Consider the following 114,261-nt stretch of genomic DNA (forward strand, 5'->3'; position numbering starts at 1 on the left):
TCTTGCGCGAGCCGGGAATGGGCCGGGTCACGGATTCGGAGAGTTGCTGGGCCTGTTGCTGCAGGGCGGAGAGCTGTGCGTTCATCGGGCATCGTCCAGGAAGGTCAGGGACGAAGCGGCGGCGCACTGCGACCGCGCACGGACGGTCCTTGGGCGGTGTCCGGGCACGGCTGCACTGCAAAGCTTCCCTACGCCGGTATGAGCCGGATCAGGTTCCAAGGGACTGTCTCAACCGTGGCCACATGGCCGCGGTACCCCCGCTTCTTGGCGTGCATTAGAGCATAGACCGCCCGCTCCGGGAGTTGCCCCCGCGGTCAGATCCGCTTTCCTGTGGAAAGCGGATCTGATCCGGATCGTTGTTCGTTAACAGAACCATGACGTCGCGTTCAGTAACGTGCACGTCCGTCGCCCTCCAGCGACCGATGCGTCCTTCGCCGCCGACGCGGCCCCTGCCCGGTTCGCGCTGCATGCCGCCGGTCCTTCGCTGCAAGCTCTGCTCGCTCCCCTCAATCCCTTGATCGGAGAAGCTCCTTCATGGTGTTTCGCGTTTCCATCGCACTCGTTCTGCTGCTGGTGCTGCTTGCCGGTATTGCACCAGGCCCCTTCAATGCCGTGGTGCAGTCGATGCTGGCAGAAGTCATCCGCAGCGTCGGCTGGCTGTACCTGCTGGTGGTATTCCTGGCCCTGGTGTTCCTGATGTACCTGGCTTTCGGTCGCTTCGGCAACCTGCGCATCGGTGGCGAAGACGCCGAGCCCGAGTTCTCGCGAGCCAGCTGGATGTCGATGCTGTTCGCCGCCGGCATGGGCATCGGCCTGGTGTTCTGGGGCGCCGCCGAGCCCATTTCGCACTTCAGCAAGCCACCGGAAGGGCTTGCTCCGCAGAGCCTGGATGCGGCACGCGCCTCGATGCGCTATGCATTCTTCCACTGGGGCCTGCATCCGTGGGCCATCTATGCGCTGATCGGGCTGGCAATGGCCTGGTTCCAGTTCAACCGCAACGGCCGCGGCCTGGTCAGCGACATGCTGCAGCCGATCATCGGCCGCCACCATCGCGGCTGGATCGGTAGGGCGGTCAACATCGCTGCAGTGGTCGCCACCGCGATCGGTGTCGCGACTACGCTGGGCTTCGGCACCATCCAGATCGCCGCCGGCATCGAGCGCGTGTTCGGCGTGCAGGCTACCGTCGCCGTGCAGATGACCATCATTGCCGTCGCCTTCGTGCTGTATATGGCGTCCACCGCCAGTGGCGTGGAGCGAGGTGTGAAGTGGCTGTCCAATTTCAACCTGGCGTTGGCTGCCCTGCTGGCCGCCATCCTGCTGGTGCTGGGGCCGACCGGCTTCATCTTCGATACCTTCACCACCACGCTGGGCTCCTACCTCAACCAGCTGGTGACGATGAGCCTGCGCATGTCACCGTTCTCCGGCAGCACCTGGGTGGCGGACTGGACAATCTTCTACTGGGCCTGGTGGATCTCGTGGGCACCGTTCGTGGGGTCGTTCATCGCACGCATCTCGCGCGGCCGCAGCGTGCGCGAGTTCGTGATCGGCGTCGTGCTCGCGCCGACGCTGCTGGGCTTCTTCTGGTTCGCCGTATTCGGCGGCACCGCGCTGTGGGCACAGATCTTCGGCCATGCCGACCTGGTGCAGGCGCTGGGCAATGGCTACGAGACCGTGCTGTTCACGCTGTTCGACAGCATGCCGCTGCCGCTGCTGCTGTCGTGCATCGCACTGGTACTGCTGATGATCTTCTTCGTGACCTCGGCCGACTCGGCGGTACTGGTGCTGGCCAGCATGTCCACTGACGAAGCAGGCGATCCTCCGTTGAAGCGCAAGCTGGCCTGGGGCATTGCGGTGGCGTTGATCGCAGCGGCCTTGCTGCTGGCCGGTGGCCTGGATGCACTGCAGGGCATGATCACGATTGCGGCGTTGCCATTCGCGCTGCTGATGGTGCTGGTGATGGTGTCGCTGTACCGCGTGCTCGACCAGGAGTACACGCGTGAGCGGCGGCAGGCGCAGCGCCAGCGGCACATGATCGATGCGTGGATCGCGCGCGAGATGGCGGCGCAGGAGGAGACCCAGGCCGAGGCGGCGCGCGCGCACGATCAAGATTGAGTGTGTTTTGCAGCCTGCGGCTGCACCGCTTTTCCAGGCAAGGGCCAAGGTCAAATTCAAAGGCGGCTCCGGGTTGCTGCTGGTTGGGTGGGGCGGTGTGGGTGGGCAGGACACGCCGTGAACCCATCCATGGGGGCTCGATGGCGCCATCCATGGCGCCAACGGTCCTGCCCACCCACACCGCCCCACGCCCGACAGATTTCCGGTGACGGTTGGTTTTCCACGCTTTGCGTGGAAGATGTGTATCGGAAAACAAGAAGGGGTCGGATCCGTTTTCCTGCGGAAAACGGATCCGACCCCAACCCAAAGCCCGCGGCTGTTGCCGTTGCCTTTGCTCTTGCTCTTCTTTTTCTTTTCCTGCGGTGACGGACACGGAAACTGTCCGTGGCCGGGCGGGTGGGTTGGCTGGGGGCGTGAGCCGCATGGATGCGGCGACCGAGCCTACAGGGACGTATTCACGGCGTCCCCCAGACAATCCATCCGCCCGGCCAAGCCAAGCATCGCTGAACCATCACCGCAGAGGGGGCTGCGCCCGGTGGCAGGGAAACCTCAATACCCCGCCGCCTGCCCGTCCTTGCGACTCTCCGAAGCTCCGTAATAAACCCCGCTCTCGGGGTCGCGCATGATCGCCTGGTACCCGCCATAAGGCCCATCGGCGAACACGATGCGATGCCCCTTGCGCATCAGCGCACGCACCGTCTCGTACGGGAAGCCGGTTTCCAGATTCACTTCACCACCGTCGGTCATCGCCGTGGCCTGTCCGGTCGGTTCGGTCGAGCCCTCGTGCTGGATGCGCGGTGCGTCACCGGCTTCCTGCAGGTTCATGCCGAAATCCACCAGGTTCATCACAATCTGCGCGTGGCCCTGCGGCTGCATCGCGCCGCCCATCACGCCGAAGCTGGCGTACGGCTTGCCGCCCTTGGTGATGAACGCCGGGATGATCGTCTGGAACGGCCGCTTGCCCGGTGCATAGCCGTTGGGATGGTTCTTCTGCAGCACGAACATCTCGCCACGATCCTGCAGGATGAAGCCCAGTCCCGGCGGCGCCATGCCGCTGCCCATGCCGCGGTAGTTGGACTGGATCAACGACACCATCATGCCGTCGGCGTCGGCCACGGTCATGTAGATCGTGTCGCCTTCTTCCAGCTGCTTCGGCGTGCCCGGCTGCACTTCCTTCAGCGCCTTGTCCATCGAGATCAGTGCGCGGCGCTGCGCGGCGTATTCCTTGGAGATCAGCTTCTGCACCGGCGCCGGCTGGAAGGCCATGTCGGCATAGAAGCGCGCACGGTCGGCGAAGGCCAGCTTCTTCGCTTCGACGAACAGGTGCACGTGCTCGGGTGAACCGAACGGGATCTTCGAGAAATCGTAGCCTTCCAGCACGTTGAGGATCTGCAGGGCGGCGATGCCCTGGCTGTTCGGCGGCAGCTCCCACACGTCGTAGCCACGGTAGTTGCTGCTGACCGGTTCGACCCACTCACCATGGTGGTCGGCCATGTCCTGGTAGCTCAGGTAGCCACCATTGGCCTTGAAGTAGTCGCCGATGGTGTGGGCAATGGCGCCCTTGTAGAAGGCATCGCGTCCGCCGTCGGCAATCTGCTGCAGGGTGCTGGCCAGGTTCGGGTTCTTCCACATCTCGCCCTTGCGCGGGGCGTGGCCGTTGATCGTGAACTGCTCCTTGAAGCCCGGGTACTGCGACAGCTTGGGCACCGAGCGGTCCCAGTAGTAGGCGATCACCTCGGCGACGGGATGGCCCTCGCGCGCGTAGCGGATGGCCGGCGCCAGGTTGTCGGCCATCGGCTTGCGGCCGAAGCGGTCGTGCAGCGCGAACCAGCCGTCGACCGCGCCGGGCACGGAGACCGGCAGCGGGCCGGTAGCCGGGATGTCCTTCAGGCCACGTCGCTGGAACTCGGCCAGGGTCAGCGACTTCGGCGAGCGCCCCGAACCGTTGTAGCCGTAGAGCTTCTGCGTCTTCGGGTCCCAGACGATGGCGAACAGGTCGCCACCGATGCCGTTGCCGGTCGGCTCCATCAGGCCAAGCGCGGCGTTGGCGGCGATCGCCGCGTCCACCGCCGAGCCTCCCCCCTTCATCACGTCCAGTGCAATCTGGGTGGCCAGCGGCTGCGAGGTAGCGGCCATCGCATGCGGGGCGATCACCTCCGAACGGGTGGCAAAGGTGTGGCCGGTGATGCGGTCGGCGGCCGAAGACAGTGCGGGCACAGCGGCCAGTACAGCGGCGGCCAGCAGGGAACGGGCAAGGCGTCGGGACACGGTCGGGTTCCGATGGAAGGGTGGTCCCCCGATCTTCGCCGCTGCGGCCATCCTGGGGTATCGGGCAGAGGTCATGGACGTTGATCCTGGGGTGGGTGTGCAAGGTCCACACCCAGCAAGGCGAGGATCCGCCGGATTCCGCGCAAAAACCGCCCTGAAAGGAGTGAATTCCGGTTCACCGAAACACTTTCAGCGGCAACCATCCTTGTGCCACAGGCGATTGCGCCGGATGCAACGGAAACCAACAAGAATTCCGTCGCGAGGGTTGACATCGCCAAAACGGCTGTGTTTCTCTCGATCACATGTTGCATCACAACACGCCACCGCGAACCCACAACGAAGCCGCCGACATCGGCGCCGCCTCGCTGCGTTCGATTCTTGTGCTCGTACTTATTACCCAACCAACAGGTGCGGGACGAGCCAGCGTGTAAGCAACGAATACACCGGAACTCTTCAAAAACCCGCACCCGCCCCGGTGCGGGTTTTTTCATTTCAGAACCTGGTTTCAGACGCAACCACCATGCACAACGCCCAACGCAAAACCCGGACCCACACCGCCGCCACGCCTCGTGGTGGCTGTGCCTGCGCGGCGCATGGTGCCTCCTCCACCGCTTTCCCCTGACCGGCCGGTACGTCACCTCGACGACCGGCCGTTCTTTTTTTCTTCCCACCGCAAGGAACCTCCCCCATGAGCACCAACGACCTGCCCCAGACCAAGATCGCCGTCATCGGCTACGGCAGCCAGGGCCGCGCCCACGCACTGAACCTGCGCGAATCCGGCTTCGACGTGGTGGTAGGCCTGCGTCCGGGCGGCCCGACCGAAGTCAAGGCACAGGCCGACGGCTTCACCGTGAAAGCACCGGCCGACGCGGTGAAGGATGCGGACCTGGTCGCCGTGCTGACCCCGGACATGGTGCAGAAGAAGCTCTACGACGACGTGCTGGCGCCGAACATGAAGCAGGGTGCGGTGCTGCTGTTCGCGCACGGCCTGAACGTGCACTTCGACATGATCAGGCCGCGCGACGACCTGGACGTGGTGCTGGTTGCGCCCAAGGGCCCGGGCGCGCTGGTGCGCCGCGAGTACGAGATCGGCCGTGGCGTGCCCTGCATCTGGGCGGTCTACCAGGACAAGAGCGGCAAGGCGGCCGAGTACGCACTGGCCTATGCGGCCGGCCTCGGCGGTGCACGCGCCAACCTGATCCAGACCACCTTCAAGGAAGAGACCGAGACCGACCTGTTCGGCGAGCAGGCGGTGCTGTGCGGCGGTGCCTCGGCACTGGTGCAGGCCGGTTTCGAGACCCTGGTCGAAGCGGGCTACCAGCCGGAGATCGCCTACTACGAAGTGCTGCACGAACTGAAGCTGATCGTCGACCTGTTCTATGAAGGCGGTATCTCCCGCATGCTGGAATTCATCTCCGAGACCGCGCAGTACGGCGACTACGTCAGCGGCCCGCGGGTGATCGACGCCGGCACCAAGGCGCGCATGAAGGAAGTGCTGAAGGACATCCAGGACGGCACCTTCACCAAGAACTGGGTGGCCGAGTACGAAGCGGGCCTGCCGAACTACAACCGGTTCAAGCAGGCCGACCTGGAGCACCCGATCGAGAAGGTGGGCAAGGAACTGCGCGCCAAGATGGTCTGGTTGCAAGGACAGGCCGCGTAACCGCGCGGCCCTCCCCCACCCGCTTTGCAAGGTTCCCCCATGAACTCTTCCACACACCGCAGCGCGCCGCCCAACGGCGCGCGCTGGCTGACCCAGGCGCTGGAAGCCGAAGGCATCCGCACGCTGTTCGGCTATCCCGGCGGCACCATCATGCCGTTCTACGACGCGCTGGTGGATTCGTCGCTGAAGCACATCCTGGTGCGCCACGAGCAGGGTGCCGCACTGGCGGCGAATGGATTCGCCCGCGCCAGCGGCCAGGTCGGCGTCTGCGTGGCCACCTCCGGCCCGGGCGCCTCCAACCTGGTCACCGGCATTGCCGATGCGATGCTGGATTCGGTGCCGATGGTCTGCATCACCGGCCAGGTCGCCACGCCGCTGCTGGGTACTGACGCTTTCCAGGAACTGGATGTGTTCGGCCTGACCATGCCGATCGTCAAGCACAGCTGGCTGGTGCGCAGCGTCGACGACCTGCCGCGCGTGGTCGCCGATGCCTTCCGCGTCGCCCGCGAGGGCCGGCCCGGCCCGGTGCTGATCGACCTGCCCAAGGACGTGCAGCTGGCCGATGCCAGCCACCTGCCGGCGCACGTGCCGAGCAGCGTCGAGCCGCCACCTGCGCCGGCCGAAGCGGCCATCGCCGAAGCCATCGCCGCACTGGCAGCCGCCGAGAAGCCGGTGGTCTACGCCGGTGGCGGCATCGCGCTGGGCGATGCGGTGCAGGACCTGCGCGACTTCGTCGAAGCCAGCGCCATCCCCACCGTGATGACCCTGCGTGGCCTGGGCGCGCTGCCGGCCAGCCATCCGCAGTCACTGGGCATGCTGGGCATGCACGGTACCCGCGCGGCCAACATGGCGGTGCAGGAAAGCGACCTGCTGCTGGTGCTGGGTGCACGCTTCGACGACCGCGCCACCGGCAAGCTGGCCGAGTTCGCACCGTTCGCCCGCGTCGTCCATATCGATGCCGACGCCTACGAGATCTCCAAGCTGCGCAGCGCCGATGTCGCCGTGCCTGGCAACGTCGGCCATGCCATCCGTGCCCTGCGTGCGGCCTTCCCCTCCCCCAAGGCCCACCAGGACGCGTGGCGCAGGCGTTGCGCGCAGCACCGCGACCGCTTCTCGGCACGCTACGACGCACCGGGCCAGCACATCTACGCCCCGGCGCTGCTGAAGCGCCTGAGCGAGCTGGCCCCGGCCGATGCGGTGATCGCCTGCGATGTCGGCCAGCACCAGATGTGGGTGGCGCAGCACTGCCGCTTCAACCACCCGCGCAACCACCTGACCAGTGGCGCGCTGGGCACCATGGGCTTCGGCCTGCCGGCGGCGATGGGTGCGCAGTTCGCATGCCCGGAGCGCACCGTGGTGCTGGTGTCCGGCGACGGCAGCTTCATGATGAACGTGCAGGAGCTGGCGACCATCGCGCGTTGCCGCCTGCCGGTGAAGATCGTGCTGCTGGACAACAGTTCGCTGGGCATGGTGCGGCAGTGGCAGGAACTGTTCTTCGCCGAGCGTTACAGCGAGATCGACCTGTCCGACAACCCGGACTTCGTGGCGCTGGCACAGGTGTTCGGCATCGCCGCCACCCGCATCGACAACCGCGACGACGTGGAAGGCGGCCTGGCCGCGCTGCTGGCCGAACCGGGCCCGGCCCTGCTGCACGTGGCCATCGATGCACGTGCCAACGTGTGGCCACTGGTGCCGCCGAACACCGCCAACAGCACGATGCTGGAAAGCAACCCCGCCCATGCCCGCCAGGAGACCCCCAATGCAATACCGGCTTGACCTGGTGCTGCACCCGGCCGAAGGCGCGCTGCTGCGCGTGATCGGCATGGCCGAACGCCGCGGCTTCGCACCGCGCGCGATCAGCGGTGCGCCGGTGGCCGACGACGATGGCCGCTGGCACCTGCAGCTGGTGGTGGATGGCCAGCGCCCGGCGGAAACGCTGTGCCGGCAGATCGAGAAGATCTACGACTGCGTGTCCGTGCAGGTCACTGCCGTGGAAGGAGCATCCGTATGAACACCCGTACCGTAGTGACCACGGTGCCGGTACGGAGGCGTCTTCTTCGCCGCCCGTGCCCGCATGCGGCGGTCGCCCGCACCGCGCTGGTGGCCCATGCCGGCCGCTGATGCCAGCCAGGAAAGCGATGTCGGCGACGTAAGCGTCGCCGACGTACTGGCGGCGCAGGCCCGGCTGCGGCGCTTCCTGCCGCCTACCCCGCTGCACCATGCCGAGCGCTTCGGCACCTGGCTGAAGCTGGAGAACCTGCAGCGCACCGGGTCCTACAAGGTACGCGGCGCGTTGAACGCGCTGCTGGCCGGCCGCGAGCGCGGCGATACCCGGCCGGTGATCTGCGCCTCGGCCGGCAACCATGCCCAGGGCGTGGCGTGGGCGGCCTACCGCCTGGACGTGCCGGCCATCACCGTGATGCCGCATGGCGCACCGGCCACCAAGATCGCCGGCGTCGCCCACTGGGGCGCGACCGTTCGCCAGCACGGCACCAGCTACGACGAGGCCTACGCCTTCGCGGTCGAACTGGCACAGCGACACGGCTACCGCTTCCTGTCCGCGTTCGACGACGCCGATGTGATCGCGGGCCAGGGCACGGTCGGCATCGAGCTGGCCGCACACGCGCCGGACGTGGTGATCGTGCCGATCGGCGGCGGTGGACTGGCCTCCGGCGTTGCACTGGCGCTGAAATCGCAGGGCGTGCGCGTGATTGGCGCGCAGGTGGAAGGCGTCGATTCGATGGCACGTGCGATCCGCGGCGACGTGCGCGAGATCGCCCCGGTTGCCTCTCTGGCCGACGGCGTGCGGGTGAAGATTCCCGGCTTCCTGACCCGCCGCCTGTGCACCTCGCTGCTGGACGATGTGGTGATCGTGCGCGAGGCCGAACTGCGCGAAACGCTGGTCCGGCTTGCGCTGGAGGAACACATCATCGCCGAGGGCGCGGGCGCGTTGGCGCTGGCGGCCGGCCGCCGCGTCGCCGGCCGCCGCAAGTGTGCGGTGGTGTCCGGCGGCAACATCGATGCCGGTGTCCTGGCCGGCCTGCTCACCGACATCCGTCCGCGCCCGCCACGCAAACCGCGGCGACGGCGCAGCGAAACCCCGCGCTCGCCGACCAAGGCCAGCGCCCTCGCCTCCCCCGCCTCTTCCCCTTCCCCCCTGCAAGCCGTCGCACCCGCTGTCGAGGAGATTTCCCTGTGACCACCATCGAACGAATTACCACCCCGCGCATCCGCATCTTCGACACCACCCTGCGTGACGGCGAGCAGTCCCCCGGCTGCAGCATGAGCCCGCCGCAGAAGCTGGTGATGGCGCGTGCGCTGGACGAACTGGGCGTGGACATCATCGAGACCGGCTTCCCGGCCAGCTCGCAATCCGACCGCGAGGCGATGGCGATGATCGGCCGCGAGCTGCGCCGCCCGAGCCTGAGCCTGGCGGTGCTGTCGCGCTGCCTGCAGGCCGATATCGAGACCTCCGCACGTGCACTGGAAGCGGCAGCCAACCCGCGCCTGCACGTGTTCCTGTCGACCAGCCCGCTGCACCGCGTGCACAAGCTGCGGATGACCCGCGAGCAGGTGCTGGAGTCGGTACGCAAGCACGTCTCGTTGGCCCGTTCCTACATCGACGACGTCGAGTTCTCGGCCGAGGATGCCACCCGCACCGAGCTGGACTACCTGATCGAGGTTTCGCGCGTGGCCATTGCCGCCGGCGCCACCACCATCAACCTGCCCGACACCGTCGGCTTCACCACGCCGGAAGAAATCCGCGCGATGTTCCAGCAGGTCATCGCCGGCGTCGCCGACGTGCCGAACGCGGCCAACGTGATCTTCAGCGCGCACTGCCACAACGACCTGGGCCTGGCGGTGGCCAACTCGCTGGCCGCCATCGAAGGCGGTGCACGCCAGGTCGAGTGCACCATCAACGGCATCGGCGAGCGCGCCGGCAACTGTTCGCTGGAAGAGATCGCGATGGTGCTGAAGGTCCGCCAGGCCTTCTACGAACAGGACAGTTCGATCAACACCCCACGCATCGTCGGCACTTCGCAGCTGCTGCAGCGTCTGGTCGGCATGCCGGTACAGCGCAACAAGGCCATCGTCGGTGCCAACGCGTTCGCCCATGAATCGGGCATCCACCAGCACGGCATGCTGCGCCATCGCGGCACCTACGAAATCATGCGTCCGGAAGACGTGGGCTGGGAAGATTCGCAGATGGTGCTGGGCCGCCACAGTGGCCGCGCCGCCGTCGAAGCGCGCCTGCGTGCGTTGGGCTTCTGGCTGGACGAAGACGAACTGAAGCTGGTGTTCGAGCAGTTCAAGGGCCTGTGCGAACAGCAGCGCGTGGTCACCGATGCCGACCTGCAGACGTTGATGCAGGGCGGCTCCAGCGCGCAGGGCTACCGCCTGGCCTCGATGACCATCAGCGACGTCGGCAGCCGCGCCAACGCGCTGGTCGAACTGTCCGACCCGGATGGCAACCGCGTGGCCGAGACCGCGCAGGGCGACGGCCCGGTCGATGCGCTGTTCGGCGCGCTGTCGGCCGCCACCGGCGTGCAGCTGATGCTGGACAGCTATCACGTGCACAGCGTCGGCATCGGTGCCGATGCGCGTGGCGAAGCCAACCTGAGTGTGCGCCATGACGGCGTGGAGTACGACGGCACCGGCACCAGCAAGGACATCATCGAAGCCTCCGCGCTGGCCTGGCTGGATGTGGCCAACCGCCTGCTGCGCCAGCGTCAGGCCGCCGTCCACAGCAGCACCGACGTTCCCGCTTCCGCCACCGCCTGAGGATCCCACCATGAGCGCCTTCGACACCCCCACCCCGGCCAGCGCCGCTGGCCAGCAGTGGAACGCCCAGGACTATGCGATCGATGCCGGCTTCGTGCCGCTGCTCGGCGGTGCGGTATCGCGCCTGCTCGACCCGCGCGCCGGTGAGCGCATCCTCGACCTGGGCTGTGGCGATGGCGTACTCAGCACCGAACTGGCCCTGAGCGGTGCGCGCATCCACGGCGTGGATGCCTCGCCGGAACTGGTGATCGCCGCCCGTGCGCGCGGCGTCGACGCCCAGCTGATGGACGGCCACGCACTGTCGTTCGACAGCGAGTTCGATGCGGTGTTCAGCAATGCGGCACTGCATTGGATGACGACTCCGGACCGCGTGCTGGAAGGCGTGCGCCGCGCCCTGCGCCCCGGTGGCCGCTTCGTCGCGGAGTTCGGCGGCCACGGCAACGTGGCCACGATCGTCGCGGCCGTGCAGGCCGCGCGCGTGGCCCACGGGCATGGCGCCAGCACCTTCCGGTGGTACTTCCCGACGGCCGATGCCTACGCCGATCGCCTGCGCCAGCATGGCTTCCAGGTGCAACTGATCGAGTGCACGCCGCGCCCGACCGCACTGCCGACCGGCGTGGCCGGCTGGCTGCGGGTATTCGCCGCACCGCTGCTGGACGACCTGCCGGCCGAGGCCCGCGCCACCGTGCGCGAGGCGGCCACCGCACTGCTGGCCGAGCTGCCGCGTGACGCATCTGGCCAGCCGCTGGCCGACTACGTGCGCCTGCGTGTGCTCGCCCGCCGTCGCTGACTTGACCGTTCCGCTTTCCTTACTGATGTTCGCTATTTCGTACTTCTGCCAGGCATACGCATGACTTCCGCACCCCGCACCCTGTACGACAAACTGTGGGACGCCCACGTGGTGGTTCCCGAATCCGACAGCGCGCCCGCCGTGCTGTACATCGACCTGCACCTGATCCACGAGGTGACCTCGCCGCAGGCCTTCACCGAACTGCGCGAACGCGGCTTGTCGCCGCGCCGGCCGGACCGCACCAAGGCGACGATGGACCACTCCACGCCGACCCTGCCGGCCGCCGCGGACGGCACGCTGCCCTATGCCAGCGCCGCCTCCGAGGCACAGGTCGCCACGCTGGCGCGCAACTGCGCCGAGCACGGCATCGAGCTGTTCGACATGGCCTCGGACAACCGCGGCATCGTCCACGTGATCGCGCCCGAGCAGGGCTTCACCCAGCCGGGCATGACCATCGTCTGCGGCGACAGCCACACCTCCACCCACGGTGCCTTCGGTTCGCTGGCGTTCGGCATCGGCACCAGCGAGGTCGGCCACGTGCTGGCCACGCAATGCCTGCTGCAGCGCAAGGCGAAGACGCTGGCGATCACCGTCGATGGGCCGCTGGCGCCGGGTGTCGGCGCCAAGGACGTGGTTCTGCACATCATCGGCGTGATCGGCGTCAATGGCGGCACCGGCCACGTGATCGAGTTCCGCGGCAGCACCATCGAAGCGATGGACATGGAACAGCGCATGACCCTGTGCAACATGTCGATCGAAGCGGGTGCGCGTGCCGGTATGGTGGCGCCGGACCAGGTCACCTTCGACTTCGTCGCCAACACCCCGCGCGGCCCAAAGGGCGCCGATTTCGACGCCGCCGTGGCGCGCTGGCAGCAGCTGCGCAGCGATGAGGGCGCGCGTTTCGACAGCGAAGTGCACATCGACGCCGCCGATATCCGCCCGACCCTGACCTGGGGCACCCACCCGGGTACCGCCATCGCGGTGGATGCGCCGATCCCGGCCGCCAACGATGCCGCCGCACAGAAGGGCCTGGACTACATGCATTTCCAGGCCGGCAAGGCGCTGGCCGGAACACCGGTGGACGTGGTGTTCGTCGGTTCCTGCACCAACGGCCGCCTGAGTGACATGCGTGAGGTGGCGCAGGTGCTGCGCGGTCGTCGCGTCGCCGACCGGGTGCGCATGCTGGTGGTGCCGGGCTCGGAGATCGTCAAGCGAGAGGCCGAGGCCGAAGGCATCCATGAGATCGTGCGCGCGGCCGGTGCCGAATGGCGCGAGCCGGGCTGCTCGATGTGCATCGCCATGAATGGTGATCTGGTCGCGCCCGGGCAACTGGCCGTGAGTACCAGCAACCGTAATTTCGAAGGCCGCCAGGGTCCCGGTTCGCGCACCCTGCTGGCCTCACCGATGAGCGCGGCGTGGGCCGCGGTGAACGGGCATGTCGCCGACACCCGCGAGCTGTTCGCACAGGAGGTTGCGTGATGGCCGGTTTCCGCACCTTGACCTCGGCCAGCGTGGTGCTGCGCCAGACCAACATCGACACCGACCAGATCATCCCGGCGCGGTTCCTGTCCACCACCGAACGCGCCGGCCTGGGCCGCAACGCCTTCAATGACTGGCGCTGGCAGGCCGACGGTTCACCGGTGGCCGACTTCGCCTTCAACCAGCCGCACAACGCCGGCCGCAGCATCCTGCTGGCGGGTCGCAACTTCGGCTGCGGCTCGTCGCGCGAACATGCACCGTGGGCGCTGACCGACCTGGGCCTGCGCGCCATCGTCAGCAGCGAGATCGCCGACATCTTCCGTGGCAACTCGCTGAAGAACGGCCTGCTGCCGATCGTGCTGGACGAGGCCGACGTGCAGGCGCTGATGCAGCGCCCGGATGATGAGCTGACCATCGACGTGGCCGCGCGCGAACTGCGCACGCCGGACGGCCGCGTCTATTCCTTCCCGCTGGACGGCTTCTCGCAGACCTGCCTGCTGGAAGGTGTCGACCAGTTGGGGTATCTGTTGGGCCGTGTCCCTGAAATCGAACGTTACGAGAGTGAGTATGCACGCTGAAATTGTTGTCCTGCCCGGTGATGGCATCGGCCCGGAAGTGGCCGCCGCAGCAGTCGCCGTCCTGAAGGCCGTCGCCGAACGCTTCAACCACACCTTCACCTTCAGCGAGCACGACATCGGTGGCATCGCCATCGACCGCCACGGCGAACCGCTGCCGGCGTCGACCCTGGCCGCCTGCCAGGCCGCCAGCGCGGTGCTGCTGGGCGCAGTCGGTGGCCCGAAGTGGTCCGACCCGAACGCCAAGGTGCGTCCGGAACAGGGCCTGCTGGCGATCCGCAAGGCGCTGGGCCTGTACGCCAACCTGCGCCCGGTGCGCACCCATGAGGCCGCGCTGCACGCCTCGCCGATCAAGGCCGAGCTGCTGCAGGGTGTGGACTTCGTGGTGGTGCGCGAACTGACCGGCGGCATCTACTTCGGCGACAAGACCCGCGATGCCGACAGTGCCAGCGACCTGTGCCGCTACACCGTGGCCGAGATCGAGCGCGTGCTGCGCAGTGCCTTCCGCCTGGCCCGGCAGCGGCGTGGCAAGGTCACCTCGGTGGACAAGGCCAACGTGTTGGAAACCTCGCGCCTGTGGCGCGACGTGGCCGCGCGCATCGGCCGCGAGGAGTTCCCGGAGGTGGCGCTGGAGCACCAGCTGGTCGATTCGATGGCCATGCACCTGCTGGCCAAGCCGCGCGAGTACGACGTGATCGTCACCGAGAACATGTTCGGCGACATCCTCACCGACGAAGCCTCGATGCTGGCCGGCTCACTCGGCCTGCTGCCCTCGGCCTCGCTGGGTGAACCGGGTGCGGTCGGCATCTACGAACCGATCCACGGTTCGGCCCCGGACATCGCCGGCAAGGGCATCGCCAATCCCTACGCAACGATCTTCAGCGCGGCGATGCTGCTGCGCCATTCGCTGGGGCTGGAAGACGAAGCCGCAGCAGTGGAAGCGGCGGTGCACGCGGTGCTGGATGATGGGGTGTTCACTGCCGACCTGGCCGCCAAGGGCCAGGCCGTGAGTACCGCCGCCGCCACGGATGCGGTGCTGGCCAAACTCAACTGATCCGATGGCGCCACTCCATGCGTGGCGCCTCTGCCTTTGGTCATTGTGCGCAGCCACCCATGGGGTGGCTCTACTGTAGATCCACGCCATGCGTGGATCGTTCGAATGTCGCGCAGCAGATCCACGCCATGCACGGCTGCATTATTTGGTGGTGTACCCACCATTGACCAGGATGGTCTGCCCGGTCATCCACCAGCCATCGGTGACCAGGAAGCGGATCCACGGCACGATGTCGGCGATGTCGGTCAGGCCGGTACGGGTGAACGCCGAGAGCGCGGCCGCGGTCTTGTGGTACGCCTGTGCATCGGCACTCTCGGCCGGGTAGAAGAACGGCGTGTCCATCGGGCCCGGCCCGATCGCAGTCACCGAGATGCCGCGCTCACCGAACTCCTTTGACGCCGCGCGGGTGAAATGCTCGACCGGCGCCTTGGTGCCGGCATAGCTGGAATAGAACGGCGTGAACGCACCCAGCAGCGAGGTGACCAGGGTGCAGATGCGGCCACCGTCATTGACGTGGCGGCCTGCTTCCTTGAGGAAGAAGAACGCCGCCTTGGCGTTGACCGCGCTCATCTCGTCGTACTCCGCTTCGCTGATGTCCAGCAGCGGCTTCTTCAATACCTTGCCGACCGTATTGATGGCGATGTCGGGACGGCCGGCTGCGGCCACGGCATCGGCGAACAAGCGCTCCATCGCTGCCGCCGAGGTCAGGTCGCCCTGCAGGGCTACCGCCCTGCTGCCGGCCGCCTGCACGGCGGCAACGGTTGCTTCTGCATCGGCCTGGGTGGCGGCACTGTTGTAGTGGATGACGACGGCGCTGGCACCCTGGCGGGCGAAGTCGCGGGCGATCAGGCCGCCCAGGTTCTTGGCACCACCGGCAATCAGCACAGTCTTGCCCTTGAGGGAATGGTCGGTCATGGCTTCGGTCTCGGGAGGGGGCTGCCCGGGGTGGCAACCCTGCCCTGACGACGATATCGTGCAGAAAATGCGGATAAAGCCCGCCACATTGACTTAACTTTCCAGGACCAGCGAACAATGGACCGGATCGATCGCTTCCGCATCTTCACCCGGGTCGTGGAATGCGCCAGCTTCACCCGTGCTGCCGACCAGCTCGGCCTGCCCCGCTCGACCGTCTCGGCGGCGATTGCCGAGCTGGAACAGCGGCTTGGCACCCGCCTGCTGCAGCGCTCGACCCGACGGGTATCCACCACCCATGACGGCGACGTGTTCCATGCCCGCTGCCTGCGCCTGATCGCGGAGGTTGAAGACGCCGAGTCGCTGTTCCGGCAGGACGACGCGCAACCGGCCGGTTTGCTGAAGATCGACGTACCCAGCCGCATCGGCCGTCGCATCATCGCCCCGGCGTTGCCGGATTTCTTCGCGCGCTACCCGCAGGTGGAACTGGACCTGGGCATGACCGACCGCGCGGTGAACCTGATCGAAGACGGCTGCGATGCGGTGCTGCGGGTCGGCCAGCTGGGCGATTCCAGCCTGGTGGCGCGCACGCTGGGCCAACTCGACTTCGTCAACGTGGCCGCGCCGGCCTACCTGCGCGAGCACGGCATGCCGCAGCACCCTGCCGACCTGCAGCAGCACCGCGCGGTGAACTACGCATCGCCGACCACGGCACGGGTGGAACCGTGGGAATGGCAGGATGGCGGCCAGCTGCGCACGCTGCCGATGCCCGGCTGGGTACGCGTGAACAGCGCCGAGGCCTCGATCGCGTGCTGCGTGGCGGGATTGGGGCTGTTGCAGATTCCGCGCTACGACGTGCAGGCCGAGCTGCAGTCAGGCGCATTGGTGGAGGTGATGCCGCAGTACGCGGCGCAGCCGCTGCCGGTGACCCTGCTGCAACCGCATCGGCAACACCGTGCACTGCGCGTGCAGGTGTTCGTCGAGTGGCTGCTGCCAGTGCTGCGGATCGGCCTGCAGCTGCAGTAGATCCACGTCATGCGCGGGTGCTTCTGTAGAGTCGAGCCATGCTCGACTCATCCCATCATCGCGCGAAGAGCGAAGAGCGAAGAGCGAAGAGCAGCCGAGCATGGCTCGGCTCTACAGAAAGCAGATCCCGCGAGCAGATCAGTCCACGCCATGCGTGGATGCATGCTGCAGTGCCAACCAAGGTTGGCACCTACCAGGGCAACGATCCGCTGCTGTAGATGCACGTCATGCGTGGGTGCTTCTGTAGAGTCGAGCCATGCTCGACTCATCCCATCATCGCGCATAGCGCAGCCGAGCATGGCTCGGCTCTACAGAAGGCAGATTCCGCGAGCAGATCAGTCCACGCCATGCGTGGATGGGTGCAGCGGCAGAACCCGGGGCATTACGCCCCGGATTCGCCCGGCTTCACCCGGAACCACGCCGCGTACAACGCCGGCAGGAACACCAGCGTCAGCACCGTACCCACGATCAGACCACCCATGATCGAGATCGCCATCGAGCCATAGAACGCGCTTCGCGACAGCGGAATCATCGCCAGCACGGCCGCCAGCGCGGTCAGCACGATCGGGCGGAAGCGGCGCACCGTGGCATCGATGATCGAATGCCAGCGATCATGCCCGGCATCGATGTCCTGCTGGATCTGGTCGATCAGGATCACCGAGTTGCGCATGATCATGCCCGCCAGCGCGATCGTGCCCAGCAGCGCGACGAAGCCGAACGGCGCACGGAACAGCAGCAGGAACAGGGTCGCACCGATGATGCCCAGCGGCGCGGTCACCAGCACCATCGCCGCACGCGAGAAGCTGCGCAGCTGCAGCATCAGCAGCGTCGCCACCACCACCAGGAACAGCGGCATGCCGGCCTTGATCGAGTTCTGGCCGCGCGCCGAGTCCTCCACGGTGCCGCCGGTCTCCAGCAGGTAGCCGCTGGGCAGCTCGGCACGGATGCCATCCAGCGTGGGCACGATCTGGTGCACCACGTCCAGCGCCTGCATGCCATCGCTGATGTCGGCGCGCACGGTCACGGTCGGCAACCGGTTGCGGTGCCAGATGATGCCGTCCTCGAAGCCGTACTCCATCGTCGCCACCTGCGACAGCGTGATGCTGCCGCCGTTGGCGGTCGGCATCGACAGGCTGGACAGCAGCTCCAGCTGGTTGCGCTCATCGGCCGGCCCGCGCAGCAGCATCTCGATCTGGCGGTTGCCTTCGCGATACACGCTCACCGACTGGCCGGCCAGCGAACTGGCCAGGAACTGGCTGACCTGGGCGCTGCTCACGCCCAGCGCGCGGGCACGCTCCTGGTCGATCACCAGCCGCACCACCTTGCTCGGCTCGCTCCAGTCCAGGTTGACGTTCATCACGTGCGGGTTCTCACGCACCTTGGCCTCGACCTGGCGCGCGATCGCCTGCACCTTCTCGATGTGCTCGCCGGAGATGCGCATCTGCACCGGATAACCGACCGGCGGGCCGTTCTCCAGGCGGGTCACGCGCATCTGCACGTCCGGGAACTTCGGAATCACCTCGTGCAGCAGCCAGTCACGGGTGCTTTCGCGCGATTTGATGTCCTTGGCCAGCACCACGAACTGGGCGAAGTTGGTCGCCGGCAGCTGCTGGTCCAGCGGCAGGTAGAAGCGCGGCGAACCGGTACCCACATAGGACACATAGTTGGCGATGCCCTCGCGGCTGGACAGCAGCTTCTCCAGCTTCTCGGCCTGGGCCTGGGTCGAGCGCAGCGACGCCCCCTCGGCCAGCTCGATGTCCACCATCAGTTCCGGCCGGGTCGAGTCCGGGAAGAACTGCTGCGGCACGAAGCGGAACATCATCAGTGAGAACACGAACAGGGCGACGGTCGCGGCGATCACCCACCAGCGGCGGCGCAGGCAGGCGTCGAGGAAGCGCCGGAAGCTGCGGTAGAACGGGCGCTGGTAGGGATCGTGGTCGTGCCCATGCTGCGGCGGTGCGATCAGGTTGGCCAGCGCCGGATAGCGGTCGGCCCACTGCTGGCGCTTGGCCAGCCAACGCGCGGACAGGCTGCCGGGCTTCGGCGGCTGCGGATTGAACAGGTCCGGCAGCATCTTGTCGCCCAGGTACGGGATGAACAGCACCGCTGCGATCCACGACACCACCAGTGCAATGGTCACCACCTGGAACAGCGAACGGGTGTATTCACCGGTGCTCGATGCCGCCGTGGCGATCGGCAGGAAGCCAGCTGCCGTGATCAATGTGCCGGTCAGCATCGGGAACGCGGTCGATTCCCAGGCGAAGCTGGCCGCGCGCAGGCGATCGAAGCCCTGCTCCATCTTGGTGGCCATCATCTCCACCGCGATGATCGCATCGTCCACCAGCAGGCCCAGCGCCAGCACCAGTGCGCCCAGCGAAATCTTGTGCAGGCCGATGTCGAAGTAATGCATGACGAAGAAGGTCATCGCCAGCACCAGCGGAATGGTCACGCCCACCACCAGGCCGGTGCGCAGGCCCAGCGAGAAGAAACTGACCAGCAGCACGATCACCACCGCTTCGGTCAGCACCTGCACGAACTCGCCAACCGACTCCTCCACCGACTGCGGCTGGTCGGACACCTTGCGCAGCTGCATGCCGGCCGGCAGGGTCTTCTGAAGCCGCTCGAACTCGGCGTCGAGGTTGGCGCCCAGCTTGAGGATGTCACCGCCATCCTTCATCGCCACCGCCAGGCCGATCGCCTCTTCGCCCATGAAGCGCATCTTCGGCGACGCCGGATCGGCGAAGCCACGCTTGACCTCGGCGATGTCGCCCAGGTGCACGGTGCGGTCGCCAGCACGGATCGGGAACTGGCGGATGGCGTCGATGTCGTTGAACTGGCCCGTCACGCGCAGTTGCACGCGATCGGTGGCGGTCTCGAAGAAGCTGGTGCCGGTGATCGCATTCTGGTCGGCCAGCGCCTGCTGCACCTGCTGCATCGACACACCCAGCGTTGCCAGGCGGGTGTTGGACAGTTCGATCCACACCTTCTCGTCCTGCAGGCCGACCAGGTCGATCTTGCCGACATCGGGTACGCGCTGCAGTTCCAGCTGGATGCGGTCGGCGTAGTCGCGCATCACCGCGTAGTCGAAGCCCTTGCCGGTCAACGCATAGATGTTCCCGTAGGTGTCGCCGAACTCATCGTTGAAGAACGGGCCGACAATCTCGCGCGGCAGCGTCGCACGGATGTCGCCCACGCGCTTGCGAACCTGGTACCACAGGTCCGGGATCTGCCTGGAACGCAGGCTGTCGCGCGCCATGAAGATGACCTGCGATTCGCCGGGGCGCGAATAGGAGCGGATGAACTCGTACTCGCCGGTGTTCATCAGCGCCTTCTCGATCGGCTCGGTCACCTGCCGCGAGACCTGTTCGGCGGTGGCGCCCGGCCAAAGCGTGCGCACCACCATCGCCTTGAAGGTGAATGGTGGATCCTCGGACTGGCCCAGATGCTTGTACGACCATGCGCCGATCAGCGCGAAGGCAAGCATCGCGAACAGCACCAGCGGGCGGTTGGACAACGCCCACTCGGAAAGATTGAAGCGGCGCACCGGCTTACTCCTTGGCCTTGGCGGCAGCGGCCGGCGTGGCCGGCTTCAGCACCGGGCGGTTCTGGCGGTCCACGGCGATCACCGGCTGGCCGGCACGCAACAGGTGTCCGCCGGCAGCGACCACCCAGTCACCCGCATTCACGCCGGACAGCACCGGCACCGATTCGCTGCCATAGGCACCGGTGGTGACCGACGCGGCCTTCAGCGTGCTGTTGGCCGGATCGACCACCCACACGCTGGCGGCACCGTTGGCACCGCGCTGCAGCGCACCGAGCGGCAGCTGCAGGGTGCCGTGGCGGCCGGCGCTGCTGTAGACGCGCGCGCTCTGGCCCAGTTCGACATCGGCCAGCGCATCGGCGGGCAGGCTGACCCGGGTTGCATAGGTGCGTGCCTGTGGATCGGCGGCAGCGGCGATCTCGCGGATCGTGCCTGGCAGGCGCTGGCCAGGACGGTTCCACAGCTCCACCTCGACCGGCTGGCCCACCGCATAGTCGCGGATGGTGGCCTCGGGCAGGTCGATCAGCACTTCGCGCCCGCCATCGGCGGCCAGGTTGAAGATGGTCTGGCCGGCCGACACCACCTGCCCGGCTTCGGCCTCGCGGCTGGCGATCACGCCATCGGACGGCGCGCGCAGCTGTGCGTAGTCGGCCTGGTTGCGCAGCACATCGAGGTTGGCGCGGGCGGCGTTGGCCTGGCCCTGCGCGGCCTTGAAGGCGGCGGACTGCTGGTCCAGCTGCGAGCGGCTGACCAGCTGCTGGTCGGCCAGCACCTGGTAGCGCTTGAGGTCATTACGGGCACGCACCAGATCGGCTTCGGCCGCAGCAAGCTGCGCCTGCGAGGCGCGGGCCTGCAGCGCGAAGTCGGCCACGTCCAGCTCGGCCAGCACGTCGCCCTTCTTCACCCGTTGCCCGGCATCGACGTGGCGCTTGACCAGGTTGCCGCCAACGCGGAACGACAGTGGACTTTCCTGCCGCGCACGCACCGTGCCCGGGAACGCCGCCGGCGCCTGCCCGGCCTGCTCGCCAGGGTGAACCACCAGCACCGGAACGGCCGCCTGGGGCGCCTGTTCCTGTCCCGAACAGGCTGCCAGCGCAGCCATCCACACCATACCGCCCATCCAGCGCACGATCTTCATCGGTCAACGTCCTGAAAACGCAGGGTTGCAACTAAGGGGGGAGCCGCGACTGCCGGCCCAATTTAATAAACCGGCCGGTATAGTATAAATATCGAACCGCTTGGTCTAGTATTGTCGTGATGAGTTCTCACACTTCCCGCAAGCCGTCGGCCAAGCCCGCTGCCAAGGCCGCCGGACCCGGGCGCCCCAAGGACCTCGGCAAGCGCGCGGCGATCCTTGAAGCAGCCAAGACACTGTTCATCGAACAGGGCTATACCGGCGTGAGCATGGACACCATCGCCGCTCAGGCCGGCGTCTCGAAACTGACTGTGTACAGCCACTTCGGCGACAAGGAGACCCTGTTCTCCGAGGCCGTGCAGTCGAAGTGCATTGAAATGCTGCCCGATGCCCTGTTCGTGGCCGACGCGGACGGCCCGCTGCGCGACCAGCTGATCGGCATCGGTCTGGCCTTCTTCGAACTGATCACGTCCGATGCGGCGATCTCGATCCAGCGCATGATGATGGCGCCGGAGACCGACGAACGCCTGCGCGAGCTGTTCTGGAAGGCAGGACCGGAACGTACCTGCGAGGCCCTGGCTGACTTCCTGCGGGCACGCGCCGAGCGCGGCGAGCTGGAAATCACCGACTATTCGCTGGCTGGCGAGCAGTTCCTGACCCTGGTCAAGGGCGAAGTGCACATGCATATGATGTGCGGCATGCCACTGTCACCGGTGGAATGCGACCCTCTTGCCCACGTGACTGCCAGCATCGACTTCTTCCTGCGCGCCTATGCGCCGCGAGGGGCCGGGACGGCTGAATAACCAAAACTGAACGAACCGGAGGTCGCGATGACTTCCGGCACTGCGACCCCGGCCACCCGGCAGCTGATGCTCTGGGCGCGCCGCCGGCCTCCGGCACCGGTAAAATGGCCGGCCCACTGCGCTGGATTTGAACCTCATGACGATTGATTACGCCCACGCCCGCGAACTGATGGTGGAACAGCAGATCCGTCCCTGGGACGTGCTGGACATCAAGGTGCTCGACGTCCTGGCCCGCCTGCCGCGCGAGGCTTTTGTCGGCGATGCACACCGGGCACTGGCCTACGCCGATGTCGAACTGCCGATCGGCCATGGCCAGAAGATGATGAAGCCGGTCATCGAGGGCCGTACCCTGCAGGCGCTGGACCTGCAGCCGGGTGACGAAGTGCTGGAAATCGGCACCGGCAGCGGCTTCCTGTCGGCCTGCATCGGCGCGCTGGCGCGCGACGTGCTGAGCCTGGAAATCGACCCGGAGCTGGCCGCCGCCGCGCGCGCCCGCCTGGACGCGTCCGGCCTGGGCACCAACGTCCGCGTGGAAGTGGCCGACGCCCTGTCCTGGCAGACCGAACGCCGCTTTGACGTGATCTGTGTCACTGGTGCGGTCGACGTGGTGCCGTCACAGTTCGCCTCGTGGCTGCGTCCGGGTGGTCGCCTGTTCGTGATCCACGGCCGCTCGCCGGCGATGGAGGCCCTGCTGGTCAAGGCCGACGGCAGCAGCGAGTCCCTGTTCGAGACCGATATCGATTACCTGCGTGGTGCCGCCCCGGCCCCCCAGTTCCACCTCTGAGTCCAAGGAAGCCGCAATGATCCGCCGATCCCTCGCTGTTGCGCTGGCCACTGCCCTGCTGCCGTTGTCCGCCCATGCCGCCGACCTGCTGCAGGTCTACGAAATGGCGCGCAATGGCGATCCGCAGCTGTCCGCCGCCGAATCGACCCGGCTGTATGACAAGGAAGGCGCCGTGCAGGCGCGCGCCGCCCTGCTGCCGCAGATCAACGGCCAGGCCCAGCTGAACCGCACGCGCAGTGAGCCGAACGCCGACGCCAACTCCGGCTCGTTCACCAACAAGCGCCGCACCTACACGATCGACGGCAGCCAGACGCTGTTCAACTGGACCCAGATCAACAACCTGCGTTCGCAGCGCGAGCTGAGCAAGGCGGCGGACTTCACCCTCGATTCGGCCAACGACAGCCTGATCGTTCGCACCTCGGCGGCCTACTTCAACGTGCTGGTGGCGATCGAATCGCTGAATGCAGCACAGACCAATGAAGCGGCCGCGAAGAAGCAGTTCGACTTCGCCGACAAGCGCCTGGAAGTGGGCCTGGCGCCGATCACCGACGTGCACGAAGCACGCGCCCAGTACGACCAGGCGCGTGCCAACACCATCGTTGCGCAGAACACCCTGGCCGATAACTACCAGGCCCTGACCGAACTGACCGGCCAGCCGGTGACCAACCTGCGTGGGCTGCCGGCCGACTTCCGCCCGGAAGTGCCGGCCAACCGTGGCAACATCGATGAGCTGGTGCAGCAGGCCACCACCCAGAATCCGGCGCTGAAGGCGCAGGAACTGAAGGTCAGCGCCGCCGAGGCTGGCGTGCAGGCCGCCCGTGGCGGCCATTACCCGACCCTGTCGCTGGGCGGCAGCTGGGGCAAGAGCGCGACCTGGGGTGACAGCACTGGTTCCGGTTCGCTGTCGCCGGACGCCCGCACCAACAGCATCGGCCTGACCCTGAGCGTGCCGATCTTCTCCGGTGGTGCCACCCAGTCCGGCGTACGCCAGGCGCTGGCCCAGCGTGACATCGCCCAGGACGGCTACGAGCAGCAGAAGCGCGCCCTGGACCGCAACACCCGCAATGCCTACCAGACCCTGGTACAGGGCATCAGCGAAGTGGAGGCCCGTCGCCTGGCCGTGGTCTCGGCACAGAGCGCGTACGACGCCTCGCAGGTCGGCCTGGAAGTCGGTACCCGTACCGTGCTGGACGTGATCCAGAACCAGCGCATCCTGTTCTCGGCGCAGCTGGACTACGCCCAGGCCCGCTACACCTTCCTGCAGAACCGCCTGCTGCTGAGCCAGTCGCTGGGTGCGCTGGACGTGGCAGAGCTGCAGGACGTCAACCGCCTGCTGACCCAGGACGCGGGCAATCCGGCAACGACCACGCACTGATCCGTCGCCCTGCCGGCAACAAAGAAGCCACCCGCAAGGGTGGCTTTTTTGCAGGCGGTGCATCCGCCCGCAGCTACCCGTTGCGTGGCCCCGCGAACCCTCAGCCCGGCCATGCCCGCAGGCGTTCCAACGCCGCAAGGACGCACAGCGCGGCCGCCAAGGGCGCCAGCATCGGCAGCACCAGTTCGCGACCGGTTGCGCCCTGCCTCATGTCATTCCGCCGCCGCAGCACCGCCAGGCACAGCGCCGCCATCACCAGCAGGGTTGCCGGACCCGGCAGCGCCGGCAGGGTGCCCAACGGCAGCCACAGCACCAGCATCACCGCCGGCAGTCCGACCGCCGCCACGATCACACCGCGGGAGCGTCCCACTGCATCACCCGCCCCTGGCCACAGCGATGTTGCCAGCCGCAAGGCCAGCATCAGCAGCACCAGCTGCAGGGCAGCCAGGCCCGTAGCCCCCGCCAGCGGCAACAACGGCAGCATCCACTCCAATTGCGGATGCATCTCCAGCGCCACCGACAGTGGCCGGGTACTGGCAAGCGCGGAAAACTCGACCAGCCCTGCCTGCAGTGCTGCCAGCACGATCAGCAGCAGCATCGCCAGCAACGAGACCAGCGCCAGCACTGCCGGTTGCCACATCGCGCCCTGGCGGCGCAACGCAGGAAAGCCCAGTGCCAAGCCGACGCTGGCAAATACCCCCAGCAGCGGCACCGCAGCCGCCAGCACCCCGCCCAGCCCGAAGCGATACGGCGCGGTCGCCGGTGGCAGCCAGGGGATCCAGTGCGCGTAATGCACATGACGTGCCGCCAGCGCCAGCAGCAACACCCCCGCACCGATCTTCACCGTCAACAGGGCGCAGGCCACCAGCACCACACGCCGTGGCGGCAGCAATGCCAGCGCGCCCAGCATCAGCAGGCCCATCGCCGCCGTGACCTGTTCCGGCAGCCAGTCGCAGGGCTGGAGGCCTTCGGCGGCCAGCACCGTGTGCAGATGGAGGGCCATGGACTGCGCCACGCCCGCCGTGGTCGCCACCAGCTCCAGCAGCAGGGCCATGCCCAACACGCCCGCCACCCGCGGCCCCCAGCTGGCAGCCAGCAGCCCGTGCAGGCCCTCGCCCGCCGGCAACCGCAGCACCAGATCCTGCAGGCAGCACAGCACCAGGCCGGCCCCCAGTGCAGCCAGCAACAGGCTCAGCACGATGGCGGGGCCTGCCTGTGCCGCCGTGTGCTGGCCCACCAGTGCGATCACGCTACCGCCCACCAACAGTGTCAACGCCACCACCGCCAGATGGTCCGTCCCCAGTCCGGCCCCACCCGTGCCGTCCCCGCCCCTGTCGCCGTCCATCGCAAGTTCCCTTGATATCCGCCCAAGCGCGGTCGACAGCAGGCTGGCAGCCTGCGTCGTCCTGCGGAATCAGAATCGGTGGAATGTGCGCAACGATGTGATGGCAGGCACGCTGCCAGCGGCAGGGTCGGTCCAGCAACGACAGAAAAATCGTCGCTAAGCAGAATTGATGAAGTTGATCACGACAATGCTCGTCAGCGCCGCTGACTCCGCGCTGCCGCGATCACTCGCGCGGTGGTGGCAGGTGCGGCGCCACCAGGGCAAGCGTGCGTTGCAGCGCGCCGCGGCCATTGCTGACCAGCGTGCATCCCGCCCGCGCCATGTCTTCGCGGGCCTGGGCATCGTCGAGCAGGTGCTGCAGCAGATCGCCCACCGCCTGCGCGTCCTCGCCGATCAGCAGCGCTCCGGCCTCGCGCATGCGCCGGGAAATTTCCGCGAAGTTGTGCAGGTGCGGGCCGGTCACCGCCGCCGTTCCCATCGCGGCCGGCTCCAGCAGGTTGTGACCACCGATGGCCTGCAGGCTGCCGCCGACGAAGGCGACCTGGGCGCAGGCATAGAACGGCATCAGCTCGCCAAGGGTGTCGATGACGAACACGTCTGTGGCCGCGTGTGGCCACTGGTCCACGCGGCGGGTCGCCACGCTCCAGCCCTGTTCGCGCGCCAGCGCTTCCACCTTCGGGAAACGCTCGGGATGTCGCGGTGCCCACAGCAGCAGCAGCTCCGGATGCCGCTGGCGCAGGCGCCGGTGCAGGTCGATCACCGCCTGCTCCTCGCCATCATGGGTACTGGCGGCGATCCATACCGGACGAGCGGCCGGTACCCGCGCGTGGAACTGTTCGACGAAACCCTGCACATCCGGCGTGGCGATGTCGAATTTCAGGTTGCCCAGCGCCTGCACCTGGCCGGGATCCGCCCCCAGCTGCACGAAGCGCTCGGCATCGTCCTGCGACTGCGCGGCCACGCAGGTGACGGTGCGCAGCGCGCGGCGGATCAGTGCCGCCAGCAACCGGTAGCCGCGCAGCGAACGCGCCGACAACCGGGCGTTGAGGATGTACACCGGAATGCCGCGGTCACGGCAGCCGAACAGCATGTTCGGCCACAGCTCGGTTTCCAGGATCAGCGCCAGGCTGGGCTGGAAATGGCCGAGGAAACGGTTGACGCTGCCCGGCACGTCATACGGCAGGTAGACATGGTCCAGGGCGTCGCCCCACAGCGCGCGTACGCGCTCGGAGCCGGTCGGGGTGATGGTGGTGATCACCCAGCGGATGTCCGGGCGCTGCTGGCGCAGGGCATTGACCAGCGGCGCGGCGGCATTGACCTCGCCCACCGAGACCGCGTGCAGCCAGACCCGCGGCTGCCCGGTCGGCTGCGGATAGGAGGCATAGCGTTCATCCCAGCGCCGGAAGTATTCACGAACCCGGAAACCGCGCCAGACCAGGTGGTACACGGTGATCGGCAGCAGGATGTAGAGCACGACCGAATACAGGCCGCGCAGGATCCATTCGACAGGGTCTTTGCGCATGCGGCAAGGATACGGGAGCCCCCGGGGAAAGACACGCGGCCGCCTTGGTAGAATGGCCCCATGTCAGATGCCTCCACCGCCGTCCGCCCATCGCTGCGCGATCCGCGCAACTGGCCGATGTTCGCCGCCATGTTCGGCGCCTTCGCCATCGCCCGCCTGCCGTGGATGCTGCAGCGCGCGCTGGGCCGGGGCGTCGGCTGGATCACCTGGCGCCTGCTCGGCAGCCGCCGCCGCGCCGCCGAAGTCAACCTGCAGCTGTGCTTCCCCGAGAAGGACGAAGCCTGGCGCCAGCGCCTGGTGCGCGACAGTTTCGATGCGCTGGGCGTGGGCGTGTTCGAGTGCATCCGCGCCTGGTGGGGCAGCATCGACCGCATCCGCCCGCAGGTACGGATCGAAGGCCTGGAACACCTGCGGCAGATGGAGGCTGAAGGCCGCGGCGTGCTGCTGGTCTCAGGCCACTTCATGACCCTGGAAATGTGCGGACGCCTGCTGTGCGACTACGTCGACCTGTCCGGCATGTACCGCAAGCACAAGAACCCGGTGTACGAGTGGGCGGTGAAGTTCGGCCGCCTGCGCTATGCCAAGGCGATGTTCGCCAACGAGGACATCCGCGCGACCGTGCGCCACCTGAAGAAGGGCGGCTTCCTCTGGTACGCGCCGGACCAGGACATGCGTGGCAAGGACACCGTGTTCGTGCCGTTCTTCGGCCACACCGCTTCGACCATCACCGCCACCCACCAGCTGGCAAGGATGACCGGTTGTGCAGTGATCCCGTACTTCCACCGCCGCGAAGGCGGGAAGTACGTGCTGAAGATCGGCGCACCGCTGGAGAATTTCCCCAGTGAGGACGTGGAAGCCGATACCACGCGGGTCAACCAGGCCATCGAAGAGATGGTGCGCGAAGCCCCCGACCAGTACCTGTGGATCCACCGCCGCTTCAAGCGCCAGCCCGGCGGCCGGAGTGATTTCTACAAATAGCCGGATGCGGTGGAAGGGCCGGCGTCCTCGTGGCGCCAACCTTGGTTGGCGCCGGATGAACCGAGGCCGGTCCCGGGGAGCCCACCAAGGTTGGCAACTACTGCATCGGCGGAGATTCGTCCGATTCGCGGGCCAGCAGACTGCCGGCGAACAGGGCCGCCAGCAGCACGGTCAGGCCGCCCCAGAACGCAGAATAGAACGCCAGGTGCGTATTGAGCGGGAACACGGTAACCGCCAGCGCCAGCATCGCCGGGCGGGCGCGGTCACGCGCCGCCGGCGGTGCATAGCGCCAGGCCCGCCAGGCCTGCGCCACCGCCGCCAGCCACAGCAGCAGGCCCAGCACGCCGGTCTCGGCCAGGATTTCCAGCACGATCTGGTGGGCGTGCAATGCCGGTTGATTGCCCCACACGGCGGGGCCCTCGTCTGACACGCAGGCCGGATACGCATCACGGAAGCCGCGCGCACCGACACCGTTGACCGGATGTTCCTCGATCATGCACACCGCCGCCGTCCAGATGCGCGCGCGCCCCGAAAGCGCCTCGTCAACGCCCTGCCCGTCTTCGTTCCATGCCTGTGCCGTGCGCGCAACACGCTCGCGCAGCTGCGGCACGCCCGCTGTCAGTGCGGCCGTACCCAGCGCTGCCACAAGGGCCAGCAGCAGCAGCCGCTTCCAGCCGAACTGGCGCAGTCCGCTGTAGGCCAGCACCAGCACAAAGGTGATCCACGAGGCGCGCGAACCGGCCAGCAGCAGCACGCCTCCCAGTGCGGCGGCGGCCAGCAACCACCCCGCACTGCCGAAACGCCGCGCCATCGGCAGCAGCAGGAAGGGTGACAGGCTGGCCAGCACCTGGCCGAATTTCAGGTTGCAGGGCCCGAGCGCGCCACTGAGGCGGTCGGCCAGTGCGGCTTCGTCGGCCGGGCACAGCGCGTGGCCACTTACGGCCAGCTTCAGGTGCTCCAGCGACCAGAACCATGGGCTGGTGCCGGCCAGCGCCTGTACCAACGCGTCCAGCGTCCACGCGCCGGTGATCAGCGCCAGGCCACCGAAGGTCAGCCGCCGCCGTTCCGGCGTGGCTACCGCGATCGCCACCAGCCACATGAAGGGCAGGTAGCGAAGTCCGGCGGCAGCCTTGGTCCACGAGGCCGCCGGATCGATCGCATCGATGGCCGAGAACGCCTGTGGCAGCCAGTAGCCGAGGAACAGGATCGAGGTCAGGGCCCACGCCGCCGTGCTCAACAGGTGCGGGCGGCGCTGCAGCCGGCGCATGACCATGCGCACGGCAGCATAGAGCGCGCCAAGGCCGAGCACGGTTTCAGCGATGCCTGGCAACGGCCACATCGCCACGTACGCCAGCACCCACCAGGGTGCCCAGCGCCCAGCGCGGTCTTCGCGCACGATGGCAGCAGGGTCAGCCGGCGAGATCGGCATAGAGGCGGAGGGTATCGCGCTGCATGGCCTGCAGGGTAAACGGGATGCGGGTCGGCAAGGATGGCGGCTGCGCCAGCAGGGCCAGCGCACGTTCACCCAGCGCGCGCGCGTCGCCGAGCGGCACCGCGCCGCCGGGCTGCAGCTGCTGCAGCAGTTCGCCGACGCCACCGTGGTCCCAGCCCAGCACCGGGCGGCCGACCGACAGCGCCTCGACCACGGTGCGGCCAAAGGCTTCCGGCTTGTCCGACAGCTGCAGCACCAGATCGCTGGCGGCGTAGGCCAGGGCGATGCGTGCGGTAGGCGTGCTGATCTGTACGGCCTCGGCCACGCCCAGTGCCGCAGCCTGGCGGCGCAGATCGGCCACGTAGGCCTCACGCCCGGGTTCCTCGGTACCCAGCATCCACAGCTGCGCAGGCACGCCGGCGGCACGCACGTCGGCCAGCAGCTGCAGCGCGTGGGCGTGGCCCTTCAGCCGGGTACCGCGCCCGGGCAACAGCAGCAGCGGGCCATCAACCTGCGCCAGCCAGGGATAATCGGCGGCCAGGGCCAGCCGCGGGCGACGGTCGGCACGTGCTACGCGTGGGAACTGGCCGACATCGACACCGCGGGGAATGACCTGCAGTTTTTCTTCCGGCACCGTCGGGTAGTGGCGTTGCACGAAGGCGCGCACGGTATTGGACACGCAGATCACGCGTTCGCCACTGGTCATCACCGCACTGTAGCGGCTGGGCGAATTCAACCCGTGCACGGTGGTCACCCAGTGCGGGCGCTGTGCGGCGGGCATGGCGCGGATCGCGTACAGGCCCAGCCAGGCCGGCAGCCGCGAACGGGCGTGCACGATGTCCGCACCGACCTCGGCAAACAGGCGGCGCAGGGTCGGCAGATGGCGCAGGGTCAGCAGCGACTTGCGGCCGATGTCCAGGGTGAGGTGCTCGGCACCGCTGTCCAGCAGCGGCTGCACCATGCGGCCACCGGCGGACACCACCAGTGCACGATGGCCGGCCGCGACCAGGGCAGCAGCGATTTCCAGGGTCGAGCGCTCGACACCGCCGGAGTGCAGCGCCGGCAGCAACTGCACCACGGTCAATCGGCGCATCGAAGGGGCCGCCGTTTAGTCGGCCAGCACGAACACGGAACCGCAGTACGGGCACTGCGCTTCACCGTTGGGCTCGTCTTCGATCGGCAGGTACACGCGCGGATGCGAGTTCCACAGCGCCATTTCCGGGGTCGGGCAGCTCAACGGCAGATCGCTGCGGTGCACGGTGTAGCGCTTCTCGGCGTTGGCGGGCGCGGTGGCGGTATGGCTCATGGCGGATGTCGGTGAACGGGTTGCGAGGCCTGTGATTCTAGCATCTGGGCCGCACCGACATTGCGCCACAAGGCCTTTGCGCGCTCCCGCCGATGCCTCGCATCTCCCCGCCGCACGCCGGGCGGCGGCGGCGCCGGGGATTTCGCGGTCGTTCCGGCAGGTTCGCTCGCCAGAATCGACTCCAGCGATATTTCCCGCATTTGGATCGAACTAAATGGCACTTGCCAGCGCGCGACGGCTGTTGCAGGATCGGGCCAGGTCGCACCCCGACCCACCCAATCCAACCCGATCGCATGGCCCGCCCCCACCGGACCGGCATCGCCTCTTCCACTGCCAGCCTGGCGGGCGGAGCGATGCTGTCCGTGGTGTCCGCCGATGCGGGTTCTGCCCGCCGCCAGCCCTTCCGGGAGACCCTTGCATGACCCTGTCCGATCCGCGCCGCGCCCTGCTTCCACTCGCCCTGGCCCTCGCCTGTGCGACCACTGCGATGCCGGTGCTGGCACAGGGGCTGCAGACCTCGTTCGAGCCCGGCGAACCTGCCCCGACGCAGGCCGCGGGTGCACTTCAGGTCACGATCGGCAACGGCCCTGCGGCGCCTTACGCGGCCAAGCGCAACGCCGGCTACAGCGGCCTGCATGCACTGCGCTACAGCAGCGAAGGCGGCAGCGCGCGGCGCGAACTGTTCAAGGCCGACCTGCCCATCGAGGCCGATACCACGCTGTCGTGGCTGGTGCTGCCGGAGATCGTCGGCAAGGACACCGTCGCTTCGACCTATGTCTCGCTGGACCTGCTGCTGGACGATGGCAGCCGCGTGTCGGCCGGTGCGGCGCGCGACCAGCATGGGGTGGCGATCGGCGCACGCGCGCAGGGCGAATCGAAGACGCTGTACCCACAACAGTGGGCGCGCAAGGCAGTGCGACTGGGCGACGTACCCACGCTGAAGGGCCGCCGCGTGGTGGCGATCGAGCTGGAGGTGGCCAGTGCCGAGGGCGCGCCGGTCTCTGGCTGGATCGATGACGTGCGCCTGGACGCACAGCCGCGGCAGCGGCCACAGCGCGTCTCCGACTGGGTGCTGACCACCCGCGGCACCCAGGCCAACGGCACCTTCTCGCGCGGCAACAATTTCCCGGCCACGGCGGTGCCGCACGGCTTCAACTTCTGGACCCCGGTGACCGATGCCGGCGCACTGAACTGGCTGTACCGCTGGAACGAGCAGAACGACGCACAGAACCGCCCGCAGCTGCAGGCGCTTGCGCTGAGCCACCAGCCCAGCCCGTGGATGGGTGACCGCCAGACCTTCCAGGTGATGCCCTCGGCCAGCCGTGGCGTGCCGGAGGTCGACCGCCGCAAGCGCGCGCTGTCGTTCGATCGCCGCCATGAAAGCGCGCGCCCCTACCGCTACGACGTGCGCTTCGACAACGGCATCGCTGCCGCCATCGCGCCGACCGATCATGCCGCGTTGTTCCGCTTCGACTTCCCCGAAGGCGGTGACGCCAACCTGCTGTTCGACAACGTCGATGCACGTGGTGGCCTGACTCTGGATGCCGCCACACAGACGCTGTCGGGCTACACCGATACGCGCAGCGGCCTCTCCAACGGCGCCAGCCGCATGTACGTGGTGGCCAGCTTCGACAAGCCCTGGCGCAGCAGCGGCCGCCTCGACACCGGGCGCCCGACCGGCTACATCAAGTTCGATGCCGGCAGCGAGCGGCGGGTGACGATGCGCATCGCCACCTCGCTGATCTCGGTGGAGCAGGCGCGGCACAACCTCGCACTGGAAATCGCCGCCGCCGATACGCTGGAGAGCGTGGCCGGCCGCGCACAGGACGCGTGGGACGCGCGCCTGGCCCGCTTCGACATCGGCGATGCCAGCGACGACCAGAAGACCACGCTGTACTCCAGCTTGTACCGGCTGTACCTGTACCCGAATTCCGGCCACGAGAACGTGGGCAGCGCCGCCGCACCGGAGTGGCGCTACGCCAACCAGGCCAGCGCCAGCGATGACAACACCGAAGGCAGCGCGACCCGCAGTTACGCCGGCGTGCGCGATGGCAAGGTGTTCGTCAACAACGGCTTCTGGGACACCTTCCGCACCACCTGGCCGGCCTATGCACTGTTCACGCCCGACGATGCCGGCCAGCTAGTGCAGGGCTTCATCGAGCAGTACCGCGCCGGCGGCTGGATCGCACGCTGGTCGTCGCCGGGCTATGCGGACCTGATGGTCGGTACCAGCTCGGACGTGGCCTTCGCCGATGCGTGGCTGAAGGGCATCGGCGGTTTCGATCCGGCCGAGGCCTACGCCGCCGCGCTGAAGAACGCGACCGTGGTCCCGCCCGACCGCCATGTCGGCCGGAAGGGCATGGACCGTTCGACCTTCCGTGGCTACGCCAGCGCGGACGTGCATGAAGGCATGTCGTGGACGATGGAAGGCGCACTCAATGATTTCGGCATCGCCAACATGGCCGACGCGCTGGCCAAGCGTGCGACCACGCCGGCCGCACGCGAGCGCTACAGCACCGAGGCCGACTACTTCCGCTATCGCGCCGCCAGCTACACGACGATGTTCGATCCGGCCGCCGGCTTCTTCCAGGGCCGCACTGCCGATGGCCAGTGGCGCGTGGACGCGAAGGACTACGACCCGCGCGTGTGGGGCCACGACTACACCGAGTCCAATGGCTGGACCTTCGCCTTCACCGCTGCCCACGATGGCGAAGGCCTGGCCGCGCTGTACGGTGGCCGCGACAAGCTGGCGGCGAAACTGGATGCCTTCTTCGCCACGCCGGAAACCGCAGACCCGGCACTGGCCGGTTCCTACGGCGGCACCATCCACGAGATGACCGAGGCGCGCGACGTGCGCATGGGCATGTACGCGCACAGCAACCAGCCGGCGCACCACATCCCGTGGATGTACCTGTACGCCGGGCAGCCGTGGAAGACCCAGCAGCACGTGCGCGAGATCCTGTCGCGGCTGTACGTCGGCAGCGAGATCGGCCAGGGCTATCCGGGCGACGAGGACAATGGCGAGACCTCGGCGTGGTACGTGCTGGCCTCGCTGGGCCTGTACCCGCTGCGCATGGGAGCCCCGGAGTATGTGATCGGTTCGCCGGCCTTCCGCCACGCGCGGGTGGAACTGCAGGGCGGCGCGGTGCTGACCGTGAACGCGGCCAACAATTCGCGAGAGAACGTCTACGTGCAGTCGCTGAAGATCAACGGCACGCCCTGGACGAAGACCTGGGTGCCGCACGAGCTGATCGCCAGGGGCGCGACGCTGGACTTCGTGATGGGCCCGCAGCCGTCGCGCTGGGGCAGCGGCGTGGATGACGTGCCGCGCTCGCTGACCGCCCGTGGCCAGCGCCCGCAGCTGCTGCACGACCTGCTCGGCAGCGACGCGAAGGCAACACTGGCCGATGGCCGCGCCCTGCCGGCGCTGGTCGATGACGATGCGGCCACCACCGTCGGCCTGGGTGGCGGCGCGACCATCGCACTGACCGGCCTGAGCAATGGCACGCCGACGATGTATACGCTGACCAGCGGTGACGGCCGCATCCAGGGCGGCGAATGGACGCTGGAAGCGCGCAATGGCAACGGCCACTGGACCGTGCTCGACCAGCGCAGCGGCGAAGCCTTCGAGTCTGCCCGCCAGACCCGTCCGTTCCGCATCGCCAGACCCGGTCGTTACAGCGAGTACCGGCTGCGCCTGGCCGCGCCGGGCCGGCTGCCGCTGGCGGAGATCGAACTGTTGGCGCCCAGCGCCGTACAATGAGCCCTATGCGCTACCGTCTGTTGCCTCTGGCCCTTGTTGCCCTTTCCTTCTCCAGCTTCGGCCAGACCCAGGCCTTTGATGCGCAGCTGACCCGCGACGGCGTGACGCTGAACTACCAGGACGCCCGTGGCGCCCTGGCCGCGCCGCAGCGCAAGCGGGTGATCGATACGTTCTACTTCGCCTACCTGCGCGAACGTGCGGACTTCCACCCGGCCGCGCCATCGATGGTGCGCATCGTGATCGATCCGGCCTACACCGGGATCGCCTTCGTCGGTGACAAGGACCAGGCGGCAACGATCACCATCAATCCGGGTTGGCTGGCGCAGCACCCCAACGACATCGACCTGGTCACCCATGAGGCCATGCACATCGTGCAGGGCTATCCGGGCCATGGCGACGCACGGGTGCCGGGTTGGCTGGTGGAGGGCATCGCCGACTACGCACGCGACCGCTACGGCATGGACAATGCCGCGGCGGGCTGGTCGCTGCCGGGCAAGGTCGAGAAGGGTCAGAACTTCGACAGCGGCTACCGGGTCACCGGTGCGTTCCTGAAATGGGCCGACGCCGAACACCCGGGCCTGGTGCTGGCACTGGACACGGCCCTGCGCGATGGCCGCTATGCACCGGCGCTGTGGCAGAAGCACACCGGCAAGGCACTGCCCGCACTGTGGGCCCAGTACGCCAAGCCGCGGTCGGATGCACCGCCGCCGGCCCCTGCACGCCGCGGCAAGCGGCGCTGACTGGCTGGTCAACTGGGAATTGGGGCGACTGGGTAGAGTCGACTGTTAGTCGACTGACTTTCGTACAGCCCCCGAAAACCCCGCGCTTCGCGCGATAGTCGACCAACGGTCGACTCTACCTCGCTGCTTTCTACGCCTCAGCGCGACTGCACGAAACCGGCGTACAGCGCGAACAGCTGCTGGAAATATCGCCGCGTGACTCGATTACGCATGACACCCTCGCCCATGAAAGTTGGTCGGGCCCAGGGTGGGAAGGCCGGTCCGGTCCCTTCCCACGGCCGGGCCGCGTGGGCGTATTGGGCCGCAACGGCGTTGCAGGGAAATGACTGCTGGGCTGCAATTCGTCGCATCGAAATGGGTTGACGACTCCCTCATGCGTGCTATTGCATGCATTCTCAAGCAGATCTGAAAAAATCCAGATGAATGCACCGCAATTCATCAGCGCGCCCCCTTAAGTTGGCGGCACCAAAACCCAAGCTACCGATAACCCGGGACATTAGGGAAAAGCGCACCTGAGGAAGGTGCGCCGCTCCGATCAACATGACGAATCGCTTCAAGTACAAGAGCGAAGGCATGCAGCAAACCAGGGCATCCAGCATCTCCAAATAGATGCATAAAATCTGCCCAATAATTCATAATTTATGGCTAGTTCAATCCGCAATAGGAGAGCAACGCGAGCTTTCTCTTCGTCCTCTGCCCCTTGAACTTAGTCCGATTCGACATGCTCTGTTTATATTCCTGCGCCGCTGGCTGCTGGTAATTTCTATCTCGAATCATGGAAAAGAACGCAACCAGCTTTGCCGCAACATCAACCGCTTTGATCCCTCTACTGACACATGCCATCGAGAAACACCAAATCCCGTAAAGATGACTTACACCGGAGATCTTATATCCTTCGTAATCAAGGCCAAGCTCAGACATAAATTTGGTCACCGCATCGAATTTATCGCCCAACGTCGCCCAATCCACATGCCCAGATCTCGCATACTTGGCATAGTACTGATCCAGATCACTATCTGTAGCGGTCAACTCAGCACCCTCAATCAGAGAAAATATAAGCTCCGATATAAACTCAACATCCTCCATTCGAGCTTTATCGGTCGCATCCAATCTTTTCTCCCAGAACGCGCCTCGCGATTTCTCGTAGGCCAAGTTAAGAAGAGGGCTACTGTAGAAATTCGAATGCCTCAACTCCTGACCATTGAGAGGCTCACCATTCCTATTAAGCCTATCAAATATTCCGTCAATTGTCGCAGAATCATCACTATCAATATACTCGACAGGAATCTGATATCGCCAGAACATTTTTTTATATTCTGACAATCGCCCGCGATCCAGCTCGGCGAAAAACTTCCCTGCAAGATCGGGATCATGAAATATGTCATCCGCCTCATCGGTGGTCGCGAACCCGCCCTCAATAAATTCAACAAGGGACGTCAATCTCTGCTTTCCGTCAATAACCTCATAACTCGTCTTCCCGCTAACATCATCTATTTTCTGCCTAAGGAAAACGGGAGGAATAGGCAAGTTCTTCAAAATTGAATCAATAAAGAAGGCCTTTTTCTCCTCACTCCACACACTCAAACGCTGATAGGGAGGATTCATATTGTACTTTCCAACAGTGTACTCCTCAAAAAAGTTGGAAATACTCACACTATTAGAAGAGCGACCCAAATGCTTCATCATGCCGGATATCCAATAAGAAGGTCACTAGACGCCAAATGCGTATAGTTCACGAAGAGACTATTCAGCACTGCGTCCAATGTGGGAGATGGAGCGGGATTCAAATGAACAACATTCATCGCGGAGTGCATCGAGTTGAGAAGTAAATCAATCTCAGCCCGGTCAACATGCCAATAAGACAATCCACAAACAATTGCCAAATCACCGAATCCAAACTCTGACAATTGTTTAGACGCCTCATCACGAATGGCTTGCGCCCAGGTAATAGCGCTCCTCCCCGCCTCACCCGCGGGAGGTATCAGAAAATTAACCGGAGTATGCCCACCAAGATTCTCGTAAGCGACATTTATTTCTGTAATAGGGCAGTCATTAAACATCGAGTTATAGTTAATCGAGAATGACTCCCTAGGGAGGGACTTGGCATGAGTATAACTTATAGACCCGTGCGGCTTGAATATCTGGAACTTCGCACCAGGATTTACAGACAAGATTGGAACTCCAAACTGAATTCCACTCTCCATCAGAGCCCTCTCCAACCAAACGTCATAGTTGTATGTAACAACTACAACCTGCTCTACCTCTGGATCATCATTGAGTTGCCGAATGAAGCTTAGCCAAGCCCAGTCGCGCACATAATCAGTGACAGGCCCCACCAATGAGTCGTAGTGAATGAACAAGTACTTTAAATAATACACAAGCTCTCGGTAAGCATGAAGGAAGCCGTTTCCAGCCTTTTCCGACATCACTGAACCTTTCCTGCTCGAATAGACATTCGCGCAGGTTACAACCCTCTCAAGAAGTTGAATTGTCTCTTCTGGCCTCAGGTAAGATCGCGCACCAATCGACCAAAGATGCGGGCTATTTTTGTAGGAAAGAAAGCCCGGCCTTTCATCTAGCGGCCACCGCAGCACGCCACCATCCGAAAATATATTCCCAACATTAATTCTTGACGCCAACTCAGGCTTCGCCCTTCTAATCTGGGAAACGAAATCCATTGTGAAGCCATTCCCCAACAGAAATGCCACCTTCTTCCCCACACACGCCCCCTTTCCTTGGCGAAAATCAAAAAAAAGGGCGGCAGTTACGCCGCCCTCTCTCAATTTAATTCAGCCCACCTACAGAGTCACGCCTTCTTTTCCGCTTCCAGCTGCTTCCTGATCTGCGCATCGACCGCCGCGATCGCGGTCATGTTCAGGATCCGGCGCGAAGTGGCGCTGGTGGTCAGGATGTGCACCGGCTTGTTCACGCCCATCAGGATCGGGCCGATCGCCACGCCATCGGTGAACACGCGCACCAGGTTGTAGGCGATGTTGGCCGCTTCCAGGTTCGGCAGCACGAACAGGTTGGCGCGGCCCTGCAGGGTCGAGCCCGGCAGCAGCTTCTGGCGCAGCGCTTCATCCCATGCGGTGTCGCCCTGCATTTCGCCGTCCACGTTCAGGCGCGGGTTGCGCTTGAGCAGCAGCTCGCGCACCTGGCGCATCTTCAGCGCGTCCTTCGAATCGTGGCTGCCGAAGTTGGAGTGCGACAGCAGCGCGACCTTCGGCTCGATGCCGAACAACTTCATGCGGTAGGCCGCCTGCAGGGTCGCTTCGCACAGCTGCTCGGCGGTCGGGTCTTCCTGCACGTGGGTATCGACGAAGAAGAACACGCCCTGCTGGTTGATCACGCCGGTCATCGCCGAGGTCGAGGTGACCTTCGGCTCCAGCGGCAGCACGCTGCGCACGTAGCCCAGCTTCTTGTGGAAGCGGCCGACGATGCCGGTCAGCATCGCATCGGCTTCGCCGCGCGCCACCATCACTGCTGCGATCAGGGTCGGGCGCGAACGCATCAGGTTCTTCGCCGCGGCCACGGTCACGCCACGACGGCCGGTCAGGCCATGGTAGTACTGCCAGTATTCGTTGAAGCGCGGGTCATCGTTGATGTTGGTGACTTCAACGTTCTCGCCGATCTTCAGGCGCAGGCCGAGGCGTTCGATGCGCGACTCGATCACTTCCGGGCGGCCGATCAGGATCGGGTGCGCCAGGCCGTCATCGACCACGTTCTGCACCGCCTGCAGCACCACTTCCTCTTCGCCTTCGGCGTACACCACGCGCTGCTTGTCGCTGCGCGCGCGGTCGTAGACCGGCTTCATCATCAGGCTGGTGCGGTAGACGAACTGGGCCAGCTTGTCGCGGTAGGCGCCCATGTCGTCGATCGGGCGCGAGGCCACGCCCGAATCCATTGCGGCCTGGGCCACGGCGGCCGACAGCTCCACCAGCAGGCGACGGTCGAACGGACGCGGGATCAGGTATTCACGGCCGAAGCTCGGGGTGTCACCGCCATAGGCCGAGCCCATGTCGGTGGCGGCGCGGCGGGCCAGTGCAGCGATGGCACGCACGCAGGCGATCTTCATTTCCTCGTTGATCGCGGTGGCGCCCACGTCCAGCGCACCACGGAACAGGTACGGGAAGCACAGCACATTGTTGACCTGGTTCGGGTAGTCCGAACGGCCGGTGCCGATGATCGCGTCCGGACGGGCGGCGCGCGCCAGTTCCGGCATGATTTCCGGGGTCGGGTTGGCCAGTGCGAAGATCACCGGATCCGGCGCCATGGTCTTGACCATGTCGGCGGTCAGGATGCCCGGCGCCGACAGGCCCAGGAAGATGTCCGCGCCGTCGACGATCTCGGCCAGGGTGCGCTTGTCGGTGTCGCGCGCATAGCGCTGCTTTTCCGGATCCAGGTCGGTACGACCGGTGTGGATCACGCCCTCGCGGTCGAAGGCCAGGATGTTTTCCGGCTTCAGGCCCAGCTGCACCAGCATGTTCACGCAGGAAATGCCGGCCGCGCCCATGCCCGTGGTCGCCAGCTTCACGTCCTCGATCTTCTTGCCGGTGATCGCCATGGCGTTGAGCACCGCCGCGCCGACGATGATCGCCGTGCCGTGCTGGTCGTCATGGAACACCGGGATCTTCATGCGCTCGCGCAGCTTGCGCTCGACCACGAAGCATTCCGGCGCCTTGATGTCTTCCAGGTTGATGCCGCCGAAGGTCGGTTCCAGCGAGGCGATGATGTCGACCAGCTTGTCCGGGTCGGTCTCGTCGACTTCGATGTCGAACACATCGATGCCGGCGAACTTCTGGAACAGCACGCCCTTGCCTTCCATCACCGGCTTGCCGGCCAGCGCGCCGATGTTGCCCAGGCCCAGCACCGCGGTGCCGTTGGAGATCACCGCCACCAGGTTGCCGCGGGCAGTCAGCTCGCTGGCCTGCTGCGGGTCGGCCTTGATCGCTTCACAGGCGTACGCCACGCCCGGCGAATACGCCAGCGACAGGTCGCGCTGGGTCAGCATGGGCTTGGTAGCGGAAACCTTGATCTTTCCCGGCGGGGACATCCGGTGGTAATCGAGGGCGGCCTGTTTGAAATCTTCGTTGGACATCGATGTGGGTTACATGAATGGGCAGAAGGGACAGGGGATGATACCCCCGTTGGAGCGTCTGGACCTGTCGCTATCCTGTCGCAAGCATGCTGCGACCGCACAATTCCGTGCCGTATGCGACGGTACCGGGATGTCAGCTTCGGCGTTGCCCATGACAGCCATGGGACGCCCTGAAACGCCGCGGGGCCGTACCACTGTCGTGACCGGCCCCGCGGTACCACACACCTGGATCAGCCCTTGGCCGGCAGTGCCTCGGGCAGCGCATCGACCGGCGGCGGCAGTTCGCTTTCGCGGCCATCCAGCGCCAGCTTCAGGCGGTTGCGGTCCAGCGCGCCTTCCCAGCGCGAGACCACCACGGTGGCCACGGCATTGCCGATGAAGTTGGTCAGCGAGCGGCATTCGCTCATGAAGCGGTCCACGCCCAGGATCAGCGCCATGCCGGCAACCGGCACTTCCGGCACGACGGCCAGGGTGGCGGCCAGGGTGATGAAGCCCGCGCCGGTGACGCCGGCCGCGCCCTTGGAGCTGAGCATGGCGACCAGCAGCAGGGCGATCTGGTGGCCCAAGGTCAGTTCGGTGTTGGTGGCCTGGGCGATGAACAGCGCCGCCAGGGTCATGTAGATGTTGGTGCCGTCCAGGTTGAACGAGTAGCCGGTCGGGACCACCAGGCCCACCACCGACTTGCTGCAGCCGGCGCGTTCCATCTTCTCCATCAGCGACGGCAGCGCCGACTCCGACGACGAGGTGCCGAGCACCAGCAGCAGTTCGGCCTTCAGGTAGCGCGCCAGCTTGAACACCGAGAAGCCGCACAGGCGGCAGACCACGCCGAGGATCACCGCCACGAACAGGAAGGCGGTGAGGTAGAACGAGCCCACCAGCCAGGCCAGGTTGATCAGCGAGCCGACGCCGTACTTGCCGATGGTGAAGGCGATCGCACCGAAGGCGCCGATCGGGGCGGCCTTCATCAGGATGTGCACCAGCTTGAACACCGGAGCGACCAGCGCCTCCAGGAAGTTCAGCACCGGCTTGCCCTTCTCCCCCACCATCGCCAGCGCGATGCCGAACAGCACGGCCACGAACAGCACCTGCAGGATGTTGCCGTCGACGAAGGCGCTGAGCAGCGTCTTCGGGATGATGTCCATCAGGAAGCCGACCAGGGTCAGGTCGTGCGACTTCTCGACGTAGCTGTGCACCGCGGTCTGGTCCAGCTCGGCCGGGTTGATGTTCATGCCGGCGCCGGGCTGCACCACGTGCGCCACGATCATGCCGACGATCAGCGCCAGCGTGGAGAAGAACAGGAAGTACGCCATCGCCTTGGCAAAGACCCGGCCCACCGTACGCAGGTGGGTCATGCTGGCGATGCCGGTGACGATGGTGAGGAAGATCACCGGCGCGATGATCATCTTCACCAGGTTGATGAAGGCATCACCGAGCGGCTTCATCTTCTCGCCGATCAACGGCTCGTAATGGCCGAGGATGGCGCCCAGGACGATCGCCACGATCACCTGGAAGTACAGCTGGCGATAGATCGGCAACGGCTTTGCAGGCACCGGTGCTGCGGTCGGGATGTGCATGGCGGACTCCGGAAGGGGCGTTTTCAGGCACGTACGGCCCCGGAGCTGCACGGGAACCGTTACCGTGGAAACTGATCGCAGGCCCTGTGCAGCACGCACAGGAGGTGCGACCAATGGACGCCTTTGTACGCGCCAGGCACGCCAGCGCAGATAACCTATTGGTACTAGCCTCCCGGTTCAGGTGGCACAGGTGCCTACACTGGCGCCGCACCGCCCGATCCTGGGGAGGCTGGTGGCCCGGGCTGAACGGCTGGGTGAGTCTTTGCGAAAGTTCCGGCCCTTCCGGCCGTTGATGTCCTGTCCACACGCAATCTGAGAGAGCCGCACCCAACATGCGCCCGAATCCCACCTTGCTGGCCCTGTCGCTGGCCGCCCTTCCCGCCTTCGCCTCGGCCGCCGATTTCGACAACTGGCCGACCAAGTACACCTTCGGTGATGGCACCGAGCTGGCGGCCACCGCCAACATCGCCTACGACTACAACGACTTCTCCTCGGCCAGTGGCCTCGAGGACGACGATGCCGTGCGCCGCAAGGAATTCGGCGCGACGCTGAAAAAGAAGGGCGTCTACGATGCGATGGTCTACTACGACTTCCAGGCCGATACCTGGCTGGACGTGTTCGTGCGCTTCGAGAGCAAGGCCTTCTTCGGCCGTGACGTCGGCCGCTTCCGCTTCGGCTACATGAAGACCCCGGTCGGCCTGGATGCGAACACCTCTTCGCGTGCCGGCAGCTTCCTGGAAACCTCGCTGCCGGTGCAGGCCTTCTACGAAGGCCGCCGCACCGGCGTGGAGTGGGTGCTGGAGCGCCCGCAGTACCTGCTGCAGGCCGGAGCCTATGGCGGCAAGGACCTGCAGGGCGACAACCCCGGCACCACCCAGGCGGTGCGTGCGGTGTGGACGCCGGTGAAGGCACCGGGCGATGTGATCCACCTGGGCCTGGCCTACTCGCAGGAAAACCCGCGTGGCTACAGCGATGGCCGCGACGTGCATCACGAGGCCAGCGCCCGCCTGCGCGCGCGCCCGGAAGCCGGCCTGACCGACATCCGCTACGTCGATTCCGGTGCGCTGGTCACCGCCGACCAGATCCGCCGCACCGGCCTGGAAGGCATCTGGATCCGGGGCCCGTTCTCGCTGCAGGCCGAAGCGCTGCGCGCTACGGTCACCCGTCGTGACGGCAAGCCCGACTACACCGGCAGTGGCCAGTACGCGATGGCCAGCTGGGTGCTGACCGGCGAATCGCGCCCGTACAACGCCGGCGCGGTGGCCAACATCAAGCCGGCGCACAATTACGGCGCGGTCGAACTGCTGGCCCGATACAGCCGTCTCGACCTGGACGATGGCAGCATCCTCGGCGGCCGCCAGCACGACCTGACGCTGGGTGCGAACTGGTACCTGACCAGTCACTTCAAGTTCCAGGCCAACTACGTGAAGGTCGACGCCAGCCGTCGTGGCGTGCACAGCACGCCGGAGATCTTCGAACTGCGCGCGCAGATGCACTTCTGACCCCTTCCACGTCAGACCCCGGCGGGCGTGCACGCCACGCCCGCCGGCCCTGCGTAGACTGCCGCCATGTACTGGCTCAGCCGCCACCGGATGCTGTTGCTGACCCTGCTGGTGATGGTCGGCGGTACCGTGCTGTGCGCGGTCGCCGCCGGTCATTACGCCTGGCGGCGCGCGCTCGGCGAGGAAAGCAGCCAGGTGCAACGCCAGCTGCAGCTGTATGGCCAGGGCCTGCAACAGCGCATCGACCGCTTCGGCACCTTGCCGCAGGTGCTGGCACTTGACCCGGATCTGCTGCATGCACTGCGCGTGCCGCCCTCGCCCAGCGAACGGCAGCGGCTGAACCTCAAGCTGCAACGCGCCAACGAAGTCACCCGTGCCTCGACCCTGACCCTGGTCGGCCACGACGGTGTGGCGGTGGCGGCCAGCAACTGGGACCAGCCGACCACCAATGTCGGCGAGAACTACAGCTACCGCCCCTACTACCGCCAGGCGCTGGCGCAGGGCCGTGGCCGCTTCTACGGCATCGGCATGACCACCGGCGTGCCCGGCTATTACCTTTCGCAGGCCATCGAAGAAGACGGCAAGCGGCTGGGCGTGGTGGTGATCAAGGTCGAGTTGTCCGCGCTGGAGCAGGAATGGCTGAGCAGCCCGGACGTGGTGCTGGCCAGCGACGACCACGACGTGGTGTTCCTGGCCAACCGGGACAGCTGGCGCTACCGGCTGCTGCGCCCGCTGGGAGCCGATGAGCGCCGCGAGATGCTGGACGCCCGCCAGTACGCCGACCGCGCATTGCAGCCCCTGCGCGCACGCACCGAAGACGTGCTGGCCGATGGCGGCCGCATGGTGCGCCTGCTGGACCCGGCGCTGCCGCAGCCGATGCTGTGGCAGAGCCTGCCGCTGCCCGCCGAAGGCTGGAACCTGCACCTGCTGCACGATGCCGGTGCCGCCACCGGCGCCGGCCGCGCCGCAGCACTCACCGGTGGCGCTGCATGGCTGGCGCTGGGCTTCCTGGTGCTGTTCGTGCAGCAGCGCCGGCGACTGGCCAAGCATCGCCTGCGCAGCCGCCGCGAGCTGGAAACCCTGCTCAAGCAGCATGCACAGGAACTGCGTACCGCGCAGGATGGCCTGCTGCAGGCCGCCACCGATGCCGACAGCGGCCTCAGCCGCAGCCTCGAACACCTGCCGCAGGGCGTGGTGGTGATCGACCGCGAACTGCGCCTGGTCGCGTGGAATTCGCGCTATCTGGAACTGTTCCGCTTCCCGCAGGACCTGGTTCGCGTCGGCCGGCCGATCGAGGAACTGTTCCGCTTCAACGCACGCCGTGGCCTGCTTGGTCCGGGCCCGGTCGATGAAGCCATCGAGCGCCGCCTGAACCACCTGCGCAGCGGCCGCCCGCACATGCGCGAGAGCGAAAAAGACGATGGCACCGTGCTGGAAATCCGCGGCAACCCGCTGCCCGACGGCGGCTTCGTCACCAGCTATGCCGACATCACCAGCTACAAGAACGCCGCGCGCGAACTGCGCTCGCTGGCCGATGCGCTGGAACACCGCATCGCCGAGCGCACCCATGACCTGGAAGAAGCACGCCGCGAAGCCGAGCAGGCCAACCGCTACAAGACGCGATTCGTCGCCTCGGCCGTGCACGACCTGCTGCAGCCGCTCAACGCGGCGCGCATGTTCGTCTCGGTGCTGCGCGGCAAGCTGGGCGACCCGGCGCAGCAGCAGACTGCGGACCACATCGATGCTGCGCTGGCCGCGCAGGATGCGATCCTCAACAGCCTGCTGGATATCGCGCGCCTGGAATCCGGCAGCCTGCCGACCCGAGTGCAGGCGTTCCGGCTCGGGCCTTTGCTGCAGACGCTGGCGCGCGAATTCGGCATCGCCGCACAGTCGCGTGGCCTGGTGGTCGACTGGGTCGATACCGATGCGGTGGTGGTCAGCGATGAAGCCCTGCTGCGCCGAATCCTGCAGAACTTCCTGTCCAACGCGCTGCGCTACAGCGAACGCGGCCGCGTGCTGCTCGGCTGCCGTCGCCGTGAAGGCATGCTGTGGATCGAGGTGCACGACCAGGGCCCCGGCATTCCCGACGCATTGCAGGGCGAGATCTTCGAGGAGTTCCGCCGCCTGCACGACGGCCAGCAGCGCGGCGCCGGCCTTGGCCTGGCCATCGTCGATCGCATCGGCCGCCTGCTTGGGCATCCGATCCGGCTGCGCTCGCAGCTGGGCCAGGGCAGCGTGTTCGCGGTGGGCGTGCCGTTCGGCGAAGCCAGCGCGATTCCCGCTACTGCTCCTGTGCCGGTGCTGGTGCAGGAACCGGCGGCGGACAACCCGCTTCGCGGTCGCCGGGTGTGGGTGATCGACGACGATCCGCACGTGTGCGCGGCCAGCCGCGCGCTGCTGGAGCGCTGGGGCTGCGAGGTGGCGCTGGCCGATGGCCCACAGGCGGCGCTGCAGCTGGCAGCAACAGGCGCAGTACCGGAGCTGGTGCTGCTGGATGTGCGCATGGGCGATCACCATGGGCCGGTGCTGTACGAGACATTGGCCGAATTGTGGCAGGCCCGCCCGCCGGTAGTGCTGGTTACTGCCGAGCGCGATGCGGGATTGCGTGAGATGGCCGCCGAACGCGGCTGGGGGATGATGGCCAAGCCGGTGAAGCCGCCGGCGCTGCGGGCACTGATGAGTCAGTTGCTGATCCGCCATCGTGGGTAGTTTCCAGCCAACGGCGCAGCCCCTCGTGGGTGGTGTCTGGGTGGTCGCGGAAAGCAGAAGCCGCGGGTGGGCCGGTCGGGTTTCGGTGGCCTGCACCCACGGAGAAGAAAATAAGATCAAAAGCGGGTCGCGCGCTGCGCTTGCTCGTGTAGAGCCGAGCCCATGCTCGGCTTCACGGACCGGCCAGAAAGCAGCCGAGCGTGGGCTCGGCTCTACAAAAAGCGGCCTGTCAGGCTGCCTTTGCTTTTGATCTTCTTTTCTCTTCCGTGGGTGGATGCGCACGGAACCTGTCCGTGGCCGGGTAGGTGGGCTGCGCAGGGGCGTGAGCCGCATGGATGCGGCGACCGAGCTTACATGGATGTACTTGCAGCGGCCCCTGTGCAGTCCATCTGCCCGGCCTCACCCATGAACTGCTCTACGTGTCCACCCACGAGGGGCTGCGCCGTTGGCTGGAAACTACAGCCCGATGCCGGCGTCGCCCTCGGGCTCCAGCGCCTTCACCAGCACCGCCGCCTGTGTGCGGCTGTGGCACTCGAGCTTCTTCAGGATGGCGGTGACGTGCACCTTCACCGTGTTCTCGGCCAGCCCCAGGGTGTAGGCGATCTGCTTGTTGAGGAGGCCGTCGGCCAGGCAGAGCAGCACGCGGAACTGCTGCGGGGTCAGCTGGGCCAGGCGGCTGGCCAGTAGTGCATCGGCCTCCGAACGCTCGGCGGCCATCGCCGGGAACCACAGGCCACCATCGAGCACCGCCTGCACGGCCTCGCCGATGGTCTCGGCCGGCGCGGACTTCGGGATGAAACCGGCGGCGCCGAACTGCTGGGCACGGCGGATCACCCGCGGATGGTCGTTGGAGGAAAGGATCACCACCGGGATGTCCGGATGCGAGCCGCGCACGTGCAGCAGCGCGGAAAAACCGTGCGCGCCGGGCATGGTCAGGTCGAGCAGCACCAAGTCCACGTCCGGCTGTGCGTCGAGCGCCTCGGCCAGCGCATCGGCACTGGCCACCTCGCGCACCTGCGCCAGCGGCAGGCTCTGCCGCAAGGACTGCACCACCGCCGAACGCAGCAGCGGGTGGTCGTCGGCGATCAGGATGGTGTATTCGCTCATGCCGCCATTGTACGGGCAGGCCGGAGCCTCAGCGCCCCGCCGGCTCGACGCTGCTGCGCCAGGCATCGAGGAACTGGCGGCGCTTGAGCGCATCCAGGTACACCAGCAGGCCCGGGCCGAGCTGGATCGGACGCCGGCTGCGGCCGGGCGCATCGTCGCCACGTGCGTTGCCGGTCACGATCGGCATCAGCCGCGCCTCGCGCGACAGCACCTGCTGGCCACGGGGCGACAGCAGGTAGTCGAGGAAGCGCCGCGCTTCTTCCGGGTGTGGGCCGGTACGCGGAATCACCGCGGTGCGCAGCACCACCAGCGTGTAGTCCTCAGGCTCGACGATGGCCAGTGGCGCGCCGGCATCGACCCGTGCCTGCGCGTAGGAACCAAGCACGTTGTAGACCAGCGACAGCTCGCCGCTGGCCACCTTGTCCAGCAGCACGCCGGTGCGCTCTTCGCGCACCACGTCGTTGTCGCCGAGCGCCCCCAGCAGCGCGCCGGCGATGCTGCCGCGCTGCGCATCCTGGGTTGCCAACAGGTAGCCGACACTGCTGCGCTCGATGTCATAGGTGCCGACCCTGCCGCGCAACGGTGCACCTTCGGCACGCAGCCGGTCCAGCAGCTGGCGGCGCGTGTGCGGCACCTTTGCCGAAGGCATTGCGCGGGTGTTGTAGACCATCACCACCGGCTCGTAGCTGATGCCGAAGGCCTCGTTGCGCCACTGCGCCCAGGCTGGCAGCGCAGCGGTCAGCGCCGAGCGATGTGGCAGCGCGTGGCCATCGTTGACCAGCTTGGTCTGCAGGTCCATGCCGCTGGAGATCAGCAGGTCCGGCGATGCCGGTCCACCGCGGTCGTGCAGGTAACGCGCGTACAGGTCCTGGGTGATGATGTCCTCGTACACCACCTCGGTGCCCGGGTGCAGCCGCTGGTAATCGGCAATCACCACCGCGAACACTTCGATGTCGGTAGTGCCGTGAATGCGCAGCTGCGCGGTGGCCGCCCCCTGTGCGGGAAAACGACGCACATCGCCGGGCGCGGCCAGCACCGGCAGGGCCAGCAGCAGGGCAACGGCCGTGGCAAACAGGCGGATCATGGACTGCTCCGTGGCAGGCGGATGGTGGCGATCAGCCCGCCCTGCGGGCGGTTGCTGAGGTCGATGCGGCCGCCGTGGCTGTCGACCACCCGCTTGACGATGGCCAGGCCCAGCCCGGCACCGCCGGATGGCGCGCCTTCGCCACGCGCGAAGCGCTCGAATACGCGTTCGGCATCGGCAGCCGCGATGCCTGCGCCATGGTCGGCGATGGTCAGCACGGCCTGCCCGCTTTCCACGGTCAGCGCGATCTGCAACGGGCCGTCGCCGCCGTACTTCAACGCGTTGTCGACCAGGTTCTTGATTGCCTCGCGCAGCAGCAGCGCGTCGCCATGCACCTGCACCGGCTCGGCAGTCATCGCCAGTTGCACGCGCGGTGCCGGGCTTGCCTGCGGCAGTGCTTCATGCAACGCCTGGTGCACGGTCTCGGCCAGATCCACCGCCGCAAAGCGCTGCAGGTGCGAACGATGGATCACGCTGGCATCGCTGAGCAGCTGGTTGAGCAGCCGGCTCATATGCGTGGCGTTGCGCTCGATCGCCTGCAGGCTGCGTCGCATGTCCTCCGGATCGTCATCATCCAGCGCCAACTGCGCCTGAGCTCGCAATGCCGCCAGTGGCGTGCGCATCTGGTGTGCGGCCTCGGCCATGAACGCGCGCAGTGTCTCGTTGCTGCTGGACAGGCGTTCCATGAAGCGGTTCAACGCGGCCACCATCTGGTCCATCTCGCGTGGCACGCGGGCATCGAGCGGCTTCAGGTCGGACGGCTCGCGGCGCGACAGCTCGCGCTCCACCCGCACCAGCGGCCGGAACGCACGATGCACGCCGAACGCCACCAGCGCCAGCAGCAGCCCGGACAACACACCGATCGCCAGCAATGCACGATTGACCATGTCCTGCGCAACGGCTTCGCGCGCGCGCCGGGTCTGGCCCACCTGCACCTGCACCTCGCCCTGTGCCGAGGCCGCGGCGAAACTGCGGCCGACCACCACGAAGCGCACGGTTTCGCCGCTGTAGGGGGCGTCGAACAGCTGCGGCTGGGTACCGGGCCTGCGCGGCGGTGTCGGCAGATCACCGTAGCCGGTGATCAGCGTGCCGCGGCTGTCGGCCACCCGGTAGAACACGCGGTCCTCCGGCGCCATCGCCAGCAGGTCCAGCGCCGCATAGGGCAGATCGACCTGCCACTGGCCGTCGACCAGGGCCACCGAATCGGCGATGGACAGCGCCGAGGACACCAGCAGGTGATCGTAGGATCGGTTGGCGGCGCGCTGGCCGTAATCGCGTGCGGCGAACAGCAGGGCCACCGCGAACACCGCCAGCAGCACGCCGAGGTAGAGCAGCAGCGTGCGCCGCAGCGAACCCGGCGCCGCAGTCGCAGCACGCGTGTCAGCCATCGGGGTCGGCATGGGTATCGCTGGCTTCCAGCAGGTAACCGACGCCACGCACCGTGGTGATGCGCAGCGGCGCGCCCGCCAGCTTCTTTCTCAGGCGACCAACGTACAACTCGATGGCATTCGGGCCCGCTTCGTCATCGAAACCAAACAGGCCGTTGCCGATCTCGTCCTTGCCGACCACCTGGCCAAGACGGCCGACCAGGATCTCCAGCAGGCGGTACTCGCGATTGGGCAGTTCGATCGGCTCCCCGTCGAGGCTGACCCGGTGCGCCGCGTTGTCGAACTGGAAGCCGCCGATCTGCACCACTTCGCTGGCCTGGCCGCGCGCGCGCCGCAGCAGCACGCGGCAGCGCGCTTCGAACTCGCGGAAATCAAACGGCTTGCCCAGGTAGTCGTCGGCCCCCACATCCAGCGCCTGCACGCGATCTTCGATGCCGTCACGCGCGGTCAGCATCAGCACCGGCGTGCTGTCACCGCGCTCGCGCATGCCGGCCAGCACGCGCAGGCCATCGAGCTTGGGCAGGCCGATGTCCAGCACCACCAGGTCGAAGCTCTGGTAGCGCAGCACGCTGGCAGCGGCCAGGCCATCGGCCTGCCAGTCCACGGCGTGCCCGCTGCGGCGCATCCGGCGGATGATCGCATCGGCCAGATCCGGATTGTCTTCGACCAGCAGCAGGCGCATGGGCACACGGGTGGGAGGGGAACCGAATGCTACCGCATGCCGCCGCTGGGCTCGCCGGGCGCGGCACGGCGAGCCCAGCGGCCTGCTTTTCGCTGCACCGCACAATCCGTTGACAGGACGATGACAGCTTGCCCGACCCAGACTGCGGCCGCGCACCGTCCGGTGCCCACGATTGCCGCGCGCCTGGCGCGCACCTGGGAGGGTTTGTGGAATTCACGTTTGCCTGGCGGCGTCCTGCCGCCATGATGGCGCTGGCTGTCCTGTCGGTGCCGGCCTTCGCCGCCGAAGACGACCGTCCGGTCACCGCCACCCTGGGGGGCCGCCTGCACCTGGACTTCGCCACCTTCGACAACGACAACCGCGGAACGCCGAACAAGGATGACACCGAGATCCGCCGTGCATGGGTCGATGTGTCCGGCAAGTTCTTCGTGGTCGACTACAAGCTGGAAGCCGACTTCTCCGGCGACCGCGTCGAGGCCAAGGATGTCTACCTGGCCCGCAGCTTCGGCAAGGCGGGCAAGCTGACCGTGGGCAAGTTCAAGCAGTATTTCTCGCTGGATGACCGTACCAGCTCCAACTACGGCAGCTTCCTGGAGCGCGGCAACGCCGGCACCACGCTGGCGCCGCTGTACCGCCTGGGTGCGTCCTGGCAGGCCAACCCGGGCGACTTCACCTGGGCGGCCAGCCTCTACAGCCTGGAGAGCATCGACGCCTGGCAGGTGAAGGGTCGCGCGGCGGGTGGTCGCATCACCTGGGCGCCCTCGCCCAGCGACGGCGACGTGCTGCACCTGGGCCTGTCGCTGGCCCGCGAGGCGTACGACAACCCCGGCGCCAATGGCGTGCCCGGCCTGCGCATCCGTCCGCGCCCGGCCGGCCACCTGTCCGACGAGAGCCGCCTGACCCTGGTCGACTTCTCCGCCGGCCGCGATACCGACGTCAACAAGTGGTCGCTGGAATACGCGCAGGTGCGCGGCCCGCTGTCGTGGCAGGGCGAGTTCAGTGGCGCCACCTTCGATGACGGCGCCCAGCGCGGCGACGTGATGGCCGCCTACGGCATGCTCAGCTGGTTCGTCACCGGCGAAAGCCGCGCCTATGACCGCAAGACCGGGCGCTTCGCGCGGGTGAAGGACATCCGCCACAAGGCCGGTGCATTCGAAGTGGCGCTGCGCTACGACCAGATGTGGGGCGCACAGCACCTCGACGGCGCGCCGGACCTGCGCCGTGGCAGCACTGAGGCGTGGACGCTGGGTGGCAACTGGTACCTGCGCGACAACCTGCGCTTCATGCTCAACGTGATCGAAAGCCGCAACCGCGACCGCCTGGCCGGGGTCACGGTGGACCGCACCCGCGCGGTCACCGGCCGCCTGCAGTACGACTTCTAGGCCTGACATTCCGGGCGCGCGGCGCCCGGCCCCTTCCACTCCCCACGTCCTGTTTTCGCAAGGAGTCCGCAGATGATGCTGAGCATCCTCGGCTTTGGCATGGTCATTACGTTCATGTACTTGATCATGAGCAAGCGCCTGTCGCCGCTCGTCGCCCTGATCACCATCCCCATCCTGTTCGCGCTGATCGGTGGCTTCGGTGCCGGCATCGACGAGATGATGCTGGAGGGCATCAAGAAGATCGCGCCGACCGGCGTGATGCTGATGTTCGCCATCCTCTACTTCGGGGTGATGATCGACGCAGGCCTGTTCGATCCGCTGGTGCGGGTGATTCTGCGCTTCGTCAAGGGCGATCCGATGAAGATCGTGCTTGGCACCGCCGTGCTGGCGATGCTGATCTCGCTCGATGGCGACGGTTCGACCACCTACATGATCACCGTCTCGGCGATGCTGCCGCTGTACCAGCGGCTGGGCATGAACGCGCTGAACATGACCTGCGTGACCATCCTCGCCGGCGGCGTGATGAACCTGACCCCGTGGGGCGGCCCGACCGCACGCGCGGCCACTGCGCTGCACGTGGACCCGGCCGATGTGTTCGTGCCGCTGATCCCGTCGATGGTGATCGCCTGTGCCGGCGTGCTGCTGCTGGCCTGGTACCTGGGCTTGAAGGAACGCCGTCGCCTCGGCGTGGTGACCCTGCCCAAGGGCGGCAGCTGGATGGACAACAGCGTATCGGACGACAGCAATCCGCTGCCGACCGTGGAAGACGCCGAGGACATCAAGCGGCCGAAGCTGCTGTGGGTGAACCTGGCCCTGACCGTGGCGCTGATGACCGCGCTGATCATCGGCGTGCTGCCGATGCCGGTGCTGTTCATGGTCGGCTTCGCCATCGCCCTGGTGATCAACTACCCGAACCTGGCCGAGCAGCGCCGCCGCGTGGTCAACCACGCCGGCAACGTGCTGTCGGTGGTGTCGCTGATCTTCGCCGCAGGCATCTTCACCGGCATCCTCAACAACACCGGCATGGTCGAAGCGATGTCGCACAGCTTCCTGGCGGTCATTCCGGAGTCGTGGGGCCCGTACCTGGCGGTGATCACCGCGGTGGCGTCGATGCCGTTCACCTTCTTCATGTCCAACGACGCGTTCTACTTCGGCGTGCTGCCGATCCTGTCCGAGGCCGCCGGCAACTACGGCATCACTCCGGTGGAAATGGCGCGCGCCTCGCTGGCTGGCCAGCCGGTGCACCTGCTCAGCCCGCTGGTGCCGTCCACCTACCTGCTGGTGGGCCTGGCCAAGGTCGAATTCGCCGACCACCAGAAGTTCACCCTGAAGTGGGCCATCGCCATCTCGATGCTGCTGATGATCGGCAGCCTGCTGTTCGGCCTGTATCCCCTCGCCGCCTGACCCTTTGCCAAGGAGCCTTCTGCAATGACGCTTCGAATCGCTTACGTCACCAGTGGAATGGGCAGTGTCGGCACTGCCATCTGCCAGAGCCTGGCCCGCAGCGGCCACACCGTGGTTGCCGGCTGCGCGCCGAACTCGCCGCGCAAGGCCAACTGGCTGCGCGAGCAGCGCGAACAGGGCTTCGACTTCATCGCCTCCGAAGGCAACGCGACCGACTGGGCCTCGACCAGCGCCGCGTTCGCCAAGGTCCGCGCCGAAGTGGGTGAGGTCGATGTACTGGTCAACAACTCCGGCGGCAGCCGCGACCTGCTGTTCCGGCAGATGACGGTGGAGGACTGGAACGCGGTGATCGCCTCCAACCTCAATGCGCTGTTCAACCTGACCAAGCAGGTAGTCGACGGCATGGCCACGCGGGGCTGGGGCCGCATCATCAACATCGGCTCGGTCAGCGCCCACAAGGGCCAGATCGGCCAGGTGAACTACGCCACCGCCAAGGCCGCGATGCATGGCTTCAGCCGTGCGCTGGCCGCCGAAGTGGCTTCGCGCGGCGTCACCGTCAACACGCTGTCGCCGGGCTACATCGCCAGCCAGGCGATCAGCAGCTTCCCGCCGGATGTACTGGACCGGCTGGCGGCCTCGGTGCCGGTGCGCCGCCTGGGTCGCCCCGAGGAAGTGGCCGGCCTGTGCGCCTGGCTGGCCTCGGATGAAGCCTCGTACGTGACCGGCGCCGACTATCCGGTCAACGGTGGCCTGTACATGGGGTAAGCCAGTCTCCACGCTGCGCGTGGACCGCCTCCCCCACGGAGTGCGCGGGGCCGGTGAACCTTTGCTTGCGAAGGGAATCCGGCCCCTTTTTTCATCCGGCTGCGGGACCTGCGCGGGTGCCCTGCACCATTCGTTGGTTTTCCGTAAAGAAGGTTTCATGTTCCGTTCGCATAGTGGCCCTGCACCGCGCACGCGTGCCGGTGATCACCCCCCATGCAACGGACCACCATGCAGACCCGACACCTGACGATCGCCGTAGCGATCGTGCTCTCCGCCGCTGCCAGCGCCCATGCCGCCACCACCGCCGATACCGGCGCCAGCACCGATGCCGCGCTGAGCGCGCAGACGCTGGATACCGTCTCCGTGATCGGCCAGGGCGAGACCCGCCAGGTGCAGCGCATCACTGCCGTGGACAAGCAGGTGCTGCCGCCGGGCACCAGTGGCCAGAAGATCCTCGATCGCCTTCCGGGCGTGTCGGTGCAGTCCAACGATGCCTTTGGCGCCAACGAGGAATCGCAGACCATCAGCCTGCGCGGCTTCGACAAGAGCCGCCTGGGCTACACGCTGGACGGCATCCCGCTGGGCGACAACAGCTACGGCAATTACAACGGCCTGAGCATCGCCCGCGCGATCATCGCCGAGAACCTGGCCGGCGCCGAACTGTCGCAGGGCATTGGTTCGCTGGGCGTGGCCTCGACCAGCAACCTGGGCGGCACCATCCAGTATTTCTCGATGGATCCGTCCACCGAATTCGGTGGCCGCGCCAGCGTCACCGTCGGCGACAACCACCAGCGCCGCGGCTACCTGCGCGTGGACACCGGCGACCTCAACGGCTTCTCGGCCTATGTGTCCGGCGTGCACCAGGACCAGGACATGTGGGCCGCGCCGTACCAGAACCAGACCACCCGCCAGTTCAATGCCAAGGCAGTGTGGAACGTTGGCGACCACCGTTTCGGTGCGTTCGTGGCGACCTCGCGCGCCAGCCAGGCCAACTATGCCTACCTGTCCAAGGACATGCTGGCACGCGGACTGGGGTATGACTGGAACATCTACGCGCCGGACTGGGATCGCGCCGTCGCCGCCGCGTACTGCGCGCCTGGCACCTACAACAAGGCGCGCTGCAAGTTCAGCGGCGGCGTCAACAGCATCGACGATGCGTACTATCAGAGCCGTGCGCTGCGCGACGACAACCTGTACTCGGTCGATGCCGACCTGCGCCTGGGCGAGCAGGGCCGCCTGAAGCTGCTGGCCTACCACCACGACAACCGTGGCCAGGGCCACTGGTGGGCACCGGGCCAGCCGTCCTACCCGGGTACCGACAGGATGCTGCCGATCTCGATCCGCAGCACCAACTACACGATCAACCGCGATGGCCTGACCGCCGCGCTGTCGTGGACGGCGGGCATCCACGAGCTGGAAGCCGGCCTGTGGTACGAGCAGAACGACCATAACGTGTCGCGCAACTTCTACTACATCAGCGGCCCGTTCCTGGACGACCTGTACCTGAAGAACCCCGACCGCTTGCTGTTCAACCAGGACTTCGACATCCGCACGCGCCAGTTCTACGTGCAGGACCGCATGCGCTTCCTGGACCAGCGCCTGACCGTGGACGTGGGCATCAAGAGTCCCAACACCCGCATGCGCGCCACCGCGCAGCCCGGCGTTGAAACCCGCATTGCGTCGGGCACACTGACCGCCAAGGAATCGGTGCTGCCGCAGGTAGGCCTGGGCTTCAAGCTCAACGCCAACAACGAGCTGTTCGCCTCCTACGCCGAGAACATCGCCGCCTTCGTCGGCGGTGGCAGCGGCGGCCCGCTGCAGGTGTCGCCGGAATCGTTCGCGGCCAGCGCCGGGCTGGAGCCGGAGAAGTCCAAGAGCCTGGAAGCCGGCTTCCGCACTTTCGGTGAGAAGTACCAGGCCTCGATCGCTGCATACAACGTCAAGTTCGACAACCGCCTGCTGTCGCTGAACCCGTGTTCGAGCATCGAAGTCGGCACGCGCCCGGAGTGCGTGACGCGCTTCATCAACGTCGGTTCGGTGAAGAGCCATGGCGCGGAACTGACTTTCATCCTCAAGCCGATTGATGGCCTGCAGTGGTACAACGCGCTGTCCTGGAACAAGACCACCTACGAGGATGACTACACCTCGGGCGGTGCGATCGTTCCGGTGGCCGGCAAGATCACGGTGGATACGCCGCAGCGCATGGCCTCCAGCGAGATCAGCTGGAACCGCGACGGCTTCTTCGCCAGCCTGCGTGCGAAGTACACCGGCAAGCGCTACTACACCTACACCAACGACCAGTCGGTGCCGGGCGTGACCACCTTCGACGCCGGTGCGGGCTACGATTTCGGCCCGGGCCTGGGCCTGCGCAACGTGCGGGTGTCGTTGAACGCGACCAACCTGACCAACAAGCGCTACGCCGGCCAGCTGAGTTCGTTCGCACCGACTGATCCGAAGGGCACGCGCTATGCGATCCATGCGAGTGCGCCGCGGCAGCTGTTCATGACGGTGGCGGCGGAGTTCTAGGTCAGAAGCGGGCGCTGCGGCGCATTGAGTGTGCCTGCATGGCGCGGGTAGGCAGGCCCATGCAGGACACGCCGTAAACCCGTCCTTGGGGGCTCGATGGCGCCATCCATGGCGCCAACGGTCCTGCATGGGCCTGCCTACCCGCGCTCGACAATTCCCTGCGCCGGCGCGGAGGCAATGGAAAGCAAGAGCAACAGCAAAAGCAAAGCGCCGGGCATTGCCCGGCGCTTTGCTTTTCAAGCTTCTCAAACGCAATCCCTCTGGTGGACCTGCTGCCGCGCCCGCAGGAAATTGTCTGGAGGAGGCGGGGCACCCTGGTCAGGACCGTTGGCGCCATGGATGGCGCCATCGAGCACCATGGAGGGGCTTTTGCGTGTCCTGACCAGGGTGCCCCGCCTCCGCCCAGCCGATAGCAGGCAGGCGCAGGAGGATCCGCCAACGCATTTCATTCCGGCGCCAGCTGGTCCATCCGTATCCGGTTGGCGAACAGCGAGAACGCCAGCATGCCGGCCAGGCCGTTCGCCCGGCTCACCCAATGCGGCAGCCAGCGCGGTGGCTTCAGTATTCCCGCCTCGAACAGCGGCGCGAACGCGATCGCATCGGCCAGGCTCATCTTGCCGGCGAACAACCAGCGGCAGACCTGCAGGCGGTCCTCGGCCAGCATGTGCCGGAAGAAGGTATGCACCGATACCAGGCCGCGCAGGTACACCGTGTCCTTGGTGAAGGCCAGGCCGCCACTCGGCGGCACGCCACGGAACACGCGCTGGGCCGAGGCGAAACTCTCTTCCGCGTTCTGCCCGGCATCGCAGAAATAGCGGAACACTTCGATGAAATCAGCGCCTTCGCGTGCCATCGCAATCGCTTCGGTACGCAGGCTGATGCGTTTCAGGCGCTCGATGTCGATGCTGCCGGTGATCTGCTCGGCGAAGGTCGCCAACCCTTCCTGGGTCGCCGTTACCCGTGGCGAGGACAACGCCAGGCTCGGCAGTACCGGCTGGCCGCGGCCATTCAATGCGGTCAGCGAATGCACCAGCGCTTCGTGGTGGAACAACTGCGCGCGGTCGTAGGCGCTGAAGCGCGCGCTGGTGCGCAGGCGGATGCGGGTCGGGCCGGCGGCGGCCTTGGACACCAGCTCCGGATCCAGCTGCACCTGGATGATGCGCGATTCGAAGAACGCATCCAGATCATTCTGCAGCTGCAGCTGCAGGGCGATGGCCGAGACCGGCACCTGTTCTTCCGGCGCCAGCAGTTCGTGGTCCAGTTCGGCGGCAATCTGTATGAAGTGGCGCGCCGCGTCGCGCGTGCTCGGGCCATTGCCCGGCAGCGGCTGCTCGGGGGCGCCGAACAGCTGCACCGAACAGGTATCAACGGCGGCGGTGCCCAGTCCTTCCAGCAGCTGCGCGGCCAGGTCCCAGCTCTGCGCTGACTGCCGCACGTAGTGGCCCAGCGGATGAGTGTCGTCGCAGTCGGCGGCGATCGCGGCCAGCGCGCGACGTTCTTCGCTGAAGTCCAGCCGTGGGTAATCCACCTTCGGCAGCACCGGCTGGCCGCGCGCCACGCTGTCCAGGAACGGTGCCTGCAGCGTGGCCGGCCAGCTGGTCAGGCCCAGCAGGCGGATGCCTCCCACGGCCTCGACCAGGCGCGCATCGAGCGCTGCATGGTGGGCCACATCACGGTCCAGCGTCGCAGTCGGTTCCATGCGCGGACTATAACGCCCTGCCGTGCCCGGCGCGGTGCGCCGCCGCCCGAGCATTGGCTCGGGCGCTACATGAAATGACTCCACCGCGGACCAGCTGTAGAGCCAAGCCCATGCTCGGCTGCCTTGTTACCGCCTACGCGGCTTGCCTGCCGGGCGGAACTGCTGGCCCTTGCCTTTCTTGCCGCCGCGCTCCTGCGCGGTCTCGGCCTGGCGTACCGCCAGCTTGGCGGCAGCGGCAGCCACTTCTTCCTTCAGCTTGAAATAGTTCAGCAACCGGCTCTCTTCGATCTCGCCCGCCTCGATCGCCGCCCGCACCGCACAGCCTGGTTCCTGCTGGTGCTTGCAGTCGTTGAAACGGCACTGTGCGGCCAGCGCCTCGATGTCGGCGAAGCCACCTTCGGACAGCGTCTCTTCGCCGGTCGGCTTCAGCTCGCGCATGCCCGGGGTGTCGATCAGGCAGGCGCCCGTCGGCAACGGCATCAGCGCGCGGTGGGTGGTGGTATGGCGGCCACGCGAATCGTTGGCGCGCACCGCGTTGGTCTTCATCCGCTGCTCGCCAAGCAGGGTGTTGGTCAACGTGGATTTGCCGGCACCGGAGGAACCGACCAGCACCACCGTGCGGCCCGGGCCCAGCCACGGTTGCAGCACCGCCACACTGTCGGCATCCAGGCCGTTGATCGCATGCAGCGCGATGCCCTGCATCTCCAGCTCTTCCAGCACCGCCAGCGCATCCTCGCTGTACTCGGTCTGGTCGGCCTTGGTCAGCACCACCACCGGTTCTGCACCACCACCGCCGACCAGCAGCAGGTAGCGCTCGATGCGGCGCGGATTGAAGTCGGCATCCAGGCCGCAGACGATGAACACCGTGTCGATGTTGGCCGCGATCACCTGCTGGTGGTAGTGCTCGCCGGCGGCGCCACGCTTGATCGCGGTGCGGCGTGGCAGCAGCGCGACAATGCGGATGCCGTCCAGCAGCACCCAGTCGCCCACTGCAGGCCGCTCGTGGCTGGGGAAGCGCGGGCGCTGCCATTCCGGCAGCGATTCGGCCTTGATCGACGCATCCGGGCCATCGGCCACCACGTAGTGGGTGCGGTGCTGTTCGATCACCCGCGCCGGGCGGGCCTGCGGGTGCGCGGCCATCACGGCCTGCCAGTCGGCCTGCTGCGCCGGGCCCGGCCAGGGCCAACCGATGGTCTGCAGGGCGATGAAATCGGGGGTCTGGGTCATCGCCGCCATTCTACCTGCGCCGGCGCCCTGCCAGCCCAGCAATGACAAGCCCGGCACCCTTGCCATGCACTGCAGCAATTCCGGTAGGATGGAATCCCCATGCCTTTTGACGGCCCAGCCCCCATGTCCACCAACTCGCCCAAGCCCCTGGCCATCCGCGAGCGCCTTTCCGAAGTGCGCTACGAAATCCGCGGAGAACTGGCGCGGCGAGCCCGGGAGCTGGAGGCGCAGGGCCGCAAGCTGATCAAGCTCAACATCGGCAACCCGGGCAACTTCGGTTTCCGCGCGCCCGAGCACCTGCAGCGCGCGATCGCCGATGACATGGGCCGCACCGATCCATACACCCACCAGCAGGGCCTGCCGGTCGCACGCGAAGCCATCGCGGCGTACTACGCCCGCCGTGGCGCACCGGATGCGCACCCCGACCGTGTGTTCGTCGGCAACGGCGTCAGCGAACTGATCGACCTGTCGCTGCGCGCATTGCTCAACCCGGGCGACGAAGTGCTGGTGCCCTCACCCGACTACCCGCTGTGGTCGGCCTCGACCATCCTCAACGATGGCCGCCCGGTGTACTACCGCTGCGCCGCCGAGAACGGCTTCCAGCCGGACCCGAGCGAGATCGAGACGCTGGTGTCCTCGCGCACCCGCGCCATCGTGCTGATCAACCCGAACAACCCCAGCGGCGCCAGCTACCCGCGTGAACTGCTCGAGTGCGTGGTCGAGATCGCGCGCCGCCACAACCTGCTGCTGCTGGTCGATGAGATCTACGACCAGATCCTGTACGACGATGCGGTATTCCAGCCGGTCGCGCCGCTGGCCGGCGACCACCCGTGCCTGACCTTCAGTGGCCTGAGCAAGGTGCACCGTGCCTGCGGCTGGCGCGTGGGCTGGGCCCACCTCAGCGGCGACGACGCGCGCCTGGGCGACTTCCGCGCTGCGCTGGACCTGCTCGGCGCGCTGCGCCTGTGCGCCAACGTGCCGGGCCAGTACGCCATCGAGGCCGCAGTGAACGGCCCGGACACCATCTCCGAACTGTGCACCCCGGGCGGCCGCCTGTATGAAACCCGCCGCGCGGTGATCGAAGCCTGCGAAGCCAGTGAGCACCTGTCGCTGGTCGCGCCGGCCGGTGCGCTGTACGCGTTCCCGGCCGTGGTCGGTGCCGCCGCCAAGGGCTTCGACGACCACAACTTCGCGCTGGATCTGATGAACAATGAAGGCGTGCTGGTGGTACCGGGTTCCAGCTTCAACGTGCCCTACCGCCATCATTTCCGCGTGACCCTGCTGCCGGAAGCCTCGGTGATGCGCGATGTGTTCGCCCGCATCGACCGCGTGCTGGCCCGCCGTGCCGAGGACGCGACCAAGGTCGTACCGTTGAAGCCGCGCCGTTCGGTGGCCTGAGCCGTGGCGCTGTCCTACCTGGCGCTGGGCGATTCGTACACCATCGGAGAAGCCGTTGCCGTTGAAGGCCGCTGGCCACACCAGCTGGCCGCCGCCCTGCGTGCGCAGGATGTGGCGCTGGCCGACCCGCAGACCATCGCCACCACCGGCTGGACCACCGACGAGCTGGACGCCGGCATCGATGCGGCCGCGCCGCAGGGCCCGTTCGATTTCGTCAGCCTGCTGATCGGCGTCAACAACCAGTACCGCGGCCGGCCGCTGGACGAGTACCGCGTACAGTTCCACGCCCTGCTGCAGCGGGCGATCGGCTTTGCCGGTGGCCGCCCCGGGCGTGTGCTGGTGCTGTCCTTCCCCGACTGGGGCGCGACGCCGTTCGGTATCGGCAGCGGCCGTGACCTGGCCGCGATCGAGATCGAGACCGACGAATTCAACGCGGCCGCTGAAGTGATCTGCACCCAGCAGGGCGTGGCCTTCGTCGACATCACAGACATCAGCCGTGACCACGGTGGCGACCCGGCGATGATCGCCGACGACGGCCTGCACCCTTCAGCACGGATGTACGCGCTGTGGAGCGCGCGCGCGCTGCCGGTCGCCGCCCACCTGCTCGGCGGAACGGACTGACCCGATGGATGGCACGCCACGGAACGGCCCGCCCCTGCCCTGCACACCCTTGAGCGCCGCGCAGGCCCGCGCGATCGCCGAGGCATTCCGCCCCGCACACGCCTGGGCCAGCCGCCGCGACTACTACTACACCCGCAGCAAGCTGGGCAGCGACCCGCTGTATGACGGCGTGCTGCAGCACCTGCCTGGCGACGGGCAACCCGTGCTGGACCTGGGCTGCGGGCTGGGCCTGTTCGCCCACGTGCTGCGCCAGCGCGGTGGCTGCCAGCCCTACCTGGGCGTGGACGTGGATGCCGGCAAGATCGCCCGTGCCCAGCGTGCCGCCACCGGCCTGCCCGCTGTGCGCTTCGACTGTCTGGACGTGCAGGCGCCGCTGCCGGCGCAGGCCGGGCATGTGCTGCTGCTGGATGTGCTGCAGTACCTGGACGCGGGCCCACAGCAGGCACTGCTGCGTGAGGCCAGTATGCGGGTCGCTCCCGGCGGCCGCCTGCTGCTGCGCACGCCACTGGCCACCGGCGATGGCCGCGACCGCACCACGCGGGTGGCGGACCGGCTGGCCTGGCTGGTCGGCTGGATGGGCACGCGGCCGCGCCACTACCCCGACCCGCAGGTGCTGCAGGCGACACTGGCCGAGGCCGGATTGAAAGTGACGGCGCCGCGCCCCCTGCACGGGCGCACGCCGTTCAACAGCTGGTTGCTGGTGGCCGAACGCCCCGCGTTGTAGCGCCGAGTGCAGCATGTGCCGGCGCTGCGCCACAGGATGATCGCCAACCCTTGTGGCGCCGAGCCCATGCTCGGCTGCTCCACACCACCAGGGCCCGGCGTTACGGAACCGGCAGCCGCGCCTTCAGCCCCCGCTCGTCCAGCGCCTGCAGCACGCGTTCGATGATCGCCAGGTTGTGGCCGTGGGCGGCCCCCTCATGCAGCAGCACGATGGCGCCCGGGCGCAGGTCCGGCAGCAGCCGCGACAGCACGCCTTCCGGCGTGCAGCCGACACCGTCGTAGCCACGGGCGCTCCAGCCCACGCGCACCAGTCCCAGCGCCTTCAGCACCGGCGCCACGAACGGATTGGTCATGCCCACCACCGAACGGTACCAGCGCACCGGGCGGCCGCTTACCGCATGCAGCGCATGCTGGCAGCCCTCGATCTCGGCACGCATCGCTGCCGGGCCCAGCCGCCAGAAGCGCGCCTGCGGATGGCTGTGGCTGTGGTTGCCCAGGTCGTGGCCGCGGCGCAGGATCTCCTGCACCAGGTCCGGCTGTGCCAGCGCACGCTCGCCCACCAGGAAGAAGGTGGCGCGGGCCTGGTAGCGGTCCAGCAGGTCGAGCACCGCACGGGTCTCCGGGCCGGGACCGTCATCGATGGTCAACCAGACGCTGTTTCCGGCCTCTCCCATCCGGCTCAGCACCGGCGCGTAGAAGCGGCTGTTGGGCAGGAATACCGGCACCAGGAACAGTGCGTGGCTGGCCACCATCACGGGCAGCCCCCAGTGCCAGCCGGCCAGGGCCCAGACCAGGATCACGGCCAGCTGCGACGCCACCAGCCAGGGCAGCCAGCGCCAGGGCCGGGTCGGGATGCGATGCAATGTTCCTGCGTTGCTCATCCCCCATGATGCCATGAGGGGTAGAATTGATGATTCGAATTCCCGGAACCCCGACGTCCATGTCCCTCGATCCCGCCCTGCGTTCGCGCATCGAATCCATCCTCAACGCCAACCGCGTCGTGCTGTTCATGAAGGGCCAGCCGTCGATGCCGCAGTGCGGTTTCTCGGCCAAGGCCGTGGGCGCCCTGCAGGACCTCGGCGTCGAGTTCGCCCACGTCAACGTGCTGGCCGACCAGGAAATCCGTGAAGGCATCAAGGCCTATGGCGACTGGCCGACCATTCCGCAGCTGTACATCGACGGCGAACTGGTCGGCGGCAGCGACATCGTGCTGCAGATGGCTGCCAGCGGCGAGCTGAGCAGCGTGCTGGGCCTGGCCGCGCCGGACCGTACCCCGCCGAGCATCACCGTTACCCCGGCGGCCGTGGAAATGCTCAAGGGCGCGCTGGCCGATGCCCCGGGCGCTGCTCTGCAGCTGTCCATCGACGCCGGTTTCCAGCCGAACTTCCAGCTGGCCCCGCACGACGAAGGCGCCATCGCCGCCGAGTCCAACGGCCTGCGCGTGCAGTTCGACCTGGCCAGCGCCCGTCGCGCCAACGGCATCACCATCGACTGGGTGGACGACATCCGCGGCAAGGGCCTGGCCATCGACAACCCGAATGCGCCCAAGCCGGTGCAGGAAATCAGCGTGCGCGATGCCGACGACCTGGTGCGTGCCGGCAACATCACCCTGGTGGACGTGCGCCCGGCCGACGAGCGTGAAATCGCCGCCGTGGGCGTGCCGTTCAAGACCTTCGACGGCAACGGCCGCGCCGCGCTGGAAGCCCTGCCCAAGGACACCGCGCTGGCCTTCATGTGCCACCACGGTGGCCGCAGCGCGCAGGCCGCCGAGCAGTTCCGCGCCTTGGGCTTCACCAAGGTGTTCAACGTCACCGGCGGCATCAACGCCTGGTCGGAAGACGTCGACAACGGCGTGCCGAAGTACTGATTGAAGGCCCGGGGTCAGAGCCCTTTCCTGCGGAAAGGCGATCTGCCCCCTAAAAAGGGGACGGAGGGAATTAAGTCGTTTGTGGCAAAAACGACTTAATTCCCTCCGTCCCCTTTTTCTTAGCCGGCGAAACCGCCTTCGGCCAGGTAGTCCAGTTCTTCCGGTGAGGGAATGCGACCCAGCACGGCGTTGCGGTGGGGGAAGCGACCGAAGCGGCGGATGATGTCGCGGTGCAGCTCGGCGTACTGCAGGTATTCCTTGTCGCCCAGCACGTCGAACATCGCCACCGAGCGGTCCTGGTCCAGCGGATCCTCGGAGTGCTCGAACGGCAGGTAGATGAAGGCGCGCAGCTTGGGCACCAGCTGCAGGTCCAGGCCTTCCTCGATGGCGCGCATGGCGTAGTGCCGGGCCAGGCCATCGGTGGCGTAGGAATGGGCGCTACCGCGGAAGCAGTTGCGCGGGAACTGGTCCAGCAGCAGCATCAGCGCCAGTGCGCCCTCGGCACTGCCCAGCCAGTGTTCGCGCGCGCGCGAGGCGGCTGCGAAATGCTCATCCAGGAACAACTGGCGGAACTGCGCGTCGAACGCATCATCGCGGGCGAACCACTTCGCAGGGCCCGCCTCTTTCCAGAATTCCACCACGTGCGCGGCAACGTCCATCACCTACTCCCCAGGGCCGGCGCGCCGCGCCAGGCCATCATCATCATTCGTCGAAGCGCAGGTGGCGGACCGACTTGCCGTTGCGCCGGATAAGCTTAAGCGCCTCGATACCGATCTGGATATGGTTTTCCACGAACTGGGAGCTGACCTTGGCATCGGAGGCCTCGGTCTTGACCCCATCGGGGATCATCGGCTGGTCCGACACCAACAGCAGTGCGCCGCTGGGAATGTGGTTGGCGAAGCCAGCGGCGAACACGGTGGCGGTTTCCATGTCGATGGCCATGCAGCGCATCGCCCGCAGCCGCTCCTTGAACGCCTCGTCGTGCTCCCAGACCCGGCGGTTGGTGGTGTAGACGGTACCGGTCCAGTAGTCGTGGCCGAGATCACGGATCATGGTCGAGACCGCACGCTGCAGCGCGAACGCCGGCAAGGCCGGCACTTCCGGCGGCAGGTAGTCGCCCGAAGTGCCCTCACCGCGGATCGCTGCGATCGGCAGCACCAGGTCACCCAGCTGGTTCTTGCGCTTCAGGCCACCGCACTTGCCCAGGAACAGCACCGCCTTGGGCATCACCGCCGACAGCAGGTCCATGATGATCGCGGCATTGGGGCTGCCCATGCCGAAGTTGATCATGGTGATGCCATCGATGGTGGCGCTGGCCATCGGCCGGTCCAGGCCGATGACCGGGGCGCCGGTCAGCGCGGAGAAGGTGTGCAGGTAGCCGCCGAAATTGGTCAGCAGGATATGCTGGCCGAACTGGTCCAGCGGAACGCCGGTGTAACGCGGCAGCCAGTTGTCGACGATTTCCTGTTTGCTCTTCATGCCCGGTCCGGTTCTGCAGGGGCGCCATTGTAGGCAACGCTGCGCCTGCCCTGCCACACAAAGAGAAGGGGCGGCCCAACGGCCGCCCCTCCTGGTTTCCCTGCGGGAGCCGGTGGCTTAGAAACGCACCGACCAGCGCAGGTTGGCACCGTGGTCGCGGCTTTCGTCGCCGAACTGGCCGCTGTAGCCCAGTTCCAGCTGCTGCTTGGCGGTCAGCCAGGCCGAGAGGCCCAGTTCGGCCACCACCGCGCTGTCGGCGATGGGTGCACCGTTGACCACGAAGCTGTCACCGCCGGTGGCAAAGCCCAGGCGGGCCGACGGGTTGCGGTCGCCGCTGGCGTGGCGGTACGCCACCGCGCCGCGCACGTGCAACCAGCTGTCCTGCTGGAACGAGGCCTTCAGGCCCTTGTCGAAGCGCACGCCGGCCGTGGCCAGGGTGGTGCGCACGTCGTCCACCGAACCCTGCAGGGCCGCAGCACCGCCACGCTCGTTCACGTGCTTGGTGTCCACTTCCACGCGGGCCACCTGCACGTACGGCTCCAGGCCAGCCTCGCGGCCACCGAAGCGGTAGGCCGCTTCGATGAAGGCCTGGCGGGTACGCGCGTCGTAGCGGGCGCTCAGGGTGTCGCTGTAACCGGCGAACGCCAGCTCACGGGTACTGTCCACATCGTGTTCGCTCCATGCCAGGCCGCCACGCAGGCCGAAACCGCCCCAATTGTGGCTGGCGTAGGCGCCGAAGTGGGTGTTGTCCACCTTCGACCTCGCACGGCGCCCTTCGCCCTGCTTCACGTCGGTGCGGCCGGTACCGGCCAGCACGCCCACCTGCCAGCCGCCGAACTCGCGGTCGGCACCGACCAGCAGGCCGTTGCTGTTGGCTTCGGTGCGGGCGGTGTTGGTGTTGCCATCCAGCGTGGTGCTGCCGGCCAGGGCCTGCACCCACACACCGGTGGCGTCGCCGCCTTCGGCACCCGGTGCAGCGGCACCGGCACGGCGGGCCAGCGCGGCATCACGCACGTAGCGGCTGCCTTCCAGCAGGGCCGCGCTGGTGGCGGCATGCAGTTCGCCGCTGAGGCTGTCCAGTGCGCTGCCCACCTGTTCCGGGAACAGCATGGTCAGCGGACGCGGCAGGCCCTGGTTGACCGCCAGACCGTCGACCACGGTGGCCACGGCCAACTGGTTGGCGGTGGTGGCCGCGGTAGCCAGCGCGTTGCCGCGGGTCACTTCAATGCGCGCGCCGGCGGCGGAGTAGGCCAGGCCGAACTGCAGGAAGGGCGAGAAGGCGCTGAAATCGGTGCTGGCGAACCGACCGTTCACGCCGCCGTCGGCCTGGATGAAGTTGAACTGCTCGCCCAGGTAGTAGGTGCCCGGTTCCGGCAGCGCCACCAGGGTGCCGCCCAGGGTGGCGGTGCCGGTCACGTGCAGCTGGTCGCTGCGGCTGCCCGGGGCCACCTCGGCCTGGTACACGCCAGTGGCGGTCTGCACATAGTCACCGTTGATGGTGAGCGTGCCGATGGAGTTGCCCGGAGCGATGATGCCGGCCACGGTGGTGTTTCCCAGCTGGCCCACGCCCTTCAGCGTGCCCTTTTCACCCACGAAGGTGCTGCCGCCGGTCTGCACGCCGTTGAAGGACACCACGCCGCCGGTGACGGTCAGGTCCGAGCCGTCCAGCACACCGGTGGCGGTGATGCGGCTGCTGCCGCCCAGGCTGTTCAGCGCTGTGTTCTGCAGGGTGCCGTTCAGCAGGAAGGTTCCGCCGGTCACGTCCACGGCGCTGGTCAGCGTGTTCACGCCGTCCAGTTCCAGCACGCCTTCGCGCACCACCGCGCCGTTGAAGCTGTTGTCGCCGCTCAGGCGCAGCCAGCCGATGCCGCTCTTGGTCAGTTTGCCCGGGCCGCCGATGTCATTGGTCCAGTCGTCCCATGCATCACCTTCCCACACCTTCAGGCCGCCGGCCTTCTGGTTCATCACCACATCGGTGTCCACGCGCAGCGAGCCGTAGCCTTCGACGGCCGCAGCCAGGTTCATCAGGCCCCAGCCGTAGACATCGTCCACGCCTGCAGCACCCAGGTCGGTGGCGGTGGTCAGCAGCACGTCGCGCACCTGCGCGCTGTCCAGGTACGGGAAGCGCTCGAACAGCAGGCCCAGCGCGCCGGTGACGTGCGGGGCGGCCATGGACGTGCCGCTCAGTTCCTCGTAATCGGACGACGGGGTCTGGCTGATGATGTCCACCACCAGGTTGCCATTGTCATCGTAGAAATCACCTTCGATCACCGAATCGGGACCGTACACGGTCGAGTTGATGTTCGAGCCGGGCGCGGCGAGGCACCAGTTCGCCGCCAGGCCACAGCGCATCGAGCGGTTGCTCAGCTCCAGGTCCTGATTGACGTTGACCACGGCCAGCCAGTACGGCTCGACGTCGGCGACGGCGCGCGGCAGCGAGGCATACATGCCGGCAATCGGCGCTTCTTCCGGCGAAGTGTTGGGCGAATCGGTGTTGCCAGCGGCCCATACCTGGATCAGTCCGCTGCTGCGCGAACCTTCGGCCATCGCAGCCAGACTGGCGGCGAACACCGGGTGCGACTGGTACATGTCCAGGTCTTCCGCTGTGGTCGGCTCGTTGGCCAGGCCCCAGCTGTGGTTGATGGCGCGCACACCCTGCTCGTTCATCTGCGCATACAGCTGCGGGTAGATCGAATCGTCGGCCTGGATGGCGGCGATGGTCTGTTCGTCCAGATACAGGGAACCGCCGATATTCACCACCGACAGGTAGGTGGCGCTGTTGGAGAACAGGCGGGCCACGCTCAGGTCGGCGCCGAAGGCAACACCGTGGGTGCCGTTGCCATCACGGTTGGCGGCGATGGTGCCCGACACGTGGGTACCGTGCACGTTGTAGCTCAGGCCTTCGTAGAAGCCATTGCGCTCCAGCAGATCGGCATAGTCCGGGTCGAGCAGCTGGTAGGACACGGCCACCTGGTCACCGTCGCTGGCGAAGCAGGCGTCCGGGCCACTCAGCACTTCGCGCGCGCACAGGCTGCCATCGGCCAGCACGTCGGCCAGATGGATGCTGCGGTGGTCCTTGCCGGCGAACTCGTCGTGGTCCAGGCCGGTGCCGCTGTCGAACACGCCCAGGCGGATGCCGGTGCCGGTCAGGCCGCGTGCGTAGGCCACATCGGCGTTGATCGCCTGCAGGCCCCAGTCGCTGTTGAATTCGGTGGTGCGCCAGCTGGCGGCATCACCCGGCTTGCCCATGATGGGTTCCGGATCGACTTCCACATCGGCGGCGGCGACGGCCAGCGACGGCGAAGCGGTGAGGACCGGTGCGGCAGACGCGGCCTGCAGGCTGCGCTGGAACTGGTAACGCGACAAGGCGTCTGCGTTGCTGTCCTGGGCCAGCGCCGGCAGAGCGGCGGCCATCAGCAGCGAGCCAACAATGGCCGAGGCCAGGGGTGAGGGGAGGATCGAGCGGCGGGAAGCGGTGGAGCGATACGACGGGAAGACAATCATCTGCAGTTACGTCCTTGATTCCTTGAAATATTTCAGGTGCAGCTCCGTCATGGAGCAATGGAAAGCACACCTCACGGCGGGTCAGCGCTCGCTGTCCCACCCGTTGGTAGCGGCAGGTGTCACAAAAAATTAATGCTTCGTTCAGAATTTTTGTATAGGAAAATCCCCACCCCTGCCCCTGCCCAAGGTCACTTGGCAAGTGGTATCGACGACGGATAGCGTCGGCGGATTCACGCGTGGGTTGGGGATCTCTGCATGGCATCGATGGTGTTGCGCGCCGCTCTTGGGCTGGCGCTGGTTTCGTTGAGCACGGCACCGGCAGTGGGCGCCTCGCGCTTCGTCGCCGATCCCTACCCCAGCACCTACCGGGCGCATCCCGATGCGCCGGTGCTGATCCAGAACGCCACCGTGCTCACCGGCACCGGCCAGCGCCTGGACAACGCCGACGTGCTGCTGCGCGAGGGCCGCATCGTCGCCGTGGGCCGCCAGCTGCAGGCCGATGCCGGGGTAACCCGCATCGATGCGCGGGGCAAGTGGGTCACCCCGGGCCTGATCGACGTGCACTCGCACCTGGGCGTGTACCCCAGCCCGGGCGTCGGCGCGCACAGCGACGGCAACGAGATGACCGCACCGGTCACCGCCAATGTCTGGGCCGAGCACTCGGTGTGGCCGCAGGACCCGGGCTTCGCTACAGCCCTGGCCGGAGGCGTGACCAGCATGCAGGTGCTGCCTGGCTCGGCCAACCTGGTCGGTGGCCGTGGCGTGACCCTGAAGAACGTGCCGGCCATCACCTACCAGGCCATGAAATTCCCGGGTGCTCCGTGGGGGCTGAAAATGGCCTGCGGCGAGAACCCGAAACGGGTTTACGGCGAAGGCAAGGGCGTCGCCCCAGCCACGCGGATGGGCAACGTTGCCGGCTACCGCGCCGCCTTCATCGATGCTGCCGACTACATCGCCAAGAACAAACCCAAGCCGGCCAAGCGCAAGGGCTGGTTCGGCAGCGACAAGGGCGACAGCGCCGGTGATGCCGGCGGCAAGCGCGATCTCAAGCTGGACACGCTGGCCGGCGCGATCGAAGGCGACATCCGCGTGCACATCCACTGCTACCGCGCCGACGAGATGGCCACCATGCTCGACCTGGCCAAGGAATTTGGCTTCAAGGTGGCGGCCTTCCACCACGGCGTAGAGGCCTACAAGCTGGCCGACCGGCTGGCCGCCGACGGCGTCTGCGGTGCGCTGTGGGCCGACTGGTGGGGCTTCAAGATGGAAGCCTTCGATGGCATTCCGGAGAACATCGCACTGGTCGACCGGCCGAAGAACAGCTGCGCCATCGTCCATTCCGATTCGCCCGAAGGCATCCAGCGCCTGAACCAGGAAGCGGCCAAGGTGATCGCCGCCGCGCGCCGCGCGCACATGCCGGAGATCACGCCCGAACATGCCATCACCTGGATGACGGCCAATGCCGCCAGAGCGCTGGGCATTGAAGGCCAGACCGGCACCCTGGAGGCCGGCAAGATGGCCGACGTAGTGGTCTGGAACGGCAACCCCTTCGGTTCCTACGCGCTGGCCGAACAGGTCTTCATCGACGGCCGCCGCCTGTACGACCGCAGTGCGCCGGCAGCGACGCCGCGTTCCGATTTCCAGCTCGGCCAGGAGGTGCACTGATGGGCGCGTTGAACAAGCGTCGCCGGGCATGGCTCGGCGCTACGGTCATGGTGCTGGCCTGCCTCTCCGCAGCCGCGCAGGCGCAGGACCTGCTGGTCCGCAACGCCACCGTACATACGGCCAGCGCGCGCGGCAGCCTGCAGCACGCCGATGTACTGGTGCAGGGCGGCATCATCCGCGCAGTCGGCAACGGGCTGTCCGCACCGGCCGGGGCCAACGTCGTCGAGGCCGATGGCCGCCCGCTGACACCCGCGCTGTTCGGGGGCATCACCGAGATCGGCATCGAAGAAGTCTCCGGTGAAGCGAGCACGGTCGACAGCACGCTGAAGATCGGCGAACAACCGTTGCGCCCCGAATTCGATGTCACCCTGGCCTACAACCCGGCCTCGGTGCTGATCCCGGTGGCGCGCCTGGACGGCATCGGCTTCACCGCCCTGGGGGCCGCCACCGGTGGCGGCTTCGTCGCTGGCCAGGGCGGTGTGATGCGGCTGGACGGCAGCGCCGATCCCCTCGGGCCGCGCGCGCTGTTCCTGCGCCTGGGGTCGGCCGCAGTGGAACTGACCGGGCATTCGCGTGCGGCGCAATGGATGCTGCTGCAGCAGATGGTGGACGAGGCGCGTGGCCAGGTCGCCGCGGACTCACCGCATGCGCTGCTGACCCCGGCCGGGCGCCGCACGCTGGGCCGCTACCTGGCCGGCCAGGGCCGCATCGTGGTGGAGGTGGACCGTGCGGCGGACATCCGCCAGCTGCTGCGCTGGGCCGCCCGCGAGAAGGTGAAGATCGCCATTGCCGGTGGCAGCGAAGCCTGGCAGCTGGCACCGGAGCTGGCCGCCGCGCAGGTGCCGGTGTTCGTCGACGTGCTGTCCAACCTGCCGGCCAGCTTCGACCAGATCGGTGCAACCCTGGAAAATGCGGCACGCCTGCAACGGGCCGGCGTGGCGGTCTCGTTCGTGCAGCGTGGCGACGCCTCGCACAACGCCCGCAAGATGCGCCAGCTGGCCGGCAATGCCGTGGCCAATGGACTGCCCTGGGCCGACGGCCTGGCCGGCCTGACCCGGGTGCCGGCCCAGGCGTTCGGTGTGGCCGACCAGATCGGCAGCATCGAGCCGGGCAAGCGTGCCGACCTGGTGCTGTGGGAGGGCGACCCGCTGGACGTGGCGCACTATGCCGAACAGGTCTGGCTGGGCGGCCGGGCGATGCCGATGCGCTCGCGCCAGACCGAGCTGCGCGATCGCTACCTGCTGCGCAACGCGCAGCCCTGACCGCATTGAAGGACACCACCATGGCCACCCTGCGCTGGTATTTCGACTTCGTTTCGCCGTACTCCTACCTGCATTGGCAGAAGCTGAAGCAGCTGCCCGAGTTCCCGCGGATCCAGCCGGTGCCGATCGCCTTTGGTGCCGTGCTGCATCACCTGGGCAACCTCGGGCCGGCCGAGATTCCGGCCAAGCGCCGCTTCATCTACCGCCAGCTGCTGTGGACCGCGCAGGCCGAAGGCACACCGCTGCGGTTCCCGCCGGGCCACCCGTTCAATCCGCTGTCTGCCCTGCGCCTGTGCCTGGCCGCGGGTGGCAGCGCACAGGCGGTGGACGTGCTGTTCGACTGGATCTGGCGCGACGGCAATGCCGCCGACAGCGCCGAGGCCCTGCGCGAACCAGCCGCGCGGCTGGGGATCGAGGATGTCGCCAGCGCCATCGCGACTCCCGCGGTCAAGGAGCAGCTGCGGAAGAACACCGAGGCCGCCATTGCAACCGGCGTGTTCGGCGTGCCGACCCTGGCCATCGATGGCGAACTGTTCTGGGGCAACGACGCCCACCCGCTGATGGCGGCGGTGCTGGCCGACCCGGATCTGCTGCGGCAGCCCGAATGGCAGCGCCTGGCCGAGCTTCCGGTGGCCGTGCAGCGCAGTCGCTGAACAGGGCGTGCCGCGTTTCCCTCGCGCGCCACGCCAGAATTTGAGATAGATTTCACATTTCCGAACCTACAACCGCCCTGGAGGGGGAGCCGCGGATGCGCATCGGAATCGTCGTCGACTCGGCCTGCGACCTGCCGCAGGACTTCATTGCCGAGCACAACATCGTGCTGCTGCCGATCACCGTACGGATCGGCGAAGCCGTGCTGGCCGATCATCGCGATGAGCAGGCCACCCTGAGCTTCCTGCACGCGCATGTGGCCGAACATGGCGCTGAAGCGGAAACCATCCCCTTCAGCGTCAACCAGATCCGCGACCTGTTCCTGCAGCAGCTGGTGATCGATTACGACCACGTGTTCTGCATGACCATCACCAAGACCCGCAGCCCGATCCACGACAACGCGCTGCAGGCCAGCTTCGCCATCCTCAACGATTACAAGCCGGTGCGGCAGGCAGCGGGCTACAACTCGCCGTTCGCGCTGCGCGTACTTGATACCCAGAACCTGTTCGCCGCGCAGGCCGTGACCGCGGTGGAGGCTGTCCGCCTGCGTGACAGTGGCGCCAGCGTGCAGCAGATCCGCGAACGGCTGGAAGAACTGGCCGGCAACGTGCACGGCTACATGATCACCCGCGACCTGTACTACATGCGCGCACGCGCGCGGCACAAGGGCGACCGCAGTGTCGGCCTGCTCAGCGCGGCACTGGGCAGTGCACTGGACATCAAGCCGGTGCTGCACGGCTACCGTGGCGAGACCGGGCCGGTGGCCAAGATCAAGGGCTTCGACAGCGCCGTGCAGAAGCTGTTCGCGGTGGTCGGCCAGCGCGTGCGTGCGGGGCTGATGACGCCGACGGTGTGCGTCAGCTACGGCGGCGAACTGGACGAGCTGCGCAGCCTGCCCGGCTATGCACAGATGAAAGAGGTCTGCGCCGGCCATGGCGTGACCGTGTACGAATCGGTGATGAGCCTGACCGGCATGGTCAACGTCGGCAAGGGCGCGGTCACCGTGGGATTTGCCGATGGGCCGCATCGGTTCGAATGAGCGCTGGCCACGGCCGGAATCTGCACATCGATTCCACCCCGACTGTGCCAGCCTTGCCGCACTTCAAGGAGAACTCCATGCCTGCGCAGTACCACATCAGCCTGCCCGATCCGTCCAAGGCCCGCGGCAACGACCCTGACCTGTCCTTCCATTCCCAGGGCGCCGCCGGTTTCGCCGAAGAGCTGCAGGATGCCCTGCGCAGCGGCACGCTGTTCGAACGCTGGAAGGCCAAGCAGCCCGACCCGGATGCGGTGGAACCGCAGTGGGGCGTGACCGACCCGGAGGCCACCGTGACCGGCGAGCAGAAGGACCTGCGCATCAACCTGGTCGCCACCACCCGCATCGACAGTGACGTGTTCAAGCAGCGCCTGCGCCTGCTGGCCGGCAGCCACTGGGAACTGCGCGACGTGCGTTGAGGCACCCGCCCGCCGGTCATGGCCCGGCGCTACCGTGCCCGTGTCGTGATCGACCCGGTGCCGATGACCATGCTCTGGTAGACGCCACCCTTGGTTGGCGCTCCAAAAAAACTGCCAACCAAGGTTGGCAACTACCGACGAACCGCCGGGCATGGCCCGGCGTTTCTCTATCGCTACCAGCCGCCACCGAGCGCGCGGTACAGCTCCACCCGCGCGATCGCGGCGGCGGCCTGGCTGTTGGCCAGCGCGGCCTGGTTGTCCAGCGCGATGCGCTGGGTGGTCAGCACGTCCAGCATGTCGACCACGCCGGCCTGGTACTGCCGGCGCGCCGCCCCCAGTGCCGTCTCGCTCTCATCCACCGCCACGTGCAGCTGCACCGTGCGCTGCTGCTCGGCACTGTAGCCGTCCATGGCGTCGTCCACCTCATGCCAGGCCTGCAACACGGTACGGCGGAACTGCAGGGCCGACTGTTGCTGCTGCAGCCTGCTCAGCGCGAGGTTCGCCTTCAGCCGCCCGCCCTGGAAGATCGGCAGGCTGATCGACGGCCCGATGCTGAAACGGTGCGCGTTCCAGCCATCCAGGTCATCCAGCTGCTTGGCCTGGAAGCCTGCGTCACCATTCAAGGTGATGCGCGGCAGGAAACTGGCCTTGGCCACGCCGATGCCGGCCGTTGCCGCATGCAGTGCCGCCTCGGCACGACGGATGTCCGGGCGACGCTCGGCCAGTTCACTCGGCAGACCCACCGCCACCGCTGGCAACGCCGGCCAGTCACGGCGTGCATCCTGCAGCTGCGCGTCCAGTGCCTGCGGCGGCTGTGCCAGCAGGAACGCCAGCGCATTGCGCAGCTGCGATTCGCGATGCCGCAGCGGCGCGATGCGCGCCTGCAGCGAAGCCACCTGCGCGGCCGCGCTGGACACCTGCAGCGTGCTGGCCACGCCCTGCTTCTGGCGCGCCTCGGTCAGCCGTTTGATGTCATGCGCGATGCTGAGGTTGTCCTCGGTGATCGCCAGCAGCTGCCGCGTCGCACGCAGCTGCAGGTAATCACGCGCGGTTTCCGCCAGCAGCGCGATGCGCACGGCGTGTGCATCCTCCTCGGCCATCTGCACGCGCGCGTCGGCCGCTTCCACCTGGCGCCGCACGCGGCCCCACAGGTCCAGTTCCCAGCCCAGGCCGATACCGGCCTGGAACAGCCCGTAGTCATCACGGCCGCCGTTGCCGGACGGATCATTCAGGCCCACCTCGCTGTTGCGTGCACGCACGCCACTGGCGCTCGCGCTGACGCTGGGCAGGTGATCGGCGGCGGCGGTGCCGCGCGCGGTGCGACTCTGCTGCACGCGGTTGGCGGCCAGCTGCAGGTCCAGGTTGGCCGCCAGCACCTGGTGGGCCAGCTGCCCCAGCAGCGGATCGTCGAAGCCGGCCCACCAGGCGGCGTCCTGATCGATGGCGTTGCCGGCGACAGCCCCACCCTGCCAGTGGCCGGGCAGTTCCGCCTGCGCGCGTACGAAGTCCGGGCCCATCGCGCAGGCAGCCAGGGCCGTGCACAGGCTGGCCGCAACGAAGGTGCGGAAAACGGTAATGGCGCTCATGCGCCCTCCCCGCGCTTGTGGCCCGGTCCGTGCTGCATGCTCTGCGCACGCGCGCGGCTGCCCAGGTCAACGCTGGCTTCCACCGACATGCCGGCACGCAGCTGGTCCAGCAGCGGCTGGCCCGGCTCCAGCACGATCTTCACCGGAATGCGCTGCACCACCTTGGTGAAGTTGCCGGTGGCGTTCTCTGGTGCGACTGCAGCAAAGGTGACGCCGGTGGCTGGTGCAATGCTGTCGATGTGCCCGCGCAGCGGCGTGCCCGGGAATACGTCCACCTTCAGTTCGACCTGCTGGCCGGCCTGCATGCGGGTCATCTGCGTTTCCTGGAAGTTGGCGACCACGAAGGCGCGCTTCAGCGGGACCACCGCAGCCACCGGCGTACCCGGGGTCAGGTAGGCACCGACGCGCACTGCGCGGCGACCGACCATGCCATCGATCGGCGCGCGCAGCACGGTGTGCGACAGATCCAGTTCGGCGCGTGCCTGTGCCGCTTCTGCACGCTGCACCGCCGCCTGTGCAGCCTGCACGCCCGCGCTGAGGATGTCGGTGCGCTGGCGTGCGGTCGACAGTGCGGCCTGGCCCTGCTGCAGATGCGCACTGGCCACGGCCTGCTTCGACTGCGCCTGCTGCGCGTTCTGCACGGTACCGGCGCCATCACGGGCCAGTTCGCGGTAACGCTGCTGGTCGGCACTGGCCAGGGTCAGTTCGGAACGGCTGACATCGACGCTGGCCCTGGCCTGCGCGATCAGCGAGTCCTGCTGGGCCAGTGCGGCCTGCGCATTGGCCAGCTGCGCACGGGCATTGGCAAGGTCGGCACGCGCAGCCTGCAGTGCCACCTGGTAGTCGCGGTCGTCGATGCGGGCAAGCACGTCACCGGCCTTCACCGACTGGTTGTCCTCTACGTCCACGGCACTGACGAAGCCGGCAATCTTCGGCGCTACCAGGGTGTAGTCGGCCACCACGTACGCATTGTTGGTGGTCTGGTGACCGCCATCGCGCAGCAGCAGCCACGCGCCGATGGCCAGGGCCAGCACGCCCAGGCCCAGGCCGGTGTTGAGAGGGGTTCGATTGATCGTCATGAGGGGTTCCTGCGAAAGGTTCAGGCCACGGCGCGTGGCGGATGGATGCGGGTGGGCATCCAGGCAATGAGGGGAATGAAGGCCAGCGCCACCAGTGCGACCACCCAGTACAGGTCGGCCGAAGTCAGCGCCTGTACCTGTGCATGCAGGCGCGCGCCCAGCTGCGGGCCATCGGCCAGCCACGGTTGCTCGCCAAGGCGGTTGACCAGCACGGTGGAATGGAAATGACGGCGGCCTTGGGCGATGGCATCCAGTACGCCACCGGCGAACACCGCAGCGAAGCCCTTGACCGTGTTGAACCAGGCCGAGGCAAACGGGCCATCCTGTGGCGCCAGGCCGCCGGTGGCCAGCATCAGCAGCGGCAGCACCGCCATCGGCTGGGCAAACACCTGCAGCAGCTGCACCCACAGGAAGTTGTCGCGGATCCAGGCCACGTCCAGGTGCGAGCCCAGCCAGCAGGCCAGTGCCAGCATCGCCAGGCCGGTGGCCTGCACCCAGCGGCAGTCCACCGCGCGGATGTTCAACAGGGCCGCCACCAGCGGCAGCGCGATCACCTGTGGCAGTGCCACCCACAGCAGCATCGGTGCGGTCTGCAGCGGCCGGTAGCCCTGCACGCTGGCCAGGAAGCCGGACGGGATCGAGATCACCGCCAGCAGCACGAACAGCACGCCACCCAGCGTGACCAGCGAGTAGCTGAGATTGCGGTTGGCCAACAACTGCAGCTTGAAGAACGGCAGCGGGTGGAACCATTCGTTGATCATGAACAGCACCATCAGGCCGGCACCGCCACCGATCATCAGCGTGATCATCGGCGAATCGAACCAGTTCAGCCGCGGGCCCTGCACCAGGCCCAGCACCAGCAGCACCAGCGCCGGCAGGCCGAGCAGCAGCCCAACGCCATCGAACTGGGCGAAGCGTTCCAGCCGCAGCGGGTCCTGTGGCAGGCCCCAGCCGACCATCGCCATGGCGGCCAGGCAGTACGGCACGATCTGCCAGAACGCCCAGTGCCAGCCCACCTGCTCGACCCAGAACGCGGCCAGCGGCGTGCCCATGCTCGGGCCGAACGTCGCCGTCAACGCGTAGCCGGCCAGGCCGTACAGCTTGATGCCAGGCGGCAGGAAGCGCAGCGCCACGCTCATCAGCAACGGCGGCAGTGCACCGCCGCACAGGCCCTGCAATGCACGCAGCAGCAGGAACACCTGCAGGTTCGGGGCGAGCGGGCACAGCACGCCCAGCACCATGAAGCCACCGATCATCGCCAGCGCGAAACGGCGCAGCGAGAAGGTGGCGGCACACCACGGCGCGAAGGCCATCGCGCTGACCGACATCGCGCTGTAGAGGGCGACGATCCAGCTGCCGTCGTCGACGCTGAAACCCATCGCGCCACGGATGTCGGCCAGCGCGACCTTGGTGATGTTCTCGTTGAAGCCGGACACCAGCACCGCCAGCAGCACGCCACACAGGCCGACCAGAATGCGGCGATCGAGCCCGGGGGCGGCGGCAGGACGGGGCGCTGCGGCGGCCGGGACAGCGGCGGCCGGCGCACTCATCGCCAGGCGCCGATCCGTGCAGTGCACGGCATGTTGAGGGTCATTGGAATGCGCTCAGTGAAACTCCGGGGAGCGCAGTCTAGGGAGCCGGTACCCTGTGAAAAATGGCGTCGCCGGCATCCCAGGCGTGCGTCCAGCGCACGCCTGCGGGTCTCAGCGGTGGGCGTCCTCGACGCGCTCGCACATGGTCTTGATCGAACGGCGAAGCCACTGGTGCGCGGCATCGTTGTCCAGCCGCGGATGCCAGGCCTGCACGATGGCCGCGGTACGCACCGGGATCGGCAGCGGGAACAGGCGCAGCGGCAGGCGCATGCTGACGATCCGCTCCAGCATCACGCTTGGCATCTGCGGCAGGATCAGGTCTGATTCGGCCGCCGCGAAGATCGCACCGTGGAAGGTCGGGCTGATCAGCGCCACGCGGCGCTGCAGGCCGAGCGTGGCCAGGTCATCATCGATCGGCCCACGCGGCAGGCCACGGCGCGACACCGCGATGTGGTCACACGCGGCAAAGCGCTCTGCACTGATCTCCTCGTCGAACAGTGGGTGGTCCTCGCGCGCGGCGCCCATGAACGAGGTACTGAACAGGTTCTGCACCTTGGTATCGGGCGCATGCTTGCCGGCGGTGCTGATGTACAGGTCGATCCGGCCCTGCGCCATCGCATCATCGTCGGTATCGCCCTCGGGTACGAAGCGCAGCACCGCGCGCGGTGCCTGCTGGCGGAAGATCTCGCGCAGGCGACCGCCAAATCCACCGATGAAGACATCATTGGCGCGCACGCTGAAGGTTCGCTCGAGCACGCGCATGTCCACTTCACGACCGGCGTTGAAGACGCGGTGGGCCTGCTCGATCACATCGCGGACCTGCTCGCGCAGCTGCAGCGCGCGGGGCGTGGGCGCCAGACCGCGGCCGGCACGCACCAGCACCGGGTCACCCAGCGCAGTGCGGATCCGGCCCAGGGTGCGGCTCATCGCCGGCGCGCTCAGGTTCATCCGGCGCGCGGCGGCGGCCACGCTGCATTCGTCAATCAGCACGTCCAGTGCCAGCAACAGGTTCAGGTCCGGCAGGGGCATGACAGTCTCCAGTAAATCAGATGACTCTACGGCACTTGCGACCACCGTGGATTGCGTTCGACGCATTCATTGACTGCCGCGCACGGCATGGGTGCGCGCGGTGACATCGGCGACCATCCCCGTCCCGCCAAGGAGACATCCATGTTCACTACCCTGCTGGTCGCCCTGGATGGTGGCCCCCAGCACGCACGCGTGCTGGACCTGGCCGCCGCCATCGCCGGCCCCCACAGCCGCCTGCACCTGCTGTGCGTGCTCGACCCCGAATTCGCGCTGGCGGCCGATGCCAGCGAAGCCGATCGCACCGAGTATCCGGAAGCCGCCCGCCAGCGCTCCCGCGCCGAGGCAGTATTGGCCGAAGCCCTGGCCGAACTGCGCGAGCGCGGCGTCGATGCCATCGCGCAGATCCCCTCCGGCGATCCCGGCGAAGTGATCAGCGAGCAGGCCCGGCGCCTGGAGTGCGACCTGATCGTGATCGGCCATCGCCACCTGTCCCGGCTGGAACGCCTGTTCGAGCCCTCGATCGGGCAATGGACCATCGACCACGCGCCCTGTCCGGTGCTGGTGGAAACCCGCGACCCACAGCCCTAGCCACCATGGCCTCCCGTTCCCCGTTGTTTCCCACCCGGGTCAACTACCGCGCCTTCGGTCGACAGTTCGGCCGGGGCGAACAGGCGCTGCTGGGCGCGATACGCCAGCTGCGCGACCCCGATCTGCAGGCCGATGGCCTTGCCCAGCTGAGCGGACTCGGGCTTGGCCGGGAGGGCTGCGACGCCTTCATCGGCCTGCTGCCGCTGCTGGCCGCGCCGGCGGCACCGATCGACCTGTTGCCCGCCGGCTCCCCCTTCATTGCCGCCAGCGAACTGGACCTGCTGGTCTGCCTGCTGCGCATCGCACAATGGCGGCATGCGCGGCCCCGCGAAGACGACACGCTGGCACCGTTGCGCCGGCAACTGGCACGCTGTGCGATGGCCGTGCAGGCGGCAAACCTGCCGTTGCGGCAGCGCTCGTTGTCACCGGTCGGGCTGAGGCTGCTCGATCCGACCGGCTGGTTGCGGCAGCGATAAGCCGTCACGCCCCCCGTGTGATCGCATGCAGAGAGCTGCTCAACAGTCCATCGTTCCGTGCGTGCTGCCCTCGTCATCCAGCACGTGCGCATGCAGGATCACCTGGTTGCGGCCAGCCCGCTTGGCGGCATACAGGCCGGCATCGGCGTCTGCCAGCAACTGATCGGCACTGGCCAGAGCCGGCGGATGCAGGTAACCCACGCCGATGCTGATACTGACCGATCCTTCCGGCAACGGCAGCGCTTCCACAGCCTGGCGCAGGCGCTCGGCCAGCGCCAGAACGCCCGACAGCGCGCTTCCGGGCACGATCACCGCAAATTCCTCGCCGCCATAACGTGCGACGCTGTCACCGGCGCGACCGGCGCTCGCCTTCAGTACCGCTGCCACGGCCTGCAGGCAGCGGTCGCCGGCGGGATGGCCGTGGCGGTCGTTGAAGGCCTTGAAATGATCGATATCCAACAGCAGCAGGCCCAGCTCGGTGCCACTGCGCCGTGCGCGATTCCACTCGGCCAGCAGCAGCGCGTCGAACTCGCGCCGGTTGGCCACGCCTGTCAGGCCATCCTGGCGCGCCAGCTGGTCCAGCGAGGCCTGCCGTTCCATCAGGTCCACCTGCAGCAGGATGCTGCGCAGGCCGAACCCCAGCGTCGCCACCACGAAACCGCTCACGGCCAGGGGCCGGGCATGGTCGACCACCAGGGTGCCCACCACCAGCAGCAGCAGCGGCAGGATCATCGGGCCCGCCGCCTGCACCGTGCGCGCCATCCGCGGATGCGGCGTCAGGACCCGCGCCGGTGCCTGGCTGAGTGCGAGCAGCGCCAGCAGCAGGAACGGCAGATCGATCAGCAGATCGGCATAGGCACCGAACGCATCACCGGAGGTGTAGTGGTTGATGTAATACGCCACCAACAGGTAGGTCGCCGCATACATCGCCAGCGCGCGGAAAAAGGTACGCCGCTCGGGAACGTCGCCGGCCAGCCAGCGCACCACCGCGAACACGGCGATGCACAGGTTCTGGATATCGAACATGCGTTGCATGTTGGACAACGCGTGGTCGTCGATGTCAACGCGGGCGGCGAACGACTGCGCGTGCACGAAGAACAGCACGCCCAGCAGCGCCGCCATGGCCGCATCGATCAGGCTGATGCTGACCCGTTCCCGGCGCGCCCTGGCCAAGATGAACACCAGGGGCACACCGTAGAGCACGTAAAGGAACAGGCTTGCGCGCGGGGTGAAATCGGCACGCCCGGCGCCCAGGGCGTCGATCATGTTGAACGCCATGCCGCCGGCCCACAGCAGCAGCGCCAATGCCGTGGCGCGCCACCCCAGTGCCGCGCGGTCGCGGCGGGCCCGCCACAGGCAGGCGGCCGCCGCCAGCAACGGGGCACCGGTCAGGAAAACGAAGGAGCCTACCCCGGCCGGACCAGGCCACAAGGCCAGCACCAGGCCATGGCACAGCACATACAGCAGCGCCAGCACTACCGGCATGCATCCCCCGATCCGCAAGGCCGTCTACGCGCACGATAGCGCGGGGCGACGCCACGAGGGTGTGATCCATCGCTGAAAAAGGGGACGGAGGGGATTAAGTCGTTTGCGGCACAGCGGCAAATGCGACTTAATCCCCTCCGTCCCCTTTTTCCCGGGGGCTCAGCCGTGCAGGGCGCGGGCGTGGTGGGCGATGTGCTCGCCGATGAAGCTGCCAATGAAGTAGTAGCTGTGGTCGTAGCCGGGCTGCAGGCGCAGGGTCAGCGGATGGCCGGCAGCGGCGCAGGCCTCCTGCAGGCGCTGCGGCTGCAGCTGGGTCTGCAGGAACTCGTCCGCCTCGCCCTGGTCGACCAGCAACGGCAGGCGCTCGCTGGCCGCGGCAATCAATGCGCAGGCGTCCCATTGCGCCCAGTCGGCCGGGTTGTCGCCAAGGTAGGCGTGGAAGGCCTTCTGCCCCCACGGAACATGGCTGGGCGCGACGATCGGCGAGAACGCCGACACGCTGCGGTAGCGCCCCGGATTGCGCAGCGCGATCACCAGCGCACCGTGGCCGCCCATCGAGTGCCCGCTGATGGCGCGTGCGCCGGTCGCCGGGAACTCCGCTTCGATCAGCGCCGGCAACTCGTGCACTACATAGTCATGCATGCGGAAGTGCTTCGCCCAGGGCGCACGGGTGGCGTTGAGGTAGAACCCTGCGCCCTTGCCCAGGTCGTAGCCTTCGGCATCGGCCACGTCATCACCGCGCGGGCTGGTATCAGGCGCGACAATGATCACGCCGTGTTCGGCCGCATAGCGCTGCGCGCCCGCCTTGGTGATGAAATTCTGCTCGGTGCAGGTCAGCCCGCTCAGCCAGTACAGCACCGGCAGCGTCTGCGTTTCCGCCTGCGGCGGCAGGTACACGGCGAACTGCATGTCGCAGCCCAGCGTGGTCGAATGATGGCGGTAGACATCCTGCCAACCGCCAAAACAGGCGCGGTGTTCAATGCGTTCCATGGTGCTCTCCTGCGCGGCGCGTCAGCGCACGCGTGCTTCTGGTAGATGCCGACCTTGGTCGGCTTATCCACGCCCGGCGTGGACGCCTTGGTTGATCAGTTCATCCAGCTGTGCCAGCAGGCGCAGCAACGATTCGACGCCAGGCTGGCCGTCCAGGTTGCGGTACGCCGCCACCGCCACGTCGCTGCGCGGTGGCCACAGGCCGTCGGCGCGGGCTTCGTGCAGGCGCGGCAGGAATACCTGTGCCAGCCAGTGCTCGAACGGCATTTCATCAATGCCGAAGGGCGAGTCCACCACGCGCGGTGGACCCACGTCGCCCTCGACCCAGCCCAGCGCGCGCAGCGCCTGCTCGATCGGGTCGACCAGGGCCGCGCGTGGATCCTCCGCACGCGGCCTGCGCAGGGCGTCGAACCAGCCCACGCCGCGGCTCAGTAGTGGACCACCGAACGGATCGACTTGCCTTCATGCATCAGGTCGAAGGCGTCGTTGATCTTGTCCAGGTCCATGGTGTGGGTGACGAACGGGGCCAGTTCGATATCGCCCTTCATCGCATCCTCGACCATGCCCGGCAGCTGGCTGCGGCCCTTCACGCCACCGAAGGCGGTGCCCATCCACTTGCGGCCGGTCACCAGCTGGAACGGACGGGTGGAGATCTCCTGGCCCGAACCGGCCACGCCGATCACCACGCTCTGGCCCCAGCCACGGTGCGCGCATTCCAGCGCCGCGCGCATCACGTTGACGTTGCCGATGCACTCGAAGCTGTGGTCCACGCCCCAGGTCGTCATCTCGACGATGACCTGCTGGATCGGCTTATCGAAATCCTTCGGGTTGATGCAGTCGGTGGCGCCGAATTCGCGCGCCAGTTCGAACTTGGACGGATTGGTGTCCACCGCGATGATGCGGCCGGCCTTGGCCTGGCGCGCCCCCTGGATCACCGCCAGGCCGATGCCGCCGAGGCCGAACACCGCCACGCTGTCGCCTTCCTGCACCTTGGCGGTGTTGTGCACCGCGCCGATGCCGGTGGTGACGCCGCAGCCGAGCAGGCAGACGTGTTCCGGGTTGGCGTCCGGATTGATCTTCGCCAGCGACACTTCGGCCACCACGGTGTACTCGCTGAAGGTCGAGCAACCCATGTAGTGGTACAGCGGCTCACCGTTGTAGCTGAAGCGGCTGGTGCCATCGGGCATCACGCCCTTGCCCTGGGTCGCGCGCACGGCCACGCACAGGTTGGTCTTGCCGCTCTTGCAGAACAGGCACTCGCCGCACTCGGCGGTGTACAGCGGAATCACGTGGTCGCCCGGCTTGACGCTGGTCACGCCCTCGCCCACTTCAACCACGATGCCGGCGCCTTCATGGCCCAGCACCACCGGGAACAGGCCTTCCGGATCATCGCCGGACAGCGTGAACGCATCGGTGTGGCAGACACCGGTGTGGGTGATCTTCACCAGCACTTCGCCCTTCTTCGGCGGGGCGACGTCGATCTCGACGATCTGCAGCGGCTGGCCGGGACCAAAGGCGACGGCGGCACGGGACTTCATGGTGGACTCTCCAGAGACAGGCAATGACAGGATGGGCGGCGCCATGTTGCGCCGTCGTTTATTTCAGGTACGAACGGATCAACGCGCTCATGTCGCGCACGCGTTCGGCGCGTTGTTCGTCGGAGGCGGCGGGTTGCCCGAACTCCTCGCGCAGATGGGCCTCCATCACCTCGGACATCAGGCCGTTGACCGCGCCACGGATGGCGGCGATCTGCTGCAGCACCGGCCCGCAGTCGGCGCCAGCTTCCAGCGCGCGGTCCAGCGCATCGCACTGGCCACGGATGCGGCGCACGCGGGCCAGGACCTTCTTCTTCTCTTCGGGGGAGTGCGGCATGACCAAGCCACCTCGAAACTATACTGGGGGATAGTATACACAGGCACCCATCCCGCTCAATCGTGCCGGTTCAATCGAACAAGCCCTCACCCGCCAGCCGCGCCAGTTCATCCACCACATAGCGCACCTTCGGCCGCAGGTGCCGGGTCGGTGGCCACAGCGCATGGATGTCGATATGCCGTTGCATGTGCGCATCCAGCACCGAGTGCAGCGCGCCGGATTCCAGATGTCGGCGTACCAGTGAAATGGGCATCTGGCAGATGCCCAGTCCTGCGATGGCCGCATCGATCACCGCGTCACCATCGTTGAGCTGGTAGGCCGCGTTCGGGATGAATGTTCCCTCGGCATCATCACTGCCAATCCGCCACGCCACCGGTTGCCCATGGCGGAAGCCAACGATGCTGCGATGCTGCGCCAGTTCCTCCACGGTCGCAGGCACGCCATGCGCCTGCAGGTACTCCGGCGATGCGCAGGTGACCAGGCGCTGGCGACCCAGCCGCCGCGCCACCAGGTGCTCGGCCTGGTGCAATCCGCCGAAGCGGATCAGCAGGTCGATGCCCTCTTCGACGGGATCGACGAAATGATCGGTGAAGGTCATCGTCAGTTGCAGGCCCGGGTACTGCCGGCACAGGCGCAGCAGCACGGGCAGCACCACCAGCCGCCCGAACGAGGACGGCATGTCGATGCGCAGCCGTCCGCTGGGCAGGCCAGCCGACCCCAGGCAGGCTTCGGCGGCGGAGATTTCTTCCAGCGCCGCCGCACACGATGCGTAGTACGCCTCGCCATCGGTGGTCAGCGCGATGCGCCGCGTGGTGCGGTGGAACAGGCGCACGCCCAGCCGCGCTTCCAGCCGGGCGATGGCCTTGCCCACTGCCGAGCGCGAGATGCCCAGCGCGTCGGCAGCCTCGGTGAAGCTGCCTGAGCGGGCCGTGGTAACGAAGGTCACCAGGCCATTCAACGATTCCAGCGGCAGCATCTATCGCGCTCCATTGGGGACAAATAGTCCCGCGCCCAGGGAGATCGAAGCGCTTTATGCGTCCGCATGTCAACTCCATCCTGTGTGCATCGCGCCGCTGGCGCCTTCCCCCACACCGAGATGACCGACATGATCGCCGCCCTGTTCCGCCCCTTCGATCTGGCAGGCACCGCCCTGCGCAACCGCATCGCGATGGCCCCGATGACCCGCGCCCGCAACCCCGGTGCGGTCGCCAACGAACTCACCGCGCAGTACTACCGGCAGCGCGCCAGCGCCGGCCTGATCATCAGTGAAGGCACCCCGGTCTCGCCGCAGGGCCAGGGCTACATCGACGTCCCGGGTATCTGGTCGGCCGAGCAGGTGGCCGGGTGGAAGCTCGTCACCGAGGCGGTGCATGCCGCACAGGGCACGATCTTCGCCCAGCTCTGGCACGTCGGCCGCATGTCGCATTCCTCGCTGCAGCCCGACGGTGGGCAACCGGTCAGCGCCGGTACCCGCCCGGTGGCCAGCGCACCGAAGAACACCTCGTTCGTGTACCTGGACGATGGCAGCCGCGGCCACGCCGATCCCACCCCGGCACGTGCACTGGAGACCGCAGAGATCCCCGGCATCGTCGACGACTTCGTGCGCGGCGCAGAGAACGCCATCGCCGCCGGATTCGACGGCATCGAACTGCATGCCGCCAACGGCTACCTGTTCGAACAGTTCCTCAACCCGGTCATCAACCAGCGCGAAGATCACTACGGCGGCTCGCTGCCCAACCGCGCGCGCTTGATCCTGGACACCGTCGATGCGATGGCCCAGCGCATCGGTGCGCAGCGCATCGGCGTGCGCCTGGCACCGAACAATCTCACCTTCGACATGCCGTTCTACCCCGACAACGAGGCCACCTATCTGTACCTGGCCGAGGAACTGGGCAAGCGCGGCCTGGCCTATGTGCATCTCAACGACAACCAGCAGGCGGGCCAGTCGGTGCTGGGCGAGGCCTTCCTGCAGCAGTTCAAGCAGGCCTACGGTGGCACCGTGATCCTGGCCGGCGGCATGACCCGCGAACGCGCCCTGCAGCTGGTCGAGGCCGGCACCATCGACCTTGCCGCGTTCGGCCAGCCGTTCATCGCCAACCCGGATCTGGTCGAACGCCTGCAGCACAACATCGCGTTGGCCACGCCCGACCGCAGCACCTATTACGGGGGCGGCGAGGCGGGCTATCTCGATTACCCGGCCGCAGGCTGATCCCGCACGGGGTCGGATCCCCTTCCAACGGAAAGGGCTCTGACCCCTGTTCGGCGAACAAGGAGTCAGAGCCACGCTGCGCCCGGACCCGACCCCAGCCCTCAGGCGTCCTCGCGCACGTAGGCGAACGACTCGTCCAACCGCTCGAAGCCGATCACTTCAGCGACGATGGCCTGTGCCTCGTCTTCGCTGAAGTTCCCTTCTTCAATATCGTCAACGCGGGCGAACAGCCGCTGCAATGCCGCGTACTGGTCGCCGCGCAGGAAGGAATGGTGAGTCTGCAGCCAGCGCTGCAGATTCCCGGCCAGCTCGCCGTGCGACAGCAGTGTGTACGGCCGCTGGTAGTCGGCAACCGCTTCGACCATCTTGCGGAACACGAAATCCTGGTAGCTGGCGGCCAGCACGTCGGCACGGTCGTCGTCATGCCACACCATCACCACCGGCGGTTCGCTGAAACCGGGCGCGTTGCTCCAGAAACAGTAACTGTCACCCGCGCCGGTCCGCGCAAAGGGCAGCAACTGCAGGTCAGTGCGCAGGGGATTGTAATGATCCTCCGCGGTCAGCTCCTGCCACGCCTCGAGCAGTTCATCGTGTTCCAACGGCTCATAGTCCTGGGCGTACAGCAGCACCGGCGGTTCTGCCTGCAGCGCCGGGAATACCACCTCGGACCATTCCGGATGGGGAGCACCCCAGCTCAACCGACCCGCTGCATGCAACTGCTTGAACAGGGGCGGGAAGGTCTGGCCGGTGGCCTGTTCGATGCTGGATAGCGCGCTCATGGATGTCCTTGTCGATCGAGACCGCCCAGCTTGCCCGAATCCGCGCAGGAGATGAACCGGCAGCACCACGCGGCAGGACTAGACTGCGACCACCGGATGCCGCCCATCGCTGCCATGAACGCCACTGCCCACAGCTTCATCGTCAACCTCGACGTGCCCGACCTGGCCGCCGCCGAAGACTTCTACATCCGGGCCTTCGGCCTACGCATCGGCCGCCGTCTCGGCCCGGGCGCCGTGGAGCTGCTCGGTGGGCCAACGCCGCTCTACCTGCTGCACAACGAGGCCGGCAGCGCCGCCACCGAAGACGGCGACGTGCGCGACTACGAGCGCCATTGGACGCCGCTGCACCTGGATTGGGTGGTGGATGACATCGAAGCCGCGCTGGTACGTGCAGTCGCAGCCGGGGCGACGCTCGAGCAATCCGTACGCGAGCGTCGCTGGGGACGCATCGCCGTGCTGGCCGATCCCTTCGGCCACGGCTTCTGCCTGATCCAGTTCAGTGGCGAGGGCTACGACGCTCTGGTCGAATGACCGTTGCACCGTTCACCACGGCAACGGCACCGCTTCGCCGTTGGCGCGCTCGCCGTAGTACAGCGACGGCAGCAGCCGCGAAAGGAAACTGAACTCCGTGTAGCAATGCCTGAGCAGGCCCAGGCCGACCGCATCGCCGGCATCGCGGTGCGGATCGGCGCTGTCCAGGCCGAGCACGAAGCGGCTGCGCAGCACGCAGCCAAACGGCGTATCGCGCGCCACATGCAGCATCTGCCCATCGCAGGGATCGCCCTGTACATCCAGACGCACGTGATCACCGAAGCCGATGCGCGCGGCGATCACCGCCGATACATCGCCTGCATCCTGTGCCGCCTGCAGGCGTTCGGGCACCAGCAAGGTGCGCGGGTCATGGAACTTCAGGCGCGCCGCCACCGGCGGAATGTCAGCGAGCGATTCCACCGCATGGATGCTGGCGCCGTGGTAGCTGCGCCCGCGCTGCCAGGCCGCGTCCCAGCCGCGATGCTCGACATGATCGACCGGATGCCACCAGCGGATGTGCTGGGTGGTCTCGAAGAAGGTGAACCACCAGTCCAGCATGCGGCCCTTGCAGCCGTGCAGATCGGTGCGCACCGCCACCAGCAGCGTGCCGTCTTCGCGGCGCTGGATGCCGGTTTCCAGATGCATCGGCGCCGGGTCCAGCAGATCGTGGTGGTCCAGCCAAGGGCGAGCGTTCACAGCGGTATCCATGGGGGTCTCCTACGGGTTGGGAGACCCGACAATAAGGAAACGCTTGCCGTTTCGCAATTAACCGGATGCGGTAAGATGGGCGCAATGAACAGCACCACCCTGCCCGCGCCCACATCACCGACCCGCCGCCGTGGCCGCCCTGCGCGACCGGAAGCCGAAGTCCGCCACGCGGTGCTGCAGGCCACGCTGGAGCTGCTGCTGGCACAGGGTTACGAGGCCACCACCATTGAAGCGGTGGCGGCGCACGCCGGGGTGGCGAAGAAGACCGTCTACCGCCATGCCAGCAACCGCGAGGAGCTGGTCGGGTTGGCGGTGCGTGAGTGGACCGACGGCTTCGCGCCACAGCTGCAGCGTGATGCGCGCAATGCCCAAGAGGTCGTGCCGTTGCTGCAGGACATCCTGCACGCGGTGTGCACGCAGGCGCTATCGGCGCAGGCGGTGCAGGTGTTCCGCCTGCTGGCCACCGATTTCCCCGGCAAGGACGCGCTGCTGCAGGCCTACCTCGACAACGGCATCGAACGCGGCCGTGCGCTGCTGGCCGACTGGCTGGCACGTCAGCAGCAGCGTGGACTGCTGCGCGAGGGAGATTCCGCATGCATGGCGCGGCTGATCCTGGCGATGGCCGTGGCCGAGCCGCTGCGCGAACGCGTGATCGGCGTGGTGGCCGAGGATGCGCCGGTGGAGATGCATCTGCGTGAGTGCGTGGCGTTGTTGGCGCCGGTGTTGCAAGGGCCGTAGCGTGGTGCCATCCACGCATGGCGTGGATCTACCGGCCGATGTCGATTCGTTGATCGGCAACGCCCTGCGCCGGTGGGTGCCGACCGTTGGTCGGCACCACGTCATCCATCGCAACTCACTCGCGCAACATATCCACGAACGCACGCAACGCGCCCGGCATCTGCCGCTGCTTCGGGTAGTACAGCGCGAAGCCGGCAAACGGCTCGCTCCAGTCTTCCAGCACCGCCACCATCTGCCCCGATTCGATGTACGGCCTTGCCGTGTCTTCCAGCACGTACGCCAGGCCGATGCCATCCAGAACGGCGCGCACGATCGTGCCCTGCTCGCACAGGGTCAACCGCCCGGGCACGTCGATCTCCAGCGCCTGCCCATCGCGCTCGAACTGCCACTTGTACAGGTGCCCACTGGCGAAGCGGAAGCGGATGCATTCGTGCGCGGCCAGGTCGCGCGGATGCTGCGGTGCCGGCCGACGCCGCAGGTAGTCCGGCGAGCCGACGATCAGCCCGCGCAGTGGCGGCCCCATCGGCACCGCCACCATGTCCTCCGGCACGAACTCATGCAGGCGCACGCCGGCGTCGTAGCCCTCGGCGACGATGTCGACCAGGCCGTCATTTTCGGTCAGCTCCACCCGCACGTCGGGATGGGCGTGCAGGAAGCGCGCCAGCCTCGGCCCCAACTGGGTCGGTACCGCCGCGCGGGTGGCGTTGATGCGCAGCAGGCCGGCCGGGGCTGCGCGGAAGTGGTTCATTTCTTCCAGTGCGTCGTGCACCTGCCCCAACGCCGGCTGCAGGCGCTCCAGCAGGCGCTGCCCGGCCTCGGTCAGGGCCACGCTGCGGGTGGTGCGATGGAACAGGCCCACCCCCAACCGTTCCTCCAGCGCGCGGATCGCGTAGCTCACCGCCGAGGTCGACAGCGCCAGCTCGGCGCCGGCACGGCGGAAGCTGCGGTGGCGGGCGACCGCGGCGAACGCGGCCAGGTGGGAGAGGTTGTCAGTGGCCACGATTGTGCAGTTTCACTTGATGAATCATGCCGATATCCGCGCTTCTTGCTGCTGGTTGCGGGGCGTATTGTAAAACGCCTTTCGATAAACCCTGCCAAGGATTCCCCATGTCCCTCGCCCGTGGTTACGCCGCCCATTCCCATACCGACCCGCTGGTCCCGTACGAGTTCGAACGCCGCGCGGTCGGCCCGGACGACGTGCGCATCGAGATCCTCTACAGCGGCATCTGCCATTCCGACCTGCACCAGGCCCGCGATGACTGGGGTGGCTCGATCTACCCGATGGTGCCGGGCCACGAGATCATCGGCCGGGTGACCGAAGTCGGCAGCAACGTCACCCGCTTCAAGGTTGGCGACCACGCCGGCGTCGGCTGCATGGTCGACTCGTGCCGCCACTGCGACGCCTGTGAGCACGATCTGGAGCAATATTGCGCCGAAGGCGCGACCTGGACCTACAACGGCCGTGAACGCGAAACCGGCGCGCCGACCTACGGCGGCTATTCCGACCACGTGGTGGTCGAGCAGCGCTTCGTGGTGAAGGTGTCCGACACCCTCGACCTGAAGGCGGCCGCCCCGCTGTTGTGCGCCGGCATCACCACCTGGTCGCCGCTGCGCCACTGGAAGGTCGGCCCGGGGCAGAAGGTGGGCGTGATCGGTCTCGGTGGCCTCGGCCACATGGGCGTGAAGTTCGCCAAGGCACTGGGCGCGCACGTCGTGATGATCACCACCACGCCGGAAAAGGGTGCCGATGCCAAGCGCCTGGGCGCCGATGAGGTACTGGTCTCGCGCGATGCCGCGCAGATGAAGGCGCACGCCGGCAGCTTCGACTTCCTGCTCAACACCATCCCGGTCGGCCATGACACCAACCCGTACATGGGCCTGCTCAAGCGCGAGGCCACCATGTGCCTGGTCGGCGTGCTGACCGAACTGGACCCGCCGCTGACCGGCGGCAGCGTGATCTTCGGCCGCAAACACCTGACCGGCTCGGCAATCGGCGGCATGGCCGAAACCCAGGAAATGATGGACTTCTGTGCCGAGCACGGCATCGTCAGCGACGTCGAGATCATCGACATCAAGAACGTCAACGAAGCCTGGGAACGCATGGCGAAGAACGATGTGCGCTACCGCTTCGTGATCGACATGGCGACGATGCAGAACGCCGCCTGATCCAGGGCAGATGCGAAAAAGAAAAACCCCGGCAATGCCGGGGTTTTTCTTCTGGTAGTGCCGGCCGCTGGCCGGCAACCCCATACATCTGCCAGCCAGCGGCCGACACTACCGCAATCCACTCAGTACGCGAACTCGCGGAACACCGGATCGACGTCGCCGTGCCAGCGGCCATGGAACAGCGCCAGCTTGCGCTCGGCCGGGGTCAGGCCGGATTCGACGATCTCCTGCAGCACGTCCAGGAACTTGCTCTCGTCCTGGCCGTCGGCATTGCGCGCCGCACGGCGCCTGAGGCCTTCGACGGAAATCTTCACCGCTTCGCGGGCCAGGTCGCGCACCGTGCCATTGCGGAACGGCAGGTTCATCGCATGCTTCGGCACGCCGTCGCGCAGTGCATGGCGCTCGGCCAGGGTGAAATCGCGTACCAGGTCCCAGGCGGCATCCAGTGCGGTGTCGTCATACAACAGGCCCACCCAGAATGCCGGCAGCGCACACAGGCGGCTCCACGGGCCACCATCGGCACCGCGCATTTCCAGGTACTTCTTCAGGCGCACTTCCGGGAACGCGGTGGTCATGTGGTCCGACCAGTCGCGCAGCGTCGGCAGCGCACCCGGCAGCACCGGCAGCCTGGCCTGCATGAAATCGCGGAAGCTCTGCCCGCTGGCGTCGTGGTAGATGCCATCGCGGTAGGAGAAATACATCGGCACGTCGAGCAGGTAGTCGACATAGCGCTCGTAACCAAAACCATCCTCGAACACGAAGTCGAGCATGCCGGTGCGGTCGGCGTCGGTGTCGGTCCAGATGTGCGAGCGGTAGCTCAGGTAGCCGTTCGGCTTGCCTTCGGTGAACGGCGAATCGGCGAACAGCGCGGTGGCGATCGGCTGCAGCGCCAGCGACACGCGGAACTTCTTCACCATGTCCGCTTCGGTGGCGTAGTCCAGGTTCACCTGCACCGTGCAGGTGCGGGTCATCATGTCCAGGCCCAGCGAACCGACCTTGGGCATGTACGAGCGCATGATCTTGTAGCGCCCCTTCGGCATCCAGGGCATTTCATCGCGCTTCCACTTCGGCTGGAAGCCCATGCCGAGGAAACCCAGCTGCAGTTCGCCGGCCACCTGTGCCACTTCGTTGAGGTGGGTGCCGGTCTCCACGCAGGTCTGGTGGATGGTCTCCAGCGCCGCGCCGGACAGTTCCAGCTGTCCAGCCGGTTCCAGCGTCACCGAGGCACCGTCGCGCAGCAGCGCGATCGTGTTGCCGTTTTCCTGCACCGGCTCCCAGCCGAAGCGGACCAGGCCGTTGAGCAACGCTTCGATGCCGCGCTCGCCCTCGAAGGTCGGCGGGCGCAGGTCATCCAGGCGGAACCCGAACTTCTCGTGCTCGGTGCCGATGCGCCACTGCGCGCGGGGCTTCTCGCCGGAGGCGATCACCTCCACCAGCTGCGAGCGGTCGGTAATGGGGGTATCGGCGACGTGGCTGGGGCTCGACAAGGGGAAGGCTCGCTGGACGGTGGCGGGGGATGTGGGGCTCGCGGCCTTCCATCGCAAGGGCGCACTATAGCGTGGCACCCCGTTGCGTCATGCGACGGTGACGGGTTTCAGCATCCTACCGACGCCCTCTTGACCCTCGTACACTCGGCGTCATGAACCGTCATTCGCGACACCCCGAACTGCACCGCTCCGAGCGCGTCGGCTGGTTGCGTGCCGCCGTGCTGGGGGCCAACGATGGCATCGTCTCGGTGGCCGGCCTGGTGGTCGGCGTGGCGGCCAGCGGCGCCTCCGCCACCACTATCCTTGCCACCGGCGTGGCCGGCACCGTGGCCGGCGCGATGTCGATGGCCGCCGGCGAGTATGTGTCGGTGCAGACCCAGGCCGACACCGAAGCGGCCGACCTGGCAATGGAAAAGCGCGAGCTGCGCGAAGACCCGCACAGCGAACTGGAGGAGCTGGCCGCGATCTACCGCCACCGCGGCCTGGAGCCTGCATTGGCCCGGCAGGTGGCCGAACAGCTTACCGCCCACGATGCACTGGGTGCCCACGCCCGCGATGAGCTGGGCATCACTGACACCCTGCGCGCGCGCCCGCTGCAGGCGGCGCTGGCCTCGGCCGGTGCGTTCACCTGCGGTGCGGCGCTGCCGGTGCTGACCGCCCTGCTCGCGCCGACCGACAAGGTTGCGTTGATGACCACGGCCAGCACCCTGCTCGGCCTGTGCCTGACCGGCGCGGTGGCGGCCCAGGCCGGGGGCGCACCGCCTGTACGCGGCGCGGTCCGGGTGATGTTCTGGGGCGCGCTGGCGATGGCTGCGGCGGCCGGCGTCGGTCGCCTGTTCGGTGCCCAGGTGTCATGACCGGCATGCTGCCAGCGGCCACTGCGTTGCTGGCCGAGATGGCCAGCCTGGCCGGCTGCGGGCGCGCCGAGGGCTATGCCTGCATCACCGCACGCCGCGAGCATGGCGCCAGCTCGGTGGAGGTTCCGCAACCGCAGTTCGCGATCCTGCTGGAAGGCCGCAAGCAGGTACGTACCGCACACCAGTCGCTGACGTTCGTTCCCGGCGACATCCTGCTGCTGACCCAGCGGTGCCGCATCGACGTGGTCAACACCCCCGATCCCTGCAGCGGCCGCTACCTCAGTGCCATCGTGCCGCTCTGCACCGAAGTGCTGGCGGCGGCGCGTACGCTCTGGAATGAAGAGCTTCCCGCCCCCGGCCAGGCGATGGCGCGACTGCCGTTGATCGACCATGGCGCGGTGCTGCGCCAGTGGCGGCAATCGCTGCAGGACGGCCGTTACAGCGACGCGCGGCTGGCCCTGGCCTCGCTGGTGCTGACCCTGTGCCGACAGGGCCACGGCAACCTGCTGCTGCCGCAGGCGCCGAGCCTGGGCGAACAGATCCGCGACCGCATCGCCGCCGAACCAGCACGCGACTGGCAATCACGCGATGTGGAAGAACAGTTCGCGCTGAGCGGCGCGACCCTGCGCCGTCGCCTGGCGGCCGAGGACACCAGCCTGCGCCAGCTGCTCACCGAGGCCCGGCTGGCACATGGCATGCAGCTGCTCTACACCACCGACCTGCCGTTGAAGACCGTGGCCGCGCGCGCGGGCTACCGGTCTGCGGCCAGTTTCAGCAAGCGCTTCGCCGAGCAGTACGGGCTGGCTCCGACAGACATTTGAGGGGGTTCGGCAGGGCTGCGCCCTGCACCCGCTACGAGCCAGGGCAACGGCCGAAGCGACAGCAACAGCAACAGCGGCTATCCGTGGGAGGGCGGGGCGATGTGGGTGGGCAGGACACGCCGTAAACCCATCCATGGGGGCTCGATGGCGCCATCCATGGCGCCAACGGTCCTGCCCACCCACACCGCCCCACCTCTGACAGATCTTCGCGGCTGTTAGTAGGTGTCGACCTTGGTCGACACATCTGTCAGATATCGAATGAAACTGTGGGGTCAGATCCGTTTTCCTGCGAAAAACGGATCTGACCCCGCGAGCTGACAGATCGCGAAAAACTGTCGAAGGCGGGGTGGGTCCGGTTGCGGGAGTGTCCGCGGCATGGATGCCGCGGCCAAGCCCCCATGGGTGAGGGCGCTTTGCTTGCGAAGCACTGCTTCGCAAGCGCCCGAACGCCCAGCCGCCAGCGACTGGGCCGGACCGCGGAGCGGGGTTTACGGCGTCTCCCGCAACCGGACCCACCCCGCCATCCCAGATAGCCCGCTGTCGCTGTTGCTGTTGCTTCGGCCGTTGCCGTTGCCTCTGCGGGTGCAGGGCGCAGCCCTGCAGCCCCCCCTTCCCTGAGCATTCCGCGCAGTGGTTTGAGCGCCGTGCACACGCCGGCCACGGCACGCTGGGCACAACGGAACCGCCCGTCATCCACCGAGAACCGCCATGATCCTGCGTCCCCTGCCGCTGCGCGGCGCCCTGCTGCTGGCCCTGTCGTCCCTGCCGCTGGCTGCACTGGCCGAAGCCACCTCGCCCGCTCCCACCCAGCAGGTGCCCGGCGTCTACCACCAGCGCGTTGGTGCGCTGCAGGTCACCGCCCTGTTCGACGGCGTGGTCGCGCTGGGCCGGCAGGAAGTGGTCGACGTGCCGCCGACACTGGTCAGCCGCCTGTTGGAAGGCCGCTACGTACCGGAAGACAAGAAGGGCCTGCAGACCGCGATCAACGCCTTCCTGGTGCGCCAGGGCAACCACCTGACCCTGGTCGATACCGGCACCGCGCAGTGCTTCGGCCCCGGCCTGGGCCAGGTGCTGGGCAACCTGCGCGCCTCCGGCGTGGACCCGGCCGAGGTGGACGAGGTGCTGCTGACCCACGCCCACCCGGACCATCTGTGCGGCGTGCTCGACGCGCAGGGCAAGCCGGCCTACCCGAATGCCACGGTGTGGCTGTCCAAGGCCGATGCCGATTACTGGCTCAGCCCGGCCAGCGAGGCCACGGCGCCGAAGGGCGTGCGCTTCGCCTTCCCGCTGGCACGCAACGCGGTCGCGCCCTACCAGGCCAGCGGCCACCTGCGCACGTTCAGCCCCGGCGATGCCCTGCCCGGTGGCGCGGTGGCGATGGACACCCACGGCCATACCCCCGGCCATGTCTCCTACCGGTTCGACAGCCAGGGCCAGTCACTGCTGGTGTGGGGTGATGTGCTGCACTTCCATGCGGTGCAGTTCGCGCACCCGGAAGCGGCATTCGAGGCCGATTCGGACCGCAAGGCGGCCATCGCCAGCCGTCGCGGGCTGCTGCAGCAGGCCACCGCCAACGGTTGGTGGGTGGCCGGTGCGCACCTGCCGTTCCCGGGCCTGGGCCATGTGCGTGGCGAGGGCCAGGCCTATGCGTGGGTGCCGGCGGAGTATTCGCCGTTGTGAGGGTGTGCCGACCAAGGTCGGCACCCACCCGATCAGGTAGCGCCCGGCTGCCAGCCGGGCGACCGGAGAGCCTTATTCCAGCCCCAGCCAGCCGCCGATCACGCCGCGGGCTTCGTCCACGCCGGTACGGTCTTCGCCGGAGAACACCTGCACGCTGACGCTGTCACCGTAAGCCGATTGCAGCTCCTTGCGCACCTTCTGCAGGGACTGCATCTGCTGGCTGCGGCTGAGCTTGTCGGCCTTGGTCAGCAACGCGTGCGCCGGCAGGCCACGCTGCACGGCATAGGACAGCATCTGCCGGTCGTAGTCCTTCAGGGGGTGGCGGATGTCCATCACCACCACCAGGCCCTTGAGGGCCTCGCGGGTGCGGAAATACTTGTCAATGAAGGCCTGCCAGTGCGCCTGCAGGTCCAGCGGCACCTTGGCGTAGCCGTAACCGGGCAGGTCGACCAGATGCGCTTCCGGGGTGACCTGGAAGAACACCAGCTGCTGGGTGCGGCCGGGGGTCTTGGAGACACGGGCCAGGGCGTTCTGGCGGGTCAGCGCGTTGAGCGCGCTGGACTTGCCGGCGTTGGAGCGGCCGGCGAAGGCCACTTCAGCCCCTTCGTCGGGCGGCAGCTGCCGCACGTTGTGGGCCGAAAGGTGGTAACGGGCGCGTTCGATGAGCAATGACATGTGCCTAGGATCGCATGTTGCGGCGCCGCGCGCCCGTGCCGGCGGCCGCTGCGGCCATTTTGCTGCACTGCTGCGTTGACCGTGCGCGGAAACGCCGTTGATAATCCGGGCGATGCCGGCGGCCACCGTCCGGCCCGGTCCATACGGAGCTTCAGCATGCGCCACGCTCGCGTTCTTGCCGTATCCGCCCTTGCCACTGCTGTAGTCGTTGCCGCTGCTGCGTTCGCGCAGACCACGTTGACCCCGCTGCCCGACAACGGGCCGATCAATACCGCCTCGCTGGAGGTGGACTTCAGCAAGACCCACTGGGGCGATGCCAAGGCCGGCCAGACCAAGGCGACGGCCTGCGCGGCCTGCCATGGTGCCGACGGCAACTCCACGGTGGAGATGTACCCGTCCATTGCCGGCCAGAGCGAGCGCTACGTGGCCCAGCAGATGGCCCTGATCGCCAACGGCCAGCGCAGTTCCGGCGCGGCGGTGGCGATGGTGCCGTTCGTGCAGAACCTCACCCCGCAGGACATGCGCGATATCGGCGCCTACTTCGCCACGCAGAAGGCCAACGCCGGCATCGCCGATGACACGGCAGTGACCGATGGCCCCTACAAGGGCATGAAGTTCTACGAGATCGGCCAGCAGCTGTACCGCGGCGGCGATGCCAAGCGCGGCCTGCTGGCCTGCATGGCCTGCCACGGCCCCAGCGGTGCCGGCAATCCCGGCCCGGCCTATCCGCACCTCGGTGGGCAGCACGCCAGCTATGTCGCGCGCCGCCTGCAGGAGTACCAGGCCGGCCAGACCAACGAGACCGACAAGGCGCACTTCCAGATCATGGCCACGGTCGCGCAGAAGCTCAGCGAGCAGGAGGTGCAGGCGCTGTCGAGCTACCTGCAGGGTCTGCACAACAAGGCCGACGATGTGGCCGCTGCGGCCACGCCGACGCAACCGGCTGCCGCCCCCTGACCACCACTGGTCGGCCCGGGCCGCGACGCCGGCCCACGGCTGCGGTATGTTTCCTTCACGCCGGCGACCGCGCCGGCGTTGCTTTTTTCAACGGAGATGCGTGTCGATGAGGTTGATTTCCCGCCTGCTGTTGTCCGTGCTGGTGCTGCTGCCGCTGGCAGCCTGCGCCGCCACCCCCGCCAATGCCCCGCTGGTCGAGGGCAAAGACTACGAGCGCATCGCCCAGCCGGGCCCGTTCCAGCCGCTGGCCGGCAAGATCGAGGTGGTCGAGGTCTTCGGCTACACCTGCCCGCACTGCGCCCATTTCGAGCCACAACTGGAAGCCTGGGCGGCCAAGCTGCCGGCCGACGTGCGCTTCACCCCGGTCCCGGCCGCCTTCGGTGGCGCCTGGGATGCCTGGGCACTGGCCTACTACGCCGCCGACGAAGTCGGCGTGGCCAAGCGCAGCCACGCTGCCGTGTTCAAGGCCCTGCACGAGCAGGGATCGCTGCCGATGCAGAACGTCTCGGCCGATGAGCTCGCCACGTTCTACAAGGCCTACGGCGTGACCCCGGACCGCTACCTCCAGGCGCTGCGCGGCGATGCCGTGCAGAAGAAGGTCGAGGCCGCGCGCGCGTTCGCCCAGCGCACCAAGATCCCGGGCACCCCGGCCATCATCATCAACGGCCAGTACCTGGTGCGGGGCAACAGCTTCGACGACCAGCTGCGCATCGCCTCGGCGCTGATCGCGCAGGCCCGCGCCGCCCGCGGCCGCTGAACCAACGCCCACCCTCGACACGGCGCTGTCGCCGCCGCATGTCATCATTTCCCCCTGGCTGGCGCCTGGCGCCGGCCCCCACCTTTCCAGATGCTGGAGACGTTTCCATGAAGATCCGTTACGCCCTCGCCCTCGCAGCGCTGCTGCCGATCCTGGCTGCCTGCAAGGCTGATGACGGCAGCACCAACACCACCGCGGCCCCGGCCGCACCGGCAGCCGCCCCGGCCACCGCCGAACCGGCCGCTGCGCCGGCCACGGGCAGCGAAGGCACCGCTCCGGCTGCCGCCGAAGGCGAAAAGGCCCCGGCCGAAGCCGCCCCCGCCGCGGCGCCGGCCCCGACCACCGCCGCGCTGACCGGCCCGGCCCCGGTGGAAGGCGCCGATTACCAGGTGATCCCGAACGGCCAGCCGTTCCAGCCGGCTGCCGGCAAGATCGAAGTGACCGAGATCTTCGGCTACGTCTGCCCGGCCTGCGCCGCATTCCAGCCGCTGGTCGGCCCGTGGAAGGCCGGCCTGCCCAGCGACGTGAACTTCGTCTACGTGCCGGCTATGTTCGGCGGCACCTGGGATGACTACGCCCGTGCCTTCTACGCCGCGCAGACCCTGGGCGTGCAGGAGAAGACCCACGAAGCGCTGTACGCCGCCATCCACTCGCAGAAGACCCTGAAGGGCGAGCGCGGCCGTGACTCGGTGGAAGACATCGCCAAGTTCTACGCCGCCTATGGCGTGGATCCGAAGCAGTTCGCCGCCACCATGGGCAGCTTCGCGGTGAACGCCAAGACCAACTCGGCCAAGCAGTTCGCCCAGCGCAGCCAGATCAGCGGCACCCCGTCGATCATCGTCAACGGCAAGTACCTGGTGAAGGGCAAGAGCTTCCCGGACATGCTGCGCATCGCCGACCACCTGATCGCCCGCGAACGCGGTGCGGCCCAGGCTCACTGATCCAAGAGAAGCATTTCCCGGCCGTGAATTCCCCCCGTACACGGACCCTGCGCTTGCTGACGGCCAACATCCAGGCCGGCTCAAGTACCCGCCGCTACAGCGACTATGTGACCCGCAGCTGGTCACATGCGCTGCCGGCGGGGCGCAAGCGCAGCAGCCTGGACGCGATCGCCACCCTGGCGCGCGACCATGACATCGTCGGCCTGCAGGAGGCCGACCCGGGCAGCCTGCGCTCGGGCTTCACCAACCAGACCCACTACCTGGCCCAGCGCGCCGGCTTCAACTACTGGAGCCACCAGCCGAACCGGCGCATGGGCGGCGTGGCGTCCAGTGCCAATGGCCTGCTGAGCAAGCTGGAACCGGTGGAAGTGCAGGACCATGCCCTGCCCGGCCGCATCGGCGGGCGCGGCGTGCTGCTGGCCAAGTTCGGCGACGGTACCGATGGCCTGGCGGTGGCGGTGGCGCATCTGTCATTGGGCGCGGGCTCGCGGATGTCGCAGCTGGGCTTCATCGCCGAGCTGCTGTCCGACCACCCCAACGCGGTGCTGATGGGCGACTTCAACTGCCTGGCCGAACGCCCGGAAATGCAGGTGCTGTACCAGAAGACCCGGCTGCAGCCCCCGGGCTGCATCGTGCCGACCTTCCCCAGCTGGCGCCCCGACCGCGCCATCGACCACATCCTGGTCAGCAGTGGCCTGCAGACTCGTACCGTGGAAGCCGTACCAGCCGCGTTCTCCGATCACCTCGCCCTGGCGATGCAGATCGACGTCCCGGCCGACGCCCTGCGCTGACCCGCCGTTACGGTAGGTGCGGACCGTTGGTCCGCACGCTCTGCGCCGGGCGCCGCCCGGCGCCCCCCTAAATTGGGGCATAAACGACTTAATCCCCTCCGTCCCCTTTTTTTCAGGCGGTGACGGGTACCTTCAGGCGCCGCGCGGTCATCGTGCTGCCCACCGAGGCCAGCACCGTGCAGCCGATCGCCAGCCACTGCAGCCCATGCAGGTGCTCGTGCAGCAGCAGCATCGCCCACAGCGCGGCCACCGCCGGTTCCATGCTGATCAGGATGCCGAAGGTCTCCTTCGGCAGGCGCTTGAGCGCCATCATCTCCAGTGACATCGGGATCGCGCTGGACACCAGCGCCACCAGCAGCCCGGCGGCCAGGATCTTCGGGTCGAGCAGCGCGGCACCGGCATGCACCACGCCCACCGGCACCACTACCAGGGATGCCGCCAGCAGCCCCAGCGACACCGAATGCCCGGCATGCAGGTGGCCGGCACGCTTGCCGAACACGATGTACAGGCCCCAGCACGCCGCAGCCCCCATCGCATACAGCACGCCAGCGGGATCCAGCGCCGGACCACCGCCGATCGGCAGCAGCAACAGCAGCCCCACCGCCGCACAGCCCACCCAGAGGAAATCGATCGGCCGTCGCGACGACAGCATGGCCACCGTCAGCGGCCCGGTGAATTCGATGGCCACCGCGATGCCGAAGGGAATGGTGCGCAGGGCCATGTAGAACAGCAGGTTCATCAGGCCCAGGGTGAGGCCGTAGCGCAGGATGGTGATCGCATCCGGGCGGCTGGTCTTCCAGCGCCACGGCCGCCAGAACAGCAGCAACAACAGCGCCGAGAAGCCCACGCGCAGCGCGCTGGTGCCCTGCGCGCCGATCAGCGGGAACAGGTGTTTTGCGTAGGAGGTGCCGATGGCCAGCGAGGTGACCGAGCCGAGCACCGCCAGCGCCGGCAACATCGGCGCGAGTCGTGAGGTCTGCATGGGCAAAGTCTATTGCGCCAGCGCCGAGCACTTGGCTCAATTGACGGCCCGTTCGTGCAACTTCTGCTCGCCATGGCCACCGCCCCCGTGCTCGACAGCTTCGACCGCGCCATCCTCGACCTGCTGCAGCGGGACAACACCCTGCCGCAGCGCGAAATCGCCGAGGCCGTGCACCTGTCCACGCCGGCCGTGCAGCGCCGCATCAAGCGCCTGCAGGACAGCGGCGTGATCGCGGCCAATGTGGCGGTGATCGCCGCCGCCCAGGTCGGGCGGCCACTGACCATCATCGTCGAAGTGCGCGTGGTCAGCGAGCAACGTGATCACGTGGCGCCGTTCAAGCGCCGCGTGCAGGACGACCCGGCGGTGCAGCAGTGCTACGCGATCACCGGCGATGGCGATTTCCTGCTGCTGCTTTCGGCGGCGTCGATGGAAGAGTACGAGGCCATAACCGAGCGGTTGTTCGGCGGCGATGACAACATCGAACGCTTCAGAACGTCGGTGGCACTGGGGACGTTGAAGCGGAGTTTCGAAGTGCCGCTGCTGCCAGGCCTGTAGAGTCGAGCCATGCTCGACTGCCTTCTGATCGCAACGCAACAGCAGTCGAGCATGGCTCGACTCTACACTTTGAAACCATGAGTACACCGCCCTCCCCCGCCCGTCGCCAGCGCCGCTGGCTGCTGCGTGGCCTAGGGCTGGCCATCGCCATCGTCGCCGCTATGGCGCTGTGGAACAGCCCATGGGCCGCTGCACCGAAGCTGCTGTGGACACTCTCGCGGATGTCTCCGGCCACCGAACTTCCGGTGCCGGTGGAGGGCGTCCGTCCCCGGCAGATCGCCGATACCTTCGGCGCGCCACGTGGCCGTGACCGCTCCCACGCCGGCATCGACATCTTCGCCAAGCGCGGCACCGCGGTGCGCAGCGTCACTGCCGGCGTCATCGCGGACGTCAGCGAGCGCGGCCTCGGTGGCCGCCAGGTCTGGGTGATCGGGCCCGGGCGCGAACGTTACTACTACGCCCATCTGGATGACTGGGCCGAGGGCCTGGCGCGCGGCCAGGTGGTCCAGGCCGGCGACCTGCTCGGGCATGTAGGCGACAGCGGCAATGCCAAGGGCACGCCGCCCCATCTGCACTGGGGCATCTACGGCGCCGATGGCGCGCGCGATCCGCTGCCGCTGCTGCGCTGAACACCATGCGCTGCGTCGCGGCCCGCGTGAGCGCCTACCTCGTTCATGATTTTTAAATAGGAATAGTTCGTATTACTATTTCTTTCATTTCCGGTGGTGCCAGGACGGCCTGCCCGCCCGTTTCCCACCCGTAGCGCCTCGCCTTCTGGATGCCGGCCGAGCGCGCGTGCTCGTCCAGGACCCCCATGACCCGTCCCGCCTTCCGTATCCCGCAACCGCAGCGGCTGTCCGTTGCCGTACTCGTTGCACTCTGCGCCCTGGCCCCGGCCGCCTTCGCCGACACCGCCGCCGATCCGACCACGCTGGACAAGGTGATGGTCAAGGGCGAACGCGCCGAAGGCTATTCGGTGCGCCGCACCTCGGCCGGTACCCGCTTCGACCTGGCACCGCGCGAGATCCCGCAGTCGGTCAGCATCATCAGCCACCAGCGCATCGAAGATCAGAAGCTCGACGACATCATCGACGTGCTGGCCAACACCACCGGCGTGACCAGCACCCAGTCCGACAGCGAGCGCACCGAGTTCTACGCGCGTGGGTTCTACATCGATGCCTACCAGTTCGACGGCCTGCCGACGCAGATGGTGCAGAACTGGAGCTACGGTGACTCCGGCCTGGATCTGGCGCTGTACGACCGCGTGGAAGTGGTGCGCGGCGCCACCGGCCTGCTCAGCGGCGCCGGCAATCCGTCGGCGTCGGTGAACCTGGTGCGCAAGCATGCCGACAGCGCCGAGCTGACCGGCAGCGTGTCGGTGAACGTCGGCAGCTGGGGCCGCACCCGCACCACGGTGGATGTGGGCAGCGCACTCAACGCCAGCGGCAGCGTGCGTGGCCGCGTGATCGGCAGCTACCTGGACACCGACGGCCAGATGGACCGCTACAACCAGCGCAAGACGCTGGGCTACGCCGTCATCGATGCCGACCTGACCCCGGACACCCAGCTGAGCGTGGGCTACGACTACCAGCAGAAGCGCGCCAATGGTGCGACCTGGGGCGGCTTCCCGATGTGGTACGCCGATGGCAGCCCGACCAACTACCCGACCTCGTTCAATCCGTCGCCGGACTGGACCTACTGGGACACCACCAGCAAGCGCGCGTTTGCCACCCTGCAGCACGCCTTCAGCAACGGCTGGAAGTTCAGGATCGGCGCCACCCACAACCGCACCAACGCCGACGACAAGCTGTTCTATCCGTCCTACACCGCGTTCGACAAGGCCACCGGCACCGGCGTCACGCCGATGGCCGGCTTCTACAACACCGAGCGCAAGGTCGATGGCATCGATGGCTACATCGACGGCCCGTTCCAGCTGTTCGGCCGCGAGCACCAGTTCATGGCCGGCCTGAGCTACAACAAGCGCGAATTCGCCAACTACGGTGACTTCCAGATGGGTGGCCCCGGCACCGGCTGGAATCCCTTCAGCTCCTATCTCGACTGGACCGGCAACATCGCCCAGCCGAACTGGAACCCGCTGGCGCTGGCCAGCCAGGGCACCATCACCCAGAAGGCCGGCTATGCCGCCACCCGTCTGTCGCTGGCTGATCCGCTGAAGCTGATCCTCGGTGCGCGCTACACCAACTGGAAGAGCGAAGGCGAGAACGACGACCGCGAACACAAGGTGACCACCCCGTACGCCGGCCTGGTGTATGACATCAACGATACCTACTCCGCGTACGCCAGCTACACCGAGATCTTCCAGCCGCAGACCGCACGTGACCGCAACGACCGTTATCTCGACCCGGTCGACGGCAAGAGCTACGAGGTGGGCGTCAAGGGTGCCTGGTTCGACAACCGGCTGAACGCCTCGCTGGCGGTGTTCCGCATCGAGCAGGACAACGTCGCCCAGGTCACCAGCGAGCCGATCATCGGCCGTCCGGGTGAGTTCGCCTCGATCGCCGCACGCGGCACCGTCAGCCGTGGCTTCGAATTCGAAGTGAACGGCGAACTGGCACCGGGCTGGAACGCGACCTTCGGTGCTTCGCGCTATGTGGCCAAGGACATCAACGGTGCCGACATCAACACCAACCTGCCGCAGACCGCATTGAAGCTGTTCACCAGCTACACCCCGCAGTCGCTGCAGGAACTGACCGTCGGTGGCGGTGCCAACTGGCAGAACCGCATCTATTACGCCGCGCCGGTGGTGGGTCGCTTCGAGCAGGAAGGTTACGCACTGGTCAGCGCCTTCGTGCGTTACCGCATCTCGCCGGAGTTCAGCGTGCAGGCCAACCTCAACAACCTGCTGGACAAGAAGTACCTGTCGCAGATCAACGGCTACGGTGCCTACGGCGATGGCCGCAATGGCTCGCTGACGTTCACCTGGGCGTTCTGATCAGACGCGGGGTTCGCACGCCCCGCACCTGTAGAGCCGAGCCCATGCTCGGCTCAGAGAATCAGCCGAGCGCGGGCTCGGCTCTACACCCGCAAGGCAGCGCCGGAACTGACCGGCGCTGCCACCGTCACATCAGAAGCGCAGGTCCGCGCGCAGGTACCAGTAACGGCCACGCGGGATGTCGTAGGTCGAAGCGTCGTAGCCGTTCAACGAGCACGACAGGCAGATCGGCGGATCCTTGTCGAACACGTTGTTCAGGCCCGCGGTCAGCTGCAGCCCCTTCATCCAGTCGATCTTGTAGCCCACCTGCATGTCGTGGAAGGTGGTGGCCGACAGCGTGTTGGTGCCCGCAGCCTGGTTGCTGCACACCGGGAAGGCCGCCGCATCGCCGCAGTTCTCGGTCAGCTCGGAGATGTGGCGCACCGTCCAGTTGGCGCTCCAGCGATCCATCGTCCAGCCGAGGCTGGCATTGCTGGTCCACTCCGGGATCGAGCTGTCGGCCACTTCCACGCCCGGCTTCTGCGGCTGCTTCTGCCCGGCCGCGCCAGTGGCCTCGTAACGGCCGACGAAGGTGTTCTTCCACCCCAGCTTGAACTGGCCGATGGAGGTCTGCGGCAGCGTCCAGAACAGATCCACGTCCCAACCGTCGGTCTTGATCGAACCCAGGTTGGTCAGGCGGTTGTTGAAGCTGCTGACCGCACCGGTGCTGGCACGGGTGATGCCGTTGCAGTAGATCGGGTCCAGTGTATCCACGCACAGGTCCAGCTGGGTCTGCGCGTTGATGGCCTGGATCGCACCATCGATGGCATGGCGGTAGAAAGTGACTTCCACATCGAAGCGCTCCGACCACGAGGCGTTGTTGCCGAACCACGGGCTCCACACGAAGCCGGCGCTGAAGCTGCGCGAGCGTTCCGGGTCCAGCTCGCGGTTGCCGCCGGTGGTCACCGAGATCTGCGAGTTGGCCTGCTGGAAGCCGGCCGGTACGCCCAGTGCAGCACAGTTGGCCGCGCTGCCACGCGGCGGCGTGCCGCCCAGGCCCACCGAGCACGGATCGAACAGCTGCAGGTCGGCACGTGCGGCAGAGCCGTACAGCTCACCGATGGACGGTGCGCGGAAACCCTCGGCGTACGTGGTGCGCAGCACGAAGTCATCGGTCACCTGCCAGCGCAGGCCGTACTTGGGCGTGAACTCGCCGCCGAAGGTGGAGTAGTCCGAATAGCGGCCGGCAAGGCTCAGGTCCAGCTTCTTGCCGAACGAGGAGTCGGCGAAGATCGGCACGCTCAACTCCAGATAGGCCTCGTTGACGTCGTAGGAACCGGAGGTCGGTTGCGACGGCACGCCGTTGTAGTGGCCGATCACCGTCAGCGGATCGGGCTGGTAGGCGCCCTTGTACTTGCGGTACTCGAAGCCGGTGGCGAAGGACACCGGACCGGCCGGCAGCGAGAACAGCTCGCTGGACAGGTTGGCGGTGAACAGGCTCAGTTCGTTCTGGCTGCGGTCGCGCACCACCGGCTGGATCCACTTCAGCATGTCCGGGGTGATCGAACCGGCGCCACCGAAGATGTTCAACGGCACGCAGCCAGGCGTGGCCGCGCACACCGCGGGATCGCCCAGCGCCATGTTCACCTTGTAGATGTCATAGCTGCCGTAGTTGGTCTGCTCGGCCTTGTTCTTGCTGTACATGCCGTTGACGTCCCAGTACCAGCTGCGGTCGGCGGCATGGAAGTCACCGACCAGGCCGGTGGCGAAGTAGGTGGTGTCCACTTTCTGCTTGAACACGCGCGCACCGCCCTCCACCGGGCGACGACCGATCAGGCTCATGTTGTCGCCGGAGACGAGATCGAAGCCGAACGGGTTGTACGGGTTCAGGCGCGAGACCACGATGTTGTCGGCCAACGGATTGCCGGTGGCGCCATCGGGGCCGAAGAACAGCGGCTCGGGGCCGGCCTGGTTGGTCGACTCGCGGCGGTTGCCCAGCGCCTTGATGTACCACTGCACGTTGTCGGTGATGTCAAAGCGGAACTGGCCGAACAGGCCTTTGCGCTCCGACGGCGTAAGCACCATGTTGTATTCGGCGAAGTTGAAGCGGTCGGCGGTGGTGAAGCAGTGATAGTCATCCGTGCGGCTGCAGCCGGCACTGCCGTCGTACCGCGGATTGCTCACGCCGGTATTGGGCACGATGTTCTGCACCGCACCGGTGTTCGGGTCGGTGAACATGAAACGGCCCTGCGGAATACCACCGCTGCCGAACGCCAGGCCGGTACCGGGAATGGGGAAGCGCGACTGCTCGCGATCCTTGGCGAATACCGGGTCCTGCTTGGTCCAGCTGGCGCCCAGGAACAGGCTGAAGCGATCGCCATTCTTGCCCCAGGCCAGGTCCACGCCCTTCTGCGTGCCGTCGCCCTTGCTGTACTCGCCGTAGTTCAGCGTCACCTGCCCACCATCGAAATCGCGGCGGGTGATGATGTTGACCACGCCGGCGATGGCATCGGAGCCGTACAGCGACGAAGCACCGTCCTCCAGCACCTCGATGCGCTCGACGATGGCCAGCGGAATGGTGTTGAGGTCGGTGGCCGAGCCCACACCGGACGCCGACGATTCATTGACCCAGCGGATGCCGTCGACCAGCACCAGCACGCGCTTGGCACCCAGGTGGCGCAGATCGACCTGCGCCGAGCCGGCACCCACGCCACTGCCATCGGGCGGGAAACCGAAGTTGCCGGACGAGTTGAACTTGGCGTTGAGCGCAGAGCCGGAACCGGTGAGCTGCTGCAGCACTTCGCCGATCGAGGTCAGGCCGGTGCGTTCGATGTCGCCACGGGTCAGGGTCTGGATCGGGACCTGGCCCTCTACTTCAGCGCGCTTGATGCGGGTACCGGTGACTTCCACCGCGTCGAGGTTGGTGGTGGATTGTGCAGCGGCACCCAGGGGTGCCAAGGCCATCACGCACAGCGTGACGGCAACCGCCAACGGGCGGTGGTGCAGGTGCTTCATTCGCTCTCTCTCCAAAGGAATGTCGGGACATGGACTGCCGCGCTCCCCCTGCATGGCGGCAGCGTCTCCTTTGTAAACAAGCGGTAAAAATCACGGCGTGATGATCGACACTCTTTCACGCGGAATTGACGCAATTGACAGCCATTTACGTCAGATGAGGACCGTTTAGAACCGGACGGTACTGTTCACCGCCCTCCACTTTGATGCCGGCTGCGTCAGCGCGCGCCGAGATCCGCCACAACTCATCAAGGGGACTTGTCGGTGCAGGCGCTAGTGACCGGGCGCGTCGACGCGCAGCCCATGCTGGCTCACGGCCAGCAGCACGCGTGCCATGTCTTCGTAGTCGGTGTCGTCGGCGGTCGCCAGGTGCACCCAGGGGCGATGCTGCTGCGGCATCTGCTGCGCCTGCACCAGGTGCCGCTGCAACGCGACAGCGTCGAGCGGCTGGCCATTCCAGAACATCGCCCCCGCCGCGTCGATGCGCAGGTGGATCGGCTGGGGTGAGGACGCCGGCCAGGGTGGGCACGAGGTGCGCTGCTGGAGCGCCAGGAGGCCGGTCGCCTGCGCCATCGGCAGCGCGGTGATCACCAGCGCCAGCAACACCAGCAACACATCCACCAGCGGTGCCAGATTGGGGGCGGCCATCAGTGAGGCCGCGTGCTGTATCCCGTATCGCATGCCACGTTCCCTCGCAGGAAGAGCGGCCTGCCGATGGCAGGCCGCCCGTTGCCGGACTCACCGCACGAAACTCACCGCACGAAGGCAATGCGCTCCATGCCAGTGGCTTCGGCCGCAGCCAATATCCGCGCCATGCCTTCGTACTCGGCCGCCGGATCGGTGGCGATGCGCAGCTCCGGCAGGTTGCCGGCATGCTCGCCGGCCTGCGCCTGCAGGCGCCCCTGCAGATCGCCGATCGCCATCGGCTGGCCATCCCAGCTCAGCTGGTTCGACGCATCCAGTCGCAGCTCGATCGGCGGCGGCGGTTCGGGGCGATCAATCGTGCGATCGGTGGCCTGTGGCAACTGCACGGGAATCGGCCGGGCCACGATCGGCGCGGTTACGATGAAGATGATCAACAGCACCAGCATCACATCCACCAGTGGCGTGACATTGATGTCCGCCAGCGGGCCGCTTCTTCCTGCGCTACTGAACGCCATGTGCCGCTCCCTGCAGCCGGGCGGTTCGCCCAAGGCCGACGTTACGACGCCTGCGCCCGCCTGCGGCAGGGGCCTGTGCGGAGTCATTCAGCTATCGTTGCCCACGCATGGCGTGCACGCAATGCGAAACTGAATTCAGCCACTGCCCGCTATGCTGCATGCCATGACCCGACGCTCTTCGACCGCCCTGTCCCTGCTGCCCTTGGCCACCACGCTGCTGATCGGCTGCGCCAATGCCCAGTCCCTCGATGCCCAGAACGTGCAGTTGAAAGCCGCGATCGCGGCCGCCGAACGCGGCCAGTTCGATCTTGGCCAGGCCGCTGCGCTCAGCCGCCATCCGGCGTATGGCTGGCTGGAGTACGCCAACCTGCGCCGCAACATCGACACCGTCGATACCGCGCAGGCACAGGCCTTCCTCAAGCGCTATGAGGGCCAGGCCGTGGCCAGCACGTTCCGCAGCGTGTGGCTGCCCTCGCTCGCCCGCCGCCAGGACTGGCCGACCCTGCTGGCCAACTGGGCGCCCACCGACAATGCCGGCCTGCGCTGTGCGCAGCTGACCGCGCGCCAGGTGACCGGCAAGGTCGATCCGCAGTGGATCAGCGAAGCACAGGAGCTGTGGCGCAAGAACGGCAAGCCGCTGCCGGACAGCTGCGATGCGGTGTTCACCGTGCTGCAGGCACAAGGCGGCCTGAGCGACGCCCTGCGCTGGGAACGGATCGATGCTGCCGCCGACGCGCAGCAGCCCGCCGTGATGCGCAGCGCGGCCCGCGGCCTGCCTGCCACTGACCTGGCACTGGCCAACACTTACGCCGCCTTCGTCGACAAGCCCAACGCCAGCGCCCTGAACTGGCCCCGCAACGAGCGCAGCCGGCGCATCGCCACCGATGGCCTGGCCAAGCTGGCCAAGGCCGACCCGGCCGCCACCGAACAGCAGCTGCCGCAGTACGCGCAGGCACTGGGGCTGAGTGCCGCCCAGCAGGGCCAGGTGCTGTACCAGATCGCGCTGTGGACGGTGGCGTCCTACCTGCCCGATTCGGCACGCCGCCTCAACGCGGTGCCGGAGTCGGCCTATGACGAACGCCTGCACGAGTGGCGCGTGCGCGAAGCGATGTCCCGCGGCGACTGGACCGCGGCGCTGACCGCCATCCGCAAGATGGGCAGCAAGCAGCGCAGCGACCCGCGCTGGCGCTACTTCGAAGGCCGCATGCTGGAGAAGACCGGCCAGGCCCAGCAGGCGCAGCCGCTGTTCCGCGAGGCCGCGCGTGCATCGACCTTCCACGGCTTCCTCGCCGCCGACAAGCTGCAGCAGGGCTACACGCTGTGCCCGTGGCAGCCCAACGACAGCGCGCAGGCGCAGGCGGTGATCGCGCGCGACCCGGCCATCCAGCGCGCAATGGCGTTGTACCAGATCGATCGCGCTGGCTGGGCCGTGGCCGAATGGAACAGTGCACTGTCGCGCTTCGATGACACCCAGCGTCGCCTCGCCGTGCGCGTGGCGCAGGGCAACGGCTGGTTCGACCGCGCCGTGTTCGCGCTCGGCAAGCAGCCGCAGGAGCAGCGCCTGTACGACCTGCGCTTCCCGCTGCACCACGACGCCACCATCCGCCGCGAATCGGCACGCAACGCAATCGACCCGGCCTGGGTGGCGGCGGAGATCCGCGCCGAGAGCACCTTCACCCCGCGTGCGCGCTCGCCTGCCAACGCCATGGGCCTGATGCAGGTGCTGCCAGCCACCGGTGCCGGCGTGGCCAGGTCGATCGGCCTGACCGGCTACGGCGGCGCCGACAGCCTGTACGACCCGGACACCAACATCGCCATCGGCACCGCCTACCTGCGCCAGCTGATGAACAAGTACGACGGCCTGCCCTACGTGACCATCGCCGCGTACAACGCCGGCCCGACCCCGACCGCACGCTGGCAGAGCCAGCGCCCGGGCTTTGATCCGGACCTGTGGATCGAGACCATCAGCTACAAGGAAACCCGCGAGTACGTGGCCCGCGTGCTGGCCTTCAGCGTGATCTACGACTGGCGCCTCAATGGTGATGCGCTGCCGCTGAGCGATCGCCTGATGGGCCGCCTGGTGGACAAGCGCAAGCGCTTCAGCTGCGCCGCCAACGCCGACCAGGGCGGCGATTGATCGCACTGCGGTCGTGCCGGCCGCTGGCCGGCACGACGGGTATCCACTCCTTGGGGAGGGAAACGATGAGCCTGCTGGCCTGGATCGGGCTGGACGCTGTATCGGTAGTGCAGGCCGCTGGCCGGCAGCTTCGGGGTGACTGCGGTTGCCGGCCAGCGGCCGGCACTACCGGTGCGTCTGCGCCGGGCATGCGATGATTCCAGCCATGAAGATCTATCTTGTCGGCGGCGCCGTGCGTGACCGCCTGCTGCAGCGACCTGCCGGCGACCATGACTGGGTGGTGGTCGGCGCCACGCCCGCGCAGATGGAAGCGCAGGGCTTCACCGCCGTCGGCCGCGATTTCCCGGTGTTCCTGCACCCGAAGACCGCTGAGGAATACGCGCTGGCGCGCACCGAGCGCAAATCCGGCCGTGGCTACCGCGGCTTCGTGGTCGATGCCGACCCGGCAGTGACGCTGGAAGAAGACCTGCAGCGCCGCGACTTCACCATCAACGCGATTGCCTGCGACGAAGACACCGGCACGCTGGTCGATCCCTACGGCGGTGTGCGCGATATCGAGCAACGCGTGCTGCGCCATGTCGGCCCCGCGTTCGTGGAAGATCCATTGCGCGTGCTGCGCGCGGCCCGGTTCATGGCGCGCTTCGCACCGCTGGGCTTCACCGTCGCCGAAGAGACCATGGCGCTGATGCGCGAGGTCGCCGCCAGCGGCGAGCTGGACGCGCTGGTGCCCGAGCGCGTCTGGCAGGAGCTGCGCAAGGCGCTGGTCAGTGAACGGCCCTCCGCCTTCCTGCGCACGCTGCACGATGCGCAGGCACTGGGCCCGATCCTGCCCGAGCTGGAAGCGCTGTATGGCGTGCCGCAACGTGCTGAGTTCCACCCCGAGGTCGATACCGGCATCCATCAGGAAATGGTCAGCGACACCGCCGCGAAACTGGCGCCGGGCGATGACCTGGTCGGCTTTGCCGCGCTTACCCATGACCTGGGCAAGGGCCTGACCCCGCCGGAGGAGTGGCCGCGCCACATCATGCACGAGCAGCGCGGCATCAAGCCCTTGAAGGCACTGTGTGCGCGGTTGAAGATTCCCGCCGAACACCAGCAGCTGGCTGAAGCGGTGTGTCGCGAGCACTTGAACGTGCACCGCATCGACGAACTGCGCGATGCCACCGTGCTGGAACTGCTGGGCCGCTGTGATGCGCTGCGCCGGCCGGAACGCGTGGCCCGCATCGCACTGTGCTGCGAGGCCGACAAGCGCGGCCGGCTCGGCTTCGAGGACGCCGACTACCCCCAGGGCGAAACGCTCAAGCGCCTGCACCAGGCGGCGCTGTCAGTGCAGGCGCGGGATCTGGATACCACGCATCTGAAGGGCCCGGCCATCGGCGAAGCGCTGGCCAAGGCGCGGGTGAAAGCCATCGCCGCCGCCCGCTGATCCGCAACGTCCGCGCGCACTGCTATGGGCAGTGCCGGCCGCTGGCCGGCACCCCTATATCACTGGCTTCAGTGCGCCATCCCACGGGTAATCGCCGCCGCACGCTGCTTCAGCTGGGCCACGGCATCGGGAATCATCTCCATGCCCACGTCCAGGCCCGGGTTCAGCACCAGGCCGACGCCGTCGCCGATACCGGCCAGCAGCGCGTGCACCGCGATCGGCATGGCATGGGCAAACTGCGGCAGCTGCTCGTGCCACAGGCCGGCGCGCTCGGGCGCGGTGAACACCGCGAACATCGGCTCGCCGCTCTCGCTGGTCAGCACCAGCGGCGAGATGCTCTCGTCCCAGGCGCCATCCTCACCAATGGCCTTGTCCAGCAGCACGAACGCCGTCGAGGTCAGCAGGCCGTCGAGGAACTGCGCTGCGGTCAGCGTGCCGTCCTGGGCCTGCAGCAGGCGCACCTCGAGGTCGTTGAGGGGTTCGAACGGGGTGTCGTGGTCCATGGTCGGTTCCGGTACGTGGTTGCAGGGCAGACTTTAACAGGCCCGGTCCTCAACCGATGTATCCGTGCCGCCACATCCAACCGGCCACCGCCAGCGCGGCGACCCCCACCAGCATCAACGGCAGGCCGAAGCGGTGCCGCCACGGGATCGGCACCCCGCCCAGCTGCTGGTCCATGGTCTCGGTATCGAGCACCCAGCCGTGCTCGCACCGGGTGCAGGCCAGCTCGTAGCGGCGCTGGTAGGTGAAGCCGAACAGCAGGTCGATGCGCGCCATCTTGTAGCGCAGCTGCGGGGCGAACTCGGTTTCCGTCTGGCAGCGCAGGCAGTGGTGCGCTTCGGTGGGGCCGACGATCAGCACCCGTTCCTGTTGGCCGATCAGGATCATGTCCGGTTGACCTGGCAGGCGGGCTGGGCCAGCAGCCAGGCCTGGGCGGCGGCCACAGTGGCCGCGTCACCCTCGACGCGTTGGTCGGGTTCGATCTTCAGGCCATCGCCACGATCATTGCGGTCCCGCATCACGCTGGTGGTCAGCAGCAGGCGACTGCCATCGGCAAGCGTGTGCACGACATTGCCGGTGGAGACGCCCGCGGTCGGCTGGCCGAA

General features: G+C 67.2%; 96 protein-coding genes and 1 riboswitch (2 of these 97 cut by a window edge). Of the genes, 50 read left to right on the plus strand and 46 right to left on the minus strand.

Translation table 11 applies throughout. The annotated features are described in order from the left end of the window. Nucleotides 1–85 carry the start of a phosphomethylpyrimidine synthase ThiC gene (gene thiC / locus AC5P6H_RS01245; protein WP_032955989.1) on the minus strand. Its footprint begins 1,760 nt before the window's first position, so the window shows 85 of its 1,845 coding nt (coding positions 1–85); it begins with the start codon at nt 83–85; its stop codon lies off the left edge, out of view. Nucleotides 86–167: 82 nt separating this feature from the next. Further along, nucleotides 168–269: riboswitch (TPP riboswitch) on the minus strand. Between the two features lie 265 nt (nt 270–534). Here thiC and AC5P6H_RS01250 point away from each other — a divergent pair. Next, entirely contained in the window at nt 535–2,112 is a 1,578-nt protein-coding gene (locus tag AC5P6H_RS01250) for a BCCT family transporter (RefSeq protein ID WP_075076028.1), read from the plus strand. A 549-nt stretch (nt 2,113–2,661) separates the two neighbouring features. Here AC5P6H_RS01250 and ggt read toward each other — a convergent pair. Then, entirely contained in the window at nt 2,662–4,380 is a 1,719-nt protein-coding gene (ggt, locus tag AC5P6H_RS01255) for a gamma-glutamyltransferase (protein WP_046432417.1), read from the minus strand. A 688-nt stretch (nt 4,381–5,068) separates the two neighbouring features. Between ggt and ilvC the strand changes: the two genes are divergently transcribed. The 9 genes from ilvC (at nt 5,069) to leuB (ending at nt 14,723) form a co-directional block, all read left to right on the plus strand. Further along, the gene (gene ilvC / locus AC5P6H_RS01260) at nt 5,069–6,043 is read left to right on the plus strand and encodes a ketol-acid reductoisomerase (RefSeq protein WP_014648333.1); all 975 of its coding nucleotides are present in this window, start codon (nt 5,069–5,071) and stop codon (nt 6,041–6,043) included. A gap of 39 nt (nt 6,044–6,082) precedes the next feature. Further along, entirely contained in the window at nt 6,083–7,819 is a 1,737-nt protein-coding gene (gene ilvG, locus AC5P6H_RS01265) for an acetolactate synthase 2 catalytic subunit (protein ID WP_014648334.1), read from the plus strand. Further along, a complete protein-coding gene (locus tag AC5P6H_RS01270; protein WP_014648335.1) occupies nt 7,803–8,054 on the plus strand; it encodes an ACT domain-containing protein in 252 nt (83 codons plus the stop codon). Before ilvG ends, AC5P6H_RS01270 begins: the two co-directional genes overlap by 17 nt. Nucleotides 8,055–8,150: 96 nt before the next feature. Next, complete coding sequence (locus AC5P6H_RS01275) at nt 8,151–9,242, plus strand: threonine dehydratase (protein WP_049420878.1); 1,092 nt, start codon at nt 8,151–8,153, stop codon at nt 9,240–9,242. Beyond that, complete coding sequence (locus tag AC5P6H_RS01280; RefSeq protein WP_495202246.1) at nt 9,239–10,825, plus strand: 2-isopropylmalate synthase; 1,587 nt, start codon at nt 9,239–9,241, stop codon at nt 10,823–10,825. The genes AC5P6H_RS01275 and AC5P6H_RS01280 overlap by 4 nt, the downstream gene beginning before the upstream one ends. A 10-nt stretch (nt 10,826–10,835) precedes the next feature. After that, nucleotides 10,836–11,615, plus strand: a complete 780-nt coding sequence (locus tag AC5P6H_RS01285) for a class I SAM-dependent methyltransferase (protein WP_032958187.1) — start codon at nt 10,836–10,838, stop codon at nt 11,613–11,615. A 60-nt stretch (nt 11,616–11,675) separates the two neighbouring features. Further along, a complete protein-coding gene (gene leuC, locus AC5P6H_RS01290) occupies nt 11,676–13,094 on the plus strand; it encodes a 3-isopropylmalate dehydratase large subunit (protein WP_445391897.1) in 1,419 nt (472 codons plus the stop codon). Beyond that, nucleotides 13,094–13,672, plus strand: a complete 579-nt coding sequence (gene leuD, locus AC5P6H_RS01295; protein WP_495202247.1) for a 3-isopropylmalate dehydratase small subunit — start codon at nt 13,094–13,096, stop codon at nt 13,670–13,672. The genes leuC and leuD overlap by 1 nt, the downstream gene beginning before the upstream one ends. Beyond that, nucleotides 13,662–14,723: a 3-isopropylmalate dehydrogenase gene (leuB, locus tag AC5P6H_RS01300; protein WP_495202248.1), complete on the plus strand. Its 1,062-nt coding sequence runs from the start codon at nt 13,662–13,664 to the stop codon at nt 14,721–14,723. Before leuD ends, leuB begins: the two co-directional genes overlap by 11 nt. A 141-nt stretch (nt 14,724–14,864) precedes the next feature. Here leuB and AC5P6H_RS01305 read toward each other — a convergent pair whose 3' ends face one another. After that, nucleotides 14,865–15,638: an SDR family oxidoreductase gene (locus AC5P6H_RS01305; RefSeq protein WP_049440618.1), complete on the minus strand. Its 774-nt coding sequence runs from the start codon at nt 15,636–15,638 to the stop codon at nt 14,865–14,867. 117 nt (nt 15,639–15,755) lie between these two features. On the opposite strand from AC5P6H_RS01305, the gene AC5P6H_RS01310 reads away from it, so the two are divergent. Then, nucleotides 15,756–16,661 (plus strand): LysR family transcriptional regulator, encoded by a 906-nt coding sequence (locus tag AC5P6H_RS01310; RefSeq protein WP_014648342.1) that lies wholly within the window; start codon nt 15,756–15,758, stop codon nt 16,659–16,661. 382 nt (nt 16,662–17,043) lie between these two features. Here AC5P6H_RS01310 and AC5P6H_RS01315 read toward each other — a convergent pair whose 3' ends face one another. Both AC5P6H_RS01315 and AC5P6H_RS01320 read right to left on the minus strand, forming a co-directional pair. Beyond that, complete coding sequence (locus AC5P6H_RS01315; RefSeq protein ID WP_197574641.1) at nt 17,044–20,205, minus strand: efflux RND transporter permease subunit; 3,162 nt, start codon at nt 20,203–20,205, stop codon at nt 17,044–17,046. 4 nt (nt 20,206–20,209) lie between these two features. Continuing rightward, nucleotides 20,210–21,340: an efflux RND transporter periplasmic adaptor subunit gene (locus tag AC5P6H_RS01320; protein WP_142235197.1), complete on the minus strand. Its 1,131-nt coding sequence runs from the start codon at nt 21,338–21,340 to the stop codon at nt 20,210–20,212. 119 nt (nt 21,341–21,459) lie between these two features. Between AC5P6H_RS01320 and AC5P6H_RS01325 the strand changes: the two genes are divergently transcribed. From AC5P6H_RS01325 to AC5P6H_RS01335, 3 genes are all read left to right on the plus strand, one after another. Continuing rightward, nucleotides 21,460–22,140 carry a TetR/AcrR family transcriptional regulator gene (locus tag AC5P6H_RS01325; RefSeq protein WP_053495622.1) on the plus strand — a complete coding sequence of 227 codons (681 nt, stop codon included), beginning with the start codon at nt 21,460–21,462 and terminating at the stop codon, nt 22,138–22,140. Nucleotides 22,141–22,276: 136 nt separating this feature from the next. Next, nucleotides 22,277–22,924: a protein-L-isoaspartate O-methyltransferase family protein gene (locus AC5P6H_RS01330; RefSeq protein ID WP_495202249.1), complete on the plus strand. Its 648-nt coding sequence runs from the start codon at nt 22,277–22,279 to the stop codon at nt 22,922–22,924. 16 nt (nt 22,925–22,940) lie between these two features. Further along, nucleotides 22,941–24,299, plus strand: a complete 1,359-nt coding sequence (locus tag AC5P6H_RS01335; RefSeq protein WP_014648347.1) for a TolC family outer membrane protein — start codon at nt 22,941–22,943, stop codon at nt 24,297–24,299. Between the two features lie 100 nt (nt 24,300–24,399). Here the strand turns inward: AC5P6H_RS01335 and AC5P6H_RS01340 are convergent, their stop codons facing one another. Continuing rightward, nucleotides 24,400–25,644, minus strand: a complete 1,245-nt coding sequence (locus AC5P6H_RS01340) for an amino acid transporter (RefSeq protein WP_495202250.1) — start codon at nt 25,642–25,644, stop codon at nt 24,400–24,402. Between the two features lie 223 nt (nt 25,645–25,867). Further along, entirely contained in the window at nt 25,868–27,166 is a 1,299-nt protein-coding gene (gene waaA, locus AC5P6H_RS01345; protein WP_014648349.1) for a lipid IV(A) 3-deoxy-D-manno-octulosonic acid transferase, read from the minus strand. 60 nt (nt 27,167–27,226) lie between these two features. Here waaA and AC5P6H_RS01350 point away from each other — a divergent pair, with 60 nt between their 5' ends. Continuing rightward, entirely contained in the window at nt 27,227–28,144 is a 918-nt protein-coding gene (locus tag AC5P6H_RS01350; protein ID WP_014648350.1) for an LpxL/LpxP family Kdo(2)-lipid IV(A) lauroyl/palmitoleoyl acyltransferase, read from the plus strand. Between the two features lie 97 nt (nt 28,145–28,241). Here AC5P6H_RS01350 and AC5P6H_RS01355 read toward each other — a convergent pair whose 3' ends face one another. Genes AC5P6H_RS01355 through AC5P6H_RS01365 form a run of 3 tightly spaced genes read right to left on the minus strand, consistent with a single transcriptional unit; the run spans nt 28,242 to nt 30,882 of the window. After that, nucleotides 28,242–29,573 carry an O-antigen ligase family protein gene (locus AC5P6H_RS01355; RefSeq protein WP_495202251.1) on the minus strand — a complete coding sequence of 444 codons (1,332 nt, stop codon included), beginning with the start codon at nt 29,571–29,573 and terminating at the stop codon, nt 28,242–28,244. Beyond that, the gene (locus tag AC5P6H_RS01360) at nt 29,554–30,669 is read right to left on the minus strand and encodes a glycosyltransferase (RefSeq protein WP_495202252.1); all 1,116 of its coding nucleotides are present in this window, start codon (nt 30,667–30,669) and stop codon (nt 29,554–29,556) included. Before AC5P6H_RS01360 ends, AC5P6H_RS01355 begins: the two co-directional genes overlap by 20 nt. A 15-nt stretch (nt 30,670–30,684) precedes the next feature. Then, nucleotides 30,685–30,882, minus strand: a complete 198-nt coding sequence (locus AC5P6H_RS01365) for a zinc-finger domain-containing protein (protein WP_005410967.1) — start codon at nt 30,880–30,882, stop codon at nt 30,685–30,687. A gap of 418 nt (nt 30,883–31,300) precedes the next feature. On the opposite strand from AC5P6H_RS01365, the gene AC5P6H_RS01370 reads away from it, so the two are divergent. After that, the gene (locus AC5P6H_RS01370; RefSeq protein WP_495202253.1) at nt 31,301–34,645 is read left to right on the plus strand and encodes a GH92 family glycosyl hydrolase; all 3,345 of its coding nucleotides are present in this window, start codon (nt 31,301–31,303) and stop codon (nt 34,643–34,645) included. Beyond that, complete coding sequence (locus tag AC5P6H_RS01375) at nt 34,642–35,385, plus strand: basic secretory protein-like protein (protein WP_032959489.1); 744 nt, start codon at nt 34,642–34,644, stop codon at nt 35,383–35,385. The genes AC5P6H_RS01370 and AC5P6H_RS01375 overlap by 4 nt, the downstream gene beginning before the upstream one ends. A 645-nt stretch (nt 35,386–36,030) precedes the next feature. On the opposite strand, the gene AC5P6H_RS01380 is transcribed toward AC5P6H_RS01375, so the two are convergent. The 4 genes from AC5P6H_RS01380 to AC5P6H_RS01395 all read right to left on the minus strand — a co-directional run bounded on the left by AC5P6H_RS01380 (nt 36,031) and on the right by AC5P6H_RS01395 (nt 42,057). Next, nucleotides 36,031–37,071: a GmrSD restriction endonuclease domain-containing protein gene (locus AC5P6H_RS01380; RefSeq protein WP_495202254.1), complete on the minus strand. Its 1,041-nt coding sequence runs from the start codon at nt 37,069–37,071 to the stop codon at nt 36,031–36,033. Beyond that, the gene (locus tag AC5P6H_RS01385; protein ID WP_495202255.1) at nt 37,068–38,063 is read right to left on the minus strand and encodes a hypothetical protein; all 996 of its coding nucleotides are present in this window, start codon (nt 38,061–38,063) and stop codon (nt 37,068–37,070) included. Before AC5P6H_RS01385 ends, AC5P6H_RS01380 begins: the two co-directional genes overlap by 4 nt. 128 nt (nt 38,064–38,191) lie before the next feature. Further along, entirely contained in the window at nt 38,192–40,483 is a 2,292-nt protein-coding gene (locus tag AC5P6H_RS01390) for an NADP-dependent malic enzyme (protein ID WP_014648356.1), read from the minus strand. 230 nt (nt 40,484–40,713) lie between these two features. Next, the gene (locus AC5P6H_RS01395; protein WP_014648357.1) at nt 40,714–42,057 is read right to left on the minus strand and encodes a dicarboxylate/amino acid:cation symporter; all 1,344 of its coding nucleotides are present in this window, start codon (nt 42,055–42,057) and stop codon (nt 40,714–40,716) included. Nucleotides 42,058–42,389: 332 nt separating this feature from the next. Between AC5P6H_RS01395 and AC5P6H_RS01400 the strand changes: the two genes are divergently transcribed. Both AC5P6H_RS01400 and AC5P6H_RS01405 read left to right on the plus strand, forming a co-directional pair. Beyond that, nucleotides 42,390–43,559 (plus strand): OprO/OprP family phosphate-selective porin, encoded by a 1,170-nt coding sequence (locus tag AC5P6H_RS01400; protein ID WP_046432442.1) that lies wholly within the window; start codon nt 42,390–42,392, stop codon nt 43,557–43,559. 66 nt (nt 43,560–43,625) lie between these two features. Then, nucleotides 43,626–46,268: a hybrid sensor histidine kinase/response regulator gene (locus AC5P6H_RS01405; RefSeq protein ID WP_049408085.1), complete on the plus strand. Its 2,643-nt coding sequence runs from the start codon at nt 43,626–43,628 to the stop codon at nt 46,266–46,268. 456 nt (nt 46,269–46,724) lie between these two features. Here AC5P6H_RS01405 and AC5P6H_RS01410 read toward each other — a convergent pair whose 3' ends face one another. The 4 genes from AC5P6H_RS01410 to AC5P6H_RS01425 are packed head-to-tail and all read right to left on the minus strand — an operon-like array spanning nt 46,725 to nt 50,529. Then, nucleotides 46,725–47,375, minus strand: a complete 651-nt coding sequence (locus AC5P6H_RS01410; protein ID WP_014648360.1) for a response regulator — start codon at nt 47,373–47,375, stop codon at nt 46,725–46,727. 28 nt (nt 47,376–47,403) lie between these two features. Then, on the minus strand, nt 47,404–48,459 hold the full coding sequence (locus AC5P6H_RS01415; RefSeq protein ID WP_014648361.1) for an ABC transporter substrate-binding protein: 1,056 nt from the start codon (nt 48,457–48,459) through the stop codon (nt 47,404–47,406). After that, nucleotides 48,456–49,847, minus strand: coding sequence for a sensor histidine kinase (locus tag AC5P6H_RS01420; protein WP_014648362.1), 1,392 nt, complete (start codon nt 49,845–49,847; stop codon nt 48,456–48,458). Before AC5P6H_RS01420 ends, AC5P6H_RS01415 begins: the two co-directional genes overlap by 4 nt. Then, the gene (locus AC5P6H_RS01425) at nt 49,840–50,529 is read right to left on the minus strand and encodes a response regulator (protein WP_495202256.1); all 690 of its coding nucleotides are present in this window, start codon (nt 50,527–50,529) and stop codon (nt 49,840–49,842) included. Before AC5P6H_RS01425 ends, AC5P6H_RS01420 begins: the two co-directional genes overlap by 8 nt. A gap of 242 nt (nt 50,530–50,771) precedes the next feature. On the opposite strand from AC5P6H_RS01425, the gene AC5P6H_RS01430 reads away from it, so the two are divergent. From AC5P6H_RS01430 to AC5P6H_RS01445, 4 genes are all read left to right on the plus strand, one after another. Then, nucleotides 50,772–51,911, plus strand: a complete 1,140-nt coding sequence (locus AC5P6H_RS01430) for an OprO/OprP family phosphate-selective porin (protein ID WP_495202348.1) — start codon at nt 50,772–50,774, stop codon at nt 51,909–51,911. Between the two features lie 75 nt (nt 51,912–51,986). Further along, nucleotides 51,987–53,315, plus strand: coding sequence for a CitMHS family transporter (locus tag AC5P6H_RS01435; RefSeq protein WP_005419191.1), 1,329 nt, complete (start codon nt 51,987–51,989; stop codon nt 53,313–53,315). Nucleotides 53,316–53,339: 24 nt separating this feature from the next. Continuing rightward, complete coding sequence (phbB, locus tag AC5P6H_RS01440) at nt 53,340–54,080, plus strand: acetoacetyl-CoA reductase (protein WP_005419193.1); 741 nt, start codon at nt 53,340–53,342, stop codon at nt 54,078–54,080. A gap of 228 nt (nt 54,081–54,308) precedes the next feature. Then, the gene (locus AC5P6H_RS01445; RefSeq protein WP_495202257.1) at nt 54,309–56,606 is read left to right on the plus strand and encodes a TonB-dependent receptor; all 2,298 of its coding nucleotides are present in this window, start codon (nt 54,309–54,311) and stop codon (nt 56,604–56,606) included. A 445-nt stretch (nt 56,607–57,051) separates the two neighbouring features. On the opposite strand, the gene AC5P6H_RS01450 is transcribed toward AC5P6H_RS01445, so the two are convergent. Together AC5P6H_RS01450 and rsgA are read right to left on the minus strand one after the other, a co-directional pair. After that, complete coding sequence (locus tag AC5P6H_RS01450; RefSeq protein WP_053495753.1) at nt 57,052–58,305, minus strand: flavohemoglobin expression-modulating QEGLA motif protein; 1,254 nt, start codon at nt 58,303–58,305, stop codon at nt 57,052–57,054. Between the two features lie 126 nt (nt 58,306–58,431). Then, nucleotides 58,432–59,541: a ribosome small subunit-dependent GTPase A gene (gene rsgA / locus AC5P6H_RS01455; RefSeq protein WP_032956568.1), complete on the minus strand. Its 1,110-nt coding sequence runs from the start codon at nt 59,539–59,541 to the stop codon at nt 58,432–58,434. Nucleotides 59,542–59,655: 114 nt separating this feature from the next. Here rsgA and AC5P6H_RS01460 point away from each other — a divergent pair, with 114 nt between their 5' ends. Genes AC5P6H_RS01460 through AC5P6H_RS01470 form a run of 3 tightly spaced genes read left to right on the plus strand, consistent with a single transcriptional unit; the run spans nt 59,656 to nt 62,275 of the window. After that, entirely contained in the window at nt 59,656–60,930 is a 1,275-nt protein-coding gene (locus AC5P6H_RS01460; RefSeq protein ID WP_495202258.1) for a pyridoxal phosphate-dependent aminotransferase, read from the plus strand. 3 nt (nt 60,931–60,933) lie between these two features. Further along, the gene (locus AC5P6H_RS01465; RefSeq protein WP_032956572.1) at nt 60,934–61,551 is read left to right on the plus strand and encodes an SGNH/GDSL hydrolase family protein; all 618 of its coding nucleotides are present in this window, start codon (nt 60,934–60,936) and stop codon (nt 61,549–61,551) included. Nucleotides 61,552–61,555: 4 nt separating this feature from the next. After that, the gene (locus tag AC5P6H_RS01470; protein ID WP_134809270.1) at nt 61,556–62,275 is read left to right on the plus strand and encodes a class I SAM-dependent methyltransferase; all 720 of its coding nucleotides are present in this window, start codon (nt 61,556–61,558) and stop codon (nt 62,273–62,275) included. Nucleotides 62,276–62,375: 100 nt separating this feature from the next. On the opposite strand, the gene AC5P6H_RS01475 is transcribed toward AC5P6H_RS01470, so the two are convergent. Further along, complete coding sequence (locus tag AC5P6H_RS01475; RefSeq protein ID WP_014648370.1) at nt 62,376–63,155, minus strand: polysaccharide deacetylase family protein; 780 nt, start codon at nt 63,153–63,155, stop codon at nt 62,376–62,378. 59 nt (nt 63,156–63,214) lie between these two features. Between AC5P6H_RS01475 and grxD the strand changes: the two genes are divergently transcribed. Next, a complete protein-coding gene (grxD, locus tag AC5P6H_RS01480; RefSeq protein ID WP_032956577.1) occupies nt 63,215–64,141 on the plus strand; it encodes a Grx4 family monothiol glutaredoxin in 927 nt (308 codons plus the stop codon). 119 nt (nt 64,142–64,260) lie between these two features. Here grxD and AC5P6H_RS01485 read toward each other — a convergent pair whose 3' ends face one another. The 3 genes from AC5P6H_RS01485 to AC5P6H_RS01495 form a co-directional block, all read right to left on the minus strand. Continuing rightward, complete coding sequence (locus AC5P6H_RS01485) at nt 64,261–64,800, minus strand: DUF924 family protein (protein WP_014648372.1); 540 nt, start codon at nt 64,798–64,800, stop codon at nt 64,261–64,263. A 43-nt stretch (nt 64,801–64,843) separates the two neighbouring features. Further along, complete coding sequence (locus AC5P6H_RS01490) at nt 64,844–65,620, minus strand: AMP nucleosidase (protein ID WP_005419211.1); 777 nt, start codon at nt 65,618–65,620, stop codon at nt 64,844–64,846. Nucleotides 65,621–65,737: 117 nt separating this feature from the next. Continuing rightward, nucleotides 65,738–69,124, minus strand: coding sequence for an autotransporter domain-containing protein (locus AC5P6H_RS01495; RefSeq protein WP_346601679.1), 3,387 nt, complete (start codon nt 69,122–69,124; stop codon nt 65,738–65,740). A gap of 255 nt (nt 69,125–69,379) precedes the next feature. Between AC5P6H_RS01495 and AC5P6H_RS01500 the strand changes: the two genes are divergently transcribed. The 5 genes from AC5P6H_RS01500 to AC5P6H_RS01520 all read left to right on the plus strand — a co-directional run bounded on the left by AC5P6H_RS01500 (nt 69,380) and on the right by AC5P6H_RS01520 (nt 74,157). Beyond that, a complete protein-coding gene (locus tag AC5P6H_RS01500; RefSeq protein ID WP_111205465.1) occupies nt 69,380–70,789 on the plus strand; it encodes an amidohydrolase in 1,410 nt (469 codons plus the stop codon). Continuing rightward, nucleotides 70,789–72,051 carry an amidohydrolase family protein gene (locus tag AC5P6H_RS01505; protein WP_014648375.1) on the plus strand — a complete coding sequence of 421 codons (1,263 nt, stop codon included), beginning with the start codon at nt 70,789–70,791 and terminating at the stop codon, nt 72,049–72,051. The genes AC5P6H_RS01500 and AC5P6H_RS01505 overlap by 1 nt, the downstream gene beginning before the upstream one ends. A 20-nt stretch (nt 72,052–72,071) precedes the next feature. Then, a complete protein-coding gene (locus AC5P6H_RS01510) occupies nt 72,072–72,704 on the plus strand; it encodes a 2-hydroxychromene-2-carboxylate isomerase (protein ID WP_126411353.1) in 633 nt (210 codons plus the stop codon). 95 nt (nt 72,705–72,799) lie between these two features. After that, a complete protein-coding gene (locus AC5P6H_RS01515; protein ID WP_032956590.1) occupies nt 72,800–73,741 on the plus strand; it encodes a DegV family protein in 942 nt (313 codons plus the stop codon). A gap of 77 nt (nt 73,742–73,818) precedes the next feature. Beyond that, complete coding sequence (locus AC5P6H_RS01520) at nt 73,819–74,157, plus strand: hypothetical protein (RefSeq protein ID WP_005410998.1); 339 nt, start codon at nt 73,819–73,821, stop codon at nt 74,155–74,157. A 173-nt stretch (nt 74,158–74,330) separates the two neighbouring features. Here the strand turns inward: AC5P6H_RS01520 and AC5P6H_RS01525 are convergent, their stop codons facing one another. The 4 genes from AC5P6H_RS01525 to AC5P6H_RS01540 all read right to left on the minus strand — a co-directional run bounded on the left by AC5P6H_RS01525 (nt 74,331) and on the right by AC5P6H_RS01540 (nt 79,443). Continuing rightward, complete coding sequence (locus AC5P6H_RS01525; RefSeq protein WP_495202259.1) at nt 74,331–75,743, minus strand: efflux transporter outer membrane subunit; 1,413 nt, start codon at nt 75,741–75,743, stop codon at nt 74,331–74,333. Next, nucleotides 75,740–76,822: an HlyD family secretion protein gene (locus AC5P6H_RS01530; protein ID WP_346601676.1), complete on the minus strand. Its 1,083-nt coding sequence runs from the start codon at nt 76,820–76,822 to the stop codon at nt 75,740–75,742. Before AC5P6H_RS01530 ends, AC5P6H_RS01525 begins: the two co-directional genes overlap by 4 nt. A gap of 20 nt (nt 76,823–76,842) precedes the next feature. Then, complete coding sequence (locus tag AC5P6H_RS01535) at nt 76,843–78,372, minus strand: MFS transporter (protein WP_329768572.1); 1,530 nt, start codon at nt 78,370–78,372, stop codon at nt 76,843–76,845. 153 nt (nt 78,373–78,525) lie between these two features. Then, nucleotides 78,526–79,443: a LysR family transcriptional regulator gene (locus AC5P6H_RS01540; RefSeq protein ID WP_014648381.1), complete on the minus strand. Its 918-nt coding sequence runs from the start codon at nt 79,441–79,443 to the stop codon at nt 78,526–78,528. A gap of 141 nt (nt 79,444–79,584) precedes the next feature. Here AC5P6H_RS01540 and AC5P6H_RS01545 point away from each other — a divergent pair, with 141 nt between their 5' ends. Further along, complete coding sequence (locus AC5P6H_RS01545; RefSeq protein ID WP_046432504.1) at nt 79,585–80,031, plus strand: universal stress protein; 447 nt, start codon at nt 79,585–79,587, stop codon at nt 80,029–80,031. Between the two features lie 5 nt (nt 80,032–80,036). Next, nucleotides 80,037–80,507, plus strand: a complete 471-nt coding sequence (locus tag AC5P6H_RS01550) for a hypothetical protein (RefSeq protein ID WP_049440656.1) — start codon at nt 80,037–80,039, stop codon at nt 80,505–80,507. A 39-nt stretch (nt 80,508–80,546) separates the two neighbouring features. Here the strand turns inward: AC5P6H_RS01550 and AC5P6H_RS01555 are convergent, their stop codons facing one another. From AC5P6H_RS01555 to AC5P6H_RS01580, 6 genes are all read right to left on the minus strand, one after another. Then, the gene (locus AC5P6H_RS01555; protein ID WP_049408786.1) at nt 80,547–81,992 is read right to left on the minus strand and encodes a GGDEF domain-containing protein; all 1,446 of its coding nucleotides are present in this window, start codon (nt 81,990–81,992) and stop codon (nt 80,547–80,549) included. 159 nt (nt 81,993–82,151) lie between these two features. After that, nucleotides 82,152–82,982, minus strand: a complete 831-nt coding sequence (gene fghA, locus AC5P6H_RS01560) for an S-formylglutathione hydrolase (protein WP_053496248.1) — start codon at nt 82,980–82,982, stop codon at nt 82,152–82,154. A gap of 63 nt (nt 82,983–83,045) precedes the next feature. Next, nucleotides 83,046–83,402 (minus strand): YqcC family protein, encoded by a 357-nt coding sequence (locus AC5P6H_RS01565; RefSeq protein ID WP_053496250.1) that lies wholly within the window; start codon nt 83,400–83,402, stop codon nt 83,046–83,048. A gap of 8 nt (nt 83,403–83,410) precedes the next feature. Then, entirely contained in the window at nt 83,411–84,520 is a 1,110-nt protein-coding gene (locus tag AC5P6H_RS01570; RefSeq protein ID WP_014648387.1) for an S-(hydroxymethyl)glutathione dehydrogenase/class III alcohol dehydrogenase, read from the minus strand. Between the two features lie 58 nt (nt 84,521–84,578). Beyond that, on the minus strand, nt 84,579–84,854 hold the full coding sequence (gene frmR, locus AC5P6H_RS01575) for a formaldehyde-responsive transcriptional repressor FrmR (protein WP_005411009.1): 276 nt from the start codon (nt 84,852–84,854) through the stop codon (nt 84,579–84,581). A gap of 70 nt (nt 84,855–84,924) precedes the next feature. Continuing rightward, entirely contained in the window at nt 84,925–85,830 is a 906-nt protein-coding gene (locus tag AC5P6H_RS01580) for a LysR family transcriptional regulator (RefSeq protein ID WP_069117886.1), read from the minus strand. 129 nt (nt 85,831–85,959) lie between these two features. Between AC5P6H_RS01580 and AC5P6H_RS01585 the strand changes: the two genes are divergently transcribed. Further along, nucleotides 85,960–87,063 carry an alkene reductase gene (locus AC5P6H_RS01585; RefSeq protein WP_495202260.1) on the plus strand — a complete coding sequence of 368 codons (1,104 nt, stop codon included), beginning with the start codon at nt 85,960–85,962 and terminating at the stop codon, nt 87,061–87,063. Nucleotides 87,064–87,164: 101 nt separating this feature from the next. Here the strand turns inward: AC5P6H_RS01585 and AC5P6H_RS01590 are convergent, their stop codons facing one another. Next, entirely contained in the window at nt 87,165–87,842 is a 678-nt protein-coding gene (locus tag AC5P6H_RS01590; protein ID WP_049440660.1) for an SMI1/KNR4 family protein, read from the minus strand. A gap of 114 nt (nt 87,843–87,956) precedes the next feature. Between AC5P6H_RS01590 and AC5P6H_RS01595 the strand changes: the two genes are divergently transcribed. Then, nucleotides 87,957–88,373, plus strand: a complete 417-nt coding sequence (locus AC5P6H_RS01595; protein ID WP_005414461.1) for a VOC family protein — start codon at nt 87,957–87,959, stop codon at nt 88,371–88,373. A gap of 12 nt (nt 88,374–88,385) precedes the next feature. Here the strand turns inward: AC5P6H_RS01595 and AC5P6H_RS01600 are convergent, their stop codons facing one another. Further along, complete coding sequence (locus tag AC5P6H_RS01600; protein ID WP_401730046.1) at nt 88,386–89,081, minus strand: DAPG hydrolase family protein; 696 nt, start codon at nt 89,079–89,081, stop codon at nt 88,386–88,388. Between the two features lie 75 nt (nt 89,082–89,156). Between AC5P6H_RS01600 and AC5P6H_RS01605 the strand changes: the two genes are divergently transcribed. Beyond that, entirely contained in the window at nt 89,157–89,819 is a 663-nt protein-coding gene (locus AC5P6H_RS01605; RefSeq protein ID WP_049440662.1) for a TetR/AcrR family transcriptional regulator, read from the plus strand. Between the two features lie 115 nt (nt 89,820–89,934). Here AC5P6H_RS01605 and AC5P6H_RS01610 read toward each other — a convergent pair whose 3' ends face one another. After that, on the minus strand, nt 89,935–90,819 hold the full coding sequence (locus tag AC5P6H_RS01610) for a LysR family transcriptional regulator (protein ID WP_014648394.1): 885 nt from the start codon (nt 90,817–90,819) through the stop codon (nt 89,935–89,937). A 107-nt stretch (nt 90,820–90,926) separates the two neighbouring features. Here AC5P6H_RS01610 and AC5P6H_RS01615 point away from each other — a divergent pair, with 107 nt between their 5' ends. Next, nucleotides 90,927–91,985: an NAD(P)-dependent alcohol dehydrogenase gene (locus AC5P6H_RS01615; RefSeq protein ID WP_014648395.1), complete on the plus strand. Its 1,059-nt coding sequence runs from the start codon at nt 90,927–90,929 to the stop codon at nt 91,983–91,985. A gap of 122 nt (nt 91,986–92,107) precedes the next feature. Here AC5P6H_RS01615 and AC5P6H_RS01620 read toward each other — a convergent pair whose 3' ends face one another. After that, nucleotides 92,108–93,472, minus strand: a complete 1,365-nt coding sequence (locus AC5P6H_RS01620; protein ID WP_014648396.1) for a glutamate--cysteine ligase — start codon at nt 93,470–93,472, stop codon at nt 92,108–92,110. A gap of 152 nt (nt 93,473–93,624) precedes the next feature. On the opposite strand from AC5P6H_RS01620, the gene AC5P6H_RS01625 reads away from it, so the two are divergent. The 3 genes from AC5P6H_RS01625 (at nt 93,625) to AC5P6H_RS01635 (ending at nt 96,830) form a co-directional block, all read left to right on the plus strand. Further along, nucleotides 93,625–94,329, plus strand: coding sequence for a VIT1/CCC1 transporter family protein (locus AC5P6H_RS01625; protein ID WP_014648397.1), 705 nt, complete (start codon nt 93,625–93,627; stop codon nt 94,327–94,329). After that, nucleotides 94,326–95,150, plus strand: a complete 825-nt coding sequence (locus AC5P6H_RS01630) for a helix-turn-helix transcriptional regulator (protein WP_069117884.1) — start codon at nt 94,326–94,328, stop codon at nt 95,148–95,150. The genes AC5P6H_RS01625 and AC5P6H_RS01630 overlap by 4 nt, the downstream gene beginning before the upstream one ends. A gap of 708 nt (nt 95,151–95,858) precedes the next feature. Then, the gene (locus AC5P6H_RS01635; RefSeq protein ID WP_046432495.1) at nt 95,859–96,830 is read left to right on the plus strand and encodes an MBL fold metallo-hydrolase; all 972 of its coding nucleotides are present in this window, start codon (nt 95,859–95,861) and stop codon (nt 96,828–96,830) included. Nucleotides 96,831–96,902: 72 nt separating this feature from the next. Here the strand turns inward: AC5P6H_RS01635 and yihA are convergent, their stop codons facing one another. Beyond that, complete coding sequence (gene yihA / locus AC5P6H_RS01640) at nt 96,903–97,505, minus strand: ribosome biogenesis GTP-binding protein YihA/YsxC (RefSeq protein WP_005411022.1); 603 nt, start codon at nt 97,503–97,505, stop codon at nt 96,903–96,905. 156 nt (nt 97,506–97,661) lie between these two features. Between yihA and AC5P6H_RS01645 the strand changes: the two genes are divergently transcribed. The 4 genes from AC5P6H_RS01645 (at nt 97,662) to AC5P6H_RS01660 (ending at nt 100,951) form a co-directional block, all read left to right on the plus strand. Then, the gene (locus AC5P6H_RS01645; protein WP_495202261.1) at nt 97,662–98,462 is read left to right on the plus strand and encodes a c-type cytochrome; all 801 of its coding nucleotides are present in this window, start codon (nt 97,662–97,664) and stop codon (nt 98,460–98,462) included. 106 nt (nt 98,463–98,568) lie between these two features. After that, nucleotides 98,569–99,219, plus strand: coding sequence for a thiol:disulfide interchange protein DsbA/DsbL (locus tag AC5P6H_RS01650; RefSeq protein ID WP_032960695.1), 651 nt, complete (start codon nt 98,569–98,571; stop codon nt 99,217–99,219). A 107-nt stretch (nt 99,220–99,326) separates the two neighbouring features. Next, a complete protein-coding gene (locus tag AC5P6H_RS01655) occupies nt 99,327–100,160 on the plus strand; it encodes a thiol:disulfide interchange protein DsbA/DsbL (RefSeq protein WP_014648402.1) in 834 nt (277 codons plus the stop codon). A 53-nt stretch (nt 100,161–100,213) separates the two neighbouring features. Beyond that, complete coding sequence (locus AC5P6H_RS01660) at nt 100,214–100,951, plus strand: endonuclease/exonuclease/phosphatase family protein (protein WP_021202520.1); 738 nt, start codon at nt 100,214–100,216, stop codon at nt 100,949–100,951. A 112-nt stretch (nt 100,952–101,063) separates the two neighbouring features. On the opposite strand, the gene AC5P6H_RS01665 is transcribed toward AC5P6H_RS01660, so the two are convergent. Continuing rightward, nucleotides 101,064–101,933, minus strand: coding sequence for an EamA family transporter (locus AC5P6H_RS01665; protein WP_495202262.1), 870 nt, complete (start codon nt 101,931–101,933; stop codon nt 101,064–101,066). 72 nt (nt 101,934–102,005) lie between these two features. Between AC5P6H_RS01665 and AC5P6H_RS01670 the strand changes: the two genes are divergently transcribed. The 3 genes from AC5P6H_RS01670 (at nt 102,006) to fhuE (ending at nt 105,441) form a co-directional block, all read left to right on the plus strand. After that, nucleotides 102,006–102,488 (plus strand): Lrp/AsnC family transcriptional regulator, encoded by a 483-nt coding sequence (locus AC5P6H_RS01670; RefSeq protein WP_134809288.1) that lies wholly within the window; start codon nt 102,006–102,008, stop codon nt 102,486–102,488. 77 nt (nt 102,489–102,565) lie between these two features. Beyond that, on the plus strand, nt 102,566–103,117 hold the full coding sequence (locus AC5P6H_RS01675; RefSeq protein WP_111205678.1) for a M23 family metallopeptidase: 552 nt from the start codon (nt 102,566–102,568) through the stop codon (nt 103,115–103,117). A 185-nt stretch (nt 103,118–103,302) separates the two neighbouring features. Continuing rightward, entirely contained in the window at nt 103,303–105,441 is a 2,139-nt protein-coding gene (gene fhuE / locus AC5P6H_RS01680; protein ID WP_495202263.1) for a ferric-rhodotorulic acid/ferric-coprogen receptor FhuE, read from the plus strand. A gap of 132 nt (nt 105,442–105,573) precedes the next feature. Here the strand turns inward: fhuE and AC5P6H_RS01685 are convergent, their stop codons facing one another. The 3 genes from AC5P6H_RS01685 to AC5P6H_RS01695 all read right to left on the minus strand — a co-directional run bounded on the left by AC5P6H_RS01685 (nt 105,574) and on the right by AC5P6H_RS01695 (nt 109,592). After that, nucleotides 105,574–108,435: a TonB-dependent receptor plug domain-containing protein gene (locus AC5P6H_RS01685; RefSeq protein WP_495202264.1), complete on the minus strand. Its 2,862-nt coding sequence runs from the start codon at nt 108,433–108,435 to the stop codon at nt 105,574–105,576. 270 nt (nt 108,436–108,705) lie between these two features. Next, nucleotides 108,706–109,080 carry an ExbD/TolR family protein gene (locus tag AC5P6H_RS01690; RefSeq protein WP_014648409.1) on the minus strand — a complete coding sequence of 125 codons (375 nt, stop codon included), beginning with the start codon at nt 109,078–109,080 and terminating at the stop codon, nt 108,706–108,708. Between the two features lie 104 nt (nt 109,081–109,184). Then, nucleotides 109,185–109,592 carry an ExbD/TolR family protein gene (locus AC5P6H_RS01695; RefSeq protein WP_014648410.1) on the minus strand — a complete coding sequence of 136 codons (408 nt, stop codon included), beginning with the start codon at nt 109,590–109,592 and terminating at the stop codon, nt 109,185–109,187. 151 nt (nt 109,593–109,743) lie between these two features. Here AC5P6H_RS01695 and AC5P6H_RS01700 point away from each other — a divergent pair, with 151 nt between their 5' ends. Then, entirely contained in the window at nt 109,744–111,729 is a 1,986-nt protein-coding gene (locus AC5P6H_RS01700; protein ID WP_495202265.1) for a transglycosylase SLT domain-containing protein, read from the plus strand. 205 nt (nt 111,730–111,934) lie between these two features. Next, a complete protein-coding gene (locus AC5P6H_RS01705) occupies nt 111,935–113,155 on the plus strand; it encodes a multifunctional CCA addition/repair protein (protein WP_053495110.1) in 1,221 nt (406 codons plus the stop codon). 68 nt (nt 113,156–113,223) lie between these two features. Here AC5P6H_RS01705 and AC5P6H_RS01710 read toward each other — a convergent pair whose 3' ends face one another. The 3 genes in view from AC5P6H_RS01710 to AC5P6H_RS01720 are tightly spaced (at most 49 nt apart) and all read right to left on the minus strand, a layout consistent with a single transcriptional unit that may run on beyond the window. Next, on the minus strand, nt 113,224–113,658 hold the full coding sequence (locus AC5P6H_RS01710; protein WP_005419309.1) for an SseB family protein: 435 nt from the start codon (nt 113,656–113,658) through the stop codon (nt 113,224–113,226). 49 nt (nt 113,659–113,707) lie between these two features. Then, nucleotides 113,708–114,043: a hypothetical protein gene (locus AC5P6H_RS01715; protein ID WP_014648413.1), complete on the minus strand. Its 336-nt coding sequence runs from the start codon at nt 114,041–114,043 to the stop codon at nt 113,708–113,710. Further along, nucleotides 114,040–114,261 carry the 3' portion of a S41 family peptidase gene (locus tag AC5P6H_RS01720; RefSeq protein ID WP_495202266.1) on the minus strand. The gene runs 822 nt beyond the window's last position, so only the last 222 of its 1,044 coding nucleotides appear in the window; its start codon lies beyond the right edge, outside the window; its stop codon occupies nt 114,040–114,042. The genes AC5P6H_RS01715 and AC5P6H_RS01720 overlap by 4 nt, the downstream gene beginning before the upstream one ends.

It is taken from the genome of Stenotrophomonas sp. YJH_SMC_110 (genome assembly GCF_059369255.1).

What these genes read in the sequence shown, in the direction of transcription:
- AC5P6H_RS01250 (WP_075076028.1), top strand. Translation starts at nt 535, where the DNA reads ATGGTGTTTCGCGTTTCCATCGCACTCGTTCTGCTGCTGGTGCTGCTT.
- ilvC (WP_014648333.1), top strand. Translation starts at nt 5,069, where the DNA reads ATGAGCACCAACGACCTGCCCCAGACCAAGATCGCCGTCATCGGCTAC.
- ilvG (WP_014648334.1), top strand. Translation starts at nt 6,083, where the DNA reads ATGAACTCTTCCACACACCGCAGCGCGCCGCCCAACGGCGCGCGCTGG.
- AC5P6H_RS01270 (WP_014648335.1), top strand. Translation starts at nt 7,803, where the DNA reads ATGCAATACCGGCTTGACCTGGTGCTGCACCCGGCCGAAGGCGCGCTG.
- AC5P6H_RS01275 (WP_049420878.1), top strand. Translation starts at nt 8,151, where the DNA reads ATGCCGGCCGCTGATGCCAGCCAGGAAAGCGATGTCGGCGACGTAAGC.
- AC5P6H_RS01285 (WP_032958187.1), top strand. Translation starts at nt 10,836, where the DNA reads ATGAGCGCCTTCGACACCCCCACCCCGGCCAGCGCCGCTGGCCAGCAG.
- leuC (WP_445391897.1), top strand. Translation starts at nt 11,676, where the DNA reads ATGACTTCCGCACCCCGCACCCTGTACGACAAACTGTGGGACGCCCAC.
- leuD (WP_495202247.1), top strand. Translation starts at nt 13,094, where the DNA reads ATGGCCGGTTTCCGCACCTTGACCTCGGCCAGCGTGGTGCTGCGCCAG.
- leuB (WP_495202248.1), top strand. Translation starts at nt 13,662, where the DNA reads ATGCACGCTGAAATTGTTGTCCTGCCCGGTGATGGCATCGGCCCGGAA.
- AC5P6H_RS01305 (WP_049440618.1), bottom strand. Translation starts at nt 15,638, where the DNA reads ATGACCGACCATTCCCTCAAGGGCAAGACTGTGCTGATTGCCGGTGGT.
- AC5P6H_RS01310 (WP_014648342.1), top strand. Translation starts at nt 15,756, where the DNA reads ATGGACCGGATCGATCGCTTCCGCATCTTCACCCGGGTCGTGGAATGC.
- AC5P6H_RS01320 (WP_142235197.1), bottom strand. Translation starts at nt 21,340, where the DNA reads ATGAAGATCGTGCGCTGGATGGGCGGTATGGTGTGGATGGCTGCGCTG.
- AC5P6H_RS01325 (WP_053495622.1), top strand. Translation starts at nt 21,460, where the DNA reads ATGAGTTCTCACACTTCCCGCAAGCCGTCGGCCAAGCCCGCTGCCAAG.
- AC5P6H_RS01330 (WP_495202249.1), top strand. Translation starts at nt 22,277, where the DNA reads ATGACGATTGATTACGCCCACGCCCGCGAACTGATGGTGGAACAGCAG.
- AC5P6H_RS01335 (WP_014648347.1), top strand. Translation starts at nt 22,941, where the DNA reads ATGATCCGCCGATCCCTCGCTGTTGCGCTGGCCACTGCCCTGCTGCCG.
- AC5P6H_RS01340 (WP_495202250.1), bottom strand. Translation starts at nt 25,644, where the DNA reads ATGGACGGCGACAGGGGCGGGGACGGCACGGGTGGGGCCGGACTGGGG.
- waaA (WP_014648349.1), bottom strand. Translation starts at nt 27,166, where the DNA reads ATGCGCAAAGACCCTGTCGAATGGATCCTGCGCGGCCTGTATTCGGTC.
- AC5P6H_RS01350 (WP_014648350.1), top strand. Translation starts at nt 27,227, where the DNA reads ATGTCAGATGCCTCCACCGCCGTCCGCCCATCGCTGCGCGATCCGCGC.
- AC5P6H_RS01355 (WP_495202251.1), bottom strand. Translation starts at nt 29,573, where the DNA reads ATGCCGATCTCGCCGGCTGACCCTGCTGCCATCGTGCGCGAAGACCGC.
- AC5P6H_RS01360 (WP_495202252.1), bottom strand. Translation starts at nt 30,669, where the DNA reads ATGCGCCGATTGACCGTGGTGCAGTTGCTGCCGGCGCTGCACTCCGGC.
- AC5P6H_RS01365 (WP_005410967.1), bottom strand. Translation starts at nt 30,882, where the DNA reads ATGAGCCATACCGCCACCGCGCCCGCCAACGCCGAGAAGCGCTACACC.
- AC5P6H_RS01370 (WP_495202253.1), top strand. Translation starts at nt 31,301, where the DNA reads ATGACCCTGTCCGATCCGCGCCGCGCCCTGCTTCCACTCGCCCTGGCC.
- AC5P6H_RS01375 (WP_032959489.1), top strand. Translation starts at nt 34,642, where the DNA reads ATGAGCCCTATGCGCTACCGTCTGTTGCCTCTGGCCCTTGTTGCCCTT.
- AC5P6H_RS01380 (WP_495202254.1), bottom strand. Translation starts at nt 37,071, where the DNA reads ATGATGAAGCATTTGGGTCGCTCTTCTAATAGTGTGAGTATTTCCAAC.
- AC5P6H_RS01385 (WP_495202255.1), bottom strand. Translation starts at nt 38,063, where the DNA reads ATGGATTTCGTTTCCCAGATTAGAAGGGCGAAGCCTGAGTTGGCGTCA.
- AC5P6H_RS01390 (WP_014648356.1), bottom strand. Translation starts at nt 40,483, where the DNA reads ATGTCCAACGAAGATTTCAAACAGGCCGCCCTCGATTACCACCGGATG.
- AC5P6H_RS01395 (WP_014648357.1), bottom strand. Translation starts at nt 42,057, where the DNA reads ATGCACATCCCGACCGCAGCACCGGTGCCTGCAAAGCCGTTGCCGATC.
- AC5P6H_RS01400 (WP_046432442.1), top strand. Translation starts at nt 42,390, where the DNA reads ATGCGCCCGAATCCCACCTTGCTGGCCCTGTCGCTGGCCGCCCTTCCC.
- AC5P6H_RS01405 (WP_049408085.1), top strand. Translation starts at nt 43,626, where the DNA reads ATGTACTGGCTCAGCCGCCACCGGATGCTGTTGCTGACCCTGCTGGTG.
- AC5P6H_RS01410 (WP_014648360.1), bottom strand. Translation starts at nt 47,375, where the DNA reads ATGAGCGAATACACCATCCTGATCGCCGACGACCACCCGCTGCTGCGT.
- AC5P6H_RS01415 (WP_014648361.1), bottom strand. Translation starts at nt 48,459, where the DNA reads ATGATCCGCCTGTTTGCCACGGCCGTTGCCCTGCTGCTGGCCCTGCCG.
- AC5P6H_RS01420 (WP_014648362.1), bottom strand. Translation starts at nt 49,847, where the DNA reads ATGGCTGACACGCGTGCTGCGACTGCGGCGCCGGGTTCGCTGCGGCGC.
- AC5P6H_RS01425 (WP_495202256.1), bottom strand. Translation starts at nt 50,529, where the DNA reads ATGCGCCTGCTGCTGGTCGAAGACAATCCGGATCTGGCCGATGCGATC.
- AC5P6H_RS01430 (WP_495202348.1), top strand. Translation starts at nt 50,772, where the DNA reads ATGATGGCGCTGGCTGTCCTGTCGGTGCCGGCCTTCGCCGCCGAAGAC.
- AC5P6H_RS01435 (WP_005419191.1), top strand. Translation starts at nt 51,987, where the DNA reads ATGCTGAGCATCCTCGGCTTTGGCATGGTCATTACGTTCATGTACTTG.
- phbB (WP_005419193.1), top strand. Translation starts at nt 53,340, where the DNA reads ATGACGCTTCGAATCGCTTACGTCACCAGTGGAATGGGCAGTGTCGGC.
- AC5P6H_RS01445 (WP_495202257.1), top strand. Translation starts at nt 54,309, where the DNA reads ATGCAGACCCGACACCTGACGATCGCCGTAGCGATCGTGCTCTCCGCC.
- AC5P6H_RS01450 (WP_053495753.1), bottom strand. Translation starts at nt 58,305, where the DNA reads ATGGAACCGACTGCGACGCTGGACCGTGATGTGGCCCACCATGCAGCG.
- rsgA (WP_032956568.1), bottom strand. Translation starts at nt 59,541, where the DNA reads ATGGCGGCGATGACCCAGACCCCCGATTTCATCGCCCTGCAGACCATC.
- AC5P6H_RS01460 (WP_495202258.1), top strand. Translation starts at nt 59,656, where the DNA reads ATGTCCACCAACTCGCCCAAGCCCCTGGCCATCCGCGAGCGCCTTTCC.
- AC5P6H_RS01470 (WP_134809270.1), top strand. Translation starts at nt 61,556, where the DNA reads ATGGATGGCACGCCACGGAACGGCCCGCCCCTGCCCTGCACACCCTTG.
- AC5P6H_RS01475 (WP_014648370.1), bottom strand. Translation starts at nt 63,155, where the DNA reads ATGAGCAACGCAGGAACATTGCATCGCATCCCGACCCGGCCCTGGCGC.
- grxD (WP_032956577.1), top strand. Translation starts at nt 63,215, where the DNA reads ATGTCCCTCGATCCCGCCCTGCGTTCGCGCATCGAATCCATCCTCAAC.
- AC5P6H_RS01485 (WP_014648372.1), bottom strand. Translation starts at nt 64,800, where the DNA reads ATGGACGTTGCCGCGCACGTGGTGGAATTCTGGAAAGAGGCGGGCCCT.
- AC5P6H_RS01490 (WP_005419211.1), bottom strand. Translation starts at nt 65,620, where the DNA reads ATGAAGAGCAAACAGGAAATCGTCGACAACTGGCTGCCGCGTTACACC.
- AC5P6H_RS01495 (WP_346601679.1), bottom strand. Translation starts at nt 69,124, where the DNA reads ATGATTGTCTTCCCGTCGTATCGCTCCACCGCTTCCCGCCGCTCGATC.
- AC5P6H_RS01500 (WP_111205465.1), top strand. Translation starts at nt 69,380, where the DNA reads ATGGCATCGATGGTGTTGCGCGCCGCTCTTGGGCTGGCGCTGGTTTCG.
- AC5P6H_RS01505 (WP_014648375.1), top strand. Translation starts at nt 70,789, where the DNA reads ATGGGCGCGTTGAACAAGCGTCGCCGGGCATGGCTCGGCGCTACGGTC.
- AC5P6H_RS01510 (WP_126411353.1), top strand. Translation starts at nt 72,072, where the DNA reads ATGGCCACCCTGCGCTGGTATTTCGACTTCGTTTCGCCGTACTCCTAC.
- AC5P6H_RS01515 (WP_032956590.1), top strand. Translation starts at nt 72,800, where the DNA reads ATGCGCATCGGAATCGTCGTCGACTCGGCCTGCGACCTGCCGCAGGAC.
- AC5P6H_RS01520 (WP_005410998.1), top strand. Translation starts at nt 73,819, where the DNA reads ATGCCTGCGCAGTACCACATCAGCCTGCCCGATCCGTCCAAGGCCCGC.
- AC5P6H_RS01525 (WP_495202259.1), bottom strand. Translation starts at nt 75,743, where the DNA reads ATGAGCGCCATTACCGTTTTCCGCACCTTCGTTGCGGCCAGCCTGTGC.
- AC5P6H_RS01530 (WP_346601676.1), bottom strand. Translation starts at nt 76,822, where the DNA reads ATGACGATCAATCGAACCCCTCTCAACACCGGCCTGGGCCTGGGCGTG.
- AC5P6H_RS01535 (WP_329768572.1), bottom strand. Translation starts at nt 78,372, where the DNA reads ATGAGTGCGCCGGCCGCCGCTGTCCCGGCCGCCGCAGCGCCCCGTCCT.
- AC5P6H_RS01540 (WP_014648381.1), bottom strand. Translation starts at nt 79,443, where the DNA reads ATGCCCCTGCCGGACCTGAACCTGTTGCTGGCACTGGACGTGCTGATT.
- AC5P6H_RS01545 (WP_046432504.1), top strand. Translation starts at nt 79,585, where the DNA reads ATGTTCACTACCCTGCTGGTCGCCCTGGATGGTGGCCCCCAGCACGCA.
- AC5P6H_RS01550 (WP_049440656.1), top strand. Translation starts at nt 80,037, where the DNA reads ATGGCCTCCCGTTCCCCGTTGTTTCCCACCCGGGTCAACTACCGCGCC.
- AC5P6H_RS01555 (WP_049408786.1), bottom strand. Translation starts at nt 81,992, where the DNA reads ATGCCGGTAGTGCTGGCGCTGCTGTATGTGCTGTGCCATGGCCTGGTG.
- fghA (WP_053496248.1), bottom strand. Translation starts at nt 82,982, where the DNA reads ATGGAACGCATTGAACACCGCGCCTGTTTTGGCGGTTGGCAGGATGTC.
- AC5P6H_RS01570 (WP_014648387.1), bottom strand. Translation starts at nt 84,520, where the DNA reads ATGAAGTCCCGTGCCGCCGTCGCCTTTGGTCCCGGCCAGCCGCTGCAG.
- frmR (WP_005411009.1), bottom strand. Translation starts at nt 84,854, where the DNA reads ATGCCGCACTCCCCCGAAGAGAAGAAGAAGGTCCTGGCCCGCGTGCGC.
- AC5P6H_RS01580 (WP_069117886.1), bottom strand. Translation starts at nt 85,830, where the DNA reads ATGCTGCCGCTGGAATCGTTGAATGGCCTGGTGACCTTCGTTACCACG.
- AC5P6H_RS01585 (WP_495202260.1), top strand. Translation starts at nt 85,960, where the DNA reads ATGATCGCCGCCCTGTTCCGCCCCTTCGATCTGGCAGGCACCGCCCTG.
- AC5P6H_RS01590 (WP_049440660.1), bottom strand. Translation starts at nt 87,842, where the DNA reads ATGAGCGCGCTATCCAGCATCGAACAGGCCACCGGCCAGACCTTCCCG.
- AC5P6H_RS01595 (WP_005414461.1), top strand. Translation starts at nt 87,957, where the DNA reads ATGAACGCCACTGCCCACAGCTTCATCGTCAACCTCGACGTGCCCGAC.
- AC5P6H_RS01600 (WP_401730046.1), bottom strand. Translation starts at nt 89,081, where the DNA reads ATGGATACCGCTGTGAACGCTCGCCCTTGGCTGGACCACCACGATCTG.
- AC5P6H_RS01605 (WP_049440662.1), top strand. Translation starts at nt 89,157, where the DNA reads ATGGGCGCAATGAACAGCACCACCCTGCCCGCGCCCACATCACCGACC.
- AC5P6H_RS01615 (WP_014648395.1), top strand. Translation starts at nt 90,927, where the DNA reads ATGTCCCTCGCCCGTGGTTACGCCGCCCATTCCCATACCGACCCGCTG.
- AC5P6H_RS01625 (WP_014648397.1), top strand. Translation starts at nt 93,625, where the DNA reads ATGAACCGTCATTCGCGACACCCCGAACTGCACCGCTCCGAGCGCGTC.
- AC5P6H_RS01630 (WP_069117884.1), top strand. Translation starts at nt 94,326, where the DNA reads ATGACCGGCATGCTGCCAGCGGCCACTGCGTTGCTGGCCGAGATGGCC.
- AC5P6H_RS01635 (WP_046432495.1), top strand. Translation starts at nt 95,859, where the DNA reads ATGATCCTGCGTCCCCTGCCGCTGCGCGGCGCCCTGCTGCTGGCCCTG.
- yihA (WP_005411022.1), bottom strand. Translation starts at nt 97,505, where the DNA reads ATGTCATTGCTCATCGAACGCGCCCGTTACCACCTTTCGGCCCACAAC.
- AC5P6H_RS01645 (WP_495202261.1), top strand. Translation starts at nt 97,662, where the DNA reads ATGCGCCACGCTCGCGTTCTTGCCGTATCCGCCCTTGCCACTGCTGTA.
- AC5P6H_RS01650 (WP_032960695.1), top strand. Translation starts at nt 98,569, where the DNA reads ATGAGGTTGATTTCCCGCCTGCTGTTGTCCGTGCTGGTGCTGCTGCCG.
- AC5P6H_RS01655 (WP_014648402.1), top strand. Translation starts at nt 99,327, where the DNA reads ATGAAGATCCGTTACGCCCTCGCCCTCGCAGCGCTGCTGCCGATCCTG.
- AC5P6H_RS01665 (WP_495202262.1), bottom strand. Translation starts at nt 101,933, where the DNA reads ATGCAGACCTCACGACTCGCGCCGATGTTGCCGGCGCTGGCGGTGCTC.
- AC5P6H_RS01670 (WP_134809288.1), top strand. Translation starts at nt 102,006, where the DNA reads ATGGCCACCGCCCCCGTGCTCGACAGCTTCGACCGCGCCATCCTCGAC.
- AC5P6H_RS01675 (WP_111205678.1), top strand. Translation starts at nt 102,566, where the DNA reads ATGAGTACACCGCCCTCCCCCGCCCGTCGCCAGCGCCGCTGGCTGCTG.
- fhuE (WP_495202263.1), top strand. Translation starts at nt 103,303, where the DNA reads ATGACCCGTCCCGCCTTCCGTATCCCGCAACCGCAGCGGCTGTCCGTT.
- AC5P6H_RS01685 (WP_495202264.1), bottom strand. Translation starts at nt 108,435, where the DNA reads ATGAAGCACCTGCACCACCGCCCGTTGGCGGTTGCCGTCACGCTGTGC.
- AC5P6H_RS01690 (WP_014648409.1), bottom strand. Translation starts at nt 109,080, where the DNA reads ATGGCCGCCCCCAATCTGGCACCGCTGGTGGATGTGTTGCTGGTGTTG.
- AC5P6H_RS01695 (WP_014648410.1), bottom strand. Translation starts at nt 109,592, where the DNA reads ATGGCGTTCAGTAGCGCAGGAAGAAGCGGCCCGCTGGCGGACATCAAT.
- AC5P6H_RS01700 (WP_495202265.1), top strand. Translation starts at nt 109,744, where the DNA reads ATGCTGCATGCCATGACCCGACGCTCTTCGACCGCCCTGTCCCTGCTG.
- AC5P6H_RS01705 (WP_053495110.1), top strand. Translation starts at nt 111,935, where the DNA reads ATGAAGATCTATCTTGTCGGCGGCGCCGTGCGTGACCGCCTGCTGCAG.
- AC5P6H_RS01710 (WP_005419309.1), bottom strand. Translation starts at nt 113,658, where the DNA reads ATGGACCACGACACCCCGTTCGAACCCCTCAACGACCTCGAGGTGCGC.
- AC5P6H_RS01715 (WP_014648413.1), bottom strand. Translation starts at nt 114,043, where the DNA reads ATGATCCTGATCGGCCAACAGGAACGGGTGCTGATCGTCGGCCCCACC.